Origin of the sequence: Thermocrinis jamiesonii, from assembly GCF_000702425.1 — a bacterium.
GTDB classification, from domain to species: domain Bacteria; phylum Aquificota; class Aquificia; order Aquificales; family Aquificaceae; genus Thermocrinis; species Thermocrinis jamiesonii.
Genome location: NZ_JNIE01000003.1, coordinates 650 through 111,035, shown reverse-complemented (window position 1 = coordinate 111,035; position 110,386 = coordinate 650). Strand labels below are relative to the sequence as shown.

124 protein-coding genes, 1 tRNA gene and 2 CRISPR repeat arrays (2 of these 127 cut by a window edge) are annotated in these 110,386 nt (G+C 41.0%); of the genes, 68 read left to right on the top strand and 57 right to left on the bottom strand.

What is annotated here, in order from left to right:
* A protein-coding gene (locus K217_RS0103225; protein WP_052178064.1) for a polyprenyl synthetase family protein crosses the window boundary here: on the bottom strand, nt 1-466 show its 5' portion. It extends 407 nt beyond the left edge of the window; only the first 466 of its 873 coding nucleotides appear in the window; its start codon is at nt 464-466; its stop codon lies off the left edge, out of view.
* 58 nt (nt 467-524) lie between these two features.
* Between K217_RS0103225 and K217_RS0103220 the strand changes: the two genes are divergently transcribed.
* Nucleotides 525-788, top strand: coding sequence for a rod-binding protein (locus K217_RS0103220; protein WP_029551694.1), 264 nt, complete (start codon nt 525-527; stop codon nt 786-788).
* A gap of 4 nt (nt 789-792) precedes the next feature.
* Here K217_RS0103220 and K217_RS0103215 read toward each other — a convergent pair whose 3' ends face one another.
* Nucleotides 793-1,071, bottom strand: a complete 279-nt coding sequence (locus K217_RS0103215) for a flagellar biosynthesis anti-sigma factor FlgM (RefSeq protein WP_029551693.1) — start codon at nt 1,069-1,071, stop codon at nt 793-795.
* A 43-nt stretch (nt 1,072-1,114) separates the two neighbouring features.
* Between K217_RS0103215 and recG the strand changes: the two genes are divergently transcribed.
* Nucleotides 1,115-3,475, top strand: coding sequence for an ATP-dependent DNA helicase RecG (gene recG, locus K217_RS0103210; RefSeq protein ID WP_231476987.1), 2,361 nt, complete (start codon nt 1,115-1,117; stop codon nt 3,473-3,475).
* Here the strand turns inward: recG and K217_RS0103205 are convergent.
* The 5 genes from K217_RS0103205 to K217_RS0103185 form a co-directional block, all read right to left on the bottom strand.
* Entirely contained in the window at nt 3,463-4,155 is a 693-nt protein-coding gene (locus tag K217_RS0103205; protein ID WP_155991112.1) for a hypothetical protein, read from the bottom strand. The genes recG and K217_RS0103205 overlap by 13 nt on opposite strands.
* A 136-nt stretch (nt 4,156-4,291) precedes the next feature.
* Nucleotides 4,292-5,728, bottom strand: a complete 1,437-nt coding sequence (locus K217_RS0103200; protein ID WP_029551690.1) for an ArnT family glycosyltransferase — start codon at nt 5,726-5,728, stop codon at nt 4,292-4,294.
* A complete protein-coding gene (gene plsY, locus K217_RS0103195; RefSeq protein WP_029551689.1) occupies nt 5,725-6,306 on the bottom strand; it encodes a glycerol-3-phosphate 1-O-acyltransferase PlsY in 582 nt (193 codons plus the stop codon). Before plsY ends, K217_RS0103200 begins: the two co-directional genes overlap by 4 nt.
* Nucleotides 6,306-6,980 carry an N-glycosylase/DNA lyase gene (locus K217_RS0103190; RefSeq protein ID WP_029551688.1) on the bottom strand — a complete coding sequence of 225 codons (675 nt, stop codon included), beginning with the start codon at nt 6,978-6,980 and terminating at the stop codon, nt 6,306-6,308. The genes plsY and K217_RS0103190 overlap by 1 nt, the downstream gene beginning before the upstream one ends.
* Complete coding sequence (locus K217_RS0103185) at nt 6,973-8,502, bottom strand: AAA family ATPase (RefSeq protein WP_029551687.1); 1,530 nt, start codon at nt 8,500-8,502, stop codon at nt 6,973-6,975. Before K217_RS0103185 ends, K217_RS0103190 begins: the two co-directional genes overlap by 8 nt.
* A gap of 21 nt (nt 8,503-8,523) precedes the next feature.
* On the opposite strand from K217_RS0103185, the gene hpt reads away from it, so the two are divergent.
* Together hpt and K217_RS0103175 are read left to right on the top strand one after the other, a co-directional pair.
* Nucleotides 8,524-9,048 (top strand): hypoxanthine phosphoribosyltransferase, encoded by a 525-nt coding sequence (gene hpt / locus K217_RS0103180; protein WP_038028087.1) that lies wholly within the window; start codon nt 8,524-8,526, stop codon nt 9,046-9,048.
* On the top strand, nt 9,035-9,853 hold the full coding sequence (locus K217_RS0103175; protein WP_029551685.1) for a MotE family protein: 819 nt from the start codon (nt 9,035-9,037) through the stop codon (nt 9,851-9,853). The genes hpt and K217_RS0103175 overlap by 14 nt, the downstream gene beginning before the upstream one ends.
* Before the next feature lie 14 nt (nt 9,854-9,867).
* On the opposite strand, the gene groL is transcribed toward K217_RS0103175, so the two are convergent.
* Both groL and groES read right to left on the bottom strand, forming a co-directional pair.
* Nucleotides 9,868-11,508, bottom strand: coding sequence for a chaperonin GroEL (gene groL, locus K217_RS0103170; protein ID WP_029551684.1), 1,641 nt, complete (start codon nt 11,506-11,508; stop codon nt 9,868-9,870).
* A 24-nt stretch (nt 11,509-11,532) separates the two neighbouring features.
* Nucleotides 11,533-11,826: a co-chaperone GroES gene (gene groES, locus K217_RS0103165; protein ID WP_029551683.1), complete on the bottom strand. Its 294-nt coding sequence runs from the start codon at nt 11,824-11,826 to the stop codon at nt 11,533-11,535.
* Nucleotides 11,827-11,913: 87 nt separating this feature from the next.
* Here groES and K217_RS0103160 point away from each other — a divergent pair, with 87 nt between their 5' ends.
* On the top strand, nt 11,914-12,471 hold the full coding sequence (locus K217_RS0103160; protein ID WP_231476986.1) for a CDP-alcohol phosphatidyltransferase family protein: 558 nt from the start codon (nt 11,914-11,916) through the stop codon (nt 12,469-12,471).
* Here the strand turns inward: K217_RS0103160 and K217_RS07720 are convergent.
* The 4 genes from K217_RS07720 to K217_RS0103140 are packed head-to-tail and all read right to left on the bottom strand — an operon-like array spanning nt 12,451 to nt 16,642.
* Nucleotides 12,451-12,618 (bottom strand): hypothetical protein, encoded by a 168-nt coding sequence (locus K217_RS07720; protein ID WP_155991111.1) that lies wholly within the window; start codon nt 12,616-12,618, stop codon nt 12,451-12,453. The two genes, K217_RS0103160 and K217_RS07720, sit on opposite strands and share 21 nt — an antisense overlap.
* Nucleotides 12,619-12,622: 4 nt before the next feature.
* Nucleotides 12,623-13,744: a glycosyltransferase gene (locus K217_RS0103150; RefSeq protein ID WP_029551681.1), complete on the bottom strand. Its 1,122-nt coding sequence runs from the start codon at nt 13,742-13,744 to the stop codon at nt 12,623-12,625.
* Complete coding sequence (locus K217_RS0103145; protein ID WP_029551680.1) at nt 13,741-15,969, bottom strand: glycosyltransferase; 2,229 nt, start codon at nt 15,967-15,969, stop codon at nt 13,741-13,743. Before K217_RS0103145 ends, K217_RS0103150 begins: the two co-directional genes overlap by 4 nt.
* Nucleotides 15,884-16,642 carry a polysaccharide deacetylase family protein gene (locus K217_RS0103140; protein ID WP_029551679.1) on the bottom strand — a complete coding sequence of 253 codons (759 nt, stop codon included), beginning with the start codon at nt 16,640-16,642 and terminating at the stop codon, nt 15,884-15,886. Before K217_RS0103140 ends, K217_RS0103145 begins: the two co-directional genes overlap by 86 nt.
* 113 nt (nt 16,643-16,755) lie before the next feature.
* On the opposite strand from K217_RS0103140, the gene K217_RS0103135 reads away from it, so the two are divergent.
* Both K217_RS0103135 and K217_RS0103130 read left to right on the top strand, forming a co-directional pair.
* Complete coding sequence (locus K217_RS0103135) at nt 16,756-16,968, top strand: YgaP family membrane protein (RefSeq protein ID WP_038028086.1); 213 nt, start codon at nt 16,756-16,758, stop codon at nt 16,966-16,968.
* 11 nt (nt 16,969-16,979) lie between these two features.
* Nucleotides 16,980-17,708, top strand: coding sequence for an SDR family oxidoreductase (locus tag K217_RS0103130; protein WP_029551677.1), 729 nt, complete (start codon nt 16,980-16,982; stop codon nt 17,706-17,708).
* Here the strand turns inward: K217_RS0103130 and K217_RS0103125 are convergent.
* Genes K217_RS0103125 through K217_RS0103115 form a run of 3 tightly spaced genes read right to left on the bottom strand, consistent with a single transcriptional unit; the run spans nt 17,705 to nt 19,899 of the window.
* A complete protein-coding gene (locus K217_RS0103125) occupies nt 17,705-17,932 on the bottom strand; it encodes a DUF465 domain-containing protein (protein WP_029551676.1) in 228 nt (75 codons plus the stop codon). The genes K217_RS0103130 and K217_RS0103125 overlap by 4 nt on opposite strands.
* Nucleotides 17,929-18,339, bottom strand: a complete 411-nt coding sequence (locus K217_RS0103120) for a hypothetical protein (RefSeq protein WP_029551675.1) — start codon at nt 18,337-18,339, stop codon at nt 17,929-17,931. The genes K217_RS0103125 and K217_RS0103120 overlap by 4 nt, the downstream gene beginning before the upstream one ends.
* A gap of 12 nt (nt 18,340-18,351) precedes the next feature.
* Nucleotides 18,352-19,899, bottom strand: a complete 1,548-nt coding sequence (locus K217_RS0103115; protein WP_029551674.1) for an MlaD family protein — start codon at nt 19,897-19,899, stop codon at nt 18,352-18,354.
* Between the two features lie 59 nt (nt 19,900-19,958).
* On the opposite strand from K217_RS0103115, the gene cimA reads away from it, so the two are divergent.
* Nucleotides 19,959-21,542, top strand: coding sequence for a citramalate synthase (gene cimA / locus K217_RS0103110; RefSeq protein ID WP_029551673.1), 1,584 nt, complete (start codon nt 19,959-19,961; stop codon nt 21,540-21,542).
* Nucleotides 21,539-22,447: a CAF17-like 4Fe-4S cluster assembly/insertion protein YgfZ gene (gene ygfZ, locus K217_RS0103105; protein ID WP_029551672.1), complete on the top strand. Its 909-nt coding sequence runs from the start codon at nt 21,539-21,541 to the stop codon at nt 22,445-22,447. The genes cimA and ygfZ overlap by 4 nt, the downstream gene beginning before the upstream one ends.
* On the opposite strand, the gene K217_RS0103100 is transcribed toward ygfZ, so the two are convergent.
* Genes K217_RS0103100 through K217_RS0103085 form a run of 4 tightly spaced genes read right to left on the bottom strand, consistent with a single transcriptional unit; the run spans nt 22,427 to nt 25,485 of the window.
* Nucleotides 22,427-23,488, bottom strand: a complete 1,062-nt coding sequence (locus K217_RS0103100) for a geranylgeranyl reductase family protein (protein ID WP_029551671.1) — start codon at nt 23,486-23,488, stop codon at nt 22,427-22,429. The two genes, ygfZ and K217_RS0103100, sit on opposite strands and share 21 nt — an antisense overlap.
* Nucleotides 23,485-24,045 carry a hypothetical protein gene (locus tag K217_RS0103095; protein WP_029551670.1) on the bottom strand — a complete coding sequence of 187 codons (561 nt, stop codon included), beginning with the start codon at nt 24,043-24,045 and terminating at the stop codon, nt 23,485-23,487. Before K217_RS0103095 ends, K217_RS0103100 begins: the two co-directional genes overlap by 4 nt.
* Nucleotides 24,035-25,258 carry a histidine--tRNA ligase gene (gene hisS / locus K217_RS0103090; RefSeq protein WP_029551669.1) on the bottom strand — a complete coding sequence of 408 codons (1,224 nt, stop codon included), beginning with the start codon at nt 25,256-25,258 and terminating at the stop codon, nt 24,035-24,037. The genes K217_RS0103095 and hisS overlap by 11 nt, the downstream gene beginning before the upstream one ends.
* An 11-nt stretch (nt 25,259-25,269) precedes the next feature.
* Nucleotides 25,270-25,485 carry a hypothetical protein gene (locus tag K217_RS0103085; protein ID WP_029551668.1) on the bottom strand — a complete coding sequence of 72 codons (216 nt, stop codon included), beginning with the start codon at nt 25,483-25,485 and terminating at the stop codon, nt 25,270-25,272.
* A gap of 102 nt (nt 25,486-25,587) precedes the next feature.
* Between K217_RS0103085 and panC the strand changes: the two genes are divergently transcribed.
* The 3 genes from panC to nusB are packed head-to-tail and all read left to right on the top strand — an operon-like array spanning nt 25,588 to nt 27,330.
* Nucleotides 25,588-26,451 (top strand): pantoate--beta-alanine ligase, encoded by an 864-nt coding sequence (gene panC, locus K217_RS0103080; RefSeq protein ID WP_029551667.1) that lies wholly within the window; start codon nt 25,588-25,590, stop codon nt 26,449-26,451.
* Nucleotides 26,438-26,902 carry a 6,7-dimethyl-8-ribityllumazine synthase gene (gene ribH, locus K217_RS0103075; protein ID WP_029551666.1) on the top strand — a complete coding sequence of 155 codons (465 nt, stop codon included), beginning with the start codon at nt 26,438-26,440 and terminating at the stop codon, nt 26,900-26,902. Before panC ends, ribH begins: the two co-directional genes overlap by 14 nt.
* A complete protein-coding gene (nusB, locus tag K217_RS0103070) occupies nt 26,899-27,330 on the top strand; it encodes a transcription antitermination factor NusB (protein ID WP_029551665.1) in 432 nt (143 codons plus the stop codon). Before ribH ends, nusB begins: the two co-directional genes overlap by 4 nt.
* Here nusB and tatA read toward each other — a convergent pair.
* Nucleotides 27,327-27,530 (bottom strand): twin-arginine translocase TatA/TatE family subunit, encoded by a 204-nt coding sequence (tatA, locus tag K217_RS0103065; protein ID WP_029551664.1) that lies wholly within the window; start codon nt 27,528-27,530, stop codon nt 27,327-27,329. The genes nusB and tatA overlap by 4 nt on opposite strands.
* A 6-nt stretch (nt 27,531-27,536) precedes the next feature.
* Entirely contained in the window at nt 27,537-28,478 is a 942-nt protein-coding gene (locus K217_RS0103060) for a UDP-glucuronic acid decarboxylase family protein (protein WP_029551663.1), read from the bottom strand.
* Between the two features lie 43 nt (nt 28,479-28,521).
* On the opposite strand from K217_RS0103060, the gene K217_RS0103055 reads away from it, so the two are divergent.
* The 10 genes from K217_RS0103055 (at nt 28,522) to K217_RS0103010 (ending at nt 36,152) form a co-directional block, all read left to right on the top strand.
* On the top strand, nt 28,522-29,079 hold the full coding sequence (locus K217_RS0103055) for a flavodoxin family protein (RefSeq protein ID WP_029551662.1): 558 nt from the start codon (nt 28,522-28,524) through the stop codon (nt 29,077-29,079).
* A gap of 107 nt (nt 29,080-29,186) precedes the next feature.
* Nucleotides 29,187-29,519: a hypothetical protein gene (locus K217_RS0103050; protein WP_029551661.1), complete on the top strand. Its 333-nt coding sequence runs from the start codon at nt 29,187-29,189 to the stop codon at nt 29,517-29,519.
* Nucleotides 29,520-29,531: 12 nt separating this feature from the next.
* Nucleotides 29,532-30,728 carry a phosphoglycerate kinase gene (locus K217_RS0103045; RefSeq protein WP_029551660.1) on the top strand — a complete coding sequence of 399 codons (1,197 nt, stop codon included), beginning with the start codon at nt 29,532-29,534 and terminating at the stop codon, nt 30,726-30,728.
* 9 nt (nt 30,729-30,737) lie between these two features.
* A complete protein-coding gene (gene ispG / locus K217_RS0103040; RefSeq protein WP_029551659.1) occupies nt 30,738-31,808 on the top strand; it encodes a flavodoxin-dependent (E)-4-hydroxy-3-methylbut-2-enyl-diphosphate synthase in 1,071 nt (356 codons plus the stop codon).
* Nucleotides 31,786-32,121, top strand: a complete 336-nt coding sequence (locus K217_RS0103035) for a hypothetical protein (RefSeq protein ID WP_029551658.1) — start codon at nt 31,786-31,788, stop codon at nt 32,119-32,121. The genes ispG and K217_RS0103035 overlap by 23 nt, the downstream gene beginning before the upstream one ends.
* Before the next feature lie 77 nt (nt 32,122-32,198).
* The gene (locus K217_RS0103030) at nt 32,199-32,378 is read left to right on the top strand and encodes an AbrB/MazE/SpoVT family DNA-binding domain-containing protein (RefSeq protein ID WP_029551657.1); all 180 of its coding nucleotides are present in this window, start codon (nt 32,199-32,201) and stop codon (nt 32,376-32,378) included.
* Nucleotides 32,379-32,418: 40 nt separating this feature from the next.
* On the top strand, nt 32,419-33,045 hold the full coding sequence (locus tag K217_RS0103025; RefSeq protein ID WP_029551656.1) for a flagellar hook assembly protein FlgD: 627 nt from the start codon (nt 32,419-32,421) through the stop codon (nt 33,043-33,045).
* A gap of 2 nt (nt 33,046-33,047) precedes the next feature.
* Nucleotides 33,048-34,415 (top strand): flagellar hook protein FlgE, encoded by a 1,368-nt coding sequence (locus K217_RS0103020; RefSeq protein ID WP_029551655.1) that lies wholly within the window; start codon nt 33,048-33,050, stop codon nt 34,413-34,415.
* Between the two features lie 136 nt (nt 34,416-34,551).
* Nucleotides 34,552-34,995, top strand: coding sequence for a TraR/DksA family transcriptional regulator (locus K217_RS0103015; RefSeq protein ID WP_029551654.1), 444 nt, complete (start codon nt 34,552-34,554; stop codon nt 34,993-34,995).
* On the top strand, nt 34,992-36,152 hold the full coding sequence (locus K217_RS0103010; RefSeq protein ID WP_029551653.1) for an iron-containing alcohol dehydrogenase: 1,161 nt from the start codon (nt 34,992-34,994) through the stop codon (nt 36,150-36,152). Before K217_RS0103015 ends, K217_RS0103010 begins: the two co-directional genes overlap by 4 nt.
* On the opposite strand, the gene rnr is transcribed toward K217_RS0103010, so the two are convergent.
* Nucleotides 36,149-38,239 (bottom strand): ribonuclease R, encoded by a 2,091-nt coding sequence (gene rnr, locus K217_RS0103005; RefSeq protein ID WP_029551652.1) that lies wholly within the window; start codon nt 38,237-38,239, stop codon nt 36,149-36,151. The genes K217_RS0103010 and rnr overlap by 4 nt on opposite strands.
* A gap of 71 nt (nt 38,240-38,310) precedes the next feature.
* Here rnr and K217_RS0103000 point away from each other — a divergent pair, with 71 nt between their 5' ends.
* The 8 genes from K217_RS0103000 to K217_RS0102965 all read left to right on the top strand — a co-directional run bounded on the left by K217_RS0103000 (nt 38,311) and on the right by K217_RS0102965 (nt 46,410).
* Nucleotides 38,311-38,529 carry a hypothetical protein gene (locus K217_RS0103000; RefSeq protein WP_029551651.1) on the top strand — a complete coding sequence of 73 codons (219 nt, stop codon included), beginning with the start codon at nt 38,311-38,313 and terminating at the stop codon, nt 38,527-38,529.
* Nucleotides 38,529-38,768, top strand: coding sequence for a hypothetical protein (locus K217_RS0102995; RefSeq protein ID WP_029551650.1), 240 nt, complete (start codon nt 38,529-38,531; stop codon nt 38,766-38,768). Before K217_RS0103000 ends, K217_RS0102995 begins: the two co-directional genes overlap by 1 nt.
* The gene (locus K217_RS0102990; RefSeq protein ID WP_029551649.1) at nt 38,768-38,995 is read left to right on the top strand and encodes a hypothetical protein; all 228 of its coding nucleotides are present in this window, start codon (nt 38,768-38,770) and stop codon (nt 38,993-38,995) included. Before K217_RS0102995 ends, K217_RS0102990 begins: the two co-directional genes overlap by 1 nt.
* Before the next feature lie 79 nt (nt 38,996-39,074).
* A complete protein-coding gene (locus K217_RS07560) occupies nt 39,075-43,952 on the top strand; it encodes a pilus assembly protein (protein ID WP_052178063.1) in 4,878 nt (1,625 codons plus the stop codon).
* Nucleotides 43,937-44,395: a pilus assembly FimT family protein gene (locus K217_RS0102980; RefSeq protein ID WP_029551647.1), complete on the top strand. Its 459-nt coding sequence runs from the start codon at nt 43,937-43,939 to the stop codon at nt 44,393-44,395. Before K217_RS07560 ends, K217_RS0102980 begins: the two co-directional genes overlap by 16 nt.
* Nucleotides 44,388-45,044 carry a type II secretion system protein gene (locus K217_RS0102975; RefSeq protein WP_029551646.1) on the top strand — a complete coding sequence of 219 codons (657 nt, stop codon included), beginning with the start codon at nt 44,388-44,390 and terminating at the stop codon, nt 45,042-45,044. The genes K217_RS0102980 and K217_RS0102975 overlap by 8 nt, the downstream gene beginning before the upstream one ends.
* Nucleotides 45,041-45,940 carry a type II secretion system protein gene (locus tag K217_RS0102970; protein WP_029551645.1) on the top strand — a complete coding sequence of 300 codons (900 nt, stop codon included), beginning with the start codon at nt 45,041-45,043 and terminating at the stop codon, nt 45,938-45,940. Before K217_RS0102975 ends, K217_RS0102970 begins: the two co-directional genes overlap by 4 nt.
* Nucleotides 45,895-46,410 carry a hypothetical protein gene (locus K217_RS0102965; RefSeq protein ID WP_029551644.1) on the top strand — a complete coding sequence of 172 codons (516 nt, stop codon included), beginning with the start codon at nt 45,895-45,897 and terminating at the stop codon, nt 46,408-46,410. The genes K217_RS0102970 and K217_RS0102965 overlap by 46 nt, the downstream gene beginning before the upstream one ends.
* Here K217_RS0102965 and K217_RS0102960 read toward each other — a convergent pair.
* The 4 genes from K217_RS0102960 to K217_RS0102945 form a co-directional block, all read right to left on the bottom strand.
* Nucleotides 46,376-48,355 carry an STT3 domain-containing protein gene (locus tag K217_RS0102960; protein WP_029551643.1) on the bottom strand — a complete coding sequence of 660 codons (1,980 nt, stop codon included), beginning with the start codon at nt 48,353-48,355 and terminating at the stop codon, nt 46,376-46,378. The two genes, K217_RS0102965 and K217_RS0102960, sit on opposite strands and share 35 nt — an antisense overlap.
* Complete coding sequence (locus tag K217_RS07860) at nt 48,340-48,774, bottom strand: type IV pilin protein (protein WP_038028085.1); 435 nt, start codon at nt 48,772-48,774, stop codon at nt 48,340-48,342. The genes K217_RS0102960 and K217_RS07860 overlap by 16 nt, the downstream gene beginning before the upstream one ends.
* A gap of 11 nt (nt 48,775-48,785) precedes the next feature.
* Entirely contained in the window at nt 48,786-49,199 is a 414-nt protein-coding gene (locus tag K217_RS0102950) for a type IV pilin protein (protein WP_038028084.1), read from the bottom strand.
* Between the two features lie 92 nt (nt 49,200-49,291).
* The gene (locus K217_RS0102945; protein WP_029551640.1) at nt 49,292-49,912 is read right to left on the bottom strand and encodes a hypothetical protein; all 621 of its coding nucleotides are present in this window, start codon (nt 49,910-49,912) and stop codon (nt 49,292-49,294) included.
* 17 nt (nt 49,913-49,929) lie between these two features.
* Between K217_RS0102945 and K217_RS0102940 the strand changes: the two genes are divergently transcribed.
* Both K217_RS0102940 and K217_RS0102935 read left to right on the top strand, forming a co-directional pair.
* Complete coding sequence (locus K217_RS0102940) at nt 49,930-50,517, top strand: class I SAM-dependent methyltransferase (RefSeq protein WP_029551639.1); 588 nt, start codon at nt 49,930-49,932, stop codon at nt 50,515-50,517.
* Nucleotides 50,514-50,762, top strand: a complete 249-nt coding sequence (locus K217_RS0102935) for a hypothetical protein (protein WP_052178062.1) — start codon at nt 50,514-50,516, stop codon at nt 50,760-50,762. Before K217_RS0102940 ends, K217_RS0102935 begins: the two co-directional genes overlap by 4 nt.
* 3 nt (nt 50,763-50,765) lie before the next feature.
* Here K217_RS0102935 and K217_RS0102930 read toward each other — a convergent pair whose 3' ends face one another.
* Complete coding sequence (locus K217_RS0102930; RefSeq protein WP_029551637.1) at nt 50,766-51,830, bottom strand: AI-2E family transporter; 1,065 nt, start codon at nt 51,828-51,830, stop codon at nt 50,766-50,768.
* A gap of 25 nt (nt 51,831-51,855) precedes the next feature.
* On the opposite strand from K217_RS0102930, the gene K217_RS0102925 reads away from it, so the two are divergent.
* Nucleotides 51,856-52,833, top strand: coding sequence for a lipoate--protein ligase family protein (locus K217_RS0102925; RefSeq protein WP_029551636.1), 978 nt, complete (start codon nt 51,856-51,858; stop codon nt 52,831-52,833).
* Nucleotides 52,834-52,840: 7 nt separating this feature from the next.
* Here K217_RS0102925 and K217_RS0102920 read toward each other — a convergent pair whose 3' ends face one another.
* Nucleotides 52,841-53,701 (bottom strand): SDH family Clp fold serine proteinase, encoded by an 861-nt coding sequence (locus tag K217_RS0102920; RefSeq protein ID WP_029551635.1) that lies wholly within the window; start codon nt 53,699-53,701, stop codon nt 52,841-52,843.
* Nucleotides 53,702-53,768: 67 nt separating this feature from the next.
* On the opposite strand from K217_RS0102920, the gene kdsA reads away from it, so the two are divergent.
* Entirely contained in the window at nt 53,769-54,584 is an 816-nt protein-coding gene (gene kdsA, locus K217_RS0102915; protein ID WP_029551634.1) for a 3-deoxy-8-phosphooctulonate synthase, read from the top strand.
* Here kdsA and purF read toward each other — a convergent pair.
* The 4 genes from purF to alr are packed head-to-tail and all read right to left on the bottom strand — an operon-like array spanning nt 54,532 to nt 58,906.
* Entirely contained in the window at nt 54,532-55,923 is a 1,392-nt protein-coding gene (gene purF, locus K217_RS0102910) for an amidophosphoribosyltransferase (RefSeq protein ID WP_029551633.1), read from the bottom strand. The genes kdsA and purF overlap by 53 nt on opposite strands.
* Nucleotides 55,924-55,928: 5 nt before the next feature.
* Nucleotides 55,929-57,383, bottom strand: coding sequence for a menaquinone biosynthesis decarboxylase (locus K217_RS0102905; protein ID WP_029551632.1), 1,455 nt, complete (start codon nt 57,381-57,383; stop codon nt 55,929-55,931).
* 3 nt (nt 57,384-57,386) lie between these two features.
* Nucleotides 57,387-57,881 carry a hypothetical protein gene (locus K217_RS0102900; protein WP_029551631.1) on the bottom strand — a complete coding sequence of 165 codons (495 nt, stop codon included), beginning with the start codon at nt 57,879-57,881 and terminating at the stop codon, nt 57,387-57,389.
* A gap of 8 nt (nt 57,882-57,889) precedes the next feature.
* Nucleotides 57,890-58,906 (bottom strand): alanine racemase, encoded by a 1,017-nt coding sequence (gene alr / locus K217_RS0102895; protein ID WP_029551630.1) that lies wholly within the window; start codon nt 58,904-58,906, stop codon nt 57,890-57,892.
* A gap of 17 nt (nt 58,907-58,923) precedes the next feature.
* Here alr and murB point away from each other — a divergent pair, with 17 nt between their 5' ends.
* The 8 genes from murB to hemH are packed head-to-tail and all read left to right on the top strand — an operon-like array spanning nt 58,924 to nt 65,691.
* A complete protein-coding gene (gene murB / locus K217_RS0102890) occupies nt 58,924-59,817 on the top strand; it encodes a UDP-N-acetylmuramate dehydrogenase (RefSeq protein WP_029551629.1) in 894 nt (297 codons plus the stop codon).
* On the top strand, nt 59,774-60,640 hold the full coding sequence (locus K217_RS0102885) for a D-alanine--D-alanine ligase family protein (RefSeq protein WP_029551628.1): 867 nt from the start codon (nt 59,774-59,776) through the stop codon (nt 60,638-60,640). The genes murB and K217_RS0102885 overlap by 44 nt, the downstream gene beginning before the upstream one ends.
* A 9-nt stretch (nt 60,641-60,649) precedes the next feature.
* Complete coding sequence (locus tag K217_RS0102880) at nt 60,650-61,375, top strand: cell division protein FtsQ/DivIB (protein ID WP_029551627.1); 726 nt, start codon at nt 60,650-60,652, stop codon at nt 61,373-61,375.
* Nucleotides 61,376-61,379: 4 nt separating this feature from the next.
* Entirely contained in the window at nt 61,380-62,630 is a 1,251-nt protein-coding gene (ftsA, locus tag K217_RS0102875) for a cell division protein FtsA (RefSeq protein ID WP_029551626.1), read from the top strand.
* Complete coding sequence (gene ftsZ, locus K217_RS0102870) at nt 62,630-63,709, top strand: cell division protein FtsZ (protein WP_038028083.1); 1,080 nt, start codon at nt 62,630-62,632, stop codon at nt 63,707-63,709. The genes ftsA and ftsZ overlap by 1 nt, the downstream gene beginning before the upstream one ends.
* The gene (locus K217_RS0102865) at nt 63,706-63,975 is read left to right on the top strand and encodes a hypothetical protein (RefSeq protein ID WP_029551624.1); all 270 of its coding nucleotides are present in this window, start codon (nt 63,706-63,708) and stop codon (nt 63,973-63,975) included. Before ftsZ ends, K217_RS0102865 begins: the two co-directional genes overlap by 4 nt.
* Nucleotides 63,976-63,994: 19 nt before the next feature.
* A complete protein-coding gene (gene hisA / locus K217_RS0102860) occupies nt 63,995-64,699 on the top strand; it encodes a 1-(5-phosphoribosyl)-5-[(5-phosphoribosylamino)methylideneamino]imidazole-4-carboxamide isomerase (protein WP_029551623.1) in 705 nt (234 codons plus the stop codon).
* A gap of 5 nt (nt 64,700-64,704) precedes the next feature.
* Nucleotides 64,705-65,691 (top strand): ferrochelatase, encoded by a 987-nt coding sequence (hemH, locus tag K217_RS0102855; protein WP_052178061.1) that lies wholly within the window; start codon nt 64,705-64,707, stop codon nt 65,689-65,691.
* Here hemH and aroE read toward each other — a convergent pair.
* The 7 genes from aroE to leuS all read right to left on the bottom strand — a co-directional run bounded on the left by aroE (nt 65,621) and on the right by leuS (nt 70,532).
* The gene (gene aroE / locus K217_RS0102850; protein ID WP_029551621.1) at nt 65,621-66,430 is read right to left on the bottom strand and encodes a shikimate dehydrogenase; all 810 of its coding nucleotides are present in this window, start codon (nt 66,428-66,430) and stop codon (nt 65,621-65,623) included. The two genes, hemH and aroE, sit on opposite strands and share 71 nt — an antisense overlap.
* Complete coding sequence (locus tag K217_RS0102845; protein ID WP_029551620.1) at nt 66,427-66,678, bottom strand: NifU family protein; 252 nt, start codon at nt 66,676-66,678, stop codon at nt 66,427-66,429. The genes aroE and K217_RS0102845 overlap by 4 nt, the downstream gene beginning before the upstream one ends.
* A 1-nt stretch (nt 66,679) precedes the next feature.
* Complete coding sequence (locus K217_RS0102840) at nt 66,680-66,916, bottom strand: DUF1858 domain-containing protein (protein WP_029551619.1); 237 nt, start codon at nt 66,914-66,916, stop codon at nt 66,680-66,682.
* Nucleotides 66,913-67,164 carry a sulfurtransferase TusA family protein gene (locus K217_RS0102835; protein ID WP_029551618.1) on the bottom strand — a complete coding sequence of 84 codons (252 nt, stop codon included), beginning with the start codon at nt 67,162-67,164 and terminating at the stop codon, nt 66,913-66,915. The genes K217_RS0102840 and K217_RS0102835 overlap by 4 nt, the downstream gene beginning before the upstream one ends.
* On the bottom strand, nt 67,151-68,197 hold the full coding sequence (locus tag K217_RS0102830) for a tRNA 2-thiouridine(34) synthase MnmA (RefSeq protein ID WP_029551617.1): 1,047 nt from the start codon (nt 68,195-68,197) through the stop codon (nt 67,151-67,153). The genes K217_RS0102835 and K217_RS0102830 overlap by 14 nt, the downstream gene beginning before the upstream one ends.
* Nucleotides 68,194-68,655, bottom strand: a complete 462-nt coding sequence (locus tag K217_RS0102825; RefSeq protein WP_029551616.1) for an iron-sulfur cluster assembly scaffold protein — start codon at nt 68,653-68,655, stop codon at nt 68,194-68,196. The genes K217_RS0102830 and K217_RS0102825 overlap by 4 nt, the downstream gene beginning before the upstream one ends.
* A 68-nt stretch (nt 68,656-68,723) precedes the next feature.
* On the bottom strand, nt 68,724-70,532 hold the full coding sequence (gene leuS / locus K217_RS0102820; RefSeq protein ID WP_029551615.1) for a leucine--tRNA ligase: 1,809 nt from the start codon (nt 70,530-70,532) through the stop codon (nt 68,724-68,726).
* A gap of 44 nt (nt 70,533-70,576) precedes the next feature.
* Between leuS and K217_RS0102815 the strand changes: the two genes are divergently transcribed.
* The 6 genes from K217_RS0102815 to K217_RS0102790 are packed head-to-tail and all read left to right on the top strand — an operon-like array spanning nt 70,577 to nt 74,838.
* Nucleotides 70,577-71,041, top strand: a complete 465-nt coding sequence (locus K217_RS0102815) for a hypothetical protein (RefSeq protein WP_029551614.1) — start codon at nt 70,577-70,579, stop codon at nt 71,039-71,041.
* A gap of 11 nt (nt 71,042-71,052) precedes the next feature.
* Complete coding sequence (gcvH, locus tag K217_RS0102810; RefSeq protein WP_029551613.1) at nt 71,053-71,580, top strand: glycine cleavage system protein GcvH; 528 nt, start codon at nt 71,053-71,055, stop codon at nt 71,578-71,580.
* On the top strand, nt 71,581-72,903 hold the full coding sequence (gene gcvPA, locus K217_RS0102805; protein WP_029551612.1) for an aminomethyl-transferring glycine dehydrogenase subunit GcvPA: 1,323 nt from the start codon (nt 71,581-71,583) through the stop codon (nt 72,901-72,903).
* A gap of 8 nt (nt 72,904-72,911) precedes the next feature.
* Nucleotides 72,912-73,331 carry a CoA-binding protein gene (locus tag K217_RS0102800; RefSeq protein ID WP_029551611.1) on the top strand — a complete coding sequence of 140 codons (420 nt, stop codon included), beginning with the start codon at nt 72,912-72,914 and terminating at the stop codon, nt 73,329-73,331.
* A gap of 5 nt (nt 73,332-73,336) precedes the next feature.
* Nucleotides 73,337-73,978 (top strand): thiamine phosphate synthase, encoded by a 642-nt coding sequence (thiE, locus tag K217_RS0102795; protein ID WP_029551610.1) that lies wholly within the window; start codon nt 73,337-73,339, stop codon nt 73,976-73,978.
* Nucleotides 73,975-74,838, top strand: a complete 864-nt coding sequence (locus tag K217_RS0102790; RefSeq protein ID WP_029551609.1) for a 5'-3' exonuclease — start codon at nt 73,975-73,977, stop codon at nt 74,836-74,838. Before thiE (K217_RS0102795) ends, K217_RS0102790 begins: the two co-directional genes overlap by 4 nt.
* Here the strand turns inward: K217_RS0102790 and K217_RS0102785 are convergent.
* Entirely contained in the window at nt 74,835-75,560 is a 726-nt protein-coding gene (locus K217_RS0102785) for a flagellar hook-basal body protein (RefSeq protein WP_029551608.1), read from the bottom strand. The genes K217_RS0102790 and K217_RS0102785 overlap by 4 nt on opposite strands.
* A 185-nt stretch (nt 75,561-75,745) precedes the next feature.
* Here K217_RS0102785 and rpsO point away from each other — a divergent pair, with 185 nt between their 5' ends.
* From rpsO to K217_RS0102735, 9 genes are all read left to right on the top strand, one after another.
* Nucleotides 75,746-76,018 carry a 30S ribosomal protein S15 gene (gene rpsO / locus K217_RS0102780; protein WP_029551607.1) on the top strand — a complete coding sequence of 91 codons (273 nt, stop codon included), beginning with the start codon at nt 75,746-75,748 and terminating at the stop codon, nt 76,016-76,018.
* Nucleotides 76,018-78,096, top strand: coding sequence for a polyribonucleotide nucleotidyltransferase (locus K217_RS07615; protein ID WP_081820023.1), 2,079 nt, complete (start codon nt 76,018-76,020; stop codon nt 78,094-78,096). The genes rpsO and K217_RS07615 overlap by 1 nt, the downstream gene beginning before the upstream one ends.
* Nucleotides 78,087-78,158, top strand: a tRNA-Thr gene (locus tag K217_RS0102770). Before K217_RS07615 ends, K217_RS0102770 begins: the two co-directional genes overlap by 10 nt.
* A gap of 16 nt (nt 78,159-78,174) precedes the next feature.
* The gene (gene dut / locus K217_RS0102765; protein WP_052178074.1) at nt 78,175-78,615 is read left to right on the top strand and encodes a dUTP diphosphatase; all 441 of its coding nucleotides are present in this window, start codon (nt 78,175-78,177) and stop codon (nt 78,613-78,615) included.
* 3 nt (nt 78,616-78,618) lie between these two features.
* Complete coding sequence (locus K217_RS0102760) at nt 78,619-79,806, top strand: cation:proton antiporter (RefSeq protein ID WP_029551604.1); 1,188 nt, start codon at nt 78,619-78,621, stop codon at nt 79,804-79,806.
* A gap of 3 nt (nt 79,807-79,809) precedes the next feature.
* Nucleotides 79,810-81,207: a glutamate--tRNA ligase gene (gene gltX / locus K217_RS0102755; RefSeq protein WP_029551603.1), complete on the top strand. Its 1,398-nt coding sequence runs from the start codon at nt 79,810-79,812 to the stop codon at nt 81,205-81,207.
* Nucleotides 81,208-81,231: 24 nt separating this feature from the next.
* A complete protein-coding gene (locus K217_RS0102750; RefSeq protein WP_029551602.1) occupies nt 81,232-83,094 on the top strand; it encodes a PhoX family protein in 1,863 nt (620 codons plus the stop codon).
* Nucleotides 83,095-83,294: 200 nt separating this feature from the next.
* On the top strand, nt 83,295-83,738 hold the full coding sequence (rimI, locus tag K217_RS0102740) for a ribosomal protein S18-alanine N-acetyltransferase (RefSeq protein ID WP_029551601.1): 444 nt from the start codon (nt 83,295-83,297) through the stop codon (nt 83,736-83,738).
* Nucleotides 83,728-84,411: a ChaN family lipoprotein gene (locus K217_RS0102735; protein ID WP_029551600.1), complete on the top strand. Its 684-nt coding sequence runs from the start codon at nt 83,728-83,730 to the stop codon at nt 84,409-84,411. Before rimI ends, K217_RS0102735 begins: the two co-directional genes overlap by 11 nt.
* Here K217_RS0102735 and recR read toward each other — a convergent pair.
* The 3 genes from recR to K217_RS0102720 are packed head-to-tail and all read right to left on the bottom strand — an operon-like array spanning nt 84,398 to nt 86,582.
* Complete coding sequence (gene recR, locus K217_RS0102730) at nt 84,398-85,012, bottom strand: recombination mediator RecR (RefSeq protein WP_029551599.1); 615 nt, start codon at nt 85,010-85,012, stop codon at nt 84,398-84,400. The two genes, K217_RS0102735 and recR, sit on opposite strands and share 14 nt — an antisense overlap.
* The gene (locus K217_RS0102725; RefSeq protein WP_029551598.1) at nt 85,013-86,224 is read right to left on the bottom strand and encodes an aminotransferase class I/II-fold pyridoxal phosphate-dependent enzyme; all 1,212 of its coding nucleotides are present in this window, start codon (nt 86,222-86,224) and stop codon (nt 85,013-85,015) included.
* A complete protein-coding gene (locus K217_RS0102720; RefSeq protein ID WP_029551597.1) occupies nt 86,217-86,582 on the bottom strand; it encodes a TraR/DksA C4-type zinc finger protein in 366 nt (121 codons plus the stop codon). Before K217_RS0102720 ends, K217_RS0102725 begins: the two co-directional genes overlap by 8 nt.
* A 20-nt stretch (nt 86,583-86,602) precedes the next feature.
* On the opposite strand from K217_RS0102720, the gene K217_RS07715 reads away from it, so the two are divergent.
* From K217_RS07715 to K217_RS0102710, 3 genes are read left to right on the top strand one after another with little or no spacing between them, the layout of a single operon-like run.
* Complete coding sequence (locus K217_RS07715) at nt 86,603-86,761, top strand: hypothetical protein (RefSeq protein WP_155991110.1); 159 nt, start codon at nt 86,603-86,605, stop codon at nt 86,759-86,761.
* On the top strand, nt 86,731-87,891 hold the full coding sequence (locus tag K217_RS07450; RefSeq protein ID WP_081820021.1) for a HEAT repeat domain-containing protein: 1,161 nt from the start codon (nt 86,731-86,733) through the stop codon (nt 87,889-87,891). The genes K217_RS07715 and K217_RS07450 overlap by 31 nt, the downstream gene beginning before the upstream one ends.
* A gap of 16 nt (nt 87,892-87,907) precedes the next feature.
* The gene (locus tag K217_RS0102710) at nt 87,908-88,231 is read left to right on the top strand and encodes a rhodanese-like domain-containing protein (RefSeq protein ID WP_029551595.1); all 324 of its coding nucleotides are present in this window, start codon (nt 87,908-87,910) and stop codon (nt 88,229-88,231) included.
* On the opposite strand, the gene K217_RS0102705 is transcribed toward K217_RS0102710, so the two are convergent.
* From K217_RS0102705 to eno, 4 genes are read right to left on the bottom strand one after another with little or no spacing between them, the layout of a single operon-like run.
* A complete protein-coding gene (locus K217_RS0102705; protein ID WP_231476985.1) occupies nt 88,201-90,141 on the bottom strand; it encodes a thioredoxin domain-containing protein in 1,941 nt (646 codons plus the stop codon). The two genes, K217_RS0102710 and K217_RS0102705, sit on opposite strands and share 31 nt — an antisense overlap.
* Nucleotides 90,142-90,185: 44 nt before the next feature.
* Complete coding sequence (purB, locus tag K217_RS0102700) at nt 90,186-91,496, bottom strand: adenylosuccinate lyase (protein ID WP_029551593.1); 1,311 nt, start codon at nt 91,494-91,496, stop codon at nt 90,186-90,188.
* Between the two features lie 3 nt (nt 91,497-91,499).
* Nucleotides 91,500-91,820: an FtsB family cell division protein gene (locus K217_RS0102695; protein ID WP_038028081.1), complete on the bottom strand. Its 321-nt coding sequence runs from the start codon at nt 91,818-91,820 to the stop codon at nt 91,500-91,502.
* Nucleotides 91,768-93,054 (bottom strand): phosphopyruvate hydratase, encoded by a 1,287-nt coding sequence (gene eno, locus K217_RS0102690; protein ID WP_029551591.1) that lies wholly within the window; start codon nt 93,052-93,054, stop codon nt 91,768-91,770. The genes K217_RS0102695 and eno overlap by 53 nt, the downstream gene beginning before the upstream one ends.
* A 26-nt stretch (nt 93,055-93,080) precedes the next feature.
* On the opposite strand from eno, the gene thiE (K217_RS0102685) reads away from it, so the two are divergent.
* Together thiE (K217_RS0102685) and K217_RS07865 are read left to right on the top strand one after the other, a co-directional pair.
* On the top strand, nt 93,081-93,638 hold the full coding sequence (gene thiE, locus K217_RS0102685) for a thiamine phosphate synthase (RefSeq protein WP_029551590.1): 558 nt from the start codon (nt 93,081-93,083) through the stop codon (nt 93,636-93,638).
* A 237-nt stretch (nt 93,639-93,875) separates the two neighbouring features.
* A complete protein-coding gene (locus K217_RS07865; RefSeq protein ID WP_155991108.1) occupies nt 93,876-94,052 on the top strand; it encodes a hypothetical protein in 177 nt (58 codons plus the stop codon).
* Here the strand turns inward: K217_RS07865 and K217_RS0102680 are convergent.
* The gene (locus tag K217_RS0102680; RefSeq protein WP_155991107.1) at nt 94,015-95,199 is read right to left on the bottom strand and encodes a hypothetical protein; all 1,185 of its coding nucleotides are present in this window, start codon (nt 95,197-95,199) and stop codon (nt 94,015-94,017) included. The genes K217_RS07865 and K217_RS0102680 overlap by 38 nt on opposite strands.
* A 98-nt stretch (nt 95,200-95,297) precedes the next feature.
* On the opposite strand from K217_RS0102680, the gene cas10 reads away from it, so the two are divergent.
* Genes cas10 through csm5 form a run of 5 tightly spaced genes read left to right on the top strand, consistent with a single transcriptional unit; the run spans nt 95,298 to nt 100,970 of the window.
* The gene (cas10, locus tag K217_RS0102675) at nt 95,298-97,649 is read left to right on the top strand and encodes a type III-A CRISPR-associated protein Cas10/Csm1 (protein WP_029551588.1); all 2,352 of its coding nucleotides are present in this window, start codon (nt 95,298-95,300) and stop codon (nt 97,647-97,649) included.
* Between the two features lie 2 nt (nt 97,650-97,651).
* Nucleotides 97,652-98,095, top strand: coding sequence for a type III-A CRISPR-associated protein Csm2 (csm2, locus tag K217_RS0102670; protein ID WP_029551587.1), 444 nt, complete (start codon nt 97,652-97,654; stop codon nt 98,093-98,095).
* Nucleotides 98,096-98,108: 13 nt separating this feature from the next.
* The gene (gene csm3, locus K217_RS0102665) at nt 98,109-98,966 is read left to right on the top strand and encodes a type III-A CRISPR-associated RAMP protein Csm3 (RefSeq protein WP_029551586.1); all 858 of its coding nucleotides are present in this window, start codon (nt 98,109-98,111) and stop codon (nt 98,964-98,966) included.
* Complete coding sequence (csm4, locus tag K217_RS0102660; protein WP_029551585.1) at nt 98,959-99,852, top strand: type III-A CRISPR-associated RAMP protein Csm4; 894 nt, start codon at nt 98,959-98,961, stop codon at nt 99,850-99,852. Before csm3 ends, csm4 begins: the two co-directional genes overlap by 8 nt.
* A 2-nt stretch (nt 99,853-99,854) precedes the next feature.
* Nucleotides 99,855-100,970, top strand: coding sequence for a type III-A CRISPR-associated RAMP protein Csm5 (gene csm5, locus K217_RS0102655; RefSeq protein ID WP_029551584.1), 1,116 nt, complete (start codon nt 99,855-99,857; stop codon nt 100,968-100,970).
* Here csm5 and cas6 (K217_RS07555) read toward each other — a convergent pair.
* Nucleotides 100,921-101,673, bottom strand: a complete 753-nt coding sequence (cas6, locus tag K217_RS07555) for a CRISPR system precrRNA processing endoribonuclease RAMP protein Cas6 (protein ID WP_029551583.1) — start codon at nt 101,671-101,673, stop codon at nt 100,921-100,923. The two genes, csm5 and cas6 (K217_RS07555), sit on opposite strands and share 50 nt — an antisense overlap.
* 64 nt (nt 101,674-101,737) lie before the next feature.
* A CRISPR array of direct repeats spans nt 101,738-102,115; the repeat unit is 29 nt; unit sequence GTCTCCATCCCACACAGTGGGCTTGAAAC.
* A gap of 233 nt (nt 102,116-102,348) precedes the next feature.
* Here cas6 (K217_RS07555) and K217_RS0102640 point away from each other — a divergent pair.
* Entirely contained in the window at nt 102,349-102,540 is a 192-nt protein-coding gene (locus K217_RS0102640; RefSeq protein ID WP_029551582.1) for a chromosome segregation protein SMC, read from the top strand.
* An 82-nt stretch (nt 102,541-102,622) separates the two neighbouring features.
* Here K217_RS0102640 and cas6 (K217_RS0102635) read toward each other — a convergent pair whose 3' ends face one another.
* The 7 genes from cas6 (K217_RS0102635) to K217_RS07705 all read right to left on the bottom strand — a co-directional run bounded on the left by cas6 (K217_RS0102635) (nt 102,623) and on the right by K217_RS07705 (nt 109,854).
* A complete protein-coding gene (gene cas6 / locus K217_RS0102635; protein WP_029551581.1) occupies nt 102,623-103,339 on the bottom strand; it encodes a CRISPR-associated endoribonuclease Cas6 in 717 nt (238 codons plus the stop codon).
* Nucleotides 103,340-103,368: 29 nt separating this feature from the next.
* Entirely contained in the window at nt 103,369-105,549 is a 2,181-nt protein-coding gene (locus K217_RS0102630; protein ID WP_029551580.1) for a CRISPR-associated helicase/endonuclease Cas3, read from the bottom strand.
* On the bottom strand, nt 105,512-107,695 hold the full coding sequence (gene cas5b / locus K217_RS07610; RefSeq protein WP_081820020.1) for a type I-B CRISPR-associated protein Cas5b: 2,184 nt from the start codon (nt 107,693-107,695) through the stop codon (nt 105,512-105,514). The genes K217_RS0102630 and cas5b overlap by 38 nt, the downstream gene beginning before the upstream one ends.
* Entirely contained in the window at nt 107,676-108,683 is a 1,008-nt protein-coding gene (gene cas7i, locus K217_RS0102620) for a type I-B CRISPR-associated protein Cas7/Cst2/DevR (protein WP_231476984.1), read from the bottom strand. The genes cas5b and cas7i overlap by 20 nt, the downstream gene beginning before the upstream one ends.
* Nucleotides 108,684-108,696: 13 nt before the next feature.
* A complete protein-coding gene (locus K217_RS0102615; protein WP_052178056.1) occupies nt 108,697-109,176 on the bottom strand; it encodes a gamma-glutamylcyclotransferase family protein in 480 nt (159 codons plus the stop codon).
* 5 nt (nt 109,177-109,181) lie between these two features.
* Nucleotides 109,182-109,541: a gamma-glutamylcyclotransferase family protein gene (locus K217_RS0102610; protein WP_029551576.1), complete on the bottom strand. Its 360-nt coding sequence runs from the start codon at nt 109,539-109,541 to the stop codon at nt 109,182-109,184.
* Nucleotides 109,542-109,716: 175 nt separating this feature from the next.
* On the bottom strand, nt 109,717-109,854 hold the full coding sequence (locus K217_RS07705) for a hypothetical protein (RefSeq protein WP_155991106.1): 138 nt from the start codon (nt 109,852-109,854) through the stop codon (nt 109,717-109,719).
* Nucleotides 109,855-109,948: 94 nt separating this feature from the next.
* Nucleotides 109,949-110,386: direct repeats of the CRISPR family, unit length 29 nt; unit sequence CTTTCAACTCCACACGGTAGATTAGGAAC (it continues 584 nt past the right edge of the window).

Genomic DNA, 110,386 nt, shown 5'->3' with positions numbered 1-110,386 from the left:
CAGAAAACAGAGCGCCAGTCTTCCCATCTATGATCTTAAAGTATTCCTCTTCTGAGATTATTTTACCTATGGAGCTAAGCTCAAGAATCTGTGATTGGGACATATGCATAACCGCCCTGCTGACGAGCTCCACAGCCTTTAGATTGCCGTAAACTGCATAAAGCCAAAGAGCCTTTGCGTAAAAGTAGTCTCCACCTAGCACAACCGCCTGATTGCCAAAAATAAGGTTGGCGGAAGGTTTCCCCCTTCTGGTAAGAGCCCCATCTACCACATCATCGTGCAGCAAAGAAGCGGTGTGTATGTATTCTATTCCCACAGCCAAGGGAAGAATGCTTTCACAGTTACCCTTGAACATCCTACAAACTTCCATCATAAGCATGGGTCTTATCCTCTTTCCCCCTGCTTCTAAGGTATATTTCCCAATATCCAGCACAAGCTTAACTTCTGGGTCCAGGTAATCAAGCATTAAATTATTTAGCTTATCCAACTTCAACACTTTGTAAATTATATTAAAATTTTGGTTTATGGACCTGAAAATTTACCTTCCACCGTCTTTGAATTACCTTCAGGATTACACCAAAGACAAGAAAAAGCTTGCTCAAGAATTTGAAAGCATTTTCATTAAAGAACTGCTAAAGGAAGGATTTAGATCTTTAACTAAAGGGAAAGGTTTTCAACAGCAGATATACTATGATCTTTTTTTGGAAAACTTAAGCAGGCACTTAGCCCAAAGTGGTGGAATAGGCATAGCGCAGTTCATACTCGGCAATCTAAACGATAAACCTTAGACTTTTATTTTTCAAAGATACTCAAATACTTGCTGAGACCTTCAAATATCTTTTCAGGATCTACTCTGTATTCGTTTTTTTCTAACATAGACTTTATTTCAGAGATCTTTTTTTCCAATTCGGACAAGTTCATCTTTTCTCTTGCAATTTCGGATAGCTCTACCTTGACACCCTCTGTTTGAACTTCCTTGATCTTTCCCTGCAGCGTGGGTTTTTCTCTGGTTGTTTTCTCTTGGCTTAGGATCGCATCTACGAGCTTTTGTATATCTACTCTGTTAATCATAGCTTTTAATATATTATCGTATTTTCTACAAAAATTTTAAGCGATGAGTGTGGAGAACTTACAGAAGGCTAAAAAGCTCATAGAAGAGCTCAAGCAGAACGACTATCTTAAGCTTAAAAGGAGCCTTGGGGTTGGTTTGTATCTTTTTAACCTTCTAAAGGACAGGCTTTCTGAGGCTCATTTAGAGCTTTTAAAGAGATTTGATACCATGCCACTTCCCAAAAGGATAGTCATACTGAACGAGATAGAGCATGCTCTAAAGATAGAGCATGCTGAACTTCAGATAAACTTTGACTTTTATCCCAAAAAGCCCTTAGAAAAGTTTTTCGTAGAAATAGACAAGTTGAAAGTTTTGGATCCAAAGGAAAAAAGACTCATAGAGTCTTTGGGCATAAAAGACCTCTTTTCTGCCTTTTGGTTTGTTCCAGTAAGGTATGAAGACAGAAGGCTAAACACCTCTATAAAAACCGCTCTGCCGGGAAAGGCGGTAGCCCTCAAGGTAAGGATAGTTGATGCGGAGTATGATCCTTTGGGAAACTACCCTATAACGGTCAGGTGTGAAGATGGGACAGGCTATCTAACTTTGAAGTATAAGTTCAAAAACAGGTCTGTTTTGCTTAGGTTCAAAAAAGGCATGCAGATAATAGTTTTCGGAAAGCTTATGGAGTATAAGCAGGAAAAATATATGGTCCATCCGGAAATAATAAAGGAAGAAGAAGCGGGAAGGATAATCCCATTTTACAACATAAGGACAAAGGACTCCCAAAGCCTTTCTGCAAAAACAAGACACAGAAAGGTAAGACAAGCCATGCAAAAGCTTTTGGAATACGTAAAATATCTTCCAGAGTATTTACCAAAAGAGCTGTTGGAAAAACACAAACTGCCAAAACTACCAGAGAGCCTTTACTTTTTGCACAACCCAACCGAAGCTAGCAATGAGCTGTATGCCTTTGACACTCCAGCACACCACAGACTTATCTACGAAGATCTGCTTCTTTTTCAGTTAGCACTTCAGTTGAAGAAAAGAGAAATAAAGTCCCTAAGTGCTGTAAAACTTAACCGTGCAGAGGAGAGTCTAAGGGAGTTTTTAGGTGTCTTGCCTTTTGAGCCAACCCAAGCTCAGATGAGGGTGCTTAAGGAGATAATAAACGACATAAACCAAGGAAAGCCTATGAACAGGCTACTTCAGGGAGACGTAGGTAGTGGTAAAACGGTAGTTGCTATGGCGGTGTGTTATATGTTTTTTAAAGAGGGCTATCAGTCTGCGGTAATGGTTCCCACAGAAATACTGGCATACCAGCACTACGAAAACTTCAAAAAACTTTTGGAACCCCTTGGTGTTAAGGTCGGTCTTCTAACCTCTTCTGTAAGCCCTTCGCAAAAAATGAGCTTGTTGCGTCATGTAAGGGACGGGCACATACACGTCGTTGTGGGCACCCATGCCCTAATACAGCAAAAGGTAAGGTTCAAAAATTTGGCTTTTGCGGTGGTAGATGAACAGCACAGGTTTGGAGTTATGCAAAGAAAACTCCTTCTTGAAAAGTCAGAGAGCGTATTCCCACACTTTTTGGTAATGTCCGCCACACCTATCCCAAGAACCTTAGCCCTTTCGCTTTATGGAGACTTAGACATATCCATACTGGATCAGATGCCTCAGGGAAGAAAGCCAATTATAACCAAGCTTTTCTTTGAGTCTGAATTTGAAAAGGTTATAAAAGCAATAAGCTCAGAACTTGAGAAGGGCAACAAAGCTTACGTTATATATCCCCTTATAGACTCGTCGGAAAAGTTAGAGCTAAAGTCTGCGGTGGAAGAGTATAAAAAGTGGGTGTCTCTTTTTCCCAACAGGAAGGTGCTTTTGCTCCACGGTAAGCTAAAGGACGAAGAAAAAAAGAGGGTGATGGAAGAATTTAGAGAAGATGGAGACATTCTTGTTTCTACCACGGTTGTGGAGGTGGGTGTGGATATACCCAGCGCTACGGTTATGGTTGTGGAGTCCGCCCACAGGTTTGGACTATCTCAGTTACATCAGCTAAGGGGTAGAGTAGGTAGGTCTGGACTACAGTCCTACTGTTTCTTGGTGGTACCAGATCAAATACGTTACGATAAAGAAGCTCTAAGAAGGTTGAGGGTTTTGGTGCAAACTAACGATGGGTTTAAGATAGCAGAGGAGGACCTAAGGCTAAGAGGTCCGGGAGAACTGCTCGGTGAGTCCCAATCGGGATACTTTGGCTTTTGGGTTGCGAACCTTCAAAGGGAAAGGGATAGGTACCTTCTTGAACTCTGCAAACAGGACGCAGAAGAGCTACTAAGGAAGGATCCTGAACTAAAAGAACACGAGGACCTAAAAAAAGTATTGCTTTATAGATACGCTGACAGAATAGACCTTTCTTACATAGCCTGAATGGTTATACCAGAAGTGCATGATCCAAACCTCAGTCCAAAATACAGATTAAAGATCTTAGTCTTATAGTAGTAAATCCTTAGCTCGTAGTTGCCCTTTTCCCTTAGGTGGATCGTCAAAAAAGGCTGATCGTAAACTCTCCATAGCTTACCGTCTTTGTAAACCTCTATCAAAGTTTTCTTACGATTAGTTCTTACACTTAAGGTTGCTTCCGAAAGGCTAACGTTTGCAGGCGGATAGAGATTGGGAGGACTATAGACTATAAAATTTACTTCTCCGTCTATTACAGGAACATAGCTCATCATCCTTTCACAGCTTGGATAGGCAAGGTTCCACCTCCTTCCCAAGATAAAGGAATAGCTTGGAAACTCACCTATGGGTGTGGAAATAAGCACAGGTAAGTCCGAAAGTATGGGCTTGCATTCCTTTGGTTCCAATAATCCGTAGTAGTCTTGGGGCACTGCAAAAATAAGTTTCTTAGGAGCGTATTCAAAAAGAAAGTAAAGAAGTAGTTTAAACATCCCAATCTCTGCGTATCCGTATCCATCAGGAACTTTTCCTTGTCTTATACGTTTTGAGTAGTTGATAGCATGACCTACAGAGTATGCTAAGGCTCTTTCTTCCAAAAACTTTTCCAACCGAAGGGGCTGACCCACTCCTCCATCCAGCGCACTTTTCACTCCAAAAACTACCCTGCATGGCTTTTCGTAAGGTGAAGGCACAGGCCTGTAAATGGAATAGCTTATGTGATGAAAATACGAGATAGGAGTAAGGTGGTAATAAAAAAAGCCGAAAATATAAAGAGAGATTAAAAATCTAATAGCTCTGAAACATGTCCTCCTCCTCTATGTTACCGTTATAGCTTTTCAACTTGTATATGTGGAACTCCCTTATTTTCTTCCCTCTCCAATATACGGGAAAAACCCTGTAATCTATTATACCGTCAAAACCCTTTAGCACCCTTTGGTCAATGGGAAAATAGCTAACGTATATGCCATCCTTTCCTACGTACTCCCTCATTCCATCACGCCAAAGGTCGTATTGATTCATGCGCCTTCCCAAGTTTATGCAGTAAGTTCTTGGATTTCCCTTTACGTAAAAGGCAAGCTCTGCAGAGATCTGATAAAAGGGACTTAGGACTATTTCATCCCCTCTGTAAAGTTTGCTAACCTCTTTACCCAAGGCTTCCCAGCCTATGCCTATCTTTACCGGATCTTTCTGTGGTGGTACAAGTTTGCTAAATCCTATTTTGTCAAGAATGGGGCTAAAGTGCAGTAATATAAAAAGACAAAAGCTAAAAAGGTATGTAGGATATAAAAGCCTACTTTTGGAAAGATAATAGCTGGCTATCAGAAAACCGGAAAAGTAGGCAAAGCCGGGCCAGTTTGCCTCCACACGCTTTACAAAGGCCATAATCAGAAAAAACACAAACACAGGCAAAGAGAATACTGTCAAAAAAACCAAAGCCTTTTCCTTCCATCCAAAAAGCCAACCTTTCAGGATAAAAAAGAAAGGTATTACTGAAACCAAGAGAATCTGACCTCCCCAAAATTCCAAAAGATGGTTTGGGTTAATAGTTGAAGCACCTTTGGTTGCCAGCGTAGAAACGTGCTTAAGCGATACAAACTCGTGTTTGTAATTCCAATACAAAACAGGCAGGCTCATCAAAAAGGCAATAGCAATACTAAGGTAAGGTTTTTTTTCTTTGAATAGCTCTTTTCTGTAAAGAAAAGTATAAAAAATTCCCAAAGGAAGTAGAAAAACTGCGGTGTATTTGCTTAAAAAGGCAAATCCCGAAAGGATACCAAGTAAAATCCAATGGATAGTTTTTCCATATTCAACGGAGAACCAAAGGACTATCAAACTAAGAGCCCAAAAGAATATAAAAGGTGCGTCGGTAGTCATCAGAATGGAGTTTATGGAAAAGCCAACAGACATCTGCGGAAGGGTGGCGGATATTATTCCCACCCTCTCGTCAAAAAGTCTTTTGGCAAAAAAATAGGTAAAAAGGGTAAGGGCAAAAGAGAGAAGGATGGGAACGATTCTAACCGCCAATTCGGTGTGTCCTAAGATAGAGGAGCTAAAATAGTTTAGGTATGCTACCATAGGAGGTTTGGAATAATAGCTAAGGTCCAAATGTCTTGACCAGTCCCAATACTGAGCTTCTTCCGGTGTAAGGTCCATCGGATAATAAAGGACGTATAGGATGCGAAAGATCAAAAGGGCAATGTTAAACAGAAGAACAAACTTCATCGCTTAAAGCCAAGCTCGGTCCCTTCTAAAAGTCTTCTTATGTTGTCTTTGTGTCTGTAAATTATCAAAAGTGTGATAAAAAGAAACATAAGGATGAGTTTTTGAGAAAGCGTAAAAATTGAAAGGACAAGGGCAAAAAGGGAAGCACCTAAGGAAGCTAAGGAAACATAGCCTTTTAATTTGAAAATCAAAAGCCACACTAAAAAGGAGAGAATGGCTATGGTTGGTGAAACACCCACCAACACACCAAAGGCAGTGGCAACACCTTTGCCTCCCCTGAAGTTGTGAAAGAAGGGATAAAGGTGTCCCAAAAAGGCAGCTATGCCTACAAAGACTGTAGTCCAGCTTTCATCTCCAAAGTAAATCCTTGATAGCACTACCGGGAATAGTCCTTTAGAAAAGTCAAGAAAGAACACAAGCACACCATACTTTTTCCCTAAGGCTCTACTTACGTTCGTAGCACCTACGTTTCCACTGCCCACAGACCTAAGGTCTATACCCTTGCTCTTTGCAAGCAGTTCTCCAAAGAGAACAGAACCAAGCAGGTAGGCAAATAGTATAAGCAGTATATTATCCATTACTTCAACACCTTTCCTGTTTTTAAATAGAATACGTAAAGGTCAAGCTCTGCTAAGCTAAGGCCCAACTTTTCCGCTATGCCTTTCAAGGCTTCCTCCGCCTGAAGGTATATTTTCCTCGTCATGGTTTTGTAATCCGGAATTAGCCCTTTTTCTTTCAAAAACCTGAATATATGCCTATCCACGATAGATATATTATCGTATCCTATGTTTCTCAAAAAGTGGGATGCTTCTTTCATTCCAAATCCTTCCACCTTGTACTTTGAACAAGTATCGCTTAGAAGGTCTCTAAGGGTAGAGGGTTCTCCGCCAGCTTTGAGAAGCTCTAAGGTTTTGTGAAAGTTATCCCTTGCTTTTACTATTCTTTCTGCCCTCTGCTGTGCAAAACGGTGTCCCAAAGAAGAAAGAACATAGGTTATTTCCTCCACGCTCATACTCTTGAACCCTTCAATGCCTATTTCTTTCTGAGCCTTTATGCCGATAGTGGCAGAAGAGTTGGCTGTAAGTATGCAAAAGCAAAGCTCAGAGAAAATGTCCGCTTCATACTTCACATCCAAAAAGGGCCTAAAGTCAAAGGTGGTTTTTCCAAAAGTTCCAAGGTTTTTAAACTCCTCCAGGCGCCTCTTTACAAAGGTTCCTACCTTTTCTTTTGCCAAAAGAACATCCTCAAACATTGCTAACCTCTCTGATAAGATCCATAGCACCTTTTATAGTTTGATTATTCACAATACCCATCAACCTTGCAATCTCCTCTATCCTGTCCTCCTTTAGTTCTTTTATAAACACCTTACCTTTTATTCTGTAAGTTTTGAAGTGTTTGTCTGCAGCGGAAGCTAAGGCAGGCGAGTGCGTTATTGCAATCACTTGCATTTTAGAAGACAACCTTTTCAAGAACTTAGCCACTTTCAGAGAGGTCTCTCCGCTTACCCCCACGTCTATCTCATCCAGCAGATAGGTTCCCTTCACAGGTGACAGCAAAAAAAGGCTTAAGGCTATTCTTGATATTTCACCGCCGGAGGCTACCTGCCCTAAGTCCTTAAGCTCTCCACCGTAAGAAGAAAACACAAACTTTACATCCTCAAAGCCAAACCTTCCTTCCTGCTCTTCAAAAACCACGTCAAAAAATGCCTCCTCTAACCCCAGATCTTTTAAGTTTTCCAATACCAAATTAACGAACTTTTCCTTTCCCTGCTTTCTTTTGATGCTTAGCTCCTTTCCTAAAGCCCTCAGTTCTTGTTCTAAGCTCTTCCTTAGACTTTGCAAGCTCTCTAAGTTTGTTTCAATCCTTCTTAGCCTTTCCAACTCCTCCTTTAGCTTTTGGGCCATTTCGAGAACCTCTCCGTATTTTCTGCTGTATCTTTTTTCCAGCCTCTGTACCAAGAATATCTTCTCGTTAAGTTGGTTTATGTGTTCCACATCCCAGTTTTCGTATAGGTCTGAAAGACGTCTTCTTATGTTAAAGAGTTCCTCTTGCATTCTAAGGACGCTTAATCTTTCCTGCTCTAATCCAAGCTCACCAAGCAGTTTTGCAAGGCTTTTAATTGATGGAATCAAAGAGTTGTCTATGTGATACACACCTTTTGAGCATAGCTCGTTTTTCTTTTCCGCTTCTGCGTATCTTTCCACAGTCCGGCAAGCATCAACATAGTCCTCTTCAGACCATCCTATCTTTTCAATGTCTTTTAGCTCTTCCTCTATTACCCTAATCCTTACTTCCCTTTCCTTTTCCAAGCTCAGGATATGCTCTATCTCTTTGCTTACTTCCTCCAACCGACGGTAAAGATCTTCAAACTTCTTCCTTGTGTAATAGCATCCAACTGTTTCGTCAAAGACGTCCCTTTGAAAGTCCCTTCTTAGGATCCTTAGCCTGTCATTCTGTCCCTGAAAGATCAACGTTTTAAGTAGTATGTCTTTGACCACCTTTTGTGTGCTTCCTATTCCGTTCAGATAGAACCTGCTTCTGCCGTTTTTTATCTCCCGCCTTAGCACATATTCTTCCCCGTCTATAAGTAGCTCCAACTCCACCGCAGTTCCTTCCGGATAATCTCCCTGCTGTCCTAAAAGGAACAGGAGGGTGGATACCGTCATAGACTTGCCTGTGCCCGTTTCTCCAGTTATCACATTAAGACCTCTGTCAAAATTTAGTTCCTGACCTTCAATAAGAAAAAACTTCTCTATACTAAGCCTGAGCAACATCAAAGTGATAAAATTAAACCCATGCAAATAAAAGGAAAGCCCATCCATTTGGTTATACCGGAAGAAAAAATAAAGGAGAGGGTAAGAGCTTTAGCAAAGGAAATAGAAAGGGATATGGGAAAAAACTTTACCGTAGTATCTTTGCTGAAAGGTTCTTTCGTATTTACCGCAGACCTCATAAGGGAGTTTTCTGTTCCCGTAAAGGTGGATTTCATGTGGGTATCAAGCTACGGTTCTTCGCAGGAATCCTCCGGGAGTGTGAGGATAGTTCAGGATATTACTATGGATATACGAGGAGAAAAGGTATTGTTAGTGGATGACATACTGGATACGGGCCATACCTTAAAGGAGGTTATTGAGTTTATACAGAGGAAGGGTCCATCGGTGCTTAAAGTGTGCGTGCTTTTGGATAAAAAGGAAAGAAGGAAGGTAGATGTAAAGGTTGATTATGTAGGTTTTGAGGTTCCGAACAAATTTTTTGTGGGCTATGGTCTGGATTGGGACGAAGAGGGGAGAAGTTTGAGGGGTATTTATGCGGTGGATTAAAAACGTTCTGAAAGTTAAAGAGTGGGAGAAAAAGGTTAATGCAAAGGAAATAGAGGAAATTGAAAGGCAGATCCGTGCGGTTGAAAGCGAGATAAAAGCCATTGAAACAAAAATGGATGAGTTAAACCAGAGTATAAAAGATGATTTTTCCTTTGAAAAGCTTACAGAGTTTAGGATCCTGTTGGCTAAAAAGAAAGATTTAGAACATAAACTGGCTGTTCTCAAACAAAAAAGAACTTCCAAACAGGAAAAGTTAAGGTCGGTATACAAAGAAATAAAAGGGGTGGAGGCGGTAAAGCTTAGGTTAGAGCATGAACTTAGGCGGAAGGAAAACTTATCTGAAATGCTCAGATTAAACTTCTTCTATCTAATAAAAAAGTTTTTGGTCCTTCTGATTTTAGTTCCAGTCCTCGCAAGTGCACAAAGCGCAATTCAAAAAAAGCTAAAAGAAAGAAAGGAAAGCAGTGTAGATAAAGAACTACAGATCGTTTCCAAGAAGTTGGAGGAAAAGCTAAGAAAACTGGAAGAGGAAAGAAAGAAACTGGAAGAGTTAAGGCAAGCTGAACCAAAAAAGGAAGAGGTTCCTTCAGATTTTCAAAAGTTGGTAGCTATATTCAACAAAGTGGATACTGACGAAGCAGGAGCCATAATGAACAACATGGATCCTAATTTAGCAGCAGAGATCCTTCTCAGATTAAGGGAAAGACAAGCTGCAGACATACTTTCTGCCATGGATCCTAAGAAGGCTGCAGAAGTATCTCAAATAATGGCAAACAAAAAAGAAAAAATAAAAAGGGCCCCGTAAAGGGCCCGATTTTTTCAGTCAAGCTCCGGCATTTCGGAGGAAGCGGGCACTTTTTCCTTCTTATCCTCTGGGATTTCCGCAATCAAAGCTTCTGCAGTTAGCATAACGCTTGCGGCAGATGCGGCGTTCATAAGAGCGGTTCTTACCACCTTTGTTGGGTCTATAATTCCTGCTTCCACCATATCTTTGTATTCTCCAGCTGCTGCGTCAAATCCGTAGTTCTTACCCTTTTCTTTACCCAACGCAAGCACCTTTTCCAATACGACGTATCCCTCAAAACCAGCATTCATTGCTATCTGCCTGAGAGGAACTCTGCAAGCCTTTTTGACAATATCCACACCTATCTGTTGATCTGGATTGTCCAACTTGAGGTTTTCCAAGGCTTCTGAGCCTCTCACCAGAGCTACACCACCACCCGGAACTATTCCTTCTTCTACTGCTGCCTTTGTAGCATGGACTGCGTCCTCAACTCTTGCCTTCTTTTCCTTCATTTCTGCCTCTGTAGCAGCACCTACCCTTATTATTGCAACACCACCAGCCAATTTAGCCAATCTTTCTTGAAGCTTTTCCCTATCGTAGTCCGATGTGGTTTCCACTATCTGCTTTCTTATCTGTTCTATTCTGGCATTGATGGCTTCTTTGGAACCTTTACCACCTATTATGGTAGTATTGTCCTTATCCACTACCACTTTGTCTGCCCTTCCGAGCATATCAAGAGTTACGCTTTCAAGCTTAATACCAAGCTCTTCAGTTATGGCAGTTCCACCAGTGAGTATGGCTATATCTTGCAAGTAGTCCTTCCTTCTTTGTCCAAAACCTGGAGCTTTGACTGCGCATGCCCTTATTACTCCTTTGATGTGGTTTACCACTAAGGTAGCTAAGGCTTCTGCTTCCACATCTTCCGCTATGACAAGCAATGGTTTTCCAGCCCTTACTACTTGCTCAAGGATAGGCAGTAAGTCCTTTACATTGGAGATCTTCTTTTCGTAGATAAGTATGTAAGGTTCTTCTAAGACCACTTCCATTTTATCTGGGTTGGTTATAAAGTATGGAGAGAGATAACCTCTGTCAAATTGCATTCCTTGGACTGTTTCTAAGGTTGTTTCCGCTGTCTTAGACTCCTCTACAGTTATGACCCCTTCCTTCCCTACTGCTTCCATAGCATCCGCTATGATCTTACCTATGGTAGGATCGTTGTTGGCAGATACAGTTGCTACCTGTTCTATCTCTTTCCTACCGGATACAGGTATAGACATCTTCTTTATTTCTTCAATTACTACCTCCACCGCTTTGTCTATACCCCTCTTTAGGTCCATTGGATTTGCTCCAGAGGCTATGGCTTTTAGACCTTCTGTAAATATTGCCTGTGCCAAAACAGTAGCGGTGGTTGTTCCGTCTCCTGCCACATCAGCGGTTTTGGAGGCGACTTCCTTTACAAGCTGAGCACCCATATTTTCATATGGATCTTTCAACTCTATTTCTTTGGCTACTGTTACACCGTCTTTGGTTACTAAGGGGCTTCCCCACTTTTTCTCTATGATAACTTCTCTCCCCTTAGGTCCAAGGGTGACTTTCACTGCATTGGCAAGCTTATCAACTCCAGCCTTTAGTTTAGCTCTTGCCTCCTCTCCATAAACAACCTTCTTTGCTGCCATGGTTTCACCTCCTTAAAGTTTTTTTTATTCAATAATGGCGAGGACTTCGTCCTCAGACATGATTAAGTATTTTTCTCCATCCAACTCTACTTCCGTACCTGCATACTTGTTAAAGATTATCTTGTCTCCCACCTTTACTTTTGGGGAGACTATTTGACCGTTGTTCAAAAGTTTGCCTTCTCCCACCGCCACCACTTCACCAATTTGAGGTTTTTCTTTGGCGGTGTCTGGGATTATTATCCCAGAGGCAGTTCTTTGTTCTTGTTCTTCTTGACGTTTAACTACTATTTTGTCGTATAAGGGTCTCAGTTTAGCCATACCTACCACCTCCGTCCGGAATTTTCTAAGGAATATTATATTAGCATCCGTTCTCTTTGTCAAGAGGTTTTATAGAAAAAGTTTAGTATGAATAACTCATATTTTATGCTACATATACGCATAGCCTTTAAAAAGCATTATACTTTTAACTTGATTATGGCTAACTACATAACCTTGTTTAGACTTTTCCTTACCTTCCCAGTGGTCTATTTGATCCTAAATCAGCACAACGTGTTAACTTTGATCAGCATTGTGATAGGAGCATTAAGCGATTGGCTGGATGGGGATATTGCCAGAAGAAAGAAAGAAGTTAGCAAGCTTGGTATTTTGCTTGACCCTTTTGTGGATAAGGTTTTTGTTCTATCTTGTTTTTCTGCTTACTTATACCTTCAGAAAGTTTCTCCATACGCCTTTGTGCTTTTGCTCATAAGAGAGCTATACATATCCTTTTTGAGGAGCCTTTCTGTGGAAAGAGGCTACTCCATGCCAGCGTCTTACTTAGGAAAGGCAAAGACTGTAATTGAGTTTTTAACTTTAGTTTTTCTTGCACTCGCAAGTCCGTTGAGCGAACTTTCCCTTTGGCTTGCAGTATTCCTTGCCTACGTTTCTGCCTTAGATTATACCTCAAAGTTCCTTAGACTCTGACTCCTTTATCTCTATTAGCACGTGAGCTTTATTTATCATCGGCGACTTTTCCCCTCTTCCACAAACAGCTACCACCAAACCCCTCCTTATAAGTCTGTTCTCCAATTTTTCCGCCACTTTTCTATCTTTTACCGTTATTTTTCTCATAGCTTTACCTCCCAACGCTTATTATTAAACCTTTACTTTCGTATGCTTTTAAAAGGGATTTAAAGGTCAATTCCCAACTAAAGTTTTCTTTAACCTTTTTGTGCAAATAATCCCTAAGGTAGTTATCATGCCTTATAAGCTCTGATGCTTTGTAAATACTTTCTGTTAAGGTTTCTACGTCTTCCTTAGGTGCCAGTATGTCTTTCAGTATTTGGGTCTCCAAGTCTAAGTCAAAGGCGCAGACGGGTAATCCACTGGACTGAGCTTCTAAAAAGGCTAAACCAAAGGTTTCAAACATGCTTGCGCTTACGAATATATCTCCGCTTGCATAGACCTTAGCCAACTGCTCTTTGGAATTTATGTAAGGCATGTAGGTCAGATTTGAAAGCTTTCTCTGATGTGCTCTCACAAGGAATTCTAAAGGACCTTTACCTACTATCAGCATGTGAAACATGGATGGGTCCAAACCTTTCAGCAATTTTATAAGTGTGTTTGTGCCTTTTTCTGGACTAAGCCTTCCTACATAGAGAAGCAAAAGCTTATTATCTTGAATGCCAAGTGAGTGTCTAAACTGATCATCCCTTTTGCTCGGGTGGAAGGTCTGAGTATCCACACCTAAGGGCACATAGTGGACATTTTCTAAACCCAGACTTTCCAGTTCTCTCTTGTATTTTAAAGAGGGCACAAGTATAAACTCTACAGCTCTTAGACATTTATCCACAACTAATTTAAAGAGACCCTCCAATAGCTTTTTCGGAACCGGAAAAAGGGAAAGCTCTCTCTTTGCGTCTGAATGATAAAACACGCTTATGGGCACTCCCTCTTTCTTAAAAAATGGTATGGGAAGGTAGGTTCCGGAAAACTCCAAAAGGTCTGGCTTTTCAAGTCTTATCACCTCTTTTATATCTTCCAAACTTTTAAAAAACCTGTATCCACCAATTAGAGGAAAAGAGGGAAGCTCATAAAAAGTTGTTCTTTTCACTTGATACTTTTTATAGACTTTGCCCGGTACGACTACCACTTGTTCCCATTCCATTTCAAAGACCCACTCTACCTTTTTGTCTATGTATGTCCTTATGCCTCCACTATAACTGTGATAATAGGGAGTTATATCCATTATTTTCATGCTCTTACTTTGGAAAGGGACATTATGCTATCAATGTAGTTCAGATAAGACTCTTTTAGGTCCATTGACCTGGCGTAAGAAAGGGCTTCTTTACTCATAAACTCTCTCAGGTATGGATTGCTCAAGATTCTGTTTAGCTTTTCTGCAAAATCCTCCGGTGAGTTTGCTATAAAACCGTTTATACCCTCCTGCACATGCTCGTGGGATGCTCCCTTTGAGCTGACTATCACCGGCAAGCCAGAAGCCATAGCTTCTAAAACAACCTGTCCATAAGTTTCTGTCTCTGAGGGGAAAAGAAACACATCTGCGCTTGCATATGCCTTTGCCAAAGGCAGTCCTGTAAGATAACCTACAAAATAAGTATTCCTTGGTTTGCGCTCCTCCAACTCCTTCCTGTATGGACCATCTCCAACCACTATGAAGGTATCCTCCGGAAATACTTTTGCACAGTAAAGGAACGTGTCCAAGTTTTTCTCCTTTGAAACCCTACCTACATATAACACCACGTTACCTTTCTTTGGGATGCCAAAGTTCTTTTGGAAGAAGTCTTCCTCTCTGTGGGAAGGGCTGAAAAGCTCCGTATCCACGCCCCTTTTGAATACCCTTATCTTATCCAGCGCAACCCCCTTCTCTGCTAATACTCTTAGATAAGTTTCCGAAGGAACAAAAACCTTATCAGCCAGATGGCAGATGAGAGTAATGGCTCTGTAAAGCCAATCTCTGAGCTCTGCACTGTTGGTATATTTGTAAGCATAAGAGGGCACATCTGTGTGGAAGGCAAAGGTCAGAGGTAGGTTAAGAAGCTTGGCTACAAGAATGGACATAATACCTAAGGGTCCGGGAGTAGCTACATGAACATGACTGTATCTTTTTAGCACATCCAAAAGCTCCACAAGGGAGGGCACTCTCAACTTAAACTCCTCATAGAAGGGCGTGGAAAACTCTAACATAGGTGTCAATAGCACCAGCTTATCTTCTTTGCCTTGCCTGTTGCCCACCGCTATAACATCCACGGGAAGGTTGTATGTATTCGCCAATGATCTTACGATCTTTGAGCTTCTGGCTACTCCGTTGATGTCAAAGTATGTGTCGGTTACGTATGCTAATCTCACAGATTTTTCGTTGTTGAGTCCAAAACTCATAGCTATCCTTTTTGCGTTGTCCTCTTCCTTCTTTTGCAGGCTGAGTATAACCAGAGGAAGGAAGTGCAGTATAAAAGATAGAATAGTCTCACCAAGGTGGGCGGGAGAAAACTCTTTTATGAGCCTTTCTAAACTCATGAAAGGTAGTTTGTTTATTATCTCTTTGAATATGTAATGTCTGGGGGCATCGGTTCCAAAGAGGTTTCTAACAAAAAGCTCGCTGAAAAGGTTGTCTGAATGCATAAAGACAAAATCAAGGAGCGGTTTCACATGCTTGGGTATTATACTGTGCCTGCTTAAGTAGTCGTAAGCAACTCTACCAACCATATTTAGCACCCTTTCGTATCCCAGCTCCTGCGTTCCTACGGAAGTACGGCCTTCCTTTATAGCTTTTAAGAACTCTTCCTTTGAGCTTGCGTTTGCTTCTGTCCAAGTTCTACCTAAATCCAAACCACCGTGGTCATCGGAACCAGCAGTAAAAGTTATATGTTCTCTGCTTCTCAGAGACTGAATGTTATACTTCTCTTCCAGCTCCCTTATTTTTTCCCACCCGTCGTAAAGACTGGCAAGCTTTTCTTCAACAACTTTTAAACCTTCCCCTCTTGTGCCGTTGATTATTTCCCAATTGTCAAACAGAAGAACGAACTTTTCTACCAAGCTTTTTGTTATTTTGGTATCCTGAACTGGATAAAGAGGATGGGCTAAGGAATGAGCTATGTCCTTTTGTTTAAGGTATTTTACAAACTCATAGACGTTTTCTCTAAGCTTCATTAGATCTTGATGTATCTTCTCATCTATTCCATAAACAAGCACATGGATTTTTGCCTTTTCCTCTGGGAACGAAACGGTGTATTCACAGCTTACGAACACTTCCGGAAGGTGGGCTATTTCCAAAACACCGTCTATGGTGTTGTGGTCTGTTATAGTAATGTAGGTCATTCCCCTTTCTTTGAGCCTTTTGTATATTTCTTGAGGTTCTGTAAAGCTTTCAGGACAATTAATTAACTGACTGAACCAACCTCCCGGTAGGTTGGACGCCTTGGAATGAAGATGAAGATCTGCTTTTGCTAAGTAGTTCCCCATAGCTTATTAACCTCCTTTCTTTTTTAGTTTTGGTTAGTATTAGCCTCCATAGGGCTATTTTTCTTCTGTCTCTAAAATCGGCGGTGTGCAACGCAAGTCTTAGGACAGGATACCTATCAAAGAGCTTAAAGAGTATGGGCACAGTTTTTATGCTGATGTAAGAGAGTCCATGCCTGTTGCTGAAGGTCAATACGGGAGATTTTATATCTTCCCCACTCTGTAAATTCCTTATTTTTCCTCTGTAGCCTACCCCTAAAAAGCCAAAGGAATACAGCAAGTCATCAAGCCAAGGGCTTCCTATCCAAGCCGGTGGCACAAATACCTTCGTATCCAATTGCATAGCTTGGAATATCTCCACAGCTTTTTCTAATTTCCGATAGGTTTCTTCTAAGTCCCCCTCCCCAAACTCGCCTTCTCCGTAAGTGTAAAGAAAATACTGTATTCTTTTCTTGCCCGTATGCGTATAGCCGTGCATTATTATCTCCTGTTTGGTTTTCTCAATAAAGCTCAGGAAAGGGACATACCTGTTTATGGCATACTCTCCTCTGAAGTTGGGGATAAGAAGAAGTGAAAATTTTTCAATACCAAGCTTTTCCAAAAACTCTATTGCGTTATAAACTTCCTCTTTGTAGAATGGAGAAACATCGTGTAGCTCTACTATCGCATATCTCATCTTGTAGCTTAATAATATGTTTGCAAGGTTAAGAAACTGTTAAGGTGGATTGAAAAAGTTATGGTTATGTATTAGATTATTAGAATATACTAATAAACTAAAGGAGGTAGAAGATGACACTGACTATGGACAGAGCTTTAAGGCTTACTTCTGGAGTTGTTCTTTTATTTGTCTGGCTTGTAGCTATAGTTGGTTCGGACATACATTGGTTCTGGAAGGCTTTTATAGCATTTATGGCTGTCAATCAGATTCAATCGGCCTTTACCAATTGGTGTCCTGTGGTTAGCATATATAGAAAACTGGGAATAAAGGAGTGTAGTTGCTAAAATAGTCTTTTGTGAGAAAAGTTGGAATAATAACTGGAGTAAGGCGCATAGGTTTTCACATAGCCAAAGAGCTTTTAGAGGATGGCTGGTCTTTGGCAGTGGTTTATCTTTCTTCAGAAAAGGAAGTAGAGAAATTAAAAAAGTACGGGGAAGTTTTGGGAATAAAAGCCGACCTTTCCGAAAGAAATTCTTATAAAGCTATAGTTCAAAAAACTTTTGATGTTTTTGGAAGGATAGATGCCTTTATTCATCTTGCAAGTCCTTACTTTCCCACACCACTTGAGAGCTTAACTGAAGAAGATGTGAAAAAACATTTTCTACCCATAGCGGAGGCTTTTTTGTTCATATCCAAAGAATGTGCTTCTTACATGCTCAAAAACGAGCAATCCATAAAGGGAAGAATAATAGCCTTTGGAGATTGGGCAACAAACACCACACCCTACAAAAACTACAGCGCTTACTTTATCTCAAAAGGCGCTTTACACACTTCAGTAAAAGTTCTTGCAAAAGAGTTTGCCCCTTACATATTGGTAAATGCCATAGCCTTAGGCCCAACCCTAAAGCCCCCCGATTTTTCCCAAGAAAAATGGAATAGCTACATAGACAAGACGCCGTTAAAGAGGGAAGTCTCCATAAGGGATGTAGTGGAGCTAACCAAGTTCCTTCTTAGTGTGGAGAGCATGACCGGAGAGATAATTAACTTGGATAGCGGAAGGCACATATCGGGCGAGTGCAGTTAAGCTTTTTGGCTGTTTAAAAACTGCTGGATCTTTAACTCAATCATGTCTTTGTGGTATAGTCTCTCTTTTTTTAGTCTTTCTATTTCCATCTCCAAGTCGTGAGTCATCGGATGGTGTTTTTCCAACTTATCTATCTGTTTGTCAAGCTCCTCGTGTTTTTCGTAATGATACCTAAACTCTTTGTCCTCCTGAAGGAGTTTTTGTATTATCTCCTCTCTTGTCATATCAGATCCTCCTTCCTTGGCTTCAATAATATTAAACCAAAAATGGATAGAACATAGCCAAAAATTAGGACAGAAAGTGGAGCAAAGATAATGTAAACTATAAAACTAAAGAAAAAGGGAAGGGAGGCTAAGAAGTATAGCCAAAAGTATCTACGTATGGCTTTTTGAACCCACTGTGTTTCCTCTTTGGTGTATATGGGGAAAAGTTTTTTTCTTAAGGTTAATACCAAAATGAGAGAAAAGATACCTAAGGTTAGAGTTATAAGCATACCGCCTAAGACCAAGTTTATGTGAAGGGGTAGTTTAAAGTAAGGATATAGGGGCAAACATGCGAAAAACAGGAGAGTTATTAGGCCTACAGTAGCTCCAAAGAATTGTTTTACTCTTTCGTAAAAAAGCTCCTTCATGGTTAAGTAAGATTAAGGAAGCGGTAGCCTTAGTGTGCCTAAGATATACTTCAGGTCGTCATCCCTAAATAAAACTCCTACTCCTGCCATTCCGCCCCTCAGTTTTTTGTTAAGAAGCTCATCTCCACCTACCCTTATATACACCGGACCTTTCACGTTATATTGTAATCCAACCTGAAGGTTTGGTTTTAGTTTTTTATTGTCTATCCTCTCCTTTCTTCCAAAATCCCAAAGATCGGAAAACAGCATAATCTTTTCGTTCCAAACCAAATCAAAACCCACTCCACCTTCAGATTCCTTCAAACCAGCCCTAAATACTGCCTCTTTGCCAAAAAGAGGAAATATCCTTGCGTACTGCAGGGTAAATTGGGGGGTAAATTCTTTTTTTATTACGGTGCCCGCATTGTTCGTTTCTTCGTACGTAACCTTACCCCTTGAATCCCCAACTATCTCTGCTAAGTAGTATTTTTCATTATCTGGTTGTACTTTTAGTGTCAGTATTCCTTTGCCGTCGTTATCTTTGTAAATCTCTCCTCTAAAACCTATATAGAGTTTTGTCCTTTTGGCTACTTCCCCTGCCTGCGAAAAAGTTCTTGTGGCGGATGCTAAGTTTTTGTATAGTTCCTCATCCTTGACCAGCTTTCCAATAGTGCCTTCTCCACTCTCAATTCTGGAAAGAATAAGATTTAGATTATGAGATGCTTGTGCAAGGTTTTTAGATAGGGACCGCAAATCTTCTCTGTTTTCGGTAACTACTAAGTTAAGATTTTTTGAAAGCTCGTTTAGATTTCTCACCAACTCGGGGAGAGTAGCCTTTGTATTTTCCGAAACTTCTCTTAGGTTTTCTATTATTTCCTTTATGTCCTGCCTATTTTCGGAAGCAATACCTTCTAAGGTAACCACGAGTCTATCTATGTTTTCTATGGTTTGAGGTAGTGTTTTGCTGAGGTTGTCAGCAAGGATCCTGATTGAGTGTATGGCAACCCTAAGATTATCTCTGTTTTCTTCCGCAATCCTATTAAGGTTGAAGGTTAGTATCTCTAAATTTTCTATTACCTGCCTAATATTTTCTCTGTTTTCTGCCAAGATAAGTTGAAAGTTTTGGGCAAGAGATTTTACCGCTTCCGATGCATCTGCCAGATCTTTTATCAATTTATCCGTATCTGCATAACCTAAGGTTTGACTTATAACTCCACCTTCCTCTAAAATACCTGCCTGAGAACTGCCAGGATACACAGAAAGGTATTTATCGCCCATAAGTCCAAGGGTGCCAATCTTGGCAGAGGCATCTTTGTAAAGCACAATGTCTTTATCTACTTCAAAGACTACCTTGACCCTTTCACCTTCCAAGCTGATACTTTTAACCTTACCACTCTTTATGCCCGCCACTCTAACTTCCGCACCAACAGACAGTCCAGCCACATCTTTGAAATAAACCACATACTCTTTGGTAGGTGGTCTAAAAAAAGGAATATCTCCAAAGGTTACTATTAGAAAGCCAAAAGCCAAAGCTACAGCTAATACGAAGGCACCAAGCTTGGCTTCTACGGATAACCTCATAAGTATAGTATAAATAATAATTGCTTTTTGCGAATTCTTTGCTTAAACTTTTCATAACTATGAGCGAAAAGGTTTATGCTTACGATACAACTTTGAGAGATGGTTCCCAAGCGGAAGGAGTGAATTTTTCCATAGAAGATAAACTGAGGATAATTGCCAAGTTGGACGAATTTGGCATTGATTACATAGAATGTGGCTGGCCTGGATCAAACCCTAAGGATACGCTCCTTTTTGAAAAGCTCAAAAAGATGAAGTTAAACGGGTCAAAGATTGTAGCTTTTGGTGCTACCAGAAGGCCGGGTAAAAAAGTAGAAGAGGATCCGCAGGTGGAAAATCTAATAAAGTCTTCCGCTCAAACTATTACTATCTTTGGCAAGAGTTGGGATTTTCACGTTTTGGAAGCTTTAAGAACTAGCTTGGAAGAAAACCTTGATATGATAGCCCAAACGGTGGAATATCTTAAAAGGTATGTGCCAGAGGTGATTTTTGACGCAGAACACTTCTTTGACGGATACAAAAGAAATCCAGAGTATGCTTTAGAAGTCCTTAGGCATGCCCTTCAGGGGGGTGCAGATTGGATCGTGCTGTGTGACACAAACGGTGGATGCTTGCCCCATGAGATATACGAAATAACAAAGAAGGTTAGGGAAGCCTTTCCAGAGGCAAAGATTGGCATTCACGTGCATAACGATTCGGACTGTGCGGTGGCAAACTCTATAATGGCAGTTTTGGCTGGAGCCAGACAGGTGCACGGCACTATAAACGGCATAGGGGAAAGGACTGGAAACGCAAACCTTTGCTCCGTAATTGCAAACCTACAGTTAAAGCTTGGCTTTTCTGTGGTGCCAGAGGAAAACCTCAGAAAGCTTACCGAGTTGGCTCACTTTGTCGCAGAAATTTCCAACATGCCAGTGCCGAGGAACATGCCCTATGTAGGAGACAGCGCCTTTGCTCACAAGGCAGGAGTGCACGCCTCTGCGGTGCTAAGAGAAAGCAGAACTTACGAACACATAGACCCATCCTTGGTAGGAAACAGAAGAAAGATAACTGTTTCTGACCTTTCTGGAAAGAGCAACATAGTGTATAAGCTGAGAGAAATGGGCATTGAGGTAGATGAAAGGTCTCCAGAGGTTTTAAGGCTTGTGGAGAAGATAAAAGAGTTAGAGAAAGAGGGTTATCACTTTGAGGCTGCGGAAGCTTCTTTTGAACTGCTTTGTAAAAGACACTTTGGTTTGGTTAGGAACTACTTTGATCTTGACGCATACAGAGTGTTAATAGCAAAAAGAAGCACGGACGAATTGCCAGTATCGGAGGCTACAGTTAGATTAGTGGTGGAAGGGGTAAAAGAGCACACCGCCTCTTTGGGAAACGGACCAGTTAGTGCCTTAGACAGAGCCCTTAGAAAGGCTTTGGAAGAGTTTTATCCAAACTTAAAGGAAGTTCAACTTATAGATTACAAGGTTAGGATTGTGAATGAATCTGAGGGAACATCCGCAAAGGTCCGAGTGCTGATAGAATCAACGGACGGAAAGAGGAAGTGGGGAACGGTGGGTGTTTCAGAGAACATAATAGAGGCATCCTGGATAGCCCTCACAGACAGCCTTGTGTATAAGCTGATGAAGGATGAGGAGGAAATGCAGTGAAGTGGTTGATTCTCAAAAGGTCTAAAATTAGAGTTTTTGGTAAAAGTGGAAAAACACTACCTAAGGGTTTTCAGGAAGAGCACACCGCCTTTCTTCATAATCTTCTGACAAACGACATAAAAGGTATGAAGCCTTACACTTTGACCTACAACCTTTGGCTAAAGCAAAATGGCTTTCCCATTGAAGATTTTTTTGTGTATAAGCTTGAAGACAGCTACATTTTGGACACGGGAGGAGAAAGCAACAGAATAATCGCTGAGTTTGAAAAACTAAAGCTTTCTCTGAAGGTCTATTTTCAGGACCTGACCGAAAGCTACAGACACCTTTTCGTCTTTGAAAAAGACAGTAAAGAGTGGATAGAAAAAACCTTTGGACAAGTTCCGCAGGAGGGCAGTTTTTTTGAAAAGGACGGTATTTTTGTAGCCAACAATCCCATAAGGATTAGAGAAGAGGGCTTTGACATCTTTGGCAAAATAGACGATGTTTTGGAACTTTTGCCAAAAAGTGAAACGATCTCAGAAGAGGAGTTTGAGGATTTGAGGATAGAGAGAGCTATACCAAAGATAGGTAAAGAGTTGAGAGATGGTTTTTCGCCTTTGGAAGCAGGTCTTTTACAAACCGCCATAAGCCTTACAAAGGGCTGTTATGTAGGTCAAGAAGTCATAGCCAGGATATACTACAAGGGAAGACTACCAAGGACTTTAGCCCTATTCCAAGTTCAAAACGTAAAGGAAGGAGAAAAGATAGTAGAGGGGGACAAGGACATAGGTATTATCACATCGGTATCCAGAAAGGGTTTAGCTTTGGGATATGTGTTATTTGCCAAGGCGGAGAAGGGTAAAGAATACACAACGGAAAACGGACGAGCAGTTTTGCTTGAAACCTTAACTCAGGAAAAGCCTTAGCCAAGCTTTGAAGAATAGGCTTTTGTAGGTATATTCTCCGGTAAGAAGTTTGTAATAGGCTTTGAGCGCACCTTTTTTGCCCCACATGTAAGCCCATTTCTGAAATTGGTAAGCAATCCTTGCGATCCTTCCCGCATATATTAGCTCCTTTATCATGGGTTTGGATAGCCTTTTGTATTCCAAATTGGGATTTGAAGGATTAGTAATAATTGCCCTTACCGCTAAGATTGCGCCATAGAGCGCATAGTAAATTCCTTCCCCAAGGAGTGGATCTACGCAGTTAGATGCATCTCCCACCAAAAGGACCCTCCCACTGCCACTGTGGAAATCCTTTTCTTTTTCCAAAAAGGGTATGTGCCAGCCATGGATCCTTGAGCTTTCTTTCAAGCCAAGCCTTTTTGTATAAACCTTTAGGATCTCCAAAAGCTCATCCTTGCCAGCGGATGCAATTCCCACGCTGTTTGGGAAAACCCAAGCATAGCCCCTTTCCACAAGCCCTACGTCTATTCTCACCTCCTGATCTAACCCTGTTTCGGAAAAGAACTCCAAAGACCTGAAAAACTTATCCTTTTTATAACCAAGAGCTTTTGCAACCTTTGAATAAAAGCCGTCTGCTCCTATTAAAAACTCCGCTTCTACCTTTCCCCTACTCGTTAAAATTTCCATCCTTTTACCTTCGTTAAATCCCAAAAACTCACATCCATCCCAAACTTCAGCGCCAGCCTCCAAAGCCTTCTTTACCAAAAAGTAGTCAAATTCGGACCTATCCACTATGTAAGCCAAAGGTTTAAAACAGCTAAAAGTAAAGGATTCTTCACCTTTATAACCAAGAGTTCCCATTCTTATGGTGTGTTTTATCAAACTGTCCCAACCCGTAGGCAATAGTTTTTCTACCCTTGCAGAAAGACATCCTGCGCACAGTTTAAATCTTGGAAGCGCCCTTTTCTCTATAAGCAAAACCTTTAGCCCACTTCTTGAAAGCTCGTAGGCACTCATGGCACCCCCAGGACCACCACCTACCACAACCACATCAAACCTCATCTTTCCTCCACAAACAAAGAAAACACTTCAAGGTTAAACCTTTTCCTCAGCTCTCCCCTTACCATAAAGCTAAGGGTGGTTTTGTCATTTTTAAACTGTGCATACTTTTTTAGTATTTCCTTTTTTTCTTCTTCCGGCAGACTATCCCAAAGGTGTTTGTAAAGTTTTTTTTCGAGTTCCATAAGTATCTCTTCCGCCTCTACTTTGCTTTTTGGATTCACCTCCGGCACTTGAATAAACTGCTTCAATCTTTCCAGCTTTCTTTTAAACCTTTCTTGCCAATCTTCTACACTTTGTTTCAGAATAGCTCTTTTCCTTATTTGTTGGATATGTTTTAAAGCAAAAAATGCGGGAGTTTTCTGTCTCCTTTCCGGAGGAATGTTTGCGTAAAATTTTTCTATTCCCTTTTTTATTACCTCCAAAGGATACTTCTCTTCTTCCAATCTTTTCAAAAACCACCTTTCCCTTGGAGACAAAAATACCTCCCCTTTAAGCTTTAGTATTAACTCCACTATTTCTGAGTAAGGACTATTTGAAAAGTCTTTTTCACACCTCACTTAACAAACCTTTTAGACTATACTTCTTTTGTTCTCCGGTGTGTAAGTTTTTTATAGATATGCTTTCTTCCTTCATCTCATCCTCGCCGACGATGACCGCATAGTCTGCCTTCAACTTGTTCGCGAGTTCCAACTGCTTTTTTACACTGCTCCTTTTGTAAGAGAGTTCTACCCTTTTGCCCCTTTCCCTCAAAAGCTCACATACCTTGAGGGCATAGCCTATGGTATTTCCTATCGGTATAACAATGTAAAGGGGAGGCTTTTTTGGTAATTCCTTCAAGAGCATACTGAGACGCTCCACGCCTACCGCAAAACCTACAGCGGGAGTAGGCACTCCACCCATCTCTTCAACAAGATAGTCATACCTACCACCTGCTATCACTGTTATTCCTAACTCCTGTGATACGATCTCAAAAACTGTCTTAGTGTAGTAATCCAACCCTCTTACTAAGTTTGGATTTTCAACGTAAGGAATACCAAGACTTTCTAAGTAATCAAGAAGCTCTTTGTGGTGTTTTTCACAGTCTTGGCAGAGAAAGTTTAACGTCTTGGGAGCTTCCTTTACCGCCTCTTTACAGGTAGGAACCTTGCAGTCAAGCACCCGAAGAGGATTCCTGTCCTTTCTGTCTATACAATCCTGACATAAGGCACCCGCTATGCGGTTTAAATACTCCACAAGGGCCTTTCTGTAATTAGGCCTGCATACTCTGCATCCTATGGAGTTTATTTCCACAGAACAGTCTATATTTAGCTCCTTCAGGATTTTGTAAGATATGTTTATTACCTCCGCATCTGCCAAAGGGTCCGAAATTCCAAATACTTCAGCACCAATTTGATGGAACTGTCTGTATCTGCCCGCTTGGGGTCTCTCATACCTAAACATAGGACCTTCGTAGAAAAGCTTAGTGTAAGGTTTCAAGGCAAAGAGCCTATGCTGGATAAAGGCTCTAACAACACCTGCGGTCCCTTCCGGTCTGAGTGCCAAAAGCCTTCCTTTCTTATCTGGGAACACGAACATTTCCTTCTGAACTATATCGGTAGCCTCCCCTATGCTTCTCTGAAACACTTCTGCATACTCAACTACAGGTAGGATGACTTCTTCAAAGTTGTGAAGTTCAAGAATCCTTCTTACAGCACGCCTTACTGCATTAAACTTATCAAGCTCCTCTCCGAATATGTCGTGAAAACCTCTAACGCTTATGAATTCTGCCATACAGTCTAAAATTATAAGTAAATCTCTTGCGATAGCTCACTTTCTTTACCTATACCAATCCTATTTAGAATAGCCTTACCTCTTAGAGAATCTTTGGGTATGATAATCTCTCTGTTAGATCCCACCACCTTTATTTCCTTATCCGAGATCTCTATATACTTAGGGATTTCTTTGTTATCAAAGAAAAATATCCCCTTGTCTTTGAGTGCTTCTTCGTAAATAATCATCGCTTACCTCCTTTCTTAAGGATTTTAGCCAAAAGTCCGGTTTATACTATGATTTTTGTCTGAAAGGTTTAGACTATAATTATTTAGCTTAGTGGAGGAGAAATGCCACGTTTGTTCAGAAGAATAAAGGAAATCAGAGGGTTTATTAGGGATGTAAAGTGTGAAGGTAACAACGTGTCCGTGGGTTTTGTGCCTACGATGGGTTATTTACACAAAGGACACATGGAGCTTATAAAGCTTTCAAAACTGCAGAACGATATTACAGTTGTAAGTATATACGTAAATCCACTCCAGTTTGGGGCGGGGGAAGACTTTGATCGGTATCCAAGAGATTTGGACAGGGACCTTGAGCTTTGTGCAGAAGCAGGGGTAGATGTGGTATTTGCTCCAAGCGACGAGGAGATGTATCAAGAACTTCCAATCACAAAAATAGAAATTCCAGGTTTAACAGACAAGCTGGAAGGCCTTTACAGACCTGGACACTTTAACGGCGTTGCTATTGTGGTGTTAAAACTCTTCAATATAGTTCAGCCTACCAGAGCTTACTTTGGAGAAAAAGACTATCAACAGCTAAAGGTTGTGGAAAGATTAGTAAAAGATCTATCTATTCCCGTAGAGATTATCCCTGTGCCTACGGTAAGAGAAGAGGATGGCCTTGCTTGCAGTTCAAGAAACGTCTATCTTAGTCCAGAAGAAAGACAAAGTGCATTGGCTATATACAAGTCTTTTTTACTGGCTCAAAAACTCTTTCAAGGTGGAAACACGGAGGCTGCTCTGCTAAAGCAGGCAATCAGAGAATTTCTTTTAAAACACCCCCATGTAAGCAAAATTGATTACGTGGAAATAACAGATGAGAATTTAAATCCGGTTAATGAAGTGAAAGAAGGAGATAGAATTCTTGTGGCTGTTTACGTGGGCAACACAAGACTGATAGACAACTGGAGGATAAGCCATGAGGAAGTATGAAGGTATGCTTACAGCCAGAGGAGTAAAGGTCGGGATTGTAGCAAGCAGGTTTAACCATGCAATAGTGGAAAGGTTAATAGAGGGTGCAATAGACTGCTTTTTAAGACACGAGGGAAAAGAGGAGGATTTAACCTTGGTCAGAGTGCCGGGATCTTGGGAGATTCCCATGGCGGTCAAAGAGCTATTGCTCAAGGAAGATGTTGAAGGAGTAGTAGCTCTTGGAGTTCTAATAAGAGGTGCTACTCCCCATTTTGACTACATAGCCAATGAGCTATCAAAGGGTTTGGCTATGTTAAGTTTGGAGCACAGAAAACCTGTATCCTTTGGTGTTATCACTGCGGACACACTGGAGCAAGCTATAGAAAGGGCTGGAACAAAGCATGGAAACAAGGGATGGGACGCCATGCTCTCGGTAATAGAGATGATAAACCTCTTCAAAGATATAAGATGATTTATAAAACAAAAGCGAGAGAAGACGCTTTTTTAGTTCTTTACCAGTGGGACATAAAGGGAGGGAACATAGAAGAAATTATAGAAGAATACATAGCTATGAATAAGATAAAACACGAAGAAAGGAGAAGATACTTGAGGAAACTCTTAAGAACCTACTTCAATCACGCTGAAGCTGTTGATAAACAAATAGCAGACAATCTTGAAGGTTGGGACTTTGATAGATTGGGCTACATAGAGAGAAATATCCTTAGGTTGATTTTCGCCGAATTGCTTTATATAAAAGTAAAATATCCCGTACTTGTACTTTCTGATTACCTTAAAATAACCACCAAGTATGCAGGAAAAACACCAGCAAAATTCATAAATGGCGTTATATCAAAGCTAAATCTATCAAACACCCCCTCTAATCCTGCGGAAAATACTTAAACCTTCTCCTTATTTACCTCTTCACCCTTTACCTCTTTGATCTTTTTTTCTTCTTCCGTTTCACCAGATAGGGCTTTCTTGAAATTTCTGATACCTTCGCCTAAGCCCCTTCCCACTTCGGGTAATTTGGAGGCACCAAATAGAAGGAACACTATAAGCAGTATTACCAACAACTCAGTTAGATTAGGCATGTGAAACATTGTATATTACCTCCTTAGGTATGATTTTAACCATTCTACAGTTTTTTTCAACCCATCTTTTAAACTTGTCTTAGGTTCCCAACCCAGAAGCTCCTTAGCCTTTCTGATGTCAGGACATCTTCTTTTTGGATCCTCTTCCCTTCCTTTTAGCATCTGTATAGGTGAGTTAGAATTTGTTATTTCCAACACAAGCTTTGCAAGGTCCAATATGCTTATCTCTTCAGGATTGCCTAAGTTAATGACCTGACCCTTTAAGTGGTCCGTAATAGAAAGCTTAAAAATACCATCCACTAAATCTTCTATGAAGCAAAAACTCCTGGTTTGACTTCCATCTCCATAAATTGGAATAGGCTCACCCTTTAAAGCTTTAGAGAGAAAAGTGGGAATTACCCTACCGTCATCCATTCTCATCCTCTCGCCGTAGGTATTAAATATCCTTGCTATTCTGACATCTACTTTATGCTCTCTCCAATAAGCCATGCACAGAGCTTCCGAAAATCTCTTAGCTTCTGAATATACGCTTCTTACACCTACGGGATTTACATATCCCCAGTAATCTTCCCTTTGGGGATGAACCTGCGGATCTCCGTAAACTTCGGAAGAGGATGCAAAAACATACCTTGCGGACTTTAGCTTGGCAAGTTCTAAGGTGTTTAGCGTTCCTAAGGAATCTACTTTCATCGTATGTATTGGATAGTTCATGTAATCTACCGGTGAAGCAGGACAGGCAAAGTGTAGTATCAAATCCAAAGGTCCATCTATGTATAGGTAATTTACCACGTTATAATGGATAAACTTGAATTTTGGATGTCCGATAAGATGGGCTATGTTGTCCGGACTTCCTGTTATAAAGTTGTCTATTCCGATGACTTCAAAGCCTTCTTTTAAAAATCTATCGCACAGATGGGATCCAATAAAGCCAGCGCAACCGGTTATCAAAACTCGCACGATGAAATTATATTAAAACATAGTGTAGTGTAAAATAATTGATATGGGCAAAGTGCTTGTTTTATACGATTCAAGAACAGGAAATACTGAAAAGATGGCTTTTTTAGTAGCAGAAGGTGCAAAAAGGGTGGAAGGAACGGAGGTAAGAGTTAAAAAGGTAGATGATGCGACAAAAGAGGATGTACTTTGGGCTGATGGGCTTGCGGTTGGTTCCCCTACAAACATGGGGGTCATCTCTTGGAAACTAAAAAGGTTTTTTGACGATGTTTTGGGAGAGCTTTGGGGAGAGATAGACGGGAAAATTGCCTGTGCCTTTTCCTCTTCAGGTGGTTGGGGTGGTGGAAATGAAACTGCCTGTATGTCTATACTTACAGTGCTTATGAACTTTGGCTTTTTAGTCTTTGGAGTAACTGACTATGTAGGCAAGAAATTTACCCTTCACTACGGAGCGGTTATAGCTGGTGAGCCAAGAACAGAAGAAGAGAAGGAAGCTTGCAGAAGACTTGGAGAAAGGCTTGCCCAGTATGTAGCTATCTTCTTTGACGGCAAAAAGGAGCTTTTGGATTATGTAAGAACCTTTGAGGGAAAGTTTAAAGATTGAACACTTTTCTAAGTTCTTCCAAATATTTTTGTTTGCCCAAGCAAACCAAGAATAACTTATGCAAGGGTTTATAGTCAGTGTAAAATATTTTGGAAGGAGGTTTTATTATGAAAAATCCTCTTGATCTTCAGCTTCTTGAGGAGCTTTCCAACTTAGAGTATTATATTGTAAAGACTCCTATCAACTCAAAGGATTTTTGGAAAGAGTGGCAAGAGAAATTTTCCAGAGCTTATATGGCAAGAGTTGCAACGAAGAAGCTCTTGAAAAGCAAAAAGATGAGCTACGAAGATATTTCAAAGTATAAGTCTATACTTACCGCCTATGAGGATATACTCCACTACTTGGAAATTTTGAAAGCCCTTGCACTACATTTAAGAGGGTTTTATCCTGCAGGACAGGACGTAGAGTTTGACGACGAAGATATTGATATAGATTTTTAGGAGGCTAAAAAAATGCCCTTTGGCAAAAAAACTCTGAGAGATGTAGATGTCTTTGGTAAGAAAGTATTGGTTAGGGTAGACTTTAACGTGCCCATAGATGAATTTGGCAACATAGAAGATGATACGCGTATAAGGTCTTCTTTGCCGACTATTGAATACCTTTTGGATGCAAAGGCTAAGGTAATTCTGATGTCCCATCTTGGAAGACCAAAGGGGAAAAGGGATCCTAAGTTTAGCCTTGCTCCTGTTGCAAAGAGACTCTCTCGGTATCTCAACAGAGAGGTCAAGCTTGCCCCCGCATGCGTAGGGGAAGATGTAAAAAAGATGGTTCAGGAGTTAAAGGAAGGAGAGGTGCTACTTCTTGAAAACCTACGCTTTAATCCTGGAGAGGAAAATAAGGATGAGGAATTTGCCAAAGAACTTGCGAGTTATGGAGAGGTTTATATAAATGATGCCTTTGGCACCTGCCACAGAAAGCACTCATCGGTTTATTTGGTTCCTAAGTTTCTTAAGCCTGCGGTGATGGGCTTTCTTTTGGAAAAGGAAATAACATACTTTGAAAGGGCTATGGTCAATCCCCAAAGACCAGTAGTTGCCATCATAGGTGGCGCAAAGGTGTCTTCTAAGCTTGGTATTCTGAAGAACTTGCTTAGAAGAGTGGATAAGCTTTTTGTGGGTGGAGCAATGGCATTTACTTTCATAAAGGCTATGGGTTATCCGGTGGGTAACTCTTTGGTTGAGCATGAGCTTTTGGAAACTGCAAGGGACATAATAGACGTAGCAAAAAAATTGGGAGTTAAGTTTTACCTACCGGTTGATTTTGTGGTAGGCACGGAAATATCAGATCAGACACCTACAAAAGTGGTCCCTTGGCAGGAAATACCTGAAGGATGGATGGGCTTGGATATAGGACCTGTTTCTGTAAGTCTTCTGAAGGAGGTAATCTCTGACGCTCAGACTATAATCTGGAACGGTCCTATGGGAGTTTTTGAGTTGGATAGGTTCAAAGATGGCACTTACGAAACCGCAAAAATGCTGGCACAGTCCTCCGCCCTAACAATAGCAGGTGGAGGGGATACGGACCATGCCATACATAAGGCAGGTGTTTATAACGCCATAGACTTTGTTTCTACGGGTGGTGGAGCCTTTCTTGAACTTTTGGAAGGAAAAACCCTTCCGTGCATTGAAGTTCTGGACGATAAAGCTTAACTTTAGAGTATGATTCAAAGAAGAAAAACAAGGCAAATCAGCGTAGGTTGGGTGAAAGTAGGCGGTTCTGCACCAATAGTGGTGCAGTCTATGACATCTACAAAAACCCACGATGTGGAAGCTACTCTGTCTCAAATAAAAAGATTGGCTCAGGCGGGATGCGAGCTGATAAGGGTCGCAGTTCCTCACCAAGAAGACGTAGAAGCGCTACCTGATATAGTCAAAAATTCCCCCATCCCCGTTATAGCGGACATTCACTTTGCACCCTCCTATGCCTTTAAGTCTATGGAAGCTGGTGTCCATGGAATACGAATAAATCCAGGAAACATCGGCAAAGAGGAGATAGTAAAAGAGATAGTAGAAGAGGCTAAGAAAAAGGGGGTTGCAATTCGCTTAGGGGTAAATTCAGGATCCCTTGAAAAAGACCTTTTGGACAAATACGGATACCCAAAAGCAGAGGCGCTTTTTGAAAGTGCGGTCAGGTGGTCCGAAAAGTTTGAAAAGTGGGGGCTTTACAACTTCAAGGTATCTATAAAAGGTTCGGATGTTTTGGAAAACATAAAAGCCAACGAACTCTTTGCAGAGAAAACAGACATACCACTGCACATAGGAATAACAGAGGCGGGCATGGGCTTAAAGGGCATAGTAAAGTCCTCTGTAGGCATAGGCATACTGCTTTACAAAGGTATAGGAGATACGATAAGGGTTTCTTTGACGGATGACCCAGAAGTGGAAGTAGAAACCGCTTATGCCATACTTCAATCTCTGGGGCTAAGAAGGAGGGGTATAGAAATCATAGCCTGCCCCACCTGCGGTAGAATAGAGGTAGATTTGCCTAAGGTAGTTAAGGAAGTGGAGGAAAAATTAAAGGGCTTGGATAAACCTCTGAAGATTGCCATAATGGGGTGTGTGGTCAATGCCATAGGGGAGGCAAAAGAGGCAGATCTTGGGCTTGCGTGTGGGAAGGGTTTTGCTTGGCTATTCAAAGACGGAAAACCTATAAAGAAAGTAAGCGAAGAAAATATGGCAAAAGCTCTATTGGAGGAGGTTTTAAGCTATGAAAGAAAAAGAGAAGTATGAGAGGCTTTTAGAAAGGGCTCAGCTGATAGACAAAAACGTTCAGATAAATTTTGTAATGCTTGATCTAAATCCGAAGTGGATGAAGTGCAGAAGAACAAGAAGACTTGTCTTTCAATTTCACAAGCTTGGTCAAGAGGAAGGTATGACCGCCTGTGGGCTAAAGCTTGAAAAGTATCAAATATTACCAGAAAGACAGGAAAATTTGGTTATAACTCAGGTAAATATGATGCTTGGAGGACTTGGTGTTTTGGTCTTCTTTGACCTTTGTCCTCAATGCTTTGGCAACGTAAATAGATGTTCTCCAGAAGTTTGATGTAGTTTAATCGTAAATTGCTTGACATTGTCAAACCACTCCATATATTCAAACTTATGGAGGAAATAATAAATGTAATGGCAAGGGGACTGATAGCTCTGCCGAGCGACATAAGAAAGAAACTAAACCCGAAAGAGGGAAACATAGTAAAGGTGCAGGTTAAAAACAATCGGATCATCTTAGAGAACGAAGTAGGGATATACGCCATAAGGGGAAGCATTGAAAATGCAAGCTATGTTGAAAGGAGCTTTGCCTAAATACTCCAAAAGGATTTAAAAAAAGAAAGGAGGGGTAAAGATGGAAGTAAGCTTGAAACCATTCGCACCAAAGGTTTTGCCACCTAATTACACCCCTGGTGTAGATAGTATGAGCTCCGAAGATTTTCTAAAAATATATCTGGAGACGCTAAGATATCAGGATCCTTTCCAAGCACAGGACCTTTCAAAGATGTTAGACGATGTGGTCAAGTTAAACCAAGTTAGGTTTTTTAACGACATAAGATCTTTTACCGAAGGTATAAAGGCTCTCTTCAACCAATCTACCCTAATTTCCAGTCTTTCCCTAGTGGGTAAGGATGTTGTTTTTTCGGTTGATGAGGTTAGCACGCTAAAGGAAGGAAAATACACTCTTCTTTCTTCGGAAGATATAAACGATGTGGTCGTTAAGTTTATGGATGGAGATACGGTAGTGAAAGAGTTAAGGATGGACCTTAAAAAGGGTTTAAATGAACTCAGTTTGGATGGCTTTCCAGGAGGGCAGTTTAAAGTTAAGATATACAAAGACGGAATGGAATATCCTTACGTGCAAGTTGGCTTGAGGGGTGTTATAAAAGCTGCGGCAGTTATAAACGGAGAGCTTCTTTTTGAGCTTGCCGATGGTAGCTTACTAAGCCCGTCAAAAATAATATACATAGGGGGTGCTTAACCATGATGAGAAGCTTTTTTAACGCAGTTACAGGACTCAACGCATACAGAACTTGGATGGACATAACCTCTGATAACTTAGCTAACGTAAATACCATAGGCTTTAAGGGAAGCAGGCCCGTCTTTCAAGATGTGATATCTTCAGTTACTATAGGCCTAAATACTGTGACGAACACTATGAAATCTACCACGTATGGGGCAGGTATTTTGGTGGATAGCACGCAGAAGCTCTGGACCATAGGCAACTTTAAACAGACAGGTGTAAATACAGACCTTGCTATACAAGGTAGAGGTCTTTTTATAATTAAGGATCCGATAAGCAACACGTTCTATTACACCAGAGATGGGCAATTCAGACTTAGCAGGGATGGTTATATGGTAAACTCTGGTGGTTTAAAACTACAGGGTTTTAGAGTGGATGAGAAGGGAAGGACCATAGGTACTGGGCTTGAGGACATACACGTTATACAACAACTTCCTCCAAAATCCACAGGAACAATCACCTTTTTACAACCTTCCAATTTAAACGCTGACGCTGCCGTGCCAGCAACACCCTTTGACCCAAACGATCCAACTTCCTACAATTACAAATACACCATAACAATATACGACAGTTTGGGCACTCCCTATCAGGCGGACCTATTTTTTAGAAAATCAGCAACAAATATGTGGGAAATTTACCTGCGCTCGGACATTAATCCCAGCACTGCTGGTTATGAGCTGTCAGGTAATTGGACAAATGTGCAGTTTGATCCTTCTGGTAAGTTGATTTATGACGGCGATGTAGTTAGAGAACCATCCCCTGACGGAAGAAGCTTTTTGTATTATTTAAACCCTGCTTCCTTAACTGTTCCTACTACTACACCCAGCGGAGGAACCTTTCCAGCTGCTGCAGATTGGCGCATATACGTAGGTGAAACGCCCCAAGTAGGTGCCCCAAATATTGGAGATCCAATATCAAATTCCTACATTACTCAATACTCTGCAGATTTCATAGTAACCGCAGACCAAGACGGATACGCCAAGGGGGACCTGGTGGATGTTTATGTTCTTTCCGAAGACGGTGCAGTAGTGGGTGTATACTCCAACGGCAAATCCTTACCTCTTTACAGGGTAGCCATAGCTGTTTTCCCCGATCCGGAGGAGCTTATAAAGAAGGGTGCTAACCTTTATACTTCTATTTCTACACCAACAATAATGGCACCGGGTGGTGCAGAAAAAGTCCGCTCTGGTATGTTGGAGATGTCAAATGTGGATATAGCTACGGAGTTCATAAACCTAATTTCCGCTCAAAGGTCATATCAAGCAAACGCCAGAACAATAACCGCAACAAATGCCATACTTGATGATACAATAAACTTGGTCAGATAACCTTAGAAACTGGGTAAAAGGGAGGGAAGCTTAGAGAGGGGAAGGTGAGTGTTGTTCTTGTTAATCCTTTCTATCTGACTTGGTACCGCTTCTGTAGTATAATCAAAAAAATTAATTAATCAAGGAGGTTTAAGCTATGCTAACCCCAGAGCAGTTGGCTATACTTAAGGAGAAGCTTGAGCAAGAAAAAGAAAAGCTGTTAGAGCGGTTCAGAAAGATAGAAGACACTCAAAGTAGAATAGGCGAGCAGATAAGGGAACCCGGAGATCAAGAAGATTTGAGCCAAATGACCTATACCCAAGAAATACTGGATAATCTATCTGCCAGAGAGATGTTCGTGATAAAGGAAATAGATTATGCATTGCAGAAAATACAGGCGGGAACTTATGGGGTATGCGAATACTGTGGTGAATACATAGAATACGAAAGACTTTTAGCCATTCCTTGGACAAGATATCATGCTCACTGTGCAGAGAAGGCAGAAGAAGAGGGAATTATCCCAACTTATACACCTATGATATTTGAAGGCACACTACCTGAGGAGATGGAGATTCAAAGAGAAGACATCACAGAAGCATGAACTTTGATTTTTACCTTCCTGTTGAAATAATATTTGGCAGAGGAAGGATTAAAAGTCTTGGAGAGGTAGCAAAAAGATACGGATACAGAGCTATCATAATAACCGGAAGAAAAAGCGCTAAGGAAAATGGTGCTTTGGAAAAAGCTTTAGGCTCCCTTAAAAGTTGGGGAGTGGAAAAGGTAATCGTCTACGACAAGGTAGAACCAAATCCGACAGATAAGATAGTGAATGAGGCAAGCCAAATAGTGGTTGAAGAAAAAATAGATTACATAGTAGGTTTGGGGGGAGGTAGTGCATTAGATACCGCAAAAGCGGTTTCTATAGTTTCTTCCAATGAAGGTTACGCTTGGGACTATGTTAATTATCCAGAAGGTCCGAGACTTATTCCCTATCTTAACAGACCGGTAATATGCATACCTACAACTGCAGGAACAGGGAGCGAAGTGAATCGCTATTCGGTGATATCAAACCCTATCAGAAAGGAAAAGTTGGTTATATCCCACTCTCTGAACTATCCGAAAGTAGCCTTAATAGACCCAGAGCTTTGCCTTTCTATGAGCCCAAAGCTTACCGCCATTACCGGAGTAGATGCTTTCATCCACGCCCTTGAGTCTCTCACAAACAAAGTGGAAAACGTCTTTGCGGATGAATTGGCCATAAGGGCTCTGAGGATAATAAAAGAATGGTTGCCTGTGGCAGTTTCGGAACCGAGTAACCTCAAAGCAAGGGAATGGATGAGCTATGCTGCCATGCTTGCAGGTATTGCCATAGATAAAAAAAGGGTAGCGCTAATTCACGGTATGGAACATCCTGTCTCCGCACACTATCCAAACATAGCCCACGCCGAAGGGCTTGCCGCTTTGGCACCAGCTATAACTAACTTTAACTACAAAGGCAATCCCAAAAAGTATGCCTTGTTTGCAGAAATCATGGGATACGAACCTAAGCCTGAAAAGGCGGTTTCTGCAGTAGCAGATTTTTTAGAAAAGGTTGGTATGCGTGTAAGTCTTAAAGAGTTGGGAGTGGAAAAGGAAAAGCTTGAAAGGTTGGCAGAAGATACCTACATGCTCTCAAGGGGACTTTTTCCGATAAATCCTGTAGAGCCTTCAATGGAAGATATACTAAAGCTATACCAACAATCCTATGAAGGTTTTTAAGCTTCTTTTAGCACAAAGTTAAGCCTTGCCCTTTCTTCATCTACGGATACTAACTTTACCTTTACTTTATCTCCTAAGCGATAAACTTTTCCTGTTCTGTATCCTACCAGTCTGTGTGCCTTTTCGTCATATATGTATGTATCCCCTTCCAAGGAAGTTATGCTGACTAATCCCCTTACAAGGTAGTCTTTTAGCTCCACAAAGAACCCAAAAGATGTCACGCTCGTTATAATGCCTTCAAACTCTTCTCCTATTTTGCTTTTCATCAGCCTAACCTTTAACCTTTCTATCGCTTCTTTTTCTACTTTTTCAGCCAGATCCTCCTGAATGGACAAATGTTCGCCGACAAATTCCAAATACTCCACCGTTTTTTGATAGTCTATTTTTTCTCCACGTAGAGCCTTCTTTAAAAGTCTATGAACCACTAAATCTGCATACCTTCTGATAGGTGAGGTAAAGTGTGCGTATCCGTCGCTTGCAAGTCCAAAGTGTCCCAAGTTGTGCGGAGAATACTTTGCCTTCATCATACTACGCAATGTTAAAAATCTTACCAAGTTTTCTTCATCTCTTCCTTCAAAGTCTTCTATTACTTTTTGAAAAAACTTTGGTTCAAGGGAGAGTTTTTTAACTTTGTATCCAAGACCCTCAAGGATTTCAAGTAAGTTTTCTACTTTTTTCATATCTGGTTTTTCATGAATTCTGTAAAGACACGGGTATCCTACAGTCTCAAGGTGCTTTGCTACCGTTTCGTTGGCAGAAATCATAAAGTGTTCTATTATTCTGTGGGCTATGTGACGTTGATAGGGGACTACTGCGGTAGGCTCTCCGTATTCATCCACTATTACTTCTGCCTCTGGTAGGTCAAAGTCTATACTACCCCTTTCCCATCTTCTGTAAGAAAGGATCCTATACAGATCTTCCATTAATCTCAAAGGTTCTATAAGATAGGGATATTTCTTTTCAAGGGCTGGGTCCCCTACTATTAACCTAAGGGCTTCATCATAAGTCAGTCTTGCTTTACTTCTTATTATGCTTTCGTATATGTCATACCAAAGCAGATCCCCTTTTGAATTAAAAACCATTTCGCAGGTAAAGGCAAGCTTGTCTTCTTCTGGTTTAAGACTGCAAAGGTCTGCAGAAAGTTTTTCAGGGAGCATATGAAGTGCTCTGTCTGGAAGATAGAAAGTAAAACCTCTTTCAAAGGCTTCTTTATCAATGGCTGAGCCTTCTTTTACAAAATAAGAAACATCTGCTATGTGCACCCAAAGACGATAGTAACCTTCTGGCGTTTTTTCTATTGCTACCGCATCGTCGAAGTCCCTCGCCTTTGGAGGGTCTATTGTAAAGCATAGGTTGTCTCTTAAGTCTCTTCTCCTTTTAAGTTCTTTTTCCCAATCAATAAACAACTTTTCTGCTTCTTTCAGAGTTTCTGGTTTATGTTCAGTGGGTAACCTGTACTTGTATATTAGTATATCAACTATAAGATTTCTCTCTTTTGGGTCTCCCAAAATCCGTTTTACCTTGCCAGCCATAGGAAAGTTTTTGGAAGGATAACGGGTTATTTCCACAAGCACTATATAACCATCTTTTAGATCCTTACATGCTTCTGTTGGCAACATCACCGTGTGAAAACTATTTTCATCTAAGGGTATTCCATAGCATGCTTTTTTTGTCTTTCTAATGGAACAGACTATTTCTTTTTTCCCCCTCTTTAGAACTTTTAGAACTCTTATTTCCTTCTTCCCTTCAAACTCCACTACCTTAGCTCTTATTTTGTCCCCGTGCAAAAGCTTTTCCATTTCAAAGGGAGGGATGTAAAGATCCTTTTTCCCCTCTCCCAACGAAAGAAAGCCAAAACCATTGGGATTTGCAATTACTGTGCCAACAACTACGTCCTCTTTAGCTAATTTATATTTTCCATTGCTAACAGTTATAAGACCTTTCTTTTTAAGTTTTTTGAGGATTTTTTTTAGTACCTTTCTGCCTTTTTTATCTACAGAAAAGTGTTTAACAAGCTCACTGAAGTTTAAGGGCTTTCTCTTTAGTGCTTTTATTATGTCTTCTTCCTTAAAGAAACTTTCTTTCATGATAGATGCATAATATTTTAAAGCTTTTTTCCCAAACCGCCATCCAAAGACAAAAGAAATAAAATTAAACTATGGATTGGACACAAACGCTAACGATCATAGCGAGTATAGCTGGAATTATCACAGGATACGCTTTCCTTTTAAACAAACGCATTGATGACACCAACAGGCGAATAGACGACCTAAGGGAGGACTTAAACAGAAGAATGGACAGGCTTGAAGATGAGCTAAAAGAGATACGCATGCTTTTGTATAAGGTTTTAGAGGTTCCTCATAAGGAGGAAAAATGATGGACTGGACACAAACGCTGACGATAATAGCAAGTATGGCTGGAATTTTGACAGGCTATGCCTTTCTTTTGAACAAGCGAATAGATGACCTAAGGGAGGACTTGAATAGAAGAATGGATAGGCTGGAGCATAGAATGGATAGGTTGGAGCAGAGGATGGACAAACTTGAAGATGAGCTAAAAGAGATCCGTATGCTTTTGTATAAGGTTTTAGAGGTTCCCCACAAAGAGGAAAAGTGATGTATTGGATACAGACGCTAACGATCATAGCAAGCGTGGCGGGAATTACCACGGGATATGCTTTCCTTTTAAACAAACGTATTGATGACACCAACAGGCAAATAGACAAGCTCGAAGAAGATGTTAGAGAAATAAAAAGAGATATAAAGGATATAAGGAAAGAATTTACAGAGATCCGCATGCTTCTATACAAAGTTTTAGAGGTTCCTCATAAAGGGGAGAAATAAAACCTTTCTCCTTCACGCTTGTATCACGTTAGCAAACTTTAAATGGATTATCCTTTTAACTTACCAGGAGGACTGGAAAATGAGGAGGATTTTACTCCTTTGTCTGGTGGTATTGATATCTTTCAGCACCCAAAAATCTTATAGTGCAAGTATGTCTGATTACTGCTACATACCTCCTACCGTAGGAACATCTGTGCCTCCTATTGTAATGCTTGTAATGAGCAGGGACCACAAACTTTATTATGAAGCCTATAACGACGCTTCGGACCTTGACGGAGATGGAAGGTTGGACGTAGGATACAAACATTCCATAGACTATTACGGATACTTTGATCCTTATAAATGCTATAGGTATCAAGGAAGCGGAGCTAATGCAAAATTCGTTCCAACGAGAAGGACAAACAACAAATACTGCGGTGGAGCTAACGAATGGAGTGGGAACTTCTTGAACTGGCTAACTATGGCACGTATTGATGTGTTAAGAAAAGTTCTTTATGGTGGATATAGGTCTACTGATAGTTCAAGCGAAACAATCCTTGAAGCTACTTACATTCCTCAGGATGCCCATAGCTGGGGAAAAGAATACGCAGGGTCAGATACTAGATTGTTAACACCTTTTGATCCACCTTCTCCTGGGAGACGACATCTCTTTTGTATTACCAGCACTTCAGTGGGAGATACGAGAAAAATAAGAGTAGCTCTAAATGATGGACATAGAATATGGGAGTGGGCTTCTTCAGAGAGAGCGGTATGTAGTGGACCTGGAACTCCTTCTAGATGGAGAAGAGGTCCTGTTGGGACAAGAAATGATATACAAGACTATTACATTAGGGTCAAAGTTTGCGATCCTTCTGTTGGACTTGAAGAGAATTGTAAAAGATATCCAGGTGGGACATATAAGCCAATAGGGCTTCTTCAAAAATATGGTGAATACGAAGATGGTGGAAAGTGGTGCAGTAAATCTCTTAAACCTTGTAATACAGATAGCGATTGTGATACGAGCACAGAGGGTCTTTGTATTGATAGGGCAAAAATGTATTTTGGTTTATTAACAGGTTCTTACACTAAGAACCTAAGCGGTGGAGTTCTAAGAAAAAATATCTGGACTATTCAGGATGAATTAAATCCAAATACTGGTATATTTCAAACTTCAGAAAATGTTCCTGGGAACATAATTCTAACCTTAGATAGGATGACTGTGGTAGGTTTTAGATATTCTGATTACTCTTATCAAGATCCATCTGGAGGATCCTGTGGTTGGATTACGAACGCTCCATTATCAGAAGGACAATGTAGAATGTGGGGCAATCCTATTGCAGAGATGATGTATGAAGCTGTAAGATACCTTGCAGGTAAGAGCTCTCCAACATCTGATTTTACCTATTCTGGAAGTCAAGATAGCGGGCTGAACTTGCCTAAACCAGATTGGGGGATAAGAAGTGGTTCAAGATATTACATGCCTTATGAACTATTTCCGATATGTTCAAAACCGTTTATGATAGTCTTCAGTGATCCTTATCCAAGCTATGATTCAGACAAGCTTCCTGGGTCAGCTTTTGGTGGTTCAAGTGGGGACTTGGTTGGATTAAATGTTTCAAATCTTGCAAACACCATCAGCACTTTTGAAGGAATAACTGGCAACTACTTTATTGGGCAAAGTGGTTCTTTCTATGATTTCATATGTTCTTCTAAGTCTGTATCCAGTCTTTCTAACATAAGAGGGCTTTGTCCAGAGGAACCTACAAAACAGGGAAGCTACTATTCTGCCAGTATAGCCTACTATGCAAACACGAGATTTAGAGATAACTTTTCTGGACGACAACCACCAAACTTAAAAACTTACTCTGTGGTTTTATCATCTCCGATACCAGATATAGCCATTAAGGTGGGTGATAAAGTGGTAAGGATTGCTCCACTTGCAAAAAGTGTAAGTGGATGCTTAGGTGTCTACAATAATTGCTTTCAAAAATGCACTGTAAGCAGGGATGGACATGGAAATTTAACTATCAGTGGATGCAGCTCAAATGCGTTTTGTCCTACGAATCAAATAGTTGATTTTTATGTAGAACAGGTTGATTACGATTCAAGCGGAAATTTAACTTATGCTAAGTTTAGGATAAACTTTGAGGATGTGGAACAAGGCGCAGACCACGACATGGATGCGGTGGTCTTGTATGAAATCAGACCAATCGGAAGTAATCAAATTGAAGTCAGATTAACCTCTGAGTATGCTGCTGGATGTATTGACCAAGTCTTGGGGTTCTTCATAAGTGGGACAACGGAAGATGGACAATGGCTTGTTGTGAAAGACAGAGATGTTCCTAACAGCGCTGATGGTGATACACCTTCCGTCATTGCCAACATGCCTTTAACTTGGAGTAGAACCTTTATGGTTTCTGGAACTACTGCTGGACAGCTCAAAGACCCACTATGGTATGCCGCAAAGTGGGGTGGATTTGATGATATGAATGGAAATGGTATTCCAGATTTACAAAGTGAATGGGATAAAGACGGGGACGAAGTACCTGATACTTATTTCTTTGTAGCTAATCCAATCAAAATGGAAGAATCTTTAACAAAAGTTTTTTCAGACATCCTCCGCAAAGCTTCCGCTGGTGCCACCGTTGCCACTTTAACCTCCAGAGCTTCGGTTTCTTCTGTAATAGTCCAACCCTACTTCTATCCCAAATACACAACCGCCGACGGAAAGGAAATATCCTGGATAGGCTTTTTGCGCTCTTTTTGGGTGGATACAAAGCAAAACTTAAGGGAGGATACCACGGCAGACAAAATCCTGAACCTTGTGGGTGTAGTCTTTGACAAAATATTTCAGTTCTTTTTTGATGCTTCCAGCAACGAAACAAAAGTCGCCATACTTCAAGGATCGGATGTATCCAGTTCTTGCACCAGAGAGAGTGTTATAGACTTTAACCAAGTTAGGCCTGTCTTTGAAAGTTCTTGCCAGCTTGCTCTCACAAGACAGCAGGATAGAATAATCTTATACAACAAAAACGGTACTCTTCACCCCTTCCAAACTGGAGAAACTGACATAAGGGATGCCTTCCAAGCAGTTGATAATACCATTGACCAGACAAAAGCGGACTGCATCATAAGATACATAAGGGGCGAGAATTTGAGCAATGATACAACATGCGGGAGCTTGAGCTACGTTAGAAGGGTCAGAGAGTTTGACACAACTACCTTTTCAAGCATCTGTCCAGGCTATAGCTCTTCGGGTGATGCAACGTGGAAACTAGGAGACATATACGCCAGCACTCCATCTGTAGCCGGCTCGGATCCTCTAAACATCTACCATCTAAGATATGGAGACAGAACCTATTTAGATTACATACGCACCGCTCAATACAAAAACAGGCCTTCTCTTCTATTTGTTGGTGCGAACGATGGCATGCTTCATGCCTTTAGGGTAGGGTATGTGAAGGAAACTGGAGATCCAGACACGCCAGTGAAATTAGTCAATGCTCCTGACAACGACTTAACAGATCTAATAGGAAGGGAAGAATGGGCTTTTATTCCAAAAAATGCCCTTCCTTACTTGGTGTGGCAAGGACATCCTGAATACTGCAGAGTTCCCACTGTAGATTATAGAACTTACGTCTTTGATGCGTCCATTGGTGGTCCTGAAAATTCGCCTAAGGATGTAAATAGCTGGAGAACAGTTCTTGTGGGAACTATGGGGTTTGGTGGTAAAGAGCTTGGCAATTACTCTTCCTCCGTGTTTGCCCTTAATATTACAAATTTGAGTAATCCCCAACTGCTGTGGGAAGTTTCTTTGCCTGACAAAACCCTCACCACGTCCCATCCTGCTGTAGTTCGTCTTGGAGACAGAAATAAAAACGGTGAGTGGTATGTGGTAATAGGCTCAGGTCCAAAGGACCCAGCTGGAGAAAGCTTCACAAATTCTCCCAAGCTTTATTTCATAAACTTAAGAACCGGCGACATAGTTAAAACCATAGATATTCCAATTCCCAACAACGTGTCAGCTGCGGTAGGTGATATAACGGTAGTAGATGTGGATAGCGACTATCAGGATGATGTTATCTACTTTGGAGCTTACGGTAAAGACAACAGTGGCAAATATTGGGGCAACTTCTACAGGCTTAGCCTCAGGTCTGGAAACAACTACAAAACGGTAAGTAGTCTAAGAAGTAATGATATATGCAACGTAGTTGATCTTGAAAGCTTTAAAACCGCTGGACACTCACCCCCAGTTTTTGGTGCAGCAAACTTTACAAAGGATGAAAACAACAAGCTATGGGTCTTTTTCGGAACTGGAAGATACTTGAGCCAAAATGACAAAACAATACCTTACAAAAATTACTTCATAGGTTTTAAGGACGATAATTGGAACGGTTCCTCCTGTGTTACTTACCGCAAAAATGACATGGAAAATGTTACTAATAGCACTACAGATGTAGTGGTGTCCGAAATAAAACAGATGTGTATGTGTGATAGTGCAGGGTGTGGTATGCGGGATGTGGTTTATAACACAACTACAACCATTGCTCACGCTGAACCGGTAAGAGGTTGGTATCACGAGCTCACCAACGAAGGCATATATTCCCAACCTTTAGTGCTTGGTGGCATAGTGGATGCGCTAACCTTTGTGCCACCTCAGGATATATGCGAGTTTGGTGGCTCTTCCAATTTGATTGTGGTTTATTACAAGACCGGCAGACCTTATCCAAGACCTTCTGTGCTTTCTCCTGAAGCGGTAATTGGCACTATTGCCATAGGTCAAACTGTAAGCATTAAATCAAAGATGCAGGTGAGTTCTGGTATGCCACCTTTAGGTAATCCATTCCAAGCTTTGCAATCTTCTACTAAAGAGGGAAGTGAGAAGTTTGTTCAAATAGGAACGGGTGTAATTTTGAGATTTAGCCAGCAACCTACTATAGAATCTAGGGAAAGGTTCTTGCTATGGATAGAAAAGTAAGAGGTTTTAGCGTATTTGAGCTTTTGGTGGTTATTGTGATAATTGCTATCTTAGGTAGTGTGGCCTTTATGGGGCTAAGAAACATGGTTCTGAGGGAAAGGCTATACTCAGCTACTACTCAAGTAGTCAATGACCTAAAAGAGGTTCAGTTTAGGTCTATGTCTTCTAATGCAACATGGGGAATAAGGTTCTTTGCCAATCAAAGCCAATACAGGATATTCTCCATTCAAAGTGGCTGTCGGGACGTATCACCAATAAATATAATCGATAAAAGCCTTCCGCCAGGTGTAAAAGTAAATAACAGCTACTACGTAGTCTTTGACAGGAGGGGTTATCCTTTGAATGAAAACTGTCTCTTGGGAATGGGCAGTGTTATCATTGAGAATGGCTATGGTGTTAGGAGAGTAATAGTAAATAGATTTGGGAGGATAAGGTATGAATAGAAAAGGCTTTACTCTTATAGAGCTTTTGGTGGCTGCAATAATACTCTTTATAGTGATGGTGGGATTTTTGAGGGGGATTTTGCTTTATACGGAACTGCAGATTAGAAACCAACTAAAAGACAGGGCAAGCGAAATATCCACAGCCTTCGCCAACTATATAAGAACTACAAGCTTTTCACCTACTGCATCCTGCGATTCAAATCATCCTAACCCTTTTCTTTGCTCCACAGGCTACAGCTATCCAAACAACTGGGATCTTTCCAGATGCATCGGGGGCAACTGCACCTTTGAGGATGTGGATGCAGACGGAGACGGGATCCCAGACTTTTACGATCCATACAACGGCAACAATCAGGCTTTTAGAAATAACGCAAACAGCACAGCAAGTTGGCTTAGGATAGTGCCATGCGACTGCAATGTAGATTACTGTGGATGCTGTTATAGAGACGGAAATCCCACTACCCCAAATCTTAAATGTGGGGAGAGGTTTAAAGGAAGATTTATTTACACTGCAAGCACTTTGGCAAGTTTGCAAAGAGAAGGTGCTAACATAGAAATAGGCAGGGCTGTTGGTTTGATAGTCTGGTATTTTGACACTAACGGCAACTACAAGAGCATTCACAGCACTGTTATTAGGAGCTTGCCATGAGAAAGGGTATAACTCTAATTGAGGTTTTGGTAGTTATAGCTATTACTTCTATCTTGGCGGGCGGTATATTCTTTGCTTACAGGACCATAGTTCAGCAGGCTATAACTCAGTCGCTCGTTGCCAAAAATGAGCAGGACATAGAGGTTTTACTTTATAGCTTAAGAAAAGATATAGCATCCATAGGCTTTGGGGTGCCAGCATCAAGTTTGCGTTTTTGGGATTCTCCCACTTGCAGTTCTTTGGATGCTTTTGCAGGTTCTAACTCAACAGTAGGTATTGCACAATGTCCCAACGGGGATGAACTTTACTTTTTAAGCCTTTCCGTAAGAGAGTTTGAAGATTCTGGTTGCTGGTGGATAGTGGATAACATTGGTAGGAAATTAACTGTTAGCCTCCGCTGGACGCTTGAGAATTGTCCCCCTAACCCACCATCCCATCGCATATGTTTGGATATGACTAACAAAAATCTTGTGGATTGTAATGAAAGCATCCCACCTAACACCTTAGTCTTTCCTACAAATGGCAGACAACTAAAAGATTTTGCAGTAAGGTACTACTTGACCAATACAAACCTGCCAAGAGAGTGTGCGCCAAGGACTTTTAACCTAAATAGAGAACTTTATGGTGATGTTCCTCAACCGGTGGCAAGCTGTGTAGCGGTTTTTCGTGTGAGATACTTTGACGGAAGCAATTACACTGAAAATCCACCACCAAATCTTAGCGACTTAGTTGCTCTGAGGATATGTATGCTGGTTCAGGTTGGTGGTAGAACAGGGGTGCTTATGGACCCACCTAACACCTTTGAAAGGTGTGGAAATATTTCGGTAGAGTCTGAATGGAGGGAATATAGATGGAAACTTATAGAGGAAGACATTCCACTAAACAACATAAGGTAAAGGGCGTAGCCCTTGTTTCTGCTTTAGTGACGGGCATACTGGTAGCTGTGGCTATTGCTGGGCTTTACTACATACTGCTGAGAACTTTTGGCACAGCTGAAAGGGTTAAGATTTACACCTCCACTAGAGAGGCGGCTGTTGGTGGGATAAACTACGTATTATCTCAGATAAAAAGCGGAGTTTTTAACACGATGATCAACGGCTACTGTCCAGATAATAGCCCAACTGATGCTAACAATTGTTGTCAAATGAGCATTGATTATAGGCTATCTGAAGAGCATGAAAGAAGATATATAAATCAAATTACTGTGTGTTTTAGTGGATACTCTCCACCTCCGGGAGAACAGATAGCTGGTGTAGCATATTCAAGACCTTCATCAAGTGGCAGAGGATACATATACTTTATAGTCTCTGAAGCGGAAGGTCCGCAGGGCTCTAAGGCAAGGATAGAGGCGGTTTATATGAGGTAATCTCATACACCACCGCATAAGGGAAGTTATCATAAACCAGTCTAAATCCCTCCCTGTTTTTTCGGATAGTGTATAGAGTTATCAAGGCAGACTTTTCTAAGTTTTCTGGCACAGCAAAGGCATACACTCCTTCATCTTTAATCACTCTGTAGATAACAAAGCCTTTCTGTCTGTTGTATGCGTATTCTTTGAGTTCTTGCCCTCGCACTTCAACAACCTTTTTAAACTCATACTCCGTGGTGCTTTGATTAAACTTTTGCACATAAAGACCAAAGCTTTGATTTATCCAATCTTCACAGTAAGGAGGCTCGCACTTTGGAAGTCTTAGGATACTTTGGCTTTTCCCAAAGGCTAAGTAAGATATGGCACCAATTTTGTCAAGCATGTCTTCGGTGATGAGAAGGTAAGTTTTATAAACTCTTGGAGGATTGCAGGATTTTGAAGCTTCTTTTAAGGCTGTGTAAAGTCCCAATTCCCTTACTTGCTGAAAGGTCTTGAGATTGAGCGCTGGATTTGAAACGCAAGCAAACAGCCTGTTAGCTTTTTCTTCTTCACTCATCAAAGCGTAAGCTATAAGGGGAGTTTTTACAGAAAACTGGGAACCACCGTCGTGAAAGACAGTCCTTTGGGAATAATAGACTATTGGGTAGCCATAGTCCCACCATGTCAAAATTTTTGCATCCTGCGGTGTGAATTTTTTAAGTTCTATCATACTTTGGACTACTTCCTTTTGTATAAAAAGCGAGGGAAACCTGCTCAACACACTCAACCAATTTATTCCTATCAAAAGCATCAAAGCCGGAAAGGCATAGCCTACAAAAGCCTTAAGATAGGGCTTTTCCACATAGTTTTTAAGCTGGGAAATAAAAAACACAGCGTAAGCAAAGCTCATACTAAGCAGTGGGCTAACATACATATAAAGCCTGTTGTTGCCTTTCAAGAAGGCAAACAAAAGAAGCACCCAAAGGGGCAGAAGGAGTAGATTAACTTTTATATACCTTATGAAAAATACAGGTAAAAACACTAAGGCTATGTAAAAAGGTATTTCAGAAGAGAAGTAAAAGCCAGAGGTTTTAAGAAAAGAAACCTTTCCTTGCTCTCCGATGGTTTTCATAACTTCCGGTATGCTTTGGGACTCTATCACAGGAAACTTAAAACCAAAGTATATAAATACCCTTTGTAGAATATCAAAACCCACAGGATAACCAGCCATAAAGGAGATCCCAACCCAAAGCACCAAAAACCCAAAGAGGGAAAAAAGGAAAAATCTACTGCTTTTAAAGGTCAAAAGCCAAAAACCTAAAAAGGAAAGGACGAAAAACTCAGGATGGGCATACCACCAATAAAACAGAAAGCTAAAAAGCAGTGCAAGGCTGTAATAGGCGTATCCCTTCCAGTGGTTTTTGTTTTGGTAAGCAAGCCACAAAAATAGAGCAACGGAAAAGATAAAGAAAAGATTTAAGCTATCTGTATCTATATCCAGCACAAAAACCCTCATAAGGTAAGCAGAAGATAAGGCAGTGATGACTGCACCAGCAAAGCCTATCCAAAGATTACCAACCTTGTGCCAAAGAAGAACGAGAGGAACCACAAAAAGACTTCCAAGGATCGGAGAAAACCAAAAGCCAACCCACTCTAAGGGAAGACCGGTCATCTTCATCAAAAAGCCGTATATTACGCTAATAAGGGGTGTATATCTGTATTTAATTCCATCTTCCGGAAAGTTTCTAAGCGGATCTTCTTCTATGGGAACACCTTCTGCAAAAGCTTTGGCAAGCCTGCCAAAAAAATAACCATCCGGATTTTGTATAAAAGGTTTTCCATCAAGAAAGAAAGTTTCCTGATGTTTGAAGAATTGCCTTATATCAAGAAGGTGAGGCAAAAGGGAAAAAGCAAAAGAGAGAGCGAGAGCAAAAACCAAAGCCCAGTTTATTCTATGTAGCATTTGAAAGGCTTTACATCAACCTTGCACACAACCTTTTGCCCGTCTGGAGAAAAGTAGGCTACTATTCTTCCCGCAGTAAGCTCTCCTGAACTGTTACAAACTGGGTTTTCTTCTACGGACACAGTTACCATACCTACGGGGGTGGTGTAGTTTGCGACGCAGTTAGGGAAGGTAGAGTTTCCAATTACAGAGTAAGTTTCCGTCCCTGAGCTTGGATTATTTGCCGAACAGTAAGAGGCAATATCAGCCATGCAAGCTCTTGCCATTGGAAGAACATAGGAAGAAAGATGAGCCCTTTTTGTGTAGTTCAAATACTGAGGAATGGCTATAGATGCAAGCACAGCAATTATCGCAATGACCACCAAAAGCTCTATTAAAGTAAAACCCCCCTTGCGGGGGGAGGAGTTAAAAAAAGGCATAGCTATAAGAGTTATTCTTGCTCTACAGTGCACTTGATGGATTGGTTTGCAGTGAAGCACTTTGCAACGAAACCTGATGCGGTACTAAGGGTTGCATTTACTGTGGCATCAGCATATCCATTGGCGTCACATGATACATTTCCCGGACGCTTTAGAGTAACATCTCCTCCAGCTGTAGGAATAGTAGTTGTAGTGCCATTTCCACAATTTTTGATTTTGTTAAAATCAACATTTGTGCCAGGATTCTCCATACACCAAGACGCAATATCCATAATACAACCTCTTGCTATTGGCTCTGCGTAAGAGCTTACCCTAGCTTTCTTTTGATAGTTTATATACTGCGGTATTGCCAAGGATGCCAAGATGGCTATGATGGCGATGACTACCAGCAGTTCAATGAGGGTAAAACCTTTCTGCTGTCTCATGGCTAAAACCTCCCTTAAAGTTTTTCCCTTCGGGACCGGTCCCTCTGGGTTATGTTAAATTCTATGCAAGCTTTGGGAAAAATCAAGATGTTTCACAAACGTTTCACAGAACTTTTAAAGTAGAAGGGAAGAACCAAACAAAGGCTTAAAATAAACAGCCCCAAGAGCTTCATAAAAGTTTGACCAAATTGAAGAAGTCCAAAGGCAACCAGTGGAAGGCTAAAAAGTAAGATAAAGTATTTATGATCCTTTTCTATCTTCAAGTTAAAAAGCTTTCCCACAGGCGTAGTGCCTTGAGTAAGGATAAAGCCCAAGTAATAAACAACTATAGCCAAAAGGCTTATTAGATTTTTAAAAATCTCTGCAAGCTTGCTGGACCCAAAAATGGATCTTAAAAAATAGCTAAAGTCCTGAGAAAGAAAGGAAAACTTAAGCAAAAAGTATAAAAAGGTGCTGTCCAGCCAAAGTATTGCAAGCAGAAAAAAGGGCACAGCGTTAATACTCTCCTTTGTTTGTAAAACTTCAAACTGGCAGAGGTCTCCTATGGCGGATTTTACTTTGGATAGTTGGCTTTCATCTATGGCTATTTCTAAATCTGCCCTTCCTTTTTCTAACTGTTTGTATATATCCCCCACGCTTACACCAATGCCAGATAGCTTGAATACAAGTTCATCTATGTCTTTTATTTCATACAACCTAAGCTTTATCCTCATAAGGTATAATTTTACCCATGCACAAGTTTGATCCAGAAAAACTAAAAAAGCTTGATGATCCAGAAAGACTCAATCTTTTTGATCCGGAAAAGGTTCTAAAAACCTTTAGCCTTAAGCCCGGCATGGTAGTTCTTGACGTGGGAACTGGAGCAGGTTTTTATCTACCTTATATTTCAAAGTTAGTCCAAGACCAAGGCAAAGTATACGCAATAGACATAAGCCAAGAGGCAGTAGATTATGCGAAAAACAAGGTTAAAGAGCTTGGGCTTAAAAATGTAGAAGTCCTAAAGTCCGAAGAAAATTACATACCTCTTCCAGACAATACGGTAGATTTTGTATACATGGCTTTTGTGTTTCATGAGCTGGAGGACCCCGTAAGATTTTTGAAAGAACTTGAACGGGTAAGCAAACCTATGGGCTATCTGGCGCTTATAGATTGGAAAAAAGAGGAGAGGGATAAAGGACCACCACCCGAAGAAGTTTATTCTGAATGGGAAGTAGGTATGATTTTGGAAGAAGCTGGATTAAGGGTAGGTAGAGTGGTAGAGATAGGAAAGTATGCCTATGGTTTCTATGCTGTATTTTTAAAACAAAATTTATTATGAGGAGAGGAGAGAAATACAAAAGCTTTGGCATTAGGTTAGAGGATAGATACATAGTATATGAATCAAAGAATAAAAAAACTGCCATCCCTTACACCCACATAGCCTGCATTGAACTTTCGGACAACCATGTTATCATTCAAACTAATAGCGTGGAAAGATTGATAATAAAGGTGGATGATAAACAAACAGCAGAACAACTATTTGATGATATTCTCTCTTTTATAGAGCGCCTTTACATAGGTTAGGCGTTATTTGAGTATTCTTTTTTCGTATATCAAAAACAGACTGAAAACCACAGTAAAGATTATAGGTCCCAAGAATATGCCTACAAAACCAAAGGATATAAGACCGCCAACTATGGCAAAAAACAGAACAATATAAGGCATATTTATTCCTATCTTCATTACAAGAGGACGGATTAGATTGTCTATTGAAGAAACTAACAGAACACCCCAAAAGAGAAGAAAAAGGGCACTTTTGAATTTTTGGATAGAAAAAAGATAAACCACTGATGGCACCCACACAACCGCAGCACCAAAGGGAGGAACAAAGGACGCAAAAAACGTAATCAAGCCAAGCAAAGGATAATACTTAATACCTGCTATTGCATAACCTATGGCAGAGAGTATGCCCTGTGCAATACCCACTGCTATCGCTCCATAAGCTGTAGCCAAAACAGTTTTATAAACTGTGTTGAACACCTCATACACATCTTCCCTATGCATGGGAATAAACCTTTCAATAAACTTGGCAAATTTTTCTCCGTCTCTGAGAATGAAAAAGAGAGTAATTAAAAAGACAAAGCTTTTAAAAAGAAAAGAACCAACGGAAGTGAGCATACTTGTAGAAAATTGAAGCAATCTCTGAGTTAGATCTCTTATCAGATTACCAACAATGGACTTAAATTCTTCTGATTCTATATATTCCAAAATTCTTTTAAGATCTTCTTGTTCTACAAACTTTTCCAACCTCAGTCTATTTACCAGCTCTTGAAAATACTCTTGATAGCTGTGGTTTTGAACCACGTTCAAAAGCCTACTCAACAGTTCTATAGCCTGATTTAACACTATCGCACCTAAAACACCAAAAGGGATCACTATGACCAAAAGCACGAAAATGGTTAGGATCAAAGCTGAAACTGTTCTCCATCTGACATAATTTTTAAGTTTTAAGTTTATAGGATAAAGAACAAATGAAAAGATTAAAGCCCATAGGATAGGCGTAAGAAAAGGCAAAAGCATGTAAAAGACCACCAGCAAAAGTCCAAAAGTGCTTGCCAGCAGAAAGTATTTAAAAAACTTCTCTTTTTCCATCGTTTCAGGTAAATTATATGCAAAGATGAAGGTGTACAAGTTGGGGAAGGTTGGAAATCTATTATCCACTTCTTTGTTTCATGCATGTGCAAGGCTTGATATGTTTGGACTAATTTTGGTAGAACCAGAGGATACCTACGTTAGCCTTGGTTATTTTGACAACATTCAAGAAATTTTGGACTTACAAAGGATCAAGTCTTTGGGCATTCCTGTAATAAGAAGGGAAATAGGGGGTGGAACCGTGCTTTTGGCACCTGGCCAAGTCTTTTATCAGCTTGTAATTCCCAAAGGTCTGGCACCTTTTAGGGTAGAAGAAGCTTACAGACATTTTTCTAAGCCGGTCCTGGAGACTTACAGAAAGTTGGGCTTGGAGGTAGAATACAAGCCTATCAACGATATAGTAGTAAAAAGCAACCAAAGAAAGATAAGCGGGCAAGGTGCGGGAGACATACACAAGGCTTTTGTCTTTGTTGGAAACATTCTCCTAAGGTTCAATACAGAGCTTATGGCAGAGGTTTTGAAAGTGCCAAACAAGGATTTTGTTAAAAAAGTATTGGATGAGAACTTAACTTGGGTGGAAAGGGAGAAAGAAAAAGCACCAGATTTTTGGGAGGTGGCAGACATTCTTGAATTTGAGTTTAAAAAACTTCTACCGCTGGAAACTTGTTGGGACATTCCAAAAGAAGCTTTGGAACTGGCAAACAAGCTAAAGGATGAACTAACCTCAGAAGAAGTATTATTTGAGGAAACAGGAAGAAAACACAGGTTAATAAAAATAAGGGAAGGGATCTTCCTAAGAAACAAACATATGGAAGTTGAAGGAAAGAAAGTTAGTCTCAGCATGATTGTGGAAGGTCAAACTGTAAAGTTTTGCAGGCTGAACGGATTAGGGCTTAAGGACCTTGAAAGAGAAATAGTTGGGCTTGCATACGATCAAGAATCTATAAAAGAAGTCCTTGAGAAAAGGTCCCTTAGTTTCCTTATGCCCCTCTTTTGGGACTAAGTGGTTTTTAAGTGTTTTCTCTTGTTCTGTATGGAACTGGTATGTATTGAACAGAAGGCACCTGTGTGCCCATTGGTTGTGGGTAAAGGTCCATAAGTTGATACACCTCCTCTGGCACGTCTGTAGAGATGTTTAAACCAAGCTCTCTGAGCTTTTCTACTCCTAAGGGATAATCATGAGTGTATTTGCCCGTAGCAAGCTCCAGAGCAATTCTTTCTGCCTTTTCTTCATCCATACCGTTTTCTGTAAGAAGCCATTTTACATAGCTAACCATCTGCTTTATAGCCTTTTCTGCTATATCCGCCATTATTATAGTTTGATCGTCTATGTCTTTCAATTCCTTTTTCTCTAAGACCTTGATTACAGACGCCGCTGGGATGCCTTGCAATTGAGGATCCACAGGACCTAAAACTGCATTGGGGTCCATTATTATCTCATCAGCAGCAAGAGCTATGAGAGTTCCACCAGACATAGCATAGTGTGGGATTATTACCCTAACAGGACCTTTGTGTTTTACTAAGGCATTGGCTATCTGCGTGGAAGCAAGAGCTAAACCCCCTGGTGTATGTATTATAAGGACTATGGGCATTTCGGGCGGTGTAAGTCTGATAGCTCTCAGAACTTGTTCAGAATCCTCAATGTTTATATACCTTATAATTGGAATGCCAAAAAATCCAACACTCTCCTGCCTATGTATGAGAGTTATAACTCTGCTTTGCAATTTTTCTTCTAACATTCTTATAAGCGTTTCTCTTGCCTTATTTAAGGCGTGTCTGCGTAATATTGGTGTTAAAAAGAAAAACAGAAAAAATAGCCAGAGCAGAAGATTAATGATTGTATAAGCAGGATTCAATATTGTTGGCTCCATACCGTTTACCTCCTTAAACAAATTAGATAAATTATATCAAATTTTGAAGTGTGTTATTATAGTTCTTATGCTGATAATAGCTGGACCCTGTGCAATAGAAAACGAAACTGTTGTGTTTAAAACTGCAGAGCATATAAAAGAACTTTCAGAAGAATATCCAGAATTTGACTTTTACTTTAAGTCATCTTTTGACAAAGCTAACAGGTCTTCCGTAAAGTCTTTTAGAGGTCCTGGTTTGAAAGAAGGTTTAAGGATCTTGCGGAAAGTTAAAGAGGAGTTAGGGCTAAAGATTACTACAGATGTGCATGAAACTTGGCAAGTAAAACCTACCGCAGAAGTAGTAGATCTTATTCAGGTGCCTGCCTTTTTAAGCAGGCAAACGGACTTAATTTTGGAGTGTGCAAGAAGTGGTAAGCCTGTAAATGTAAAAAAGGGTCAGTTTATGGCACCTTGGGATGCAAAGAACATTGTGGAAAAACTCAAAGTTGGTGGAGCGGTAGATTTTTACATCACCGAAAGGGGCGTTTCCTTTGGATACAACAACTTAGTGGTGGATTTTAGGAGTTTAGTAATCATGTCCCAATTTACAAAGGTTATATTTGATGCTACGCATAGCGTCCAACTGCCGGGCGGTGCTGGTGATAGGTCTTCTGGTCAGAGGGAGTTCGTTATTCCACTCATAAGGGCGGCGGTAGCAGTTGGTTGCGATGGTATTTTTATGGAGGTGCATCCTGAGCCAGACAAAGCCCTTTCCGACGGGCCAAACATGCTACCTTTATCCAGCTTAAGGCATGTGCTTGAGACTATAAGAGTTATAAAGAATGCTCTTTCTACCTTAACCTCTCAACCTCAGGCTCAACCTCTATTGGATAGACACCACTAAAACAAGCATCGCAAAAGTTTCTGTAATCCTCAACACAACTTCTTAAACCTTCAAGGGACAAATACCTAAGAGAATCTGCACCTATGAATTTAGCTATTTCTTCCACGCTGAACTTGGTAGCTATTAGCTCTTCTTTTGTGGGTGTGTCTATGCCGTAATAGCAGGGACCTATAACCGGCGGTGATGCTATACGCATATGAACTTCCTTTGCACCAGCCTTTCTTAACATGCTAACTATCTTCTTGGAAGTAGTTCCCCTTACCAAAGAGTCATCTATAACTATTACCCTTTTGTTTTTCAAAACGGAAGGATTGGGATTTAGCTTCATCAGAACCCTTACGTCTCTAAGTTCCTGTGTAGGTTCTATAAAGCTCCTTCCCACATAGTGGTTTCTGATAAGACCAAGCTCTAAGGGAATACCGCTTTTTTGGGAAAAGCCTATTGCAGGCACCACTCCAGAATCAGGCACTGGCACCACTACGTCTGCAGATACATCTTCTTCCAAAGCCAGCACTTCCCCCATCTTCTTCCTTATTGTATAAACCCAATCGTTGAAGATAAAGCTCTCCGGCTTTGAAAAATACACAAACTCAAAAATACACATAGCCTTTTTTGGAGATTGAGAGAAAAGATAGCTTCTTATGCCCTTTTTATCTACCACTATTAACTCCCCGGGCTTTACTTCTCTCCAAAGTTCCGCACCCAGTATATCAAAGGCACAGCTTTCAGACGCAAACAGCACTGCATTTTTTAACCTTCCCATAAGAAGCGGTCTAAAGCCGTAAGGATCCCTAACCGCAATGAGTTTGTCTTTCAAAAGAAATAGAACGCTGTAGGCACCGCTAACTTTCTTTAAGACATAAAACAGATAGGGCAGGTATTCCCTATCTTCCGGATGAAGCGTTATACCTTTTGGTACCTCCTTTCCTTTTCCTATCAGTGAAAGAAAGAGCTCAGTATCTGAATCATATTCAAAGCTTTCTCCCATTCTCAAAAGCTCTTCCTTTAGACTTCTAAAGTTAGTTAGGTTTCCGTTGTGGGCTACCGCAACTTCACCTAAGACTGTCTTTTTCAAAAAGGGTTGAGCGTTGAAGTCTCCCGATCTTCCCGCGGTTGCATACCTTACATGAGCTATAGCAAGGAAACCACTTACACCTTCAAGATCCTCTTTCCTTATGGCTGAAAGCACCAATCCGGGCTTTTTCACCAGCTTTATGTTTTCAAAATCCGACACCGCTATGCCTACGCTTTCCTGTCCTCTATGTTGAAGGGCGTATATGCCGTAAAAGGCATAATTTTCTGCATTTTCCACACCAAAGATGCCAAAGATACCGCACATGGCAATTAATTTAACCCAAGCTTATTCCAAAGCTCGTCTATTTTTTTCTTTACTTCCTCGGACATCCTTATTTCTTTCGGCCAAACTCTTGTGTAGCCTTCACTTCTCCACTTTGATGTAGCGTCTATGATCATCTTTCCACCGAAACCTACCTCGTTGGTGCTGTGGTCCAAAACATCTATGGGACCCTTTAGGATCTGCACGTCTCTGATAGGATCCACGTTGTTGCCCCAAGCCCAAAGCACCTGCGCAAAGTCATGAACGTCTATGTCCTCATCAAAAACCACCACATGCTTTGTCAAAGACATCAAACCCAAACCAAGCAAGGCATACGCAACCTTAAAGGCATGCCCCGGATAGCGCTTTTTTATAGAAACAAAGCAGAAGTTATGAAAACAACCCTCTGCGGGAAGATGATAATCTACCACCTCAGGCAGGTTGAACTTTATTAGAGGTAAAAATATCCTTTCTGTAGCCCAGCCTATGTATTTGTCCTCTTGGGGTGGTTTTCCCACAATGGTTGCAAGGTATATTGGGTCCTTTCTGTGGAGTATGGCGGTTATGTGCATTTTTGGGTATTTATCCACCGGGGTGTAAAAACCCGTGTGATCCCCAAAGGGACCTTCATCCACCAAAGGCTCCTCTGGATCCACGTACCCCTCTATGACTATCTCCGCATAGGCTGGATATTCTAAATCTACCGTTAAACCCTTTACAAGTTCCACCCCCTCCTCTCTTATCAGGCCTGCAAAGAGATATTCATCCACCTCTGGCGGAAGAGGGGCAGAGGACACGTAAGATAGCACAGGATCTCCACCTATGGCAATAGCGACCTCAAGGCGCTTACCCAACCTTTTTGCCTTCCAATAGTGGTGATTTCCATCCTTGTGAATTTGCCAATGAAGGGCAAGCTCTGTGGGAGACAAAACCTGTACCCTGTATAGCCCCACGTTCCTTATCCCGCTTTCTGGATCCTTGGTGATCACCTGTCCAAAGGTGATGTATCTTCCCCCGTCTTCTGGCCAGCACTGAAGAATAGGAAACTCTAAGATGTCTATGTTATCTTTTTTTATCACATCCCTAACCGGACCGTCTTTTACAGTTTTGGGCAAAGCGTCGTTTAACTTTTTAAGCTCAGGCAGGCGTTTTAGCTTTTCTAAAAAAGTGTGGGGAATTTCTGGCCTTAAGAGTTTGTATAGCTTCCAACCTATGTCTTCCAGCCTTTCATAACCAAGGGCAAGCTTTATTCTTTTTTCAGAGCCAAGCATGTTGGTAAGCACTGGAATAGAGTAGTCCTTGACTTTCTCAAAAAGAAGGGCTTTCCCTCCTTTTGGCATCTTGCAAACCCTATCCGTTATTTCTGTAATCTCAAGTATAGGAGAAACCTCAAGCTTTATCCTTGCCAGTTCTCCTTCCCTTTCAAGCCTTTTTAAAAATTCCCTCAGATCCTTGTAAGGCATAAGCTACTCCATTATACATAGGTCTTCTCTGCACCTCACTTGCGGTGTGGAAGTTAGCTTTTGGGAAACATCAAAAAGAAGCATTTTTATAAAATTTCTTATGGACTGTCTAACTTCGTATAGCTCTTTTATCCTTTTAGAAAGCTCCTGAGCCTTTTGGTCATCCCCACTTTGCAGATGACATTCTAACCTTCTTATTAACTTCTCCGTGGTTTCATCGCAATGCACCAAAGCCATAGCCAAGTGTTTCAGAGAACACCAAAGGCTTTCAAGTTTGCTTCTGAACTCTTCCCCTTCTTTTCCCCCTTCTATCTTCAGAGTAGAAAAAAGGATATCCCCCACCGTCTTTCTTTTGTTTCTCAGCTCGTCTATTATAGGGATTAGGTCTTCCACCTTTGTCTCTCCTTCTATTTCCATTAGGTGCTGTTCAGCTTGGGCTAAGTGAGCTATCAAGTATATTGCTTCTTCTACCAAAGCCTCTTCCCACACACCAGCCATAAGCCTAATTATAAAACTTCTCTCTTTATTCTCCTTGATAAATTGCACATTATTTCGTAAGGTATGGTTCCTGCCATCTTGGCAAGGTCTGTAAAGCTTTGATGCGGACCCACTATCTCCACCCAATCTCCAACCTTTGCGTCAGTCCCAGTCAGATCTACCATGGTCATATCCATAGTTACGTTTCCTATGATATCCAAGGCTTTACCTTTGTAATAAACCTTACCCCTGTTTGAAAGGCTTTTCATCATCCCATCCGCATAACCAAAGGCAATCACACCTACCAAAGCATCCCTTTCAAGTTTGTAAGTTCTTGAATAAGATATGGAGTATCCCTTTGGAAGCCTTTTTACGGATATCAACCTTGCCTTTAGACTAAGGACCTGTGTTAGCTGGACAGGATAATTACTAAGGGGCTTTTCTCCGTATATTGCAAGGCCTACCCTTATGTGAGTAGCGTAAGGGACCTTATAGATGACTCCTGCCGAGCTTTCAAGATGGACGTATTTGACGTTTTTGTAATGTTTGAGAATGTTCTTAAACTTTTCTATCTGTTTTTTGGAAAATTCCTCCTCTGCGGGAGAAGATAAGTGAGTTAAAACCCCTTCCACTCTCGGATCATCTATGATTTCTTCCAAAAAGCCAAGCCTTCCCATCCCCGTGTCGTATTTTACATGAATAGGAACGTTTAGCCCTTCCAAAGGTTTTAAATGTTCAGGGTGGGAAACTACCGGCGTAAGAGAGTATTCCTTGATAGCCTTTTCTTCCCCCTTTAGCACACCACCAAGAATAAGTATAGGTTTTTTTATACCGAGCTCTCTCAGCTCCAAACCTTCTTCCACGCAGGCAACCGCAAAAAACTCCACTTCTTTAATACCTTCTAATATCTTTGCTATATGTTTTACTCCTACTCCATAGGCATCGGACTTTACTACCGCTATAACTGGCTTTTTGGAAAACTTTGAAAGACTTTTTATGTTGAACTCAAGGGCTTTGCTGTCTATGGTTAAGATGCTCCGCGACATTGTGGTTTAATTTTAATATGAAGCTCTATAAGGATGTTCCCCTCTCTGCTTACACCACCATAAGGGTTGGCGGTCTGGCAAAGTTTATGGCTTATCCCAAAAGCTTTGAAGATGTAAAAGAATGTATAAACATATCCCAATGGGAAGATATACCCATATTTGTGCTTGGCAGAGGCGCAAATACTGTATTTGGAGACTTTTACGGAATGGTCATAAACACTAAGTTTTTGAATGGCCTTAGAGTAAGGGATATTGGTTGTGGTTTGGAGGTAATAGCGCAGGCTGGCGTGCCTTTAACTGCGTTGGTTGATCTTGGGTTAAAAGAAAACCTTGAGGGTATATACAAACTCGCTGGCTTTCCTGCTACAGTAGGTGGAGCAATAGCTATGAATGCGGGTGCCTTTGGCTACGAAATTTCAAACCATTTAAAGTCCGTAAAGTTCATGCTTTACAGCGGAGAAGTTGTGCAAGAACGTAGGGAAAACTTAGAATTTTCCTACAGAAGGTCCCCTTTTCCTGAAAAAGGAATAGTTTTAGAGGCGGTTTTCTTTTTTCCAAAGGCAGACTATCCAATATATCAGGAATACGAAAGCATAAGGCTAAGGAGAAAACAAACCCAACCTGTTCAGGTGCCAACTGCTGGCTCTACCTTTAAAAATCCACCTTCCTACAGCGCAGGTAGGCTTTTAGAGGAAGTTGGTATGAAGGGCTACAGGTTGGGAAACATAGCATTTTCCGAAAAACACGCAAACTTTCTTGTGAACTTAGGAAAGGCAAGCTTTGAAGAGGTGATTAAAATTATTGATGTAGCAAAAAGAAGGGTTTTTGAAGAGTTTGGTATCGAGCTTGAGGAGGAGGTAAGGTTAATTGAAAGTAGTAGTCCTTATGGGTGGAAGGTCTGCGGAGCGTGAGATTTCGCTAAAAACAGGCCAAGCGGTTTTAAAGGCTTTGCAAGAGCTTGGACACGAAGCCATAGCCTTAGACCTGGAGGACTCAATATGCGAAAAGCTCAGACAGATAAAGCCGGATAAAGTATTTATAGCTTTGCACGGTCCCTACGGAGAGGATGGAAGGATTCAGGGACTTTTGGACATTCTTGGCATCCCATACGTAGGTTCTGGCGTTCTCGGTAGTGCCTTAGCTATGGATAAAGATACCACAAAGAAGATTTTAAGATTTCATAATATACCTACACCGGATTGGATAGCAGTAAGGTATGGAGAAAAACCCGTATGGGATAGGTTTCCCGCAGTAGTAAAACCTTCCGATCAAGGGTCAAGCGTTGGACTTTTTGTGGTAAATAACCAAGAGGAGTTAGAAAAAGCCTTGGAAGAATTATGGAAGATTACAAAAAAAGCTATCGTAGAAGAGTTCATAGAGGGAAGGGAAATAACCGTAGGAATACTAAAACAGCAGACACTGCCACCCATAGAGATAAAACCAAAGAAGGGTATATACGACTACGAAAGCAAATATACCAAGGGTATGAGCGAGTATGAGTTTTTGGAAGAAGAAGAATTAGCAAAAGAGCTGGAGAATCTGGCTATAAAAGCCCACAATGCCCTTGAATTGAAGGACATGTCCAGAGTAGATTTTAGGGTAGACAAAAGTGGCAGACCCTTTGTTCTTGAAATTAACACCATACCTGGAATGACAGAACTAAGCTTATTTCCTATGGCTTGTAGAAAAAAAGGTATTGACTTTAAGCTGATGATATCTATGTTAATATGTTAAAGCGGAGTTATGAAAGAGGAGGGGAAAATAAGTTGGAAAGCTCGACTTGAGTATCCCTTAGCCTTTGTATGGCTTATAGCTATGTCTTTAGGTGGATTCTTTTTACCGAGCTCTTTAAACACAATACCATTATTTAAGATAAAGGTAATTGAAGTTGTTGGAACACAAACAGTATCACCAGAGCTTATTTCTTCAGCTTGTTATCAAACGGCAAAGGGTAATTGGTTGTTTTTGAGCTCTGATAGACTCTTGGCTGAGATCAATAACCTTACTAAAAACTCTGTAGAGCAAGTAAAGATAAAAAGAGATTTAGGGTTGGATGGTGCTAAGATTTACGTTGAGGTTCAAGAAAGAATACCCATAGCTTCTGTAGTCCATGATACTAATATTTTGCTAATTGACCATAAAGGTGAATTTTTTTATAACCCAGCGATAGAAAGCCCATTGCCAGTTGTGTATACTTTTTCTTTTGATTACATAAAAAAACACTTCCCTAATCTAAAGGCCTTTATAGATTTCGTAAAAGAAATAGACCCGAAAATAAAAGAGATATATGTAACTGATAGAAGCACTATTGTATACATATCCAGTAATAAGATAGTCTTGCCCCCAATTAGCAAATTAGACTTGTCTATGTTCGATAGAATCAGAAAAGTTTATAATAAACTTGAAATGAAGTCTACAAACGTTCTTATGATTTCGGAGAGCATGGCTATTATAAAGGAGGGCGAATGAAGGCATGAAGACTGTAGCTTCTCTGGACTTGGGCACCAGCAAAATTTTAGCTCTGGTGGCAGAAATTGATAACTACGGAGATATACACGTTATAGGTATAGGTGAAGCGCCAAGTAAAGGAATAGAGAAAGGACAAATAACAAGGTTGGATTTAGCTGTGGGATCCATATTACGTGCAGTAAAAGAAGCCGAAGAAATGGCTGATGTTAAACTCAATTCAGTAAACCTTGGAATCTCTTCTACCGTTTTAAAAAGTCAAAATGAAAAGGATACTATAAATATATCCCCTCAACCTGTGGAAATAGATGAGACTCAGATAGATAGAATTATAGAGAGGACCACAACCAGAGCAAAGGAGGAAGGCTACGAGATAATAAGCGCAATCCCAAGAAAGTTTGTCTTAGATGAACAGGAAGGAGTTCTTGACCCGGTAGGACTTCTTGGATCTAAATTGACTGCGGAGGTGCACATAGTTAAAGTAGGAACTGCTCTTCTTAGAAATGTTGAAAAAGCTGTAAAATCAAGCGGTCTGAATATAGCTGATAAATACCCTTCCATAATGGCAAGCGCGGAAGCAGTGCTAACGCAAGAAGAAAAAGAAGAAGGGGTTTTACTTTTAGACATTGGTGCAGGTCTTACAGATTTTATCCTTTTTGTTGAAGGCTCTCCCATAATAACAGGAACTATACCCATAGGAGGTAACAGTATAACAAAAGACATTGCCCATTTTATGAGGATAAGCGTAGAACAAGCAGAAAGAGTAAAGCTGGAGCATGGTTTTGCGCTATCCGATTTGGTAAATGAGTCAGAGAGGGTTAAAATCAAGCCCAGGGGTGAGGATAAAGAAGCTATGGTTAGTAAAAAAAGCTTAGCTGAAGTAATACAGATAAGGCTAGAAGAAATTACAGACAGTGTTTTAGGATACATAGACGCTCAAGGAATAAACCTTTCTACAATAAATGCGGGTGTTGTCCTAACTGGTGGTTCTGCCAAGCTTGCAGGTTTGAAGGAGTTTTTTGAAAGGTATTTGGACCTACCTGTTAGGATAGGCTACCCTATGGGAGTCTTTGGGTTAAAGGAAAGGATCCAAGATCCAGCTTACTCTACAGCGGTGGGTTTACTTAGATTGAAGTTGAAACCTTTGTATGGTTATTCCGTTAATTATCAAAATTCTCCAAACTTAGAAAGTGAGGGTAAGATAAAACTTACTGGTTGGTTGAACAAATTAAAATCCTTCTTCAAGGAGGTGCTATGATGGATATGGTAAATCCAACGAGGATAAAGGTTTTTGGAATTGGAGGAGGTGGGTCTAACGCGGTCAACAGAATGTATCTTGATATGATTGAAGGTGTGGAGCTTTTTGCTATAAATACTGATGTACAGCATCTTGCTTCTCTTTCTGTGCCTAACAAAATACAGATTGGAGAAAAGGTTACGAGAGGTTTGGGTGCGGGTGCCAGACCAGAGATCGGAGAACAGGCAGCACTGGAGGATATAGACAAAATAAAGGAAATTCTCAGAAACACAGATATGTTGTTTTTGGCGGTGGGATTGGGAGGAGGAACAGGAACGGGTGCTGCGCCTGTGATTGCGGAAGCGGCAAAAGATATGGGCATTCTTACTGTTGCGGTAGTTACAAAGCCCTTCAACTTTGAGGGTCAAAAAAGACTGCAGGTCGCATTGGAGGGGTTGGAAAGATTAAAGGAAGTGGTTGACACGTATATAGTGATAAATAACCAAAAGTTAGTGGAGATTGCAGAAAGAAACTTTAGCATAAAGGATGCGTTTAAGATGGTGGATGATGTTTTGTCAAAGGCTGTGAGGGGAATTACGAGCATAGTTGTAACTCCCGCTCTTATAAACGTAGATTTTGCGGATGTGCGCACGGTTATGGAAAAGGGTGGGCTAGCGCTTATAGGTATAGGTGAAGGTAAGGGTGATAACAAAAAAGAATTTGCAGTAGACCAAGCAATAGCAAGCCCACTATTGGAAGGGAATACAGTCTCTGGAGCAAGAAGACTACTTATTACCCTTTGGGTAAGCGAAGATGTAGCCTTTAAAGATGTAGAGGAGACCATAAGTAGAATTAGAGAAGAAGCACACGAAGATGCTCTGATTATATTCGGAGCAGTACTTGAGCAGAACAAAGAAAACTTTATGCGCGTTGCGGTTGTTGCTACGGATTTTGAAAATGTAAGCCAGCAAACACAGTTTCGTGTTATAAAGAAGGAACAAAAACAACTACCAAAAGCGGTGCCGGAATCTGTGGTAGAACCTGTTCAGCCCGATATAGAGGAACTGCCCGCATATCTACGCAGGAGGAGAAAAATTTGACGAAAATAGATACAAAAACTGATAAAGTTTTAGCCTTTTTGCTTGGCATTATATACGGGTATAGAGGCGCTTTAGTTGAGGTGAAGAGGAAGGATATTTGCCAATACAACGAGGAAGAGCACTCAAAAGACAAAGTGTATTTTATCAACAGGAAAACTGGATACGTAGGAAATGTAAAGTCATCCGAAGTTACTCACATCTGTGCAATAAGGGAAAATAAAGAGGAAAAAAAGGTGGTAATATTTTTATACAAAAAACAAGGTTAGGTAAGCCTGAGGTAACGCTTTGAAGGACTTTTTAATCCCAGCCATAGACTTAAAAGGTGGAAAGGCGGTCAGATTATACAAAGGGGAAGAGGAAAAGGTTAAGGTTTATTCCAACAATCCAGAGGAAATTGCCAAGCTGTTTGAAGACTTTGGATTTAAGCGTATCCATGTGGTAGATCTGGACGGTGCCTTTGGTAACACTCTTAAAAATCTGGAAGTTATAAAAAACATCAGAAAAGCTTTTTCTGGTGTTGTGCAGGTTGGAGGAGGTCTGAGAGAATTGCAGGCTTTAAAAATTCTTGATGAGATAGGCATAGATCTTTTTGTGGTGGGCACTGTGGCGGTTAAAAGCCCGGAGGTTTTTCAAGAGATGTTAGATTCCTTTCCAGGAAGGATAATTCTTTCGGTGGATAGCAAAGGTGGTAAGGTTTCTGTGGCGGGATGGAAAGAGGGCAGTTTATATACTCCCGAAGATCTTGCCAAACTTTACGATGAAAAGCCTATATGGGGCTATCTTTACACCGTAGTAGAAAAGGATGGCACCTTGGAAGGTGTGGATGTGGAACCTTACCTTAGGTTTAAGAAATTTGTTAAAAAGCCCGTTCTTGCAAGCGGGGGAGTATCAAGCATAGAGGACCTTAAAAAATTGAAAGGTTTGGTGGAAGGAGTGATAGTTGGAAAGGCTATTTACGAGGGTAAGATAAAGCTGGAAGAATTAGAATAATAACTATGGAAAGATTTGCGGTGCTTTTGCTCAATATGGGCGGTCCCGACTCTTTGGATGCGGTTGAGCCTTTCTTATACAACCTTTTTTCAGACCACGACATAATAGAGATCCCAAAGCTAATCCAAAAGCCTGTTGCCTTTGTTATCTCCAAGTTCAGGGCAAAGAAAACAAGGCATTACTATGAGCTAATGGGAGGGAAATCTCCCCAAAGGGAACAAACGGAAATGCAAGCCAAAGCACTTCAAAAACTACTGCCAGAAAAATTTATAGTCAAGGTAGCAATGAGATATTGGAAACCTTTTATAGAGGAAGCGGTAAAGGAAGCTCTACAGGAGGGTGCAAAGGGCTTTATACTCCTTCCTATGTATCCCCAATATAGCAAAACAACCACCGGCTCTTCTTTCAACGAGTTTGACAGAGTATACAGCAAACTTGGGCTTAACCTTCCGGTAGTCAAAATAAAGTCCTATCACAACCATCCCCTCTACATAAGGGCCATGGTAGAAAACATACTTTCCAGTGTGAAAAAGCCAGAGGAATACTTTTTTCTATTTACCGCCCACAGTCTGCCGGTTAAAGTCATAGAGAGGGGAGATCCGTACAAAGATCAGACGGAAGAGACAGTAAGGCTAATAATGGAGCATTTCCCTAAGGTAGAGTACGCTTTGGGCTATCAGAGTAAGGTAGGACCAACCCAGTGGTTAAAGCCAGAAACAGAAGAGCTTTTGAAAAAACTAATAACTTCTGGAAAAAAGAAAATAGTGCTCATACCTGTTTCTTTTACTTGTGAGCATTCTGAAACCCTTTACGAGCTGGACTATCTTTATTACAACTTGGCAAAGGAGCTTGGAGTGGAAGAGTTTATAAGGGTGCCTACTTTGAAAGACCATCCAACTTATATAGAACTTCTGAAAGAGCTCACTTTAAGTGCTTTTCAAGAGCTTGAAAGGCAACCTTCGGATTCGGCTTACACCCAGTCCAAATCCTGAAGCTTTCCAATCCCTGATAAACCAGCATTTTAAGACCATCCAGATATACTGCACCCCTTTTCTGAGACCACTCCTTCAAAAGGGTGTTTTTCCCGTAAATCAGCTCAAATACCACTTGACCTTCCTTCAAAAGAGAATAGTCAAAGAGCAAATAATCTTCTGTTAGACCTACGGAGGTGGTATTTACGATTATGTGTGCGGAGTCTAAAACCTCCTCAGGTGAGGAAACAGTTTCGGATTTAAAAATTTCCGAAAGCTTCTTTGCCTTTTCTTTGGTTCTGTTCCAAAGATAAACCTTAGCATTCTCCTTTTCCAGTGCATACAAAACCGCACGTGCAGAACCACCTGCACCTAAAACCAAAACTGTTTTTCCCTTTAACTCTCCAACGGTCTCCCTTAGGCTGTTTAAAAAACCTATCCAATCTGTGTTGTAGCCCTCAGTCCTTTCTCCAAACTTAACAGTATTTACCGCTCCTATTTTTTCCGCATCTGGATGGACAAAGTCCAACATATCAACGATTGCCTCTTTGTGTGGAATGGTTAGGTTTATACCTTTTACATTCAGAGCTTTTAAACCTTCAAAAGCGGTTTTCAGCTCCTCCCGCTTTACCTCAAAGGGAACATAAACCGCATTTAAACCTACATACTCAAATAGCTTGTTTTGAAACAGGGGAGAAAGGGAGTGCTTTACAGGATATCCCACTACTCCATAAAGGGAAGTATTACCGGAGATGTTCATAAAATACTGTGTTTTGAAACAGATATTTCCACCTTCTTTACCCAGTTTAGATTGCCCTTAAGGGCAATATCCACAACATCCTTCAGCGTAGCATCCACGATGGGACATTCAGTGCATCCACCTTCAAACTGAAGATATACCGCATCATCCTTTATATCCACCACCCTTAGATTCCCATGATGCTCTTTTAGGGCTGGTCTTATCTTATCCAACACATTTTCTACTTCTTTCAATCTTTCCTTTTCCATCTTACTCCTCCGATTCTCTTATTAAATTTTGGATCTCCAACCAAATTTTTCCCTGATCGTCCTCATCCAAATCCATAAGTCTAAAAAAACCCTTTATTGTTAGCTTATCCGCTACCACGTCAAGCAGTTCTTCCTCTTCTAACCTATTAAGACCATAATCCCACAGTATGTTTCTTATATCGGGATACCTTTCTAAGAGTTCCTTCAAGTTTGTATCTAAGGTCACCCTTTCCTTCATAACTCTTTTACTTTCTTGATAAAAAGATGATACTCACCGTCCTCTTCGTAAAGACCCAAGAATTCTTGCCCGGTGGTTTTGCACCAGGCAGGTATATCCTCTACCACGCCAGGATCATCTGCTATCAATTCCAAAATCTGACCTATTTTCATTTGCCTTATCATCTTTGCGGTTTCTGATATAGGCACTGGACAGAATGTCCCTACCACATCATGAACTACATCCGGCTTTATATCACTCAACTCCATGGACCTTCTCCTTTATTATTTTAAAACTTTCTAAAATTTCCTCGCTTAATGGTTCAGCCCAAAGGCAGATTTCCTTATCTCCGATTTTTATAAGCACTTCCGCTGGTTCCCTTTTGGAATACCTGCACACCACACCAGCTATTGTGGGATACTCTTCTTCGGTTGGCAATCCTTTTATGAGCACAAGGGTTCCTTTGTTGTCCTGTCTTTTGGCATATCCGTAGCGGTTGATAAAGCCCTTTAAGAAGTTTACTTCTCCTTCGTTTCTTGCTACTATGAGCTTTGCGCCAGATGGTAATCTAAGATGTCTTCCTACGGACAGAAGAACAAGGTCCTCCCTTGTTATGCTTCCCTCCACGCTTAACGCCTCTTTGAACTTTAGAGCGTAGTTTGGATCTGTCAGATAACAGCATCCTCCTGCAGGTTGTTCGTATTCAAGGTTGTACTTTTTGGCAAGCTCTATTTGCACTTTCCTCCCTCTGCCTCTTATTCCAAGAAGTTTTTCTCTATCTACCCAACCTAAATTTTCTGGAATGGTGGGCGGTAAAAGTTTGGCAGAAAGGGGCCTTAAAATATAACCTTCCAATCCAGACTCCTTTTCTATTAACCTAAGAGTAGGAAACATTTGACTCATAGGCCTTTGCCCTAAGACCTCCCCAGTTATCACAAAATGATAACCTCTTTCCTGCATAATTTCTTTTGCCTTTCTCAGCATCATTATCCTGCAGTCTATGCATGGATTTACGTTTGCCCCATAGCCATACTTTGGATTTAACACCACCTCAAAGTATTCATCCGATATATCTACGATCTCCAAAGGCACACCAAGCTGGACTGCAGCCCTTAGAGCTGGATTCACATATGGTGAGCCATCTTCTCTTTTTATACCGAGCCTTCTTTTTTGTTCGGTTATACAAAAACCTGTGTAAAAGTGGAGGGCATAAACCTGAATGCCTTGCTCTTGTATAAGCTTAATCGCTAAACTGCTGTCAAGCCCTCCCGAAAGGAGGGCAAGGGCCTTTATACCACTCATAGGGACAGGAATTCAAATTCGGTCTTTTCTTCTTCTTCCTCTTCGTAACAGTCTGGAATTCGTGCTGCTTCTTCAAGCCTTCCCTGTTTAATAAGGTAATCCTTTATGGCGACGTGTAGTGTTTCCAATCCAAGGTTTGTGCAGTGGATCTTCTGCGGTGGAAGACCTCCAAGCTCGTCAAAAATGTCCTTGTAGGTTAGGTTAAGTGCATAGTCTATGGTTTTGCCCTTTACCATCTCGGTAAGTTGGGAGGATACCGCTATAGCGGAACCACATCCAAAGGTCTTAAACCTTACGTCTTCTATAACATCTGTTTCTGGATTAACCTTTATGGTAAACAACATGGCGTCTCCGCAGGCAGGATTCCCACACTGCCCTATTCCGTTGGCATCCTCCAAAACACCAACATTTCTTGGGTTCAAAAAGTGATCAAGCACCTTTTCGCTGTATTCAAACATGTCAAACACCTCCTGTAGTAAGATAAACTACAGTTTAAGACAGATTTTTGGGCTTTCAATGATTATTATCAAAGAGTAAGCTCAGAGATTTTCGCCTTAAGGCTCTCTATGGAATCTTCTGGGCTCAAACCCAAAAACTCCAAGAACTTTTCCACACTTACCCACCTTTTTAAAACCATCCCCTGAGTGATCAACCTCTGGAAGGGTTCAACGTCTTTGACTAGACCAAGGTCATACAAAAACTTTTGGAAAAACCTGGCATACAGAAGGTGTAAAACCGCATGCTCTATCCCACCTATGTAATAATCCACGGGCATCCACTTATTTACCTTATTTTTGTCAAATATCTCTTTTTCGTTCTTTGGGTCGCAGAATCTTAGAAAATACCAAGAGGAATCAAAGAAGGTATCCATAGTGTCTGTTTCCCTTTTGGCAGGACCTCCGCACTTTGGACAAGTGGTATTCACCCATTCTTCTACCTGGGCTAAGGGATTGCCGTGTCCGGATATGCTGACATTTTCTGGAAGCAATACGGGCAGTTGGTCCTCTGGCACAGTCAGTATTCCACATCTTTCGCAGTAAATTATGGGTATGGGCGTTCCCCAGTATCTCTGACGGGATATGTTCCAATCTCTTAGCCTGTAGGTGGTCTTAAAATCTCCAAGTCCTTTATCCTTTAACCATTGGGTTATTGCCTTTTTTGCACTCTGGGAATCCATACCATCAAAATGCGCTGAGTTTATAAGCACACCTGGACCTTCGTAAGCTTTATCCTTTGGTGGTTCCCCTTCAAGGGGTTTTATGACAGGTTTTATGGGAAGTCCATACTTTATGGCAAACTCGTAATCCCTTTGGTCGTGGGCAGGCACGCACATTATGGCGCCAGTTCCGTATTCGTAAAGCACGTAGTTTGCGGTCCATACTGGAATCTTTTCCCCATTGGCAGGATTTACCGCATAAACTCCTAAAAACACTCCTTCCTTCTCTTCCTGTATTCCCCTTTCTCTGGAAGACATGCTCTTCATTTTTTTAACGAAAGTCTCTACCTCTTCTATTTTCCCACCCTTCTTTGCCAAGCTTAAGGTAAGTGGATGTTCTGGCGCAAGCACTACAAAGGTAGCCCCAAAGACCGTGTCCGGCCTTGTGGTAAAAACCTCTATGGGAATATCTCCCACAAAGAACTTAAGGACAGCACCTTCAGATTTTCCTATCCAGTTCCTTTGCTGAACAATTACCCTTTCGGGCCACTTACCCTCCAAGAGTTTTAGGTCTTCCAAAAGTCTCTCTGCATAGTCAGTGATCTTTATATACCAAGAGGGGACTTCTTTTCTGACTACTGGCGTGGAACATCTCCAACATCTGCCGTCTATTACCTGCTCGTTTGCTAAAACCGTTTCGTCGTTTGGACACCAATTTACCTCCGCTTCCTTTCTATAAACCAGTCCCCTTTCGTAGAGCTTTATAAAAATCCACTGGTTCCATCTGTAGTATTCAGGATCACATGTAGCTATTTCTCTGCTCCAGTCATAAGAAAAGCCCAAACTCTGGAGCTGTTTTTTCATGTAGCTAATGTTTTCCTTTGTCCATTTAGCGGGATGCACTCCGTGCTTTATGGCTGCATTTTCCGCAGGAAGACCAAAGGCATCCCATCCCATTGGATGAAGAACCTTCTTACCTTTCATCCTTAGAAAGCGAGCCAAAGCATCTCCAATGGTGTAGTTTCTTACATGCCCCATGTGGATCCTACCGGAAGGATAAGGAAACATCTCAAGCACATAACACTTATCGCCAGAGCCTTCAGCAGAATAAACTCCTTCCCTTTCCCAGATCTCTTGCCATTTTTTTTCTATGTCCATCGGTCTGTAACTTCTTTCCATAAGTGTATATTTTAATCTTAGGGAAACCGTTATAATTAATAGCAATGAAGGTTTTACTAATCCTTTACAGATCTCTTTTGAATAAGAAGGACCTAATAAAGGATCTGGAGGATCAGGTAAATTTGCTAAGCAGGGTAATAGGACCTGACAGTATATATGCGGTTATAACTTCTGAGATGAAAGATCTATTTGATAAGTTTCCCGAGCTGGTGTTTATCAACAACGAAAAAGGTAGCTTTATTTATGGACTATACAAAGGACTTAGAAAGCTAAGGGGTAATCATGTGCTCGTTATAGATCCGGTTGAAAAGCTAACAAAAGAAAAGTTAGGTAAGCTGCTAAGTGCAGGCAAGAAGAATATAATATCAAAAGGTGTAGCTCTGCTTAAGCTTATGGACCTTGATTATGTAATAAGAACTGTGGAAAAATACAGAAACGCAGAGGCTAACATTGAAGATATACTTAACGAGGTATATCAGGAATACGGGATAAAATACGAAATACTTTGAGGAGGTTTAAGATGGAAGACTTGTTTGTAGGAAAATATTTGGTGAAGTCAGACAGGTATTACACAAAAGACCACGAGTGGGTTTTGGTGAAGGAAGGTAAAGCTTGGGTGGGTATAACAGATTATGCACAAAAGGAGCTGGGGGATATAGTTTATGTAGATCTACCTTCTGTGGGGGAAGAGTTTGAAAGTGGAGACACATTGGCTAACTTAGAATCCGTAAAGAGTGTATCTCCCGTTTATTCTCCGGTGTCCGGCAGGGTAGTAGAGGTCAATGACATTCTAAACGACGAACCCGCTATAATAAACGAGTCTCCCTACGAAGATGGGTGGATAGCGGTTTTGGAGATGGCAGATGTGTCCGAGCTGGAAGACCTACTCTCTCCCAAAGAGTATGCGGAAATACTTGCGGAGGTAATACTGGAAGAAAAAGGCGAAAGGATTGCCTTACAGTTTCCGGAAGAGGAAAGTTTAACCATTGAAGAATCTTTGGATGCTTTGCCAGAAGAAGATCTAAGGTATGAAGAAAGGGAACTGTAGATGTATATTCCTCACTCAGAAGAAAAAACGAGAGAAATACTAAACACCTTAGGACTTTCCTCCTTAGAAGAGCTTTTTTCACACATAGATCCATCCCTTTTGGAGAAAACGGAAAACCTTCCTGAGCCTAAGTCTGAAGAGGAGTTAAGAAGATACTTTAGAGAGCTGGCAAAACTAAACAAACCGTTGGTGTATTTTGTGGGTGGAGGGGCTTACGATCGTATTATTCCTTCCGCCATATGGCAGATCCTTAGCAGGGGGGAATATTTAACCGCATACACTCCGTATCAGGCAGAAGCTTCTCAGGGGACACTTCAGGCTCTGTTTGAATATCAAACGCTGGTGTGCGAGCTGACAGGTATGGAAGTAGCAAATGCAAGTATGTATGACGGCGCTTCTGCGCTGGCAGAGGCGGTGCTTATGGCAAGGGCTATTAAAGGCAAAGGTAATAAGGTTATCCTTACAGAAGGGATAAATCCTCTTTACAGAGAAGTGGTAAAGACGTATCTTTTTGGATACCAAGATATTTTGGAAGTTGTTCCCCTCACCTATGAAGGAACTGTGGATTTAGAGCTTTTGGAAAAGCATCTAAAAGATGGGACATGTCATGCTTTGGCAGTTCAGTATCCTAACTTCTTTGGTTTTGTGGAACCCTTAAAGGAGATTTCTTGGCTTGCCCAGCATTACGAGGTGCCGTTGATAGTGGTGGCAGACCCAATAGCCTTGGCTATTTTGGAACCTCCTGGCAAGTTTGGTGCTCACATAGTGGTGGGAGAAGGACAGCAGATGGGCGTTCCGTTAAACTTTGGGGGACCATACGTAGGCTTTTTTGCAAGCAGAAAAGAGTTTGTAAGAAAAATGCCGGGAAGAATAGTGGGTTTGGCAGAAGACGTAAAGGGCCAACGCGCTTTTACTCTAATACTTCAAACAAGGGAACAGCACATAAGAAGGGAAAGAGCGACCTCTAACATATGCACAAACCAAAATCTTATGGCTTTAGCGAATCTGCTTTATATGGTCCTTTTGGGGAAAAAGGGTTTCAGGGAAGTTGCAATCCAGAGCTTGTCAAAGGCTTTATATCTGAAGGAAAAGCTTTTAGAGCTTGGTTTTGAAGTGCCATACACCGGAAAACACCTTTGGGAATTTCCAGTAAAACATCCGAGGGCAGAGGAGATTTACCAAAAACTTTTGGAAAAGGGCTTTGTGTTTGGCTTACCTTTGAGGAGGTTTGGCTACGGCGATTGCTTGCTGATTGCAGTTACAGAAAAGAGAACTAAGGAGGAGATGGACCAACTTTTGGAAGCTTTGAGAAATATGATATAATCTCTTTTATGAAAGAACTGCACCATCCACATCAAGATGACGCTTTGGAAGTTTTAAAAAATGCAAAGGTTGTCGCAGTAGTGGGCATATCCCCAGACCCAGAAAGACCTTCTTACTATGTTTCAGAGAGAGTTTTAAACAAAGGAAAGCATAAGGTTTATTTTGTCAATCCAAAGTATGCTGGACAGGAAATACTGGGCATTAGGGTTTTGTCTTCGTTGGACGAGGTGCCAGAGCCTATAGATATAGTAAATGTGTTTAGAAATCCCGCTCACATAGAGCCTATCTTTGAACAAGCTATAAAGGTAGGTGCCAAGTGCGTGTGGCTACAACCCGGCTGTGAAAATCCGGAGGTTATAGAAAAATACAAGGACAAAATAAAAGTTGTTTGGAACGCTTGCATAGGCGTGGAGGCGGGCTATCTTTAAAAGCTATGAACCTAAGCATATACTTAGTTACAGACGATGCCTTCTTCAAGGATAGGGACCTTATAAGCACTATAGAACAGGCAATACAGGGGGGTATTACTGCCCTTCAGTATAGGTTCAAGCAAAAAAGCTCAAGGCAGATGTATGAAGAGCTTTTGGTTTTGAGGGAGCTAACAAAGAGATACGGTGTGGATCTTGTGGTTAATGACAGGGTAGATTTGGCTCTTGCAGTAGAGGCAGATGGGGTTCATGTAGGAGAAAAGGACCTTCCGCCGGACGTGGTAAGAAAACTCGTAGGAGACAAAATGTACATAGGATACTCTGTAAATAGCTTGGAAAAGCTCAGAGAAGTAGAGCATCTGCCTATAGACTACATAGGCTTTGGTTCTATATACGAAACTTCAACGAAAGAGGACTACAAGCTTGTGGGTATAGAAGCTCTTAGGCAGGCGGTAAAGATGACTTCAAAACCAATAGTAGCAATTGGAGGTATCACTCACTATAGAGTTGCGGAAGTTTTGGAGGCGGGAGCAAAAGGTATTGCGGTTGTTTCGGCCATACTTGGGTTTGAAAATGTAAAGAGCGCTACCCAAAGCCTGGTAGAAGCTTGCAAGAGTTATTACAGAAAGAAGATGCACTTCTTATGAAGGTTCTCTACCTTTTTGACGGTTCTGCCTTCCTTTACAGAAGCTTTTTTGCCTTACCACCACTTTCTACCAAGTCAGGTTTTCCAACAGGTGCCATATACGGCTTTTTAAGGTCCATACTTTCTATCCTGAAAACGGAAAAACCATCTTACATTGCCATAGCCTTTGACCTACCTGCACCTACTCAGAAAAAGCTTGTCTATTCAGAATACAAAAGCAAAAGACCGCCCACGCCAGATCCTTTGAAAGTTCAAATACCGGTGATAAAAGAGCTTTCCTCTTTGTTGGGTATAAAGCTCGTAGAAATGCCGGGCTATGAAGCGGACGACCTGATAGCTTACCTTACCAACTTAGCCCTTGAAAGGGGGTTTAACGTAAAGATTTATTCTCCAGATAAAGACGTGCTTCAACTTGTTGAGGATAAAAAGGTTATCGTGATCAATCCTGTGCTTAATGAAGTGTTTGACGAAGAAAAGGTTAAAGAAAAGTTTGGTGTGGGACCAAAACAGCTGGCAGATTACCTTGCCTTGGTAGGAGACAAAACAGACAACATAGAGGGTATAAAGGGGGTAGGTCCAAAAACCGCTATAAGTATCCTTAAGAAGTATGGTTCCGTAGAGAATATACTTTCCAGATGGGACGAATTTGAAAAGGCTTTTCCACAGGCAGACAAAGAAAAGCTAAGGTTAGCGTATTCTTTGGTAAACTTAAGACCTCCGGAGCATTTGGAAATAGAGCTGGAAGATCTAAAGCTAAAAAATCCCATGATTGATGCTCTTAAGAGGAAACTTGAAGAGCTTGAAATGAAAAGTATAATAAAGGATTTAGAAAAAACCTTTGCGCAAAAAACTCTTTTTTAAACCAAGTTGTTGCTAACCTTTTCTTGAACCTGATCTAAAGCTCTGATGAGGTTTGCATATGTTTCGTGTGCCCTGTGAGCTTCTATAAGCTTTGCCATCTCCAATATAGCGTTTATGTTAGAATCTTCCAGAAAACCTTGCAGGACCTTAAAGTTTTGAGCTTGCTGAGGTATGCCCGTAAACAGATCCCTTCCCACTTTCTGCGGATTTGTTAAGTTGTATATGCCCAACCTTCCTACAAAGTTCCCTTCACTGAAAATGGAGCCATCCGGTGCAAAGCTAACACTTCCCATTATCCTTATTTCCTGATTGTTTTCATCCAAAACTCTCATACCAAGTTCATTGACTAAGTAACCTTCTGCATCAAGGCGGAAGTTTCCCTTGCGAGTGTAAAATACCTCCTGTCCTGACCTAACAGCAAAAAAGCCCTCACCATCAAGAGCCAAGTCCAAGGGATTGCCCGTTTGTCTGATTGGTCCTTGGATCAGCAAAGTATGCACTCTATCCACAATAGGATAAACAAAGTTGTTGGAGGGATTTTCTGGAGCACTGTTCTCTATTCTCTGGCCGTCAGGCGTGTCCCAAACTCCAGCAAATATTAGTTCGCTTTTGAAAGCAGGAGTATTTATGTTGGCTAAGTTGTGGGTTATTGTTTCTAACTTTCTTTGTTGTAAAAGCATACCGCTGGAGAGTATGTATATACTCTGATAGTCAATTGGCATTGAAGCGCCCCCGATTAATAATTTATCAATTCTTCTTTAAAGATCAAGCGTAGTTGGAGCTTTCAACTCTGGGTTCCTTTTTGGACCCACAGACTGTTTAAAATTATAACAAAAAGGTAGTGTTCTCTTCAGCAATTTTTTTTGGGTTATAATTTCTAAATAAATATCTTAAGGAGGTAAATCTTATGGCTCTTCCAAAGGAGGTGAAGGCAAAGATTATTGAGGAGTACAGGAGGCACGATAAAGATACAGGGTCCCCCGAGGTGCAGATAGCCATACTTACGGAGAAGATAAACAGGCTGACAGAACATCTAAAGAAGCATAAAAAGGACATCCACTCAAGAAGGGGACTGATTGCTATGATCCACGCAAGGAGGAAACACTTAGAGTATCTTAAGAAGAAAGATTACAATAAATATTTGGAGATCGTCGAAAAACTCGGACTAAAGGTTAAGTAATGGAAAAGGTAGAGGTTAGGGTTGGAGATAAAGACCCAATAATTATAGAAACTGGACATTATGCAAAGCTTGCGGATAGTGCGGTTGTAGTTAAACAGGGAGGAACTGCGGTTCTTGTGACGGTGGTAATGTCCGAAAACCTAATATCAAACATTGACTTTGTTCCTCTGACGGTTGATTACAGAGAACAGGCATCCGCTTGGGGCAGAATACCGGGCGGTTTTATAAAGAGGGAAGGAAAGCCAACAGACAGGGAGATATTAGTCTCCCGCGTAATAGACAGACCTGTAAGGCCACTTTTGCCCGAAGGTTTTCCCTACGAAGTAGTAATTACTGCTCTTACCCTTTCCGCAGATGACAAATACGATCCAGATGTGTTAGCTATAACGGGCGCATCTGCGGCGCTTCACATATCCCGTGTTCCCTTTGATGGGCCTATAGCAGGTGTTAGAGTTTGCAGGGTTGATGGTAAGTTTCTGGTAAATCCAACTTACGAAGAAAGACAAAAGGCTGACTTGGAAGTCGTTATGGCATTTTCTGAATCTGCCATAGTGATGGTGGAGGGTGGTGCAAAAGAGGTAGATGAGGAAACTTTTATGGACGCTCTTTACTTTGGACAGTCTGAGGCTAAAGCTTTGCTACAGGCTCAAGAAGAGCTTAGAAGAAGGGTAGGAGTGCAAAAGATAGAGTTTGAGGGACTTGAGCTTCCAGAAGAACTGCAAAAACTTTTGGAAAGCTATTGCACAGATAGAATAAAAGAGTCCTTAAAAATTCAAGACAAAAGGGAGAGGAAAAAACTTCAGGCAAAGATTCTTGAAGACTTTTTAGCAAACCATCAGATCCCAGAAGATCAGCTTTTCAAACTCAACTATCAATACAAAAAGCTTATTAGCAAGCTGATGAGAAAAATGGTTTTGGATGAGGGTCTGAGGATTGACAACAGAGGTCCTAAGGACATAAGACCCATTACTATAGAGGTTCATCCCTTTGAAAGACCTCACGGCAGCGCCATCTTTACGAGAGGCCAAACCCAAGCCTTTGCGACAGTTACCTTAGGCTCTCCAGAACAAGCCCAACTTGTGGAAACCATTTACGAAGGTGAAGTATTCAAAAGGTTTATGCTTCATTATAACTTTCCACCTTTTTCCACCGGAGAGGCAAAGCCTTGGGGACCACCAAGAAGAAGAGAGATAGGACATGGTGCGTTGGCAGAAAGGGCTTTGGAACCTCTGATCCCTCCTCAGGAAGAGTTTCCATACATAATAAGGGTAGTATCCAATATACTTGAGTCCAACGGTTCTACTTCTATGGCTACTGTCTGTGCAGGTTCTTTGGCACTCTTTGATGCAGGTGTTCCCATGAAAAAGCACGTAGCAGGTATAGCGATGGGTCTCATAATGGAAGGAGATCGTTACGTGATCCTTTCGGATATTCTCGGGGACGAAGATCAGCTGGGGGACATGGACTTTAAGATAGCAGGCACAAAGGATGGTATCACCAGCGTGCAGATGGACATAAAAATAAAAGGTTTAAGCAGAGAGATTATGAGAGAAGCTCTTATGCAGGCAAAAGAAGGAAGGCTTTATATCTTAGAAAAGATGTATGAAGCAATACCAGAACCAAGAAAGGAAGTCTCTCCATACGCTCCGAAGATAGAGATCATACAGATTCCAGAAGATAAAGCACTTTTAGTGATAGGACCAGGTGGAAAGAACGTAAGAGAGTGGAGAGAAAAGTTTGGAGTTTCTGTTTGGGTACATGAAGGAGGCAAAACGTCTCTGACCAGTATGAGCAAAGAGGCAATCCAGCAAGTGAAAGAAGCTATAATGAAGCTTTTAGAAGAGGTGGAAATTGGCAAGGTATATGAGGGTAAGATAACAAGGGTGGAACCATACGGAGTGTTTGTGGAAATTCTTGAAGGAAGAATTGGAATGCTTCATGTGTCAAAGATGGAAGAAAAAGTTAAGGATGTTAGGGCTCGGTTCAAAGTAGGGGATCAGATAAGGGTAAAGGTGATAGGTATGGACGAGAGAGGAAGGCTAAACTTTACTACGATTGGCATAGACCAGCCGGCGTAGCTCAGCGGTAGAGCGAGGCACTCGTAATGCCTAGGTCGTGGGTTCAAATCCCACCGCCGGCTAAGGAGAGATAAAATGCTGAAGGTAAAAATCAAGAGATTTCCACATTCCAAAGATTTAGCTTTACCTTCTTATGCTACGATAGGCTCTGCGGGTATGGACCTTCTATACGCTGGTTATGAGCCTGTGATCCTCAAACCTTTGGAAAGAGCCTTGCTTCCCACAGGGATAGCAATAGAACTGCCCGATGGATTTGAGGCTCAAGTCAGACCAAGAAGCGGTTTAGCCATCAAATATGGCATAACCATCTTGAATGCTCCTGGCACCATAGACCCAGACTACAGAGGGGAAATTAAAGTAGCGCTTATAAATTTAGGACAAGAAGATTTCCTAATAAAGAGAGGAGATAGGATAGCTCAGCTTATTATAGCTCCCTTTGTTAAAGTCCTCTGGGAAGAAGTGGATGAGCTAAGTCCCACTTTAAGGGGAGAAAACGGTTTTGGTTCAACAGGGAGATAAACGATGGAAATGCACTATGTTTTGCTCTACCTTGCTATCATACTCTTCAGCGCAAGGATCATAGGGGATACCTTTGGTAAGCTTGGTGTTCCCCCAGTTTTGGGTGAGATATTGGTAGGCATACTTCTTGGCAAAAGTGCCTTAGGACTTATTGAGCCAAATCAGATAATAAAGGTTCTTGCAGAGCTCGGAGTAATACTTTTGCTCTTTCAGGTAGGGTTAGAGGCGGACATTCACCAACTTAGAAAGGTGGGCATACACGCTATTATAGTTGCCACAGTAGGTGCTTCAGCTCCCATGATCTTAGGTTTTCTTTTTAGCTTTTATGTTCTTGATTTGCCTTTCCTGACATCTCTTTTCATAGGCGGTGCCTTAACTGCTACAAGCATAGGAATAACAGTCAGGGTTTTGGAAGATTTGGGTAAGATGAAAGAGAGGTTTGCCCAAATAGTGCTTGGTGCCGCAGTTTTGGATGATATATTCGGTGTTATCGTTCTTGCAGGATTGTATGAGCTTTCTAAGGAAGGTATGGTTCATGTGGATGCACTGCTTCTTTTAATACTATACATAGCTTCCTTTTTCATACTATCTCCCATACTGGCTCAGATTTTGGCAAGGATCATTCAGATACTTTCCAGAAAGCTTGGAACTATGGATTTTGTTCCACCTGCGGTTTTGTCTATGGTGTTTTTCTTTGCCTTTTTGGCACACGAGGTGGGTTCTCCGGAGATCTTAGGTGCCTTTACTGCGGGACTTGCTCTGTCCAGAAGGTTTGGCCTTCCTTTTGCGCTGTTTTTGAAAACCGACGAGAGAATGGCAGAAAAGATAGAGTATTCTATATTACCTTTGGTTTGGGTTTTAACGCCCATTTTCTTTGTCTATGTTGGGCTTCAGTTAAATCTAAAGGCCATAGATTTTAGCTCTCCTAAATTTTGGACCCTTGCTTTTGTGCTTAGCTTAGTTGCCATTTTTGGTAAAGTTATCTCTGGGTTTTTTATACCCGGAACTACAAAAGAAAAGCTTCTTATTGGTTTTTCCATGTTGCCTCGAGGAGAGGTGGGTCTGATCTTTGCAGAGTTTGGAAGACAAGCTAAGCTCTTTGATGATACGCTGTATGCGGTGATTATATTTGTGGTTGCGGTAACTACGCTCATATCTCCCATAGTCCTTAAAATACTTGCTAAGGATTAGAGCATGATAGTTAGCAGGTTTGCACCAAGCCCTACGGGTTATTTGCACCTTGGCAACGCAAGAACTGCCATATTTAGCTATCTTTTTGCCAGACATCACGGCGGTAAGTTTATCCTTCGCATAGAAGACACAGACAAAGAAAGGTCCTCAAAGGAATTTGAGGAAATGCTTCTTAAGGACTTGGAGTGGCTTGGTATAGAGTGGGATGAACTTTACAGACAATCGGAGAGGTTTGATATATACAGGGAGTATGTCCAAAAGCTTTTGGAATCTGGTTGGGCTTATCCTTGCATATGCACACCGGAGGAGTTGGAAGAAGAAAGAAAGCGGGCAGAAGAAAAGGGTATTCCTTACAGATATTCAGGCAAGTGCAGACACTTAACTCTGGAGGAGGCCAAAAGAAAAGGACTGCCCTATACCATAAGGTTCAGAGTGCCAGAGGGAGAGGTAATCACCTTTGAGGATTTAGTAAAGGGCCCCATATCCATAAGTGCAGATGATTTTGGAGACTTTGTGATCGTTCGGAGCGATGGCACGCCTGTTTATAACTTCGTGGTGGTTGTGGATGACGCACTTATGGGAGTTAGCCACGTAATAAGGGGAGAGGACCACATCCCAAACACTCCCAAACAGATACTTATATACAGAGCTTTGGGCTTTGAGATTCCAAAGTTTGCCCATCTGCCGGTGATCCTTGGACCGGACAGAAGCAAGCTTTCCAAAAGACACGGTGCGGTTTCCGTAAAGAATTACCGAGAGGAGGGCTTTTTGCCCGAGGCAATGTTTAACTACCTTTGCCTTTTGGGATGGTCTCCGCCGGAGGAAGGAAGGGAGATCTACTCAAAGGAAGAACTTATAAAAATCTTTGACCTAAAGGACATAAACAGCTCTCCTGCAGTGTTTGATGTTCAAAAGCTCAGATGGATGAACGGAGTTTATATAAGGGAAGTTCTCTCGATTGATAAGCTTGCAAATTACCTGGCACCTTTTCTGAGGGAGGCAGGATACGAGTTTGAAGAGGCTTACCTTAAGAAGGTTTTGGAAAAAGCCAGAGATGCGTTTGAAACCTTTTCGGAAGCAGTGGAAAAGCTAAAGCCTTTCTTTGTGGATGAAGTGGTGTATTCAGAAGAGGCAAAGGCGGTGCTTGAAAACCAAACCGCAGTGCAGGTTTTAAACTACGTGCTTTTAAAGTTGGAAGAAGGGGAACTAAACGCACAGAGGATAAAGGAAATAGCAAAGTTGGCTCAAAGAGAGCTTGGTATAAAGCCAAAAGATTTTTGGCACACTCTTAGAGCGTCCTTAACAGGTGAGCTGGAAGGTGTGGGTGTAGATGTGATCTGTGATGTGGTGCCAAAGGAAAGGATAATAAAGAGAATTAGAAGAGTTTTAACAGTTTTTTAACAAAAGGTCGGTAAGCTTTGTACTATGACCTACTTTTCAGAAATATTAAGGGGAGCTCTAAACAGGAGGGATCTTTTTAAGTTTGTGGGCTTATCTGCTGTTTTATACGTAGTGCCAACTTACGGAAGGTCAAAAACTCTCACCTACAAAACTCTCTACCCCAACTCAGAAGACAGAGTAATGGTCCCAGAAGGCTACGACTACAGCGTTCTTATCAAGTGGGGAGATCCGTTAGATAATGGACCAGCTCTTAACTGGAACAGAGTTCACGAAGCGCTCACAGAGGAGGATATAGAGAGACAAAAGCACTGCTTTGGATACAACTGCGATTATGTGGGCTTTTTCAGGTTAGACCAAGATAGAGCCCTTTTGGTGGTAAATCACGAATACACTAACCCTGAGCTTATGTTTTCTAATTCCGGACCAACCCAAGAGCAGTCTAAGCTTATGCTATACGCCCACGGCGTTTCTGTGGTGGAGATAAAAAGAGATGGAGGAAAGTGGGTTTATGTTAAAGGCTCCACTTACAATAGGAGGATCACGGGAGAAACTATCTGTTACATATCCGGTCCAGCAGCAGGACACGAACTTATGAAAACCTCCTATGACCCAACGGGAACCTTTGTTAAGGGCACTTTAAACAACTGCGCTGGGGGGAAAACACCATGGGGAACAGTTTTAACCTGTGAAGAGAACTTTAACTCATACTTTGCGGGAGATAGAAATACCTTGCCAGACGACCTTATAAAGAGAATACATAAAAGATACGGAGTTCCAAGCAGTCGCTCTGCGGCTTACGGTTTTCACAACATAGACAATAGGTTTGACATAAACCAAGAGCCCAACGAAGCCTTTAGGTTTGGGTGGGTGGTAGAGATTGACCCCTACGATCCGAGCAGACCTCCAATAAAGAGAACAGCCCTTGGAAGGTTCAAGCACGAAGCAGCAACTACAGTTGTAGCTCCGGACGGTAGAGTGGTAGTATATATGGGAGATGACGAAAGGTTTGAGTATGTTTATAAGTTCGTCACCAAGGGCAGGTATAATCCAAACAACAGAGAAGCAAACTTTTCTCTGCTCGATGAAGGAACCCTTTATGTGGCAAAGTTCAAAGACGATTTCACTGGAGAGTGGATAGAGATAGCTACGGTAGATGGAAATACAATAACCGTCAATCCAGATCTTCCCGATGAGTTCAAAAACGACCCAGTTCTGTGCTTTATCAACACAAGGGGTGCAGCGGATGCCCTTGGAGCTACCAAGATGGACAGGCCAGAGGACTTTGAGTGGAACCCAATAACAAAAACCTTATTCTTAGCCCTAACGAACAACGATAGAAGAGGAACAAGTGGCTATCCTTCTACCGACCGAGCAAATCCAAGGGGTCCAAACTACATGGGACACATCATAGAGATCATGGAAGAAGGCAGAAATCCAACCGCAACGACGTTTATGTGGAGCATACCCATGCTATGTGGAGATCCTAATGCTGAAGAAGAAAACAAAAAGCTAATAATATACGGTCAGCCAGCTTCCTCAAGCGTCCCTGCCATATCCGCTCCAGACAACTTTACCTTTGATAAGGAAGGAAACCTGTGGATAGCAACGGATGGAAATCCAAGCTCAAGAAGGCTTGGCAAGAACGACGGTGTATATACGCTAAATATGCAGACGAAAGAGTTCAAAATGTTCCTTTCTGGTGTGCCGGGTTGTGAGATATGCGGTCCTGAGTTTTCCGATGATTACAAAACCTTCTTCTGTGCTATACAACATCCAGGAGAGGGTAACAAGCCAACTAAATGGCCCTATTTGGGTGATGGTGTGATAGTCCCAAGACCTTCTGTAATACAGGTTTGGAGAACGGATGGTAAAGAAATCTATCTCTAAGAAATAGAGGAGGGGGAGGTACGGAAGATCATAATACAAGATCATGGAAAAGAGAGGAGAGATAGACACAAAGTCTGAAATCGTAGGAGCCTTAATTTCCATCTATGCAACAACCATGGGTGGCAGAGTGGAGCCCGCTATACTTACTTGCTTTTAAAGATAAAAAAATTTAGAATTTCCATAGCCTTTGAAGGTAGTTGATGTTAGAAGTTAGAGAAATGAAAAAAGAGGATCTACCGGAGGTTTTTAGGATAAACAAGGAGAATTTTACCACAGATGCGTGGAGCATGGAAGGATTTGAAAGGGAATTTAAACTTCCTTATTCCAGAAAATTTGTAGCGGAAATGAGCGGAAAGGTCATAGCTTACTCAATCTTTTGGATCATAGAAGAAGAGGCACATTTAATGACCTTTAGCGTGGATAAGAATTATTGGGGTAGAGGAATAGGCAAGGAGTTTCTCAGGGAGGTGTTGAATAGACTAAAGGCGGAGGTTAAAAGGGTATTGCTGGACGTTAGAAAATCAAACATAAGAGCTATAAGACTTTATCAATCGCTTAACTTTAAAATTATAGGTGAAAGGAAATATTATTATTCAGATGGAGAAAACGCTATTCAGATGGAGCTTAGTTTTGATGATTCTTAGTCTGGTTCTTTTTAAGGCCTCTTCATCCAACTCATGCAGGGAAGCGAGCGTGATCTATCTGCCAGAAGAACATGGCAACATTCAGGATCACAAATTCCAAGAGGAAGTTATAAGAAAGCTACATCGGGAAGGCTATAGAATAGTGATAGCCATGGAAATGTTCCAACAACCCTTTCAGAAATATTTGGACGAGTATATCTCTGGGAAAATTTCAGAGGAGGAGATGTTGGAAAAAACGGAATACAGAAAAAGGTGGGGCTTTAATCCGGAATATTACGCACCAATATGGAGATTTGCCAAAGAAAAGGGAATAAAGATATACGCAATAAACATACCCACTGAACTGGTCAGGAAAATAAAATCTGAGGGTTTGGAAAATGTAAAGGACCCATCTCTCCCTGAAAACATCTATGCGCACACCCCAGAGGAAAGGGAAAGACTAAAGTCTTTCCTAAAAAACCACCCACCTGTAGAAGAAAAAATTTTTTTTGATGTGCAGTTGGCATGGGACAACGGAATGGCTTTGAAAATAGTCAGAATTTTAGAACAGGAAAAAGACAGCAAAGTAGTTGTTTTATTGGGCAAAGGGCATGCTTTTGATTTAAATTCAGGCGTGCCAAGGATAGTGAGCTTGCTCAGAGAAGGAACTAAGCAGGTTATCATGGAAAGATAGTCCTTTTTTCTATAGATTTTTCCAAAGAAAGATCATCTGCCAGCTCTATGAGACTTCCAAACTGCAACCCATGGGATATTCTGCTGACCTTCAGTTTGTTAAATCTTCTCTTTAGGAGTTTTATAAGATAATTGGCTGTTGCCTCGCCCTCTAAGTTCGGATTGGTTGCTATTATAACTTCCTTAGCATTATAGGTTTCTACTCTTTCAAAAAGTTTGTCTATGTTCAGATCCTGAGGGGATATACCTTCTAAGGGTGCAATTCTGCCACCAAGCACGTGATATACTCCCGTGTATCTTTCCAGTTTTTCTATAGCGTATGCATCTTGAGATTCCTCCACCACGCATATAAATTTCTTGCTTCTTTTGGGGTCTGAGCATATTCTGCAAGGGTCCGTATCCGAGATTAATCCACATTCGGAGCAAGTTTTTATTTCTTCACTCAAAGAAATCAGACTGTTTAAAATCCTTTCCCTCTCCTCTTTGTTCAGCTTAAGGAAGTTATAAACAAACCTTGAGGATGTTCTCTCCCCGTAGGTTGGAATCTTTGTTAGCCCTTCCAAAGCGTCTTTTATTACCTTAGGAAAGTAGTCTTCGAACATTTAAACCGCCTGACGGAATTTTTGAAAAGCTTTTTTAATGCCCCTTACCGCTTGCCTTATTCTGTGTTCGTTTTCCACAAGAGCAAATCTTACGTAGCCCTCTCCGTATTCTCCAAAGCCTATGCCCGGAGAAACCGCAACCTTTGCCTCCTTTAGCAAAAAGAGAGAGAATTCAAGAGAATTCATACCAACCCACTCAGGTATTCGTGCCCACACGAACATGGAACCTTTCGGCTTTTTTACCTCCCAACCGATCCTGTTTAACCCTTCCACGAGCACATCCCTTCTCTTTTGATAGACTTCTTTGTTTTTTTCCACTATCTCGTAAGGACTCTCTAAGGCTATTATGGATGCTACCTGTATGGGTGTAAAGACTCCGTAGTCCAAATAGCTTTTAAGGTGTGCCAGATTTTTTATCAGGATCTCATTTCCAAGAACAAAGGCTACTCTCCAACCAGCCATAGAAAAGCCTTTAGACATAGAATAGATTTCCACCGCTATGTCCTTTGCTCCTTCTACTTGCAAAATACTCGGAGGAGTGTAACCATCAAAACCAAGATCTGCGTAAGCAAAGTCGTGTATAACCCAAACCTCCTCCCTCTTAGCCAATTTGACTATCTCTTTAAAGAATTCTATTCCAACGCATAGGGTAGTTGGATTGTGTGGAAAGCTTATCACCAAAGCCTTTGGCTTTCTGTATGAGGATCGCAAAGTATCATGAACTCGCTTAAGGAAATGTTCCTCAAAGCTTTCTTCGTTGTCAGGTATTATAGGTATGGATATTGCATCTCCACCTGCTATTATAGGTGCGTAATAGTGTATGGGATAGGTTGGGTTTGGAACTATCACCGAATCTCCAGGTTCAATCATAGCCAATATTAGATGGGAGTAACCTTCCTTTGCACCAATGGTCAATATAGCCTGACTTTCTGGGTCTAACTCCACTCCATACCTTCTTTTGTAAAAATCGCAGATAGCTTTTCTAAGCCTTGGTATCCCTTTTGATGCGGAATATCCATGCACGTTATCCCTTCTTGCTACCTCACAGAGTTTTTCTATTATGTGTTCTGCAGGTGGCAGGTCTGGATTTCCCATCCCTAAATCTACAATGTCTTCTCCTTCCCTTCTCAGCTTATACTTTAGCTCATTGACCATACTAAAGACATACTTTGGAAGCTTTTGAACCCTTGGAAACATCCACTCTTCACTCATGTTCCCTTTCCTCTTCTAATTCTTTACAGTTTATGCACATTGTGGTTACAGGTCTTGCAATCAACCTTTCAAAGGGTATGGGAGCACCACAGCTTTCGCATATGCCGTAGGTGCCCACATCCATCTTGTAAAGTGCATAATCTATTTTTCTTAAAAGCTTTAGCTCTCTGGTTTTTATTCGTTGAAGATTTAAGTATCTACCAGTTTCCACATTAGCCCTGTCTATCTCGTCCCCACCTTCAAAGATGATGTTAGATGGATCCCTTATCTGCTCTTGGGCAGAGCTTAAAACCTTATTCCTAAGCTCAAGGAGTGTTTCCTTTATCTGTGCAATCTGTTCTTCAGTTAAATGGTGCATAAAGATTAAATTATAACCGCATGAGTTTTTTACACTCTTCAGAAGAGCTAAAAAAGCTAAGACGAGTAATATTAAGGAAAAAATCAGATGAAGAAGTGGTTAAAATTGCGACGTGGATCGTAAAAGATGACCTTTCAAGAGAAAGAAAATTTACAGGGAGAAGGTCTCTGCAATTTTAGGACTTTTAAGCAGGGACAAAAGCGTACAAGAACTATCTTTAAAGTTTCTTGATGCAAAAGGGAAGGATAAAGTGGATGTGTTGATCTCTTTACTGAAGGACAAGGACCCAAGGATTCGTATGGCAGTGGCAAATGTCCTTGGGTGGATAGGAGATATACGCGCAGTGGAACCTTTGATTGATCTCCTAAGAGATCAAGATGAGCAGGTGAGATGTGAGGCGGTTGCATCCCTTGGTCGTATAGAAGACCCACGCACAGTAGAACCAATCATTGGAATGCTAAAGGACAAGGAGCCAAAGGTGCGTGTATACGCAGCTCACGCTCTCGCAAAAAAGAAGGATCCACGTGCCTTGGAACCGCTAACCTACGCCCTAAAGGATAGCAACTGGCTGGTTCGCGCTATAGCCACAGAAGCCATTGGAAATATAAATGATCCGCGTGCGTTGGAATTACTAATTGATGCACTAAAGGATGGGAACCGCTCTGTCCGTAAGACAGCGGTTCAGGCCCTTGGAAAACAGAAAGACCCCCGCGCAGTAAAGCCTCTTATTGATGCGCTTAGGGACGAAGACTTTATCGTGCGCATTGAAGCATCCAAAGCCCTTGGAAATATTCAGTATCCAGATGCAGTAAAGGCTCTAATATCTGCCTTGGAAGACAAATACGAAAACGTGCGCAGGGCAGTTATTTGGTCGCTTGGGAAGATAGGACATCCCAGCGCAGTAGAACCGCTCATTCAGCTTTTAAAAAAGGGCAATCCACATTTACGTTGGGAAGCGGTAAAAGCTCTCAAGGGTATAAAAGATCCGCGCGTGGTGGAAGCCCTGATCTATGCGTTGGGAGATGTTGCTGATTATGTCTCTGAGGAAGCATCAAAAGCCTTGGTGGAGATAAAAGATCCACGCGTAATAGAACTTTTAACATCTCTAATATTTGAACGCTGGATGCTATCGCACGTTCGCATTAAAGCGGTTCAAACACTTGCAAAGATAAAAGACTCCAGTGTGGTAGAGCTTTTGATCCGCGCGTTAGAAGATAAAGAGGATTCCTTTCGGATAGAAGTAGTAAAAGCTTTAAAAAAGATTACAGGTCAAGACTTTGGCGACGATAAAGAAAAGTGGCAGAAATAGTTTATAATAATCTGCTATGTTTCAGGTGCCCGAGCTAACGCCAGAAGAGGCAAAAAAGCTTTTGGAAGAAGAAAAAGAAAACGTCCTGCTACTGGATGTGAGAACACCGCAGGAGCATGTCCAAATAAGAATACCCAACTCCATACTTATACCTCTTGATGAACTAAGGTTTGCATACTCAAGCTTACCAAAGGACAAAAAGATCATAGTCTATTGCAGAAGCGGTGAAAGAAGCGCCTTTGCTACTTATCTGCTTAGACATCTTGGATATGAAGCATACAACTTAGCAGGTGGTATTCTTACGTGGAATTACGAAAAGGAATCTGGCATACCATCGTAAATCTGACAGGTGTTCCCTTCACAAACCACAAGACCTCTAACAGGCTTTCTGATTACCACTTTGAAAGGTCTAAAGGCTTTTAGCATAGGCTCAAAGAATTCCTCCGTTTCTACCTTGTATATACCTTTTAGGTAGGCATAGAGACTTATCAGGTAAGAAGCGGAAAGGTTGGGTATTTCTTCTATTTGTCTGGCAAAGGCTTGCAGGTTCTTTTCTGCAAAGTCTATTAGGTCCGCTCTATCCGTTAAACTTCCAAGGGCCAAAAGCAAATAGGGAGCGGAGCCGTTAACCGATTGGGTAGGTGTGTCTGAAATACTTTTCAGCCTAATGCTCAAAAGTCCGTTTCCTTGCTCCTTTGTATCAAAGAAACCCCAGTTTTGTTGATCCCAAAACTTATCTATAGCTTTGAGTGTAAGCTCTAAGGAAGCCTTCAGCCACCTGTCCTCCTGTGTAATTTCAAAAAGAGCCAAAAGCCCCCTTGCCAAAAAGATATAATCCTCGGAAAAACCTTCTACCCCTTGCGCATGTTCTAGTTCTTTGCCATTGTATAGCTCCCTGAGTATCCTCTCTGCAGTTTTCTTGGAGAAGTCTTTAGCCCAGCTGTCTCCGAAAACCTTGTAGTAAGAAGCCATAGCCTCCAACATCAACCCGTTCCAACTGGCGTAGATCGTTTTGTCTATAAAAGGTTTTTCTCTGTGCTCTTCTCTGTATTTCAAAAGCTTTAACTTAGCGCTTTCAAGCAAGGACTTTACTCTCTCTATGGACATGGACAAAGTCTTTGCAATTTCCTCCTCCTCCATGGCTATGAACAAGACGTTTTTAGAAGGGTCATGATGAAGCTCTCCCTTTTCCCCAATGTCAAAGTAGAGTTTTACAACTTTTAGCTCATCCTCCGAGAGTATGTTTTGAAGCTCTTTTAGGGAAAAAGTGTAGTATCCACCTTCGTCCAGAAGGCCTATATCTGCATCTTGGGATGCGTAAAAGCCTCCTTCTGGATCGGTCGCTTCCTTTTTGTAATAATCAACTATGCCCTTTGCGGTGCGCTTGTAAAGCTCCTTTGGTAGAATCTGATAGGCCATAGAGTAAAGTTGCAAAAGCTCTGCGTTGTCATAAAGCATTTTCTCAAAGTGGGGCACAATCCATCTTTGATCGGTTGAATACCTAAAAAAGCCACCTAAAAGATGGTCATAAACCCCTCCTTTTGCCATGGCGTCCAAGGAAAGTTCAACTACTTTTAAAAGCTGTTTGTTCTTTGTGAAAAAATACCTGTATAGCAAAAGTTCCCAAGCCTTTGCATGGTGAAACTTTGGTGCATCTCCAAGCCCACCGTATTGGTAATCTATGGAAAGGAGTATAGCGCTTATACCTTTTTCTAAAAGCTCTTCTCCTACGTTTCCTTTGTAGGATTTTTGACTTTGAAGTGCCATGAGCTGGTATATGTGTTTCCCTGCATTTATTAGTCTTTCCTTATCCTCTTTCCAAAGCTGGGCGATTCTTAAAAGCAAGCTCTTAAATCCCGGTCTGCCCCATCGGTCCTCCGGTGGAAAGTAAGTTCCACCAAAGAACGCTTCTCCCTCTGGTGTTAGAAACACAGTAAGGGGCCAGCCACCAGAACCAGTTAGAGCAAAAACAACCTCCTGATACCTTCTGTCTATGTCTGGCCTTTCGTCCCTATCCACCTTTATGGCCACGAAGTTTTCGTTTATTATCTTTGCGATTTCTTGGTTTTCAAAACACTCATGAGCCATCACATGACACCAATGACACCACACTCCCCCGATGGAAAGCAAAATAGGCTTATCCTCTTCCTTTGCTTTCTTGAAAGCTTCTTCTGACCATTCATACCAATCAATGGGTTGATTGGCTGATTTTCTAAGGTACGGACTTCTTGCAGTCTTTAGTCTATTCATAGTTTTAATATCCATCTAAAAAGCATGGTTTTCTATGAGAAAACTCAGAGGTTATTCTGAAAAACTCTTGAGTATATGTTTTCCAGATGCTGAAGAAAGCTCCAAGGATCTATGGCTTTTTTTATTTCGTCTGGAGTTAAATACTGGCTAACTTTTTCGTCCTCTGTTAGACTGATATAGAAGGGTATTTTTTCGTTCCAACTTTTCATGGCGCACCTTTGGACCATCTCGTAGGCTTGGTCTCTTGGCACTCCCTTCTCCATAAGCATTACCAAAATCTTTGAGGAAGCATAGAGCCCAAAGGAAAGGTTTATGTTTTCTTTCATCCTTTCCCTGTCTATTACTAAACCATCTAAAATTTCAAGGAAAAGGTTGAGTATGTAGTCCAAAGCGGTGGTAGCGTCCGGTAGGATTATTCTTTCTGCAGAAGAGTGGGATATGTCCCTTTCGTGCCAAAGAACTACGTTTTCAAGAGAGGTTATAAGATAGCTTCTTATGAGCCGGGCAAGCCCACATATTCTTTCTGCATGTATGGGGTTTTTCTTGTGGGGCATAGCCGATGATCCCCTTTGTCCTTCTTTAAAAGGTTCTTGCAATTCTCCTACTTCCGTGCGCTGAAGGTGCCTTATTTCAGTGGCAAACCTTTCTAAGGAAGTGGCAGTCTGGGCAAGAGCCCACATTACCTCCGCATGTCTGTCCCTTGGCACAATTTGGGTGGAAACAGGTTCCACCTTTAGCCCAAGCTCTTCCAATGCTAACCTTTCCACCTCTGGGTCCAAATTAGAATAAGTTCCCACCGCACCAGAAAGCTTTCCGTAAGAGATGTTTTCCAAAGCTCTCAAGAGCCTTTCTTTGTTTCTTTTCATCTCCTCATACCAGCTTAAAAATTTGAGCCCAAGGGTCATGGGTTCTGCATGAACCCCGTGAGTTCTACCCATCATAAGAGTTTTCTTTTCTCTTAGGGCGAGTTCTTTAAGCTTCTGGAGGATTTTTTCCACAGTCTGAAGAATAAGGCTAAGGGCTTCTTTTATCTGCAGAGCCAAGGCGGTATCCACCACGTCAGAAGATGTAAGCCCCATGTGAAAGTAGTGGGAATATTCTGGTATCTGTTCCGATATTGCGGAAACAAAGGCAAGCACGTCATGTTTGTATATTCTTTCGTAGTAGTTGATCCTTTCAATGGTCTTTTCATCCACCTTTGTGCGCTTTTCTATTTCGGTCAGAGCAGTCAAAGGTATCTTCCCCTTTTTGTGCCATGCCCTACAAACCGCCAACTCTACCTTTAGCCAAAGCTGAAACTTTCTTAGGTCTGACCAAAGCTCTTTAAATTCTTTCCGAGTGTATCTTTCTATCATCCTTCATTCCTTGAAAAGGATGATCTTTTCGTCCGGCTTTTGAAGCTGCATCTTTTCTCTTGCTAACTTTTCCAAGTAAAGGTCTTTATCCTCTCTCAAAAGCTTTAGCTTTTCTTCAAGTAAAGCGTTTTCCTTTTTTATGCTCATTAGTTTAGCTTCTATGTTAGCTGTTTTTTCTTTGATTTTCACTATCTCAAAGACGTTATATCTTCCAAAAAGTAGGTTGTATGAAGTAAAAAAAAGTATGGCAATAAAAAACACGAAAGGTAAGCTATTTGGATCTAAACTTCCAAAACTCCTCTTTGCCCTCAAATCTTGCCGCATGACTTAGATCCTCCTCTATACGTAAAAGTTCGTTATACTTTGCTATCCTGTCTGTCCGTGAGGCTGAACCGGTTTTTATTTGTCCCGCATTCGTCCCTACCGCCAGGTGGGATATGAAGGTGTCTTCTGTCTCTCCAGACCGGTGGGATATTATGCAGTTGTATCCGTGTTCTTTGGCAAAGGCTATGGTCTCTAAGGTTTCCGATAGAGTGCCAATTTGATTAAGCTTGATAAGTATTGCATTTGCTATGCCTTTTTCAAAACCCTCCTTTAGAGTGTTTATGTTCGTGGTGAAAAGATCGTCCCCCACCAGTTGGACTTTACTTCCAAGAGCCTTAGTTATCATCTGCCAACCTTCCCAGTCATTTTCCGCCATAGGGTCTTCCATAGATACTATCGGAAACTTTTCCACAAGCCTAAGGTAGAACTCTACTAAATCTTCCGCATTTAGCTTTTTGCCCTCTATGTGATACATGTCATCTTCGTAGTAAAACTCTGAAGATGCACAATCCAAAGCTAAAAGCACATCCTCTCCAGGTGTGTATCCTGCCTTTTCTATGGCGCTTACTAAGAACTCTAAAGCCTTTTCGGTATTTTCAAGGTTTGGAGCAAAGCCCCCTTCGTCTCCTACGTTCGTGGAGTATCCTTTTTCTTTGAGAAGCATCTTGAGAGTATGGAAAACCTCAACACCAGCCCTTAAAGCTTCCGAAAAACTCTTACCACAAACGGGCACTATCATAAACTCCTGAATGTCCAAAGGATTGTCCGCATGCACTCCTCCGTTTATTACATTCATCAAAGGCACCGGCAGTTTGTTGGCAAAAATACCACCTATGTATTTGTAGAGTGGGATGTTAAGGTGATTTGCCATAGCCCTTGCTACAGCCATGCTTACACCAAGTATGGCGTTTGCTCCGAGCCTGCTTTTGTTAGGCGTGCCATCCAACTCTATCAGGACAGTGTCAATTTCCCTTTGGTTTTCTGCAGGCAAACCTTTTAACTCCTTTGCTATTATTGAATTTACGTTATCCACCGCTTTGAGAACACCTTTACCTAAGTATCTTTTTGGGTCATGGTCTCTCAGCTCTAAGGCTTCCCTTTCTCCCGTGGATGCGCCACTTGGCACTATAGCCCTTCCCACCGCACCAGAAGATAGCCTAACTTCCACCTCCACCGTAGGATTACCCCTTGAATCAAGCACTTCCCTTGCTTTTATCTTTTCTATTACTACCATGGCTTTATAATTTTATCACTGAAAGCATGCGCCTTCCTAACCTTTATGCCATCACAGACCCGATCAAATACGGAGAAAATTTTGAACAGACCCTTAGGAAAGTCCTGCAGAGAGGAGTTAAAATGGTCCAGCTCAGAGAAAAGGATAAATCCGGCAGGGATTATTACAACCTTGCCCTAAGGGTTAAGGAAATAACAAAGGAGTATTCCGCTTTGCTTTTTATAAACGACAGGGTAGATATTGCCCTTGCGGTTTCGGCAGACGGCGTGCATTTGCCCGCTAATGGCTTACCTCCAAGCGTGGTAAAGAGGATAGCACCTCATCTAATAGTTGGCTATTCAGCCCATAGCTTAGAGGAAGCCATATATGCACAAAAAGAAGGAGCGGACTTCATAACGCTAAGTCCTATATTCAAGACCTCCTCCCATCCAGAAGCAGAACCCTTAGGCCTTTCCTATCTAAAAGAGGTTTCTTCTAAGGTTAGCATTCCCGTATATGCCTTAGGTGGTATAACTTGGGAGAAGATTAAGCTTTGCTACAAAAACGGAGCTTATGGAGTGGCAGGGATAACGCTCTTTTTGTAGAGGTGATGGTATTCTTTAAGCTTTACTTTTTTCAATTTCCTATAAGCACGTAAGAAACCACGACATTTACATATTCAACTAACAACCTGAAAAACATGAGAACCTTTCAACTCCACACGGTAGATTAGGAACTCCAACTGACCACCTTAATCAAAATAAGACAAATCAATAATTTTGTCAAAGGGTCCAGGAGGCTGTAGGTTTTTGAAAAGGGAGGAACAACCATAAACGTAAAGGGTGGATACATTCATATGTAGGATTGAAGCGGGGACTTTGGCCATGGCAGGCTTTATCACTGGCGGAGATATAGTGTTAGAGGGGGTCTTTCCACATATAATAGACGGAAGGCTCCCCCACTCTATCCTTTTAGAAGTTTTCACCGACGAAGGTATAGGAACGCAGATAGTGCTTTAAAGAAGGTTAGCTTAAAGAAATAAAGCAATAATACTATATAGATGAAAGAAGAAATAAGGCCGGCAGGGTCTGGTAGAAGGTCTAAAACAAGGTATGTAAGGTATAAACTCACTGAAAGCTTAAAAAAAGTGGGCAAAGAAGGTTCATCTATGAAATCTCCAATAGATACTCCTTGACGCTCGGAAAACTTCCAATTGTAGATTATTCTTGGCAAAAGGTGGGCTATTCCACCGAATATGGTAAAGGCGGTGAAGCCATAAATCAAAAGGTTGTAATGCAGTTCCAAAAGTGCTGGTGTCCATTCAGGGAATATGGACATCAGAAATCCTACAAAAAGTCCAAAGGGGAGTAGTAAAAGAGCAAATATGAAGAACCTAACCGGGATTGGAAAGGTGGTTTTTATTCTCCTTTGCTTTAGAATGCTGTATATCTGACTTAAGTAGAACAGGGCTACAGCAAATTCAACTATAGACGCAAAAATCAGAAGGTTGTGAGTAGTAATGTAAAAGGATACAAGAATAAAAAGGGTGGAAAACTGCTTTGCATAAAAGAGGTTAAGGGCTTTCTTGAAGTTTAGGGTGGTCATAGTTAGCATGGGTATCCAAGCCAATTCCACACCGTACACTGCATTTAGCATAGCACCAAGGGTTAGAGTATGAACTGCAAGTCTAAAAGGCACCAAGTTTAACTGACTCAAAAGTAAAAATATTGTAGATAGATTAAGAAAGACCACAGAAGCAGAAAGAAACCTGACTGTTATAGGTTTCCAGTTTTTAATCGTGAGGAATATACTTGCAGAGAACAAAATATAGGAGAGCAATAAAACACCAGAAGCTAATGCTCCTTTATTCAAGGAAAAAAGCACAAGGCTTATGATGTTTAGAACAAACACCAAGTAAGGTAGTTTGGGAAAATAAAGCTTTCTGCTTTGGGAATTTGGGACTATCTGATACATAGCGCCGATCAGCGTAGAAGCGATAAATCCGTAGAGTAAAAATACTATAGAAAGAAGCCAGTCAGTATGCCTGAGGGCTAAGGAAAGTCCAAGAAATATAAGCGCTTTAAACAAAAAGAGAGGAGTTATCTTTGACACATAATACATAAAAGTAATTATATGCTCACTTACTAAAAATTCAACGATAGGCATAAGATTGTTCGAAAAATCTTGATGTCCCGATGAGAGATTTTGAAAAGCAACCTTGGAAGTCATCAAGGTGGCGATTATAATATAGCAAAGGGGGGTTGATGGAAAAGTTAGAGATTAGGAGTTGGCTTGCAATAGGAGGGTTACTTCACGACATAGGAAAGCTCATAGACAGGGCTGGAGAAGAAAGGGCTGAAGAAGAAGAAAGGAGAAAGTTCAAATATGCACATGCGGTGTATTCTTATAAGTTTTTAGAGGAGCTTTTGGAAAGGAAAGGAGTAAGCCAAGAAGTGCAAGAGCTTATCCTTTCTGGTGCCTACCATCACAATCCAGAGCCGAATAACCTATACCACATAGCCCAACAAATTGCAGACCACTGTGCCAGCAGTGAAAGGAGCAGAAGAGAAGAACAAAGCGTGGATCAAACTACCCAAAGAAAAGAGGAAAAAAGACTAAAGAGTATTTTCGGCTTGGTAGATTTAGAATGCGCCAAAACTTACTTAGATGGAGAAAAACACGAATACGAGTTGGAGCCTTTGAAGTTGGAAAAAGAGGTTATTTTTCCAAAGGATGCCAGTCAAATTGGGACCTCTGGAGTGCAAAAATATAAAGACCTACTTCAAGCTTTGAAAACACACCTAAGCAAACTTGACTTTAAGGATCCACAAAAGACACTCACAAAGCTCTATTATCTACTTTACAAATATCTTTGGTGCGTGCCCGCTTCTACCTACGACAAAGAGAGGGGAACCAATCACTTTCCAGACATATCCCTCTTTGACCACCTAAGAGTTGCCAGTGCTTTGGTAAGTAGCCTTTGGACAGACTACAACAAAGAGAGACTTAACGGTGGGCTAAACGCAGTGGAATTTCTGCTCGTTGAGGGGGACATAACGGGTATTCAAAGGTTTTTATATCAACTTTCTAACATAAGGGGAGTTGGAAAAAGGCTCAGAGGAAGAAGTTTCTTCCTTTCTGTGCTTCCCATAATCCTTGGCAGATTTTTCTTGAAGGAACTTGAATATCCTATGGTAAATCTCCTCTATGCGGGCGGTGGAAAGTTCCAGCTTATAATTGGCTACGAAGAGGGTATAGAGAAAAAACTTGAAGAGCTACAAAGGAAAGTGGATGAGGTTTTGGTCAGAGAGTTTGGGGGACACTTGGGGGTTGTCTTAGGTTGGTTAAGGTTAAAGGGAAGTGATTTAGGGGTAGGCACACTGGGAGAGAAAATACATGAGCTTTACGAAGAGGTAGGACGCAAGAAATTTCAAAAGTTCTCCACCATACTGGAAAACTTTGACAAATTAGCCAACCCCTTTGGACCCGATAACTACGAAGTGTGCCCTTCGTGTCAAACCAACCTAAAGCCAGAGAGCCAAGAGTTTTGTAATTGGTGCGAGCTTTTCCAAGAGGTGGGAGCAAAAATTCCAAGGGCGGAGTATGTAGTCTTTTCTCCTGAGATGGGAGACCTTTATCTTGAGGATATAGGTGGTGTTAGCGTTTATTCCAAAGATCAAGTTGCCTACACTCTACCAGAGGACACCCTGTTACTGCTAAACTCCACAGACTTTGAGGACAAAGCGGACGGCTTTTTCTTTTTGGCAAACACCGTTCCTTTGGAAGAAGACGGTAGTGTTAAGGACTTTAACGAGCTTGTGGAAGAAGAGGAAGAGGGCTACAAACTTTTGGCTTTTGTCAAGATGGATGTGGATAATTTGGGGCTTATATTCTCGCAGGGTTTAAAAAAGGACTATTCTCTCTCCAGAGTAGCAACCCTAAGCAGAAGCTTGGAACTGTTCTTTTCTGGATACATAAACACTCTTTTGGAGCAAAAGCAATTCAAAAACAAAGTTTATGTGGTCTATTCGGGAGGAGATGACCTGTTTTTCTGCGCACCTTGGGAAACTGCATTGGAAGTAGCAAAAGAGCTCGAGAAGGACTTTAGCGCCTATACCTGCTACAATCCGTGCTTTACCCTTTCTGCAGGAGTCTTCTTCCAAAGACCTAACTATCCCATAAGGTTTAGTGCAGATGGGGCAGAGCAGGAAAAGGAACATGCCAAAGTGGAAAAGAACTGCATAAGCCTTTGGAAAGAACCACTTCCTTGGGAAAAGTTTAGATATGCCCTTGAGGAACTAAAGCGCTTTTTGGCAAACTTTGATGCTCCTAACCACAGAACACTTCTTTACAGGATTTACACTCTCTTGAAGGCAAACAAAAGGGGCAACGGAATAAGCATGAGGTTTTATCCAATGTTTTACTATCAGCTCTACAGAAACATAAAAGAAGAAGAGCAACAAAGAGAACTTGAAAGTCTAATACTTGACCCAGGAAACAACTATAACATCAAAGACTACGCAGAGCTTATCTTAAAGCTTGTTTTAATGAAAACAAGAGGAATGTCAGAAAAGACAAAAAATAGTCATTATATAAATAACAACTTAGGAGGGTAGCGATGAGCAGAAACAATCCACAACAGAACAGACAAAAAAACAATGATAAAGAGTCAGAAAATGTAAAAAAGTTAAAGGAAAAGCTTAGTAATGAATCAATAGCCGAATTTTCTGAGAAGGACATTTTCCATCCCGAAGAAGGCTACGTTAAGAAAGCGATAGAAGATATAAATATTACAGCTGTGCAACTGAGAAAGGTCTTTCAAGAGTTCAAAGCGATAAGGGATGGACTAAAGAAGGACGAAAATGTTGAAGAAGCTTTGAAAAAGTTATACAAGCTTTATGCCATTTTAGAGTATCAAGCAAAGAGAGGCGTGTTGGACAAAGATTTCAAAGAGCTTATGTTCAGGCTTTTTGATAATATAGAAAGAAATAAGAGCAAAAAAGCTTTTGAGAAGGCTTACGATCTTTTGATGGCTATGGTAGCTTACTCTAAGAAATCCTAAGGAGGTGGGGGTGATGTTCTCTTACAAAGGCACTGTAATAATTAGATATGAGCTGAAGGCAATAACTGGTTTGAGGGTAGGAGGTTCTAAGGAAAACTTTGAAATAGGGGGATTGGACAACCCGGTTATAAAGACCTTGGCAGAGATAGAGAACTACGACGGCGAAGGGAACGTCCTACCCGAAGGTGCTCCCTACATACCCGGTTCTTCCTTGAAGGGCAAGATGAGGTCTCTTTTGGAGTGGGCTAAGGGAAGAGTGGATGACATGATTAAAAGAGCTATACATAGTGCCAAGAATATTGTTGAAGAAGCAGGAAGGGCTTGCGTTTGTGGAAAGTGTGAGGTTTGCAAAGTCTTTGGCACAGGTGATGCAAAGACTTTAGATAATTTGCCATTGGAGGAACTTCCCGGACCCCCAAGGCTAAGGGTCTTTGATGCTTATCCCACTTGGAAGAGCTTACAGATGCTGAAGAACATCTTGGGTGAAAACATCTTCACAGAGGTAAAGACAGAAAACGCCATAAACAGGCTTACTTCCAGAGCAAACCCAAGGAAGGTGGAAAGGGTGCCCGCAGGTGTTGTCTTTTTTGGGGAGATGGCTTTTCATCTGTTTGCAGAGCAAGACCCTGAGCTTTTGAGAGTGGTCTTTGAGGGTATGAGGCTCTTGGAGGATGATTACCTTGGGGGATATGGCTCAAGGGGTTCTGGAAAAGTCAGGTTTGAAAACCTAAGGGTAATCCTAAGACCAAAGGAATACTACTTTGGAGAAAAGAACAAAGAAAAACCAATAATTGAAAAACCCACCGTGCAGGAGATACTTGAAGATTACGAAACCATAAAGCAAAAACTGGGTGCTCTTTTCAATGCTTAAGGCTTTTGTCTTTAGACCTCTTAGTGCCTTTAGGAGCGTGCCCACCACCAATACCATTTTTGGTGCCATATGTTGGGGCATCCGTTGGCTTGAGTCAGAAGAAAAACTTTCGAAAACTTTAAATAGGTTTAAGGAAGGAGATCCACCTTTTATAATTTCCGCACCTTTGCCTTGGAAAAATGGGCTGTGGATCTTTCCAAGACCCATTCATTTTATACCCATCATTCCAAAAAATGCAGAGGAATACAAGCAATACAAAAAGTTCAAAGGGTTAAAATGGGTAAGTTGGGAAGTGTTTAAAAAGGTTTTGGAAAGCGAACCCACGGAGATGTTTGAAGGATTAAGGCAAGAAATAAAGCAGGAAGTTATACCTCATGCCTTTATAAACCGTCTTACCATGACCACCACAGGAGGAGAGCTTTACAACGAGCCCACCTATTGGCTACCTTCCTTTGGTGTGCTTGTAAGGTTTTTTGACGAAAGCTTTGAGCCCTTAGTTAAAGCTTGCCTTGAGTTTTCCCAACTTGGAGGAAACAAAACTACAGGGATGGGAAGGTATAGACTTGAGGAGACAGAGCCACCAGAGGGAATAGAGAAGTTTATTTCTAACAAAACCTCAAGGGCTTTTTTGATTTCTGAGTGCTTTTATGACAAAGACTTTGAGCTAAAGGAGAGTTACTACGATCTAAAGGTTCAAAGATCAGCGGTGGAAAACGGTTTAACAAGAAGGGTTTGGAAAAATACTGTCTGCTACCTTACACCCGGCTCGCAGGTTAAAGTAAAAAATCAAAAAGATTGGTATGGGAGTCTAAAAGAAGTGCTAAAGGAAGGTATCCTTTCCGTTTATCAATACGGCTTAGGTTTTCCACTCTTTGCGAGGTGGTAAAGATGAAGGTGCGAGTTAAAACCCTTTCCCCCATTCACATAGGAAACGGAGAGAGGATCTCAAGTCTTGAGTTTTTGGTAGATGGAGGAAGGCTAAAGGTCTTTAGGTTTGACCGTATTCTTTCAGCCATTGAAAGGATACCCAACCCACAGCTGAGGACAAACGCCTATCTTTGGTTCAAAAACCAAGGGGATCTTAGACTTTCCACCTTTTTGAAAAATTTCAATCTTAATTTGGAGCCTGACTACGAGCTTGAGATCAACGGAAACCTTATTAGCTCCCAGGTGGAGGAGTTTATAAAAACTTTGGAAGGTCCTTATGTCCCTGGTAGCGAGCTAAAGGGTTCCATAAGACATTTAATAGCTTGCGCTTGGTTTATGGAAAAGCCTTATGTTGTTATCAATAAAGTAAAAAAGCTTTTAAACGCAAGACAGGTAATAAACCAAGAAAAACTAAGTAAAGCAAAAAAGGAATTAGAAAGAATGATAAATAAAGCAGAAAAGGAGTTAGAAAGAATGGTTTTTTACTCACAAGAAAGAAAGGATGCACAGTTTGACATAATGAAGGCCCTCTTCATCCCAGATAGCCAACCTTTGCCTTATGAGTATCTTAGGGTAGAAGTTCCCACACTGTTAGGTTCCAACAAGCCCCTATACCCATGCGAAGCAATAAAAGAGAACGTAGAGCTTGAAGTGGAGATAAAAATAAACAAAAATGCTTATGAAGGACTAAAAAGAGTAGAAAGCCTTCCTGAAGTTGGAAGATACTTTTCTGATGAGGACACTTTTTGGAACTTTTTGAGGGAATGCTCACAAAAATTCTATTCAAAACTTTTGGACGAGGAAATTAAGTTTTTTAAAAATCGCCGACCAGATACTGCAAAGCACTTAGAGAGTCTAAAAGGATATCTTAATGGCAATGGAGTTTTGCTAAGAATAGGAAAGCACGAGGGAATTTTGAGCACAACTCTTTTGCTAATTCTGAAAGAAAAGGATAATAGGCTTTTTGACTGGTTTTTTAGAGAAACTCAACACACTTCAAGGCAAGAAACCAACAAAACCAGAAGGATCAACCAACGAGGTCTGACCTTTGGATGGCTCCTTTTAGAGAGGTTTTGACTACTCCCATTCCCATGGTGGTTTTTATGCCCACGCCCGCAAAGTTAGAAAATAGGGCAAGAACAGACAGCTTTTTGGCTAATTCTTGATCCTTTATAAGAAATCCCACCCTTCCCACAAAGCCTATCCTTTTTAGCCTTTGGTCTATGATAAACTCTTGGGTAGAGCCTTCAAACTCATAAACCATCAAACCCTTTAGAACCTCTGTCTCTGCAAGCTCCAAAGGAAACTCCGAAAAGGTGTTCCACCGACTCAAAAGGTTAGAAAAAATAAGGTGAGGCTCGGGGAATGGATAGTCAAACTTAAACCTGTTAAAGGCAGTGGGACTAACAAATTCCATTTGGAGCCTTTTGTGGGGCAATGTTTCCAAAAGCTCCTGATAGCTAAGAGCTTTCTTTTCTTTTAAGCCTTTATCCTTTGTGGGACTAAGGGGAATACCCCTTATGTGTAAGCCCTCTTTGGGAAAGTAGTAGCTGTGAATGAGAGCAGGATAAAGACCGTCCTCCAAAAGGGCAAGCTCAAGCCTAAGAGTGGAATCTTTCACGGAAAAACCTTTTATGCTGAAGGGCTTTTTGGCTTCTTTGTGCAGTCTTTGTGCTATGCTTTCCTCAAAAAGGCTAAAAAACAGTCCATGAACATCCGTAGGATATAAGACCTCTGGGGTTTTCTTTAACCTAAAGCTAAGTTCAACCAAAACAGGCATACAGATAATATTCTAATTCAGTATTTTTTTGCTCATTAACCTAAAGGCTTTCTCTTAAAAGCTTTTCTCCATCCCACACAGTGGGCTTGAAACACGAGGATGAGGCAACTCGCTTTATCCTTTCCAAAACCCTGTCTCCATCCCACGCAGTGGGCTTGAAACACAAGTTCGCGCTCCCGAGAAGATTAAGGCCGAGGTGTCTCCATCCCACACGGTGGGCTTAGAACCTTAAATATGAAGAATTGGAGAGAATTGCTAAAGAACATAATTTAAAGTCTCCATCCCACACAGTGGGCTTGAAACTTATGGTTGGTGTGGCGTTTGGTTTGTATGATAGCTTTACGTCTCCATCCCACACAGTGGGCTTGAAACAGTTGGTATGAAGATACAAGCAAGGAGCCTATTAAGGTTAAGTCTCCATCCCACACGGTGGGCTTGAAACCCCAACTTACCACCTTAATCAAAATAAGGTAAATCAATAATTTTGTCAAGGGGGTCCCCCTCGCAAATGAAGGTTATTTTCCGAAAATCCGAGGTCGTGCAAAGTTGAGTGTGTTATTGTCAAATTTAAGTCCTTGTCTCCCAACGCTTTAAGCAATCGTGCATAATTATGACTTTGTGCAATTACATAATTATGACTTTATGTTTTTGCATAAAAGCATAAATTTAAAAGCTATGAGACGCAAGAGGAAGAAAGCGGTAAGAACAACAATTTTATTACCACCCGAAGTTCATCAAGCTTTACGCATAGAAGCCATAAAAAAGAAAGTATCTATGGGAGAGCTAATAGTTCAAAAGCTAAAGGAGTTGGAAGAATACAGAGAAAAATATGGTGGAGTTGTAAAGGCAGAGGAGCACCTCCCTTAGGAGATCCCAAAGCCTATTCAGTTGTCAATTTGGCAAGGGTCTCAAAAGGACCCTCAAGCTTCCCCAAAGGGACTAAATAGAATTATACCATACATTCCAAATAGCCAAAGCCCTGTCCTGTTCTGACACCCAAGCCATACTGATAAACAAACTTTAAAAGCTCCTTGCTTTCTGTGTAAAGTCTGAACCTTCCCAAAAAGCTTCTGATATATCCTCCGTAGTGTTTTATAAACTCTTCCTTTATGCTTATTGGCTCAAACTCAAAGGTTTTTAATTCTAAATCTTTTCCAACTATGGACCTATAGCGCCTTTGAGTGTTTTCCAAAAGCCACCACATAAAATCTCTGTCCTTTGGTGTAGCATACTTTTCTTTGGGATTTTTAGAATTTACCGCCCTTTCCACCACTACAGGAGACAGCGTCTTAAAAAAGCCCGTAGGTTCATTTTCTTTTTCAACATCCACATCCACAATCCTAAAATACACACTTCCAATCTTTGGGTTCATATCGTGAAGGTAGTTCTCTTTAATAAGCCTCAGCGTTCCGTTGTAAAAGGATATGGCAGTTTCAGAATCTCCTGTGGAAAATCTAAAGTTTATAGCCTCCACATCTTTTATATGCTCCCCTTCAATCTTTGCACTTTTTCCTAAATACACCGCAAAGGTGTAAGGCTTTGGCCTTTCCTCCTCAAACTCTTCTCCAAAGATTTTCTTCAAAAGGGATATAAACCTTCTCCTGTAATCTAAACTTATAGGCAAACTATCTTCCGTAGCCCTAACAAGCCTCACCCTAAACCGCATGTAATCATCATAACGGGTTATCTTACATTTCACTCTGTATCTGCAGAGCTTATTAGCTCAAAGCCTGTGTCTTTGCTATAGTTTCCTTCCACGTAGTAGATATTTAGCCTATCGTGAATTCTCTGCTTTTCCAACTCTTTCAAAGACCACACAGGAAGAGAAAAGCTATATTCAAGGATTTGGCTTAGTAGTTTTACTCTTTCTGCTAAGTTTCCTTTTGCCTCTTCCCACTTTTGCAATAGCCCTTTTACTTCTTCCTCAAACTCTTTGGGAATTACTTGCACTGCATCTATGTCTCTGAAAAGCTCCTTCGCTTGGGACTTGCTTATTGTAAGGCTATCCGTTCCTTCCCAGAGGTTTGTTATATAGCGGTAAGCTTTATTAAAGTTCTCCAAATACTTAGTATTTCTCAAAGCGTTTTCCGAATAGACCTTTTCCATAAGCTCCCACTTAAATTTCCAATCCCAAGCTCCATCTTTTAAATTGTGCAGAGTTTTTTCGTGCAAATCTTTGTAATACACCGAACCTATCCCCGAACAATTATTTGTGAATACAAATACGTTTGGTTCTTTCGTTGGTTTTTGTCCTCTTCTGTTGCATCTTCCCATGCGTTGAATCAAACTGTCTGCAGTGGAAAGCTCTGTAAAAAGGTAGTCCGCATCAAGGTCCAAAGACACTTCCGCAAGCTGAGTGGTAATCCATACGCCATTTTCCCAACCATCAAAGAACTCTTTTATCTCATTTTCTTTTTTCTTTCTGTCCCTTAGTATAAACCTGCTGTGCAAAAGCTTAGCGTTAGGGATTTTCCCTTTTAGCTCAATTGCCTTTCTGACAGTATTTACTACCACAAGCACTTTGGCTTCTTGGGAAAGCTTTACTATCTCTTCTATACCACTGTCTATGGTGCCCTGTATGATCTTAACATTGTGATAAGGCTTTTGCTGTAAGCTAAACTCTTTAAACTCTACCCCCATACCTTCAAACCTTTCTTTCAAGAACTCAGGGAAAGTGGCGGTCATAACTAAAAACTTTCCGCCGTTTTGAGCTAACACTTCCAAAGCTTTTACTATAAAGGCTAAGGTGATAGGATCATAAGATTGCAACTCATCAATAACAAGCCTTGAATAGAGAGCGGTTGCATAATACTTTTCAAAGCCCTTGTATCTAAAGACAAAGTGCATAAGCTGGTCGGGGGTGCAGACGATTATAGGTTTAGCAAAGTTGCGGGAAAGGAAGTAGTTCAAAAAGACAGCATCTTCTTTGTTGTTTTTAATGTCTTCGTTTTGTTCATCTCTTTCAAGCACGTAGTTTAATGCACTTGAGTGCAAAAGTCCTGCACAATTTCCAAAAATTTTCTCTGCCCTTGTGTAAATGCTATTGGCGGAAACTCTGTATGGCAACATAAAAAAGCCTTTCCTCTGAAGATATATAAAGCCTGCTTCCGTTTTGCCCGATCCGGTAGGAGCTATAACCACAAGGTTTTTATCCCTGTTCTCTTTTATAAATACTTGCATTTCGTTGAGATTGATGTTCATTCCTTTGAAAAACTCATCTACAAAACTTAGTGTGTCGTCCGGGGGCTTTTCTTCAACTTCTTGTGCTTGCTTTGAACTGCTTGCGTGGTCTATACGAAGAAGCAAGCCCTTCAAAAGGCGGTAGTATTTAATTAATTCTTTTTCAGGAAGTCCAAACTTCCTTGCAATATCGTCCCTTAAGTAATCCATTTCCCCCTTTTTTAGCAAAAAGCTTATGGGACTTTTCTCAAAGCCAAACTCTTCCTTTAAAACCCTTTCCACACCTTCTGTTGATACTCTTTCCACAGGATGGTGATGTAAAACCAAAAGTCTGACAATTTTTTTGGTCAGTTCGTCTTTTACATTCACAAAGGCGGGCGAAAGAAGATTGTGCTTTACCTCCGGAAGCCCTTTTATCAGCTCTATGTTTTTGTTTTCAACTTTTTTCTGAAACATACAGTGAATCTTGCCATAATCGTGATACTCGCAGGCAAGCTCTAAGATATCCCAAAATCTATCCCTTAGCTCACATGGAAGCTCTTTTGGTATTAGCTCCTCTATTTCTTCTTTGTAATATTCTTTGAGTTTTTCTAAGTTTTCCAAAAGTTTGTCTGTATGCTCCCTTATTGTTGTTCCGTCATCCTTTGCCCAACGTTCTTTAAGCAGACTCTGAAGTTTCTCCCTTGTTAGTTTCATCTTCTTTTCCTCTCTCTTCTTCTGAGTTTAGCCCTATCAAAAAGGCATAGGCTATCATATTGAAGTTTTTGTCATTTAGGGCTTCCTTAAAGAGATAGGGAATTTCCTTTTCCACCTCAAGGTATGCCCTTATTAGGTTTTGGATAAAGTAGTCTTTGTCTTTTCTTCTTATTGCTTCAAGGAGTCTGTAGGTAAGTGGTTCAAGCTTTTTCTGTGTGCTTGGGTCCTTTTTGTAAAGTGCTTTTAGCTCTTTCCCTGCCCGAAAAGCCCAATTAGTATAGTCTTTTTGTTCGTTCATGTTTAGCACCTCCTGAAAGTTTATAAAGAAAAGCAAATTGCTACTTAAATACTTCAAATTCTTGCCCGCTTGCACTATTCTACTTTCAATGGTTTCAACCTTTAAATTTTTATAACTTTTCTTTTTGATAAATCCTGACAGCAGAAGGAATAAGAACTCATAAAGAGACTTCCCTGTATAGATGTAAAAAAGAAAGTCAGAAAATATGTGCTGGAGGTTTTTAGGATATTTGTCAATCAACTGACTGATGGCTTCTGCTAAATTTGGGCTTATGTGAAAGGAGTATATGTTTGCGGTAGCGTCTCCTACCTTTTCAATTTCCACAAAATAGATGTTTTCTAAAATCCAACTACTCTTTTGTTTTTCTAATTCTAAGACATGCTTTATTACGCTCCACGCTCTTCCAAGCTTTTCTTGCTCTATTTCCTCTTGCGTGCTTAAAATCTGGTTCAGTCTGTAGGTTTCCAAAAGATCATCGGGAATATAAACAAAAAGATACTTTCCATTTGACTTATAAAATCCAACGCTCGTAAAATAAAGCAAAAATTCACATTCTTTACAGATTGGTATAGGGTCCCATATGAAATTTCTAACAGTGTCTGGGCTAGCAAATAATGGAGTAAAGCTCGTGGCATCTACAAAGTTTTTTGCTTGTCTTTCGTGACAGAAAAAGCAAGTTTGGGAGGTTTCTATAGTTTTTTTCTTGAGTTTTTCACAGTCTTTCAAGAAGGCTTCTTTGACTTTTTCTGAAACTTGGTTTATATCTTTTATGAACCCTTCTATATCCTCATCCTTTATAGATATATGCTTTACCGATGGATTAGTAAATGGACTGTTGCTGTGAAAATCTCTAAGTTTTGGAGATATAAGAATTTTATAAGGGTCAAACATATTTTTGTTATTTTGCTTTTGCTTTTTATTTTTATATTCCTCATAAGCCTCTTTAAGCTTTTTATTAATTACCTCTTTATCCTTCAAAAGATAGTCTGCGTAAATTTCCGGTAGCTTCTTCCACAAATCCTTTGGGATCCTTAAAGTTTTTTCTTCCACTAAATTTTCTACATTTTGTCCTTGCACTTCCAAAACCTTCAAAACTCCAACGCAAGCACTTGCCATAAGCCAATTTCCTGCGTAGAATTTTACGTATTCTTCTCCTTCGGGTCTTTTTAGCTCTTCCCCTACTGATTCAGTTAAAAAAACAGGATAGCCATCTTCATCAAAAATCAACGAGCCGTAGATTTGGGTTCCCTTTTGGAAGTAATAAACATCAATCCAAGAGTATGTTTTTGGCTTTTGGGAGTTTTTGTAAAAGTAAGAAAGGCTAAAAAGCACGCCTTTTTTATCAACACTGGCCTTTTCCAATATCTTCTTTGGCACGTAAGCATTGTGCTTTAACTTTATAGCGTCCTCTTCGGGTATTTCCTTTTCTTCACATTGGACTATTTTTACTTCTTCCACCTTTACTGGATACTCTCCGCCTGAAAGAAAAAGAAGTTCTTTTGGCTCTTTTATGGCTTTTTCCATTTCTTCCAAAAGCTTTTCTTCAGCTTTTATGTGTATTAGCAATCTTAGGTTGTGCAAAATTGGAACTTGTAGAGGAAGCTTCTCCAAAACTTTATCTTTAAAGTTATACTTCCTAAACCACACATAATCCCTATATATTGCCTCGTAGTCTCCGTGAAGGGAGATTTGGAAGGACTCTCCTTCCCACCTCCTTCCCATTGCCTTGTAAATCAGACCTATTATGGTGGAGTAGGGAGGAAGAGGATAGACCTCTATACCTTTTATGGAAAGCGGATTTTTAAAAATCCCCGTGGGAGTGTAAAGTTTAAGCCTTAGACACTGCATAAACTTCCTCCACCCTCTTCTTTAGCTCCTCAAAGACCTCTCCTACGCTTTTGCATTGGAGATTTTCTCTTATTTCTTGCTCGTTGGCGAAGTATCCCGAAAGTATCCCACAAAGGGTATTTTCCCTTTCCCCCTCAGGGATCAAGTTCATACAGTCAATAAGTCTGCTGGTATCCAAAATTAGCTTTCCGTCTTCAGTTTCCTTTGCACCTATGCATCCCATAAAGAACGGATTTTTTATCTTGTAAATGCCACCTATTACAAAGATGGGAGACAGATTTTCCCACCGTCCCTTTATCTGCCTTGAGAGAGTTCTTACTATGTCCAAAAGAGCCTTTACTCTATTTGCCTTTTCTTCAGATGAGACAACATCCTCCGATTGGTCTTCTCCTTCCCACACTCCTATTCTATCCAAATCTATTGCTATTGTGTAGTAGTAATGAGCGCTGTGCTGTTCGGATTGAGTTATAACCTGGGCGTCTTTTTGTTCTATGTGCTTTATATATCTGTTGTATGCATCTATGTTGTTCATAAAGTCCATGTCTCCTTGGAACTTAGAGATGGAATAGGCATAGGTGACCTTTACGGGTGCAGTTCTTTTTACGCTGTCTCCATAAGACAGCTCTAATTTTTTACCATCTGCCCCTTTAAGATTCGTCAAAAGCCCACCGAATAGGTCAAATTCTTCGTAATTCTTTATTAATTCCTTCCCGAAACTATCCACATCAAGTTTGCCTTTATCCCTTTTATTCTCTATTACCTCTTTTACCTTCTCGTCTAACAATTTCCAACCTTTTTCTTCTTTACCTTTTTTCCTCATTTCATACTTGAGCGCCTTATCAGACACGTAAGTTATTTGAGAGTTATCTCCCAAAGAAAGCTTTTTGAGGATAGACACATTCCCTATGTTTTCCCCGTAGTTTAGGCTTGTCGCTCTTTGGGTTATGATGGTTAGCGTTAGTATTCCTTTCATTTCTTTCATTTCCATTTTTCCCACCTCCTTATTTTCTTATAAAACAGTTCTCTTTCTCATAATCTGACATTTGCCTATGGCTTTCAAGGAATTTTATCCAATCCTCGGGCAAACCGTTCTCCCTTGCTCCTTCAATGATAGTGTTCAAGTAGCTTTCTGAGGGCTTTTTTATTTCATCTGGCTCTGGTCTTATATAAGCTACAGCCTTTAATTCTTGTCCAAGCTGTGGCACAACTACGGACACTTCTTTTCTGTCATAAACACCTGGATATCCTTCGTATGGGTCCAAACACTCAAAGCTTTCCAACTCAAACAGCACTCCCCAAACTCTGCTTGTGGAATCCTGCACTAAGTTTGCTACTCCTCCGCCCCATCTGCTTGAGTTTCCATCAAACACCAATCTGTAACCTTCCACATAGCCTACTCCCACCCTCTTCCAACTGTTCCCACATCTTGTACTCATCTGTCTCAAATTCATGTTTGAACCGTAGGCAAAGTATAGAACCATTTTTGTTACCTCCAAAATTTTTTCCAATCACCCGACGGGATTTTTTCAAGCCCATCAACCGAATGATTGTATATGTAGGTGTAAGCTTCTAACTCTTCTCCATTAGCCAGTTTGACCTTTATAAGCTCCCTCCTGTATAGGTATGGCGCGCCTTCTATTTGGTCTAACCTTTGGAATTTCTCTTCCGAAACCCGATAAACCTCTCCCACAACTCTGCCAGAGCCGGGCACCATACCAGGAAAGTTGGATATCAAGTATAGATCGTAACCTTCTGCATAAGCCAGTCCCACAAATTCGCAGTTTTGTAAAACCCCGTGTCTTACCTCACCATTGCGAAGGGTCCCATAGACAAAAACATAAGCCATTTTTAACTCTCCCTTTTGTTTTTGTTTTTGCTTTTAGATTTAGATATGAGTTTATAGACTGTTTTCCCTTTAGAGAATACCACAAATGCGGAAACTCCTACAGCGACCCCCAGATAAAATACACTCCTAGTAACTAAAGCAGTTGCAACCATCCCTCCGACGAATTCCAACATTTTTAACGCCCCCTTGTAATTACCTTATCTGCAATTTTATAGAGTATTGCTGTTCCCACAAATCCCGTAACAGCTCCAATCCAAAATTCACCTTTAGAGATCGCAATCATCACAGCGATTCCAGAGATAAACTCTAACATCCTTTAATACCTCCTTCATACTTATATAAACCCCCTCTTTTTACAAAATCTGACACTTGCTTTTTTGATTTTTGACTGAATATATACATAGCGACTTTCAACTCCACACGGTAGATTAGGAACATTTAACCGATTTAACTGTCTTAACATGCTTTCAAGCTCTTTCAACTCCACACGGTAGATTAGGAACCTCAAGAACGAATATTCTTACTACAAAGGTGAGAAGATAGCTTTCAACTCCACACGGTAGATTAGGAACTTGAAAACGAATTGAAAGTTGTAGATCCGGGTAATTATGAATTCTTTCAACTCCACACGGTAGATTAGGAACAAGAGAAAGTTGAAATTAAAAGCGGAGAAATCTCATGTCTTTCAACTCCACACGGTAGATTAGGAACATGAAGTTCTAAAAATGCTAAATCCATATTCAAGTTTTGCTTTCAACTCCACACGGTAGATTAGGAACTAGCTAAAGAAATTTCTATGCTTGAGACGTATATACAGCACTTTCAACTCCACACGGTAGATTAGG

Coding starts and splice junctions, on each gene's coding strand:
- K217_RS0103220 (WP_029551694.1), top strand. CDS start 525: ATGGACCTGAAAATTTACCTTCCACCGTCTTTGAATTACCTTCAGGAT.
- K217_RS0103215 (WP_029551693.1), bottom strand. CDS start 1,071: ATGATTAACAGAGTAGATATACAAAAGCTCGTAGATGCGATCCTAAGC.
- recG (WP_231476987.1), top strand. CDS start 1,115: ATGAGTGTGGAGAACTTACAGAAGGCTAAAAAGCTCATAGAAGAGCTC.
- K217_RS0103200 (WP_029551690.1), bottom strand. CDS start 5,728: ATGAAGTTTGTTCTTCTGTTTAACATTGCCCTTTTGATCTTTCGCATC.
- plsY (WP_029551689.1), bottom strand. CDS start 6,306: ATGGATAATATACTGCTTATACTATTTGCCTACCTGCTTGGTTCTGTT.
- K217_RS0103190 (WP_029551688.1), bottom strand. CDS start 6,980: ATGTTTGAGGATGTTCTTTTGGCAAAAGAAAAGGTAGGAACCTTTGTA.
- K217_RS0103185 (WP_029551687.1), bottom strand. CDS start 8,502: ATGTTGCTCAGGCTTAGTATAGAGAAGTTTTTTCTTATTGAAGGTCAG.
- hpt (WP_038028087.1), top strand. CDS start 8,524: ATGCAAATAAAAGGAAAGCCCATCCATTTGGTTATACCGGAAGAAAAA.
- K217_RS0103175 (WP_029551685.1), top strand. CDS start 9,035: ATGCGGTGGATTAAAAACGTTCTGAAAGTTAAAGAGTGGGAGAAAAAG.
- groL (WP_029551684.1), bottom strand. CDS start 11,508: ATGGCAGCAAAGAAGGTTGTTTATGGAGAGGAGGCAAGAGCTAAACTA.
- groES (WP_029551683.1), bottom strand. CDS start 11,826: ATGGCTAAACTGAGACCCTTATACGACAAAATAGTAGTTAAACGTCAA.
- K217_RS0103160 (WP_231476986.1), top strand. CDS start 11,914: ATGAATAACTCATATTTTATGCTACATATACGCATAGCCTTTAAAAAG.
- K217_RS07720 (WP_155991111.1), bottom strand. CDS start 12,618: ATGAGAAAAATAACGGTAAAAGATAGAAAAGTGGCGGAAAAATTGGAG.
- K217_RS0103150 (WP_029551681.1), bottom strand. CDS start 13,744: ATGAAAATAATGGATATAACTCCCTATTATCACAGTTATAGTGGAGGC.
- K217_RS0103145 (WP_029551680.1), bottom strand. CDS start 15,969: ATGGGGAACTACTTAGCAAAAGCAGATCTTCATCTTCATTCCAAGGCG.
- K217_RS0103140 (WP_029551679.1), bottom strand. CDS start 16,642: ATGAGATATGCGATAGTAGAGCTACACGATGTTTCTCCATTCTACAAA.
- K217_RS0103135 (WP_038028086.1), top strand. CDS start 16,756: ATGACACTGACTATGGACAGAGCTTTAAGGCTTACTTCTGGAGTTGTT.
- K217_RS0103125 (WP_029551676.1), bottom strand. CDS start 17,932: ATGACAAGAGAGGAGATAATACAAAAACTCCTTCAGGAGGACAAAGAG.
- K217_RS0103120 (WP_029551675.1), bottom strand. CDS start 18,339: ATGAAGGAGCTTTTTTACGAAAGAGTAAAACAATTCTTTGGAGCTACT.
- K217_RS0103115 (WP_029551674.1), bottom strand. CDS start 19,899: ATGAGGTTATCCGTAGAAGCCAAGCTTGGTGCCTTCGTATTAGCTGTA.
- cimA (WP_029551673.1), top strand. CDS start 19,959: ATGAGCGAAAAGGTTTATGCTTACGATACAACTTTGAGAGATGGTTCC.
- K217_RS0103100 (WP_029551671.1), bottom strand. CDS start 23,488: ATGAGGTTTGATGTGGTTGTGGTAGGTGGTGGTCCTGGGGGTGCCATG.
- hisS (WP_029551669.1), bottom strand. CDS start 25,258: ATGGCAGAATTCATAAGCGTTAGAGGTTTTCACGACATATTCGGAGAG.
- K217_RS0103085 (WP_029551668.1), bottom strand. CDS start 25,485: ATGATTATTTACGAAGAAGCACTCAAAGACAAGGGGATATTTTTCTTT.
- panC (WP_029551667.1), top strand. CDS start 25,588: ATGCCACGTTTGTTCAGAAGAATAAAGGAAATCAGAGGGTTTATTAGG.
- ribH (WP_029551666.1), top strand. CDS start 26,438: ATGAGGAAGTATGAAGGTATGCTTACAGCCAGAGGAGTAAAGGTCGGG.
- nusB (WP_029551665.1), top strand. CDS start 26,899: ATGATTTATAAAACAAAAGCGAGAGAAGACGCTTTTTTAGTTCTTTAC.
- tatA (WP_029551664.1), bottom strand. CDS start 27,530: ATGTTTCACATGCCTAATCTAACTGAGTTGTTGGTAATACTGCTTATA.
- K217_RS0103055 (WP_029551662.1), top strand. CDS start 28,522: ATGGGCAAAGTGCTTGTTTTATACGATTCAAGAACAGGAAATACTGAA.
- K217_RS0103050 (WP_029551661.1), top strand. CDS start 29,187: ATGAAAAATCCTCTTGATCTTCAGCTTCTTGAGGAGCTTTCCAACTTA.
- K217_RS0103045 (WP_029551660.1), top strand. CDS start 29,532: ATGCCCTTTGGCAAAAAAACTCTGAGAGATGTAGATGTCTTTGGTAAG.
- ispG (WP_029551659.1), top strand. CDS start 30,738: ATGATTCAAAGAAGAAAAACAAGGCAAATCAGCGTAGGTTGGGTGAAA.
- K217_RS0103035 (WP_029551658.1), top strand. CDS start 31,786: ATGAAAGAAAAAGAGAAGTATGAGAGGCTTTTAGAAAGGGCTCAGCTG.
- K217_RS0103030 (WP_029551657.1), top strand. CDS start 32,199: ATGGCAAGGGGACTGATAGCTCTGCCGAGCGACATAAGAAAGAAACTA.
- K217_RS0103025 (WP_029551656.1), top strand. CDS start 32,419: ATGGAAGTAAGCTTGAAACCATTCGCACCAAAGGTTTTGCCACCTAAT.
- K217_RS0103020 (WP_029551655.1), top strand. CDS start 33,048: ATGATGAGAAGCTTTTTTAACGCAGTTACAGGACTCAACGCATACAGA.
- K217_RS0103015 (WP_029551654.1), top strand. CDS start 34,552: ATGCTAACCCCAGAGCAGTTGGCTATACTTAAGGAGAAGCTTGAGCAA.
- K217_RS0103010 (WP_029551653.1), top strand. CDS start 34,992: ATGAACTTTGATTTTTACCTTCCTGTTGAAATAATATTTGGCAGAGGA.
- rnr (WP_029551652.1), bottom strand. CDS start 38,239: ATGAAAGAAAGTTTCTTTAAGGAAGAAGACATAATAAAAGCACTAAAG.
- K217_RS0103000 (WP_029551651.1), top strand. CDS start 38,311: ATGGATTGGACACAAACGCTAACGATCATAGCGAGTATAGCTGGAATT.
- K217_RS0102995 (WP_029551650.1), top strand. CDS start 38,529: ATGGACTGGACACAAACGCTGACGATAATAGCAAGTATGGCTGGAATT.
- K217_RS0102990 (WP_029551649.1), top strand. CDS start 38,768: ATGTATTGGATACAGACGCTAACGATCATAGCAAGCGTGGCGGGAATT.
- K217_RS07560 (WP_052178063.1), top strand. CDS start 39,075: ATGAGGAGGATTTTACTCCTTTGTCTGGTGGTATTGATATCTTTCAGC.
- K217_RS0102980 (WP_029551647.1), top strand. CDS start 43,937: ATGGATAGAAAAGTAAGAGGTTTTAGCGTATTTGAGCTTTTGGTGGTT.
- K217_RS0102975 (WP_029551646.1), top strand. CDS start 44,388: ATGAATAGAAAAGGCTTTACTCTTATAGAGCTTTTGGTGGCTGCAATA.
- K217_RS0102970 (WP_029551645.1), top strand. CDS start 45,041: ATGAGAAAGGGTATAACTCTAATTGAGGTTTTGGTAGTTATAGCTATT.
- K217_RS0102965 (WP_029551644.1), top strand. CDS start 45,895: ATGGAAACTTATAGAGGAAGACATTCCACTAAACAACATAAGGTAAAG.
- K217_RS0102960 (WP_029551643.1), bottom strand. CDS start 48,355: ATGCTACATAGAATAAACTGGGCTTTGGTTTTTGCTCTCGCTCTCTCT.
- K217_RS07860 (WP_038028085.1), bottom strand. CDS start 48,774: ATGCCTTTTTTTAACTCCTCCCCCCGCAAGGGGGGTTTTACTTTAATA.
- K217_RS0102950 (WP_038028084.1), bottom strand. CDS start 49,199: ATGAGACAGCAGAAAGGTTTTACCCTCATTGAACTGCTGGTAGTCATC.
- K217_RS0102945 (WP_029551640.1), bottom strand. CDS start 49,912: ATGAGGATAAAGCTTAGGTTGTATGAAATAAAAGACATAGATGAACTT.
- K217_RS0102940 (WP_029551639.1), top strand. CDS start 49,930: ATGCACAAGTTTGATCCAGAAAAACTAAAAAAGCTTGATGATCCAGAA.
- K217_RS0102935 (WP_052178062.1), top strand. CDS start 50,514: ATGAGGAGAGGAGAGAAATACAAAAGCTTTGGCATTAGGTTAGAGGAT.
- K217_RS0102930 (WP_029551637.1), bottom strand. CDS start 51,830: ATGGAAAAAGAGAAGTTTTTTAAATACTTTCTGCTGGCAAGCACTTTT.
- K217_RS0102925 (WP_029551636.1), top strand. CDS start 51,856: ATGAAGGTGTACAAGTTGGGGAAGGTTGGAAATCTATTATCCACTTCT.
- K217_RS0102920 (WP_029551635.1), bottom strand. CDS start 53,701: ATGGAGCCAACAATATTGAATCCTGCTTATACAATCATTAATCTTCTG.
- kdsA (WP_029551634.1), top strand. CDS start 53,769: ATGCTGATAATAGCTGGACCCTGTGCAATAGAAAACGAAACTGTTGTG.
- purF (WP_029551633.1), bottom strand. CDS start 55,923: ATGTGCGGTATCTTTGGCATCTTTGGTGTGGAAAATGCAGAAAATTAT.
- K217_RS0102905 (WP_029551632.1), bottom strand. CDS start 57,383: ATGCCTTACAAGGATCTGAGGGAATTTTTAAAAAGGCTTGAAAGGGAA.
- K217_RS0102900 (WP_029551631.1), bottom strand. CDS start 57,881: ATGGCTGGTGTGTGGGAAGAGGCTTTGGTAGAAGAAGCAATATACTTG.
- alr (WP_029551630.1), bottom strand. CDS start 58,906: ATGTCGCGGAGCATCTTAACCATAGACAGCAAAGCCCTTGAGTTCAAC.
- murB (WP_029551629.1), top strand. CDS start 58,924: ATGAAGCTCTATAAGGATGTTCCCCTCTCTGCTTACACCACCATAAGG.
- K217_RS0102880 (WP_029551627.1), top strand. CDS start 60,650: ATGAAAGAGGAGGGGAAAATAAGTTGGAAAGCTCGACTTGAGTATCCC.
- ftsA (WP_029551626.1), top strand. CDS start 61,380: ATGAAGACTGTAGCTTCTCTGGACTTGGGCACCAGCAAAATTTTAGCT.
- ftsZ (WP_038028083.1), top strand. CDS start 62,630: ATGGATATGGTAAATCCAACGAGGATAAAGGTTTTTGGAATTGGAGGA.
- hemH (WP_052178061.1), top strand. CDS start 64,705: ATGGAAAGATTTGCGGTGCTTTTGCTCAATATGGGCGGTCCCGACTCT.
- aroE (WP_029551621.1), bottom strand. CDS start 66,430: ATGAACATCTCCGGTAATACTTCCCTTTATGGAGTAGTGGGATATCCT.
- K217_RS0102845 (WP_029551620.1), bottom strand. CDS start 66,678: ATGGAAAAGGAAAGATTGAAAGAAGTAGAAAATGTGTTGGATAAGATA.
- K217_RS0102840 (WP_029551619.1), bottom strand. CDS start 66,916: ATGAAGGAAAGGGTGACCTTAGATACAAACTTGAAGGAACTCTTAGAA.
- K217_RS0102835 (WP_029551618.1), bottom strand. CDS start 67,164: ATGGAGTTGAGTGATATAAAGCCGGATGTAGTTCATGATGTGGTAGGG.
- K217_RS0102830 (WP_029551617.1), bottom strand. CDS start 68,197: ATGAGTGGTATAAAGGCCCTTGCCCTCCTTTCGGGAGGGCTTGACAGC.
- K217_RS0102825 (WP_029551616.1), bottom strand. CDS start 68,655: ATGTTTGAATACAGCGAAAAGGTGCTTGATCACTTTTTGAACCCAAGA.
- leuS (WP_029551615.1), bottom strand. CDS start 70,532: ATGGAAAGAAGTTACAGACCGATGGACATAGAAAAAAAATGGCAAGAG.
- K217_RS0102815 (WP_029551614.1), top strand. CDS start 70,577: ATGAAGGTTTTACTAATCCTTTACAGATCTCTTTTGAATAAGAAGGAC.
- gcvH (WP_029551613.1), top strand. CDS start 71,053: ATGGAAGACTTGTTTGTAGGAAAATATTTGGTGAAGTCAGACAGGTAT.
- gcvPA (WP_029551612.1), top strand. CDS start 71,581: ATGTATATTCCTCACTCAGAAGAAAAAACGAGAGAAATACTAAACACC.
- K217_RS0102800 (WP_029551611.1), top strand. CDS start 72,912: ATGAAAGAACTGCACCATCCACATCAAGATGACGCTTTGGAAGTTTTA.
- thiE (WP_029551610.1), top strand. CDS start 73,337: ATGAACCTAAGCATATACTTAGTTACAGACGATGCCTTCTTCAAGGAT.
- K217_RS0102790 (WP_029551609.1), top strand. CDS start 73,975: ATGAAGGTTCTCTACCTTTTTGACGGTTCTGCCTTCCTTTACAGAAGC.
- K217_RS0102785 (WP_029551608.1), bottom strand. CDS start 75,560: ATGCCAATTGACTATCAGAGTATATACATACTCTCCAGCGGTATGCTT.
- rpsO (WP_029551607.1), top strand. CDS start 75,746: ATGGCTCTTCCAAAGGAGGTGAAGGCAAAGATTATTGAGGAGTACAGG.
- K217_RS07615 (WP_081820023.1), top strand. CDS start 76,018: ATGGAAAAGGTAGAGGTTAGGGTTGGAGATAAAGACCCAATAATTATA.
- K217_RS0102760 (WP_029551604.1), top strand. CDS start 78,619: ATGGAAATGCACTATGTTTTGCTCTACCTTGCTATCATACTCTTCAGC.
- gltX (WP_029551603.1), top strand. CDS start 79,810: ATGATAGTTAGCAGGTTTGCACCAAGCCCTACGGGTTATTTGCACCTT.
- K217_RS0102750 (WP_029551602.1), top strand. CDS start 81,232: ATGACCTACTTTTCAGAAATATTAAGGGGAGCTCTAAACAGGAGGGAT.
- rimI (WP_029551601.1), top strand. CDS start 83,295: ATGTTAGAAGTTAGAGAAATGAAAAAAGAGGATCTACCGGAGGTTTTT.
- K217_RS0102735 (WP_029551600.1), top strand. CDS start 83,728: ATGATTCTTAGTCTGGTTCTTTTTAAGGCCTCTTCATCCAACTCATGC.
- recR (WP_029551599.1), bottom strand. CDS start 85,012: ATGTTCGAAGACTACTTTCCTAAGGTAATAAAAGACGCTTTGGAAGGG.
- K217_RS0102725 (WP_029551598.1), bottom strand. CDS start 86,224: ATGAGTGAAGAGTGGATGTTTCCAAGGGTTCAAAAGCTTCCAAAGTAT.
- K217_RS0102720 (WP_029551597.1), bottom strand. CDS start 86,582: ATGCACCATTTAACTGAAGAACAGATTGCACAGATAAAGGAAACACTC.
- K217_RS07715 (WP_155991110.1), top strand. CDS start 86,603: ATGAGTTTTTTACACTCTTCAGAAGAGCTAAAAAAGCTAAGACGAGTA.
- K217_RS0102710 (WP_029551595.1), top strand. CDS start 87,908: ATGTTTCAGGTGCCCGAGCTAACGCCAGAAGAGGCAAAAAAGCTTTTG.
- K217_RS0102705 (WP_231476985.1), bottom strand. CDS start 90,141: ATGAATAGACTAAAGACTGCAAGAAGTCCGTACCTTAGAAAATCAGCC.
- purB (WP_029551593.1), bottom strand. CDS start 91,496: ATGATAGAAAGATACACTCGGAAAGAATTTAAAGAGCTTTGGTCAGAC.
- K217_RS0102695 (WP_038028081.1), bottom strand. CDS start 91,820: ATGCGGCAAGATTTGAGGGCAAAGAGGAGTTTTGGAAGTTTAGATCCA.
- eno (WP_029551591.1), bottom strand. CDS start 93,054: ATGGTAGTAATAGAAAAGATAAAAGCAAGGGAAGTGCTTGATTCAAGG.
- thiE (WP_029551590.1), top strand. CDS start 93,081: ATGCGCCTTCCTAACCTTTATGCCATCACAGACCCGATCAAATACGGA.
- K217_RS0102680 (WP_155991107.1), bottom strand. CDS start 95,199: ATGCCTATCGTTGAATTTTTAGTAAGTGAGCATATAATTACTTTTATG.
- cas10 (WP_029551588.1), top strand. CDS start 95,298: ATGGAAAAGTTAGAGATTAGGAGTTGGCTTGCAATAGGAGGGTTACTT.
- csm2 (WP_029551587.1), top strand. CDS start 97,652: ATGAGCAGAAACAATCCACAACAGAACAGACAAAAAAACAATGATAAA.
- csm3 (WP_029551586.1), top strand. CDS start 98,109: ATGTTCTCTTACAAAGGCACTGTAATAATTAGATATGAGCTGAAGGCA.
- csm4 (WP_029551585.1), top strand. CDS start 98,959: ATGCTTAAGGCTTTTGTCTTTAGACCTCTTAGTGCCTTTAGGAGCGTG.
- csm5 (WP_029551584.1), top strand. CDS start 99,855: ATGAAGGTGCGAGTTAAAACCCTTTCCCCCATTCACATAGGAAACGGA.
- cas6 (WP_029551583.1), bottom strand. CDS start 101,673: ATGCCTGTTTTGGTTGAACTTAGCTTTAGGTTAAAGAAAACCCCAGAG.
- K217_RS0102640 (WP_029551582.1), top strand. CDS start 102,349: ATGAGACGCAAGAGGAAGAAAGCGGTAAGAACAACAATTTTATTACCA.
- cas6 (WP_029551581.1), bottom strand. CDS start 103,339: ATGCGGTTTAGGGTGAGGCTTGTTAGGGCTACGGAAGATAGTTTGCCT.
- K217_RS0102630 (WP_029551580.1), bottom strand. CDS start 105,549: ATGAAACTAACAAGGGAGAAACTTCAGAGTCTGCTTAAAGAACGTTGG.
- cas5b (WP_081820020.1), bottom strand. CDS start 107,695: ATGCAGTGTCTAAGGCTTAAACTTTACACTCCCACGGGGATTTTTAAA.
- cas7i (WP_231476984.1), bottom strand. CDS start 108,683: ATGGAAATGAAAGAAATGAAAGGAATACTAACGCTAACCATCATAACC.
- K217_RS0102615 (WP_052178056.1), bottom strand. CDS start 109,176: ATGGTTCTATACTTTGCCTACGGTTCAAACATGAATTTGAGACAGATG.
- K217_RS0102610 (WP_029551576.1), bottom strand. CDS start 109,541: ATGGCTTATGTTTTTGTCTATGGGACCCTTCGCAATGGTGAGGTAAGA.
- K217_RS07705 (WP_155991106.1), bottom strand. CDS start 109,854: ATGTTAGAGTTTATCTCTGGAATCGCTGTGATGATTGCGATCTCTAAA.